This is a genomic window from Streptomyces sp. NPDC012510 (assembly GCF_042955065.1).
Lineage (GTDB): Bacteria > Actinomycetota > Actinomycetes > Streptomycetales > Streptomycetaceae > Streptomyces.
This window is the reverse complement of record NZ_JBIBEN010000011.1, coordinates 57,672-170,864: the sequence shown is the minus strand read 5'-3', so window position 1 is coordinate 170,864 and position 113,193 is coordinate 57,672. Positions and strand designations below refer to the sequence as shown.

At 70.5% G+C, this 113,193-nt stretch carries 103 protein-coding genes and 3 pseudogenes (1 of these 106 cut by a window edge); 50 read left to right on the top strand and 56 right to left on the bottom strand.

Annotated features, from left to right (window positions below; genetic code table 11):
- The first annotated feature begins 16 nt into the window (after positions 1-16).
- From ACFY9I_RS21800 to ACFY9I_RS21765, 8 genes and pseudogenes are all read left to right on the top strand, one after another.
- Positions 17-1,333, top strand: coding sequence for an extracellular solute-binding protein (locus ACFY9I_RS21800; protein WP_391003990.1), 1,317 nt, complete (start codon positions 17-19; stop codon positions 1,331-1,333).
- Positions 1,334-1,403: 70 nt separating this feature from the next.
- Positions 1,404-3,464 carry a beta-galactosidase gene (locus ACFY9I_RS21795; protein WP_391003989.1) on the top strand — a complete coding sequence of 687 codons (2,061 nt, stop codon included), beginning with the start codon at positions 1,404-1,406 and terminating at the stop codon, positions 3,462-3,464.
- Between the two features lie 30 nt (positions 3,465-3,494).
- Positions 3,495-4,406, top strand: coding sequence for an ABC transporter permease subunit (locus ACFY9I_RS21790; protein WP_391003987.1), 912 nt, complete (start codon positions 3,495-3,497; stop codon positions 4,404-4,406).
- Between the two features lie 91 nt (positions 4,407-4,497).
- Entirely contained in the window at positions 4,498-5,316 is an 819-nt protein-coding gene (locus ACFY9I_RS21785) for an ABC transporter permease subunit (RefSeq protein WP_391003984.1), read from the top strand.
- 330 nt (positions 5,317-5,646) lie between these two features.
- Positions 5,647-6,372, top strand: coding sequence for an FCD domain-containing protein (locus tag ACFY9I_RS21780; protein ID WP_391003982.1), 726 nt, complete (start codon positions 5,647-5,649; stop codon positions 6,370-6,372).
- A 139-nt stretch (positions 6,373-6,511) separates the two neighbouring features.
- Positions 6,512-6,916 (top strand): Ldh family oxidoreductase, encoded by a 405-nt coding sequence (locus ACFY9I_RS21775; RefSeq protein WP_391003980.1) that lies wholly within the window; start codon positions 6,512-6,514, stop codon positions 6,914-6,916.
- Positions 6,834-7,556: pseudogene (locus ACFY9I_RS21770) on the top strand (site-specific integrase); the annotation flags it as partial. The gene ACFY9I_RS21775 and the pseudogene ACFY9I_RS21770, both read left to right, overlap by 83 nt.
- Positions 7,557-7,813: 257 nt before the next feature.
- Entirely contained in the window at positions 7,814-8,896 is a 1,083-nt protein-coding gene (locus ACFY9I_RS21765; protein ID WP_391003978.1) for a hypothetical protein, read from the top strand.
- A gap of 138 nt (positions 8,897-9,034) precedes the next feature.
- On the opposite strand, the gene ACFY9I_RS21760 is transcribed toward ACFY9I_RS21765, so the two are convergent.
- Positions 9,035-9,265, bottom strand: coding sequence for a DUF6223 family protein (locus ACFY9I_RS21760; protein WP_391003977.1), 231 nt, complete (start codon positions 9,263-9,265; stop codon positions 9,035-9,037).
- A 95-nt stretch (positions 9,266-9,360) separates the two neighbouring features.
- Here ACFY9I_RS21760 and ACFY9I_RS21755 point away from each other — a divergent pair, with 95 nt between their 5' ends.
- Positions 9,361-9,906 (top strand): tetratricopeptide repeat protein, encoded by a 546-nt coding sequence (locus tag ACFY9I_RS21755; RefSeq protein WP_391003974.1) that lies wholly within the window; start codon positions 9,361-9,363, stop codon positions 9,904-9,906.
- On the opposite strand, the gene ACFY9I_RS21750 is transcribed toward ACFY9I_RS21755, so the two are convergent.
- The 3 genes from ACFY9I_RS21750 to ACFY9I_RS21740 form a co-directional block, all read right to left on the bottom strand.
- Complete coding sequence (locus ACFY9I_RS21750; RefSeq protein ID WP_391003972.1) at positions 9,863-10,228, bottom strand: hypothetical protein; 366 nt, start codon at positions 10,226-10,228, stop codon at positions 9,863-9,865. The genes ACFY9I_RS21755 and ACFY9I_RS21750 overlap by 44 nt on opposite strands.
- 538 nt (positions 10,229-10,766) lie before the next feature.
- A complete protein-coding gene (locus ACFY9I_RS21745; RefSeq protein ID WP_391003970.1) occupies positions 10,767-11,633 on the bottom strand; it encodes a GDSL-type esterase/lipase family protein in 867 nt (288 codons plus the stop codon).
- 36 nt (positions 11,634-11,669) lie between these two features.
- Entirely contained in the window at positions 11,670-12,746 is a 1,077-nt protein-coding gene (locus ACFY9I_RS21740; RefSeq protein ID WP_391003968.1) for a GDSL-type esterase/lipase family protein, read from the bottom strand.
- Between the two features lie 802 nt (positions 12,747-13,548).
- Between ACFY9I_RS21740 and ACFY9I_RS21735 the strand changes: the two genes are divergently transcribed.
- Positions 13,549-15,420, top strand: a complete 1,872-nt coding sequence (locus tag ACFY9I_RS21735; protein ID WP_391003967.1) for a rhamnogalacturonan lyase — start codon at positions 13,549-13,551, stop codon at positions 15,418-15,420.
- Between the two features lie 151 nt (positions 15,421-15,571).
- Here ACFY9I_RS21735 and ACFY9I_RS21730 read toward each other — a convergent pair whose 3' ends face one another.
- The 5 genes from ACFY9I_RS21730 to ACFY9I_RS21710 form a co-directional block, all read right to left on the bottom strand.
- Entirely contained in the window at positions 15,572-16,702 is a 1,131-nt protein-coding gene (locus ACFY9I_RS21730) for an ATP-binding cassette domain-containing protein (RefSeq protein WP_391003965.1), read from the bottom strand.
- Entirely contained in the window at positions 16,699-18,444 is a 1,746-nt protein-coding gene (locus ACFY9I_RS21725; RefSeq protein ID WP_391003963.1) for an ABC transporter permease subunit, read from the bottom strand. Before ACFY9I_RS21725 ends, ACFY9I_RS21730 begins: the two co-directional genes overlap by 4 nt.
- On the bottom strand, positions 18,441-19,520 hold the full coding sequence (locus ACFY9I_RS21720; RefSeq protein WP_391003960.1) for an extracellular solute-binding protein: 1,080 nt from the start codon (positions 19,518-19,520) through the stop codon (positions 18,441-18,443). Before ACFY9I_RS21720 ends, ACFY9I_RS21725 begins: the two co-directional genes overlap by 4 nt.
- A gap of 118 nt (positions 19,521-19,638) precedes the next feature.
- A complete protein-coding gene (locus ACFY9I_RS21715) occupies positions 19,639-20,406 on the bottom strand; it encodes a response regulator (RefSeq protein ID WP_391003957.1) in 768 nt (255 codons plus the stop codon).
- Positions 20,403-21,209, bottom strand: coding sequence for an ATP-binding protein (locus ACFY9I_RS21710; RefSeq protein ID WP_391003955.1), 807 nt, complete (start codon positions 21,207-21,209; stop codon positions 20,403-20,405). Before ACFY9I_RS21710 ends, ACFY9I_RS21715 begins: the two co-directional genes overlap by 4 nt.
- A gap of 509 nt (positions 21,210-21,718) precedes the next feature.
- On the opposite strand from ACFY9I_RS21710, the gene ACFY9I_RS21705 reads away from it, so the two are divergent.
- Positions 21,719-21,892 (top strand): glycoside hydrolase family 97 C-terminal domain-containing protein, encoded by a 174-nt coding sequence (locus ACFY9I_RS21705; protein ID WP_391004261.1) that lies wholly within the window; start codon positions 21,719-21,721, stop codon positions 21,890-21,892.
- 127 nt (positions 21,893-22,019) lie between these two features.
- On the opposite strand, the gene ACFY9I_RS21700 is transcribed toward ACFY9I_RS21705, so the two are convergent.
- The 3 genes from ACFY9I_RS21700 to ACFY9I_RS21690 form a co-directional block, all read right to left on the bottom strand.
- The gene (locus ACFY9I_RS21700; protein WP_391003953.1) at positions 22,020-22,652 is read right to left on the bottom strand and encodes a DUF4232 domain-containing protein; all 633 of its coding nucleotides are present in this window, start codon (positions 22,650-22,652) and stop codon (positions 22,020-22,022) included.
- 170 nt (positions 22,653-22,822) lie between these two features.
- Positions 22,823-22,966 carry an FG-GAP repeat protein gene (locus tag ACFY9I_RS21695; RefSeq protein WP_391004259.1) on the bottom strand — a complete coding sequence of 48 codons (144 nt, stop codon included), beginning with the start codon at positions 22,964-22,966 and terminating at the stop codon, positions 22,823-22,825.
- A gap of 22 nt (positions 22,967-22,988) precedes the next feature.
- The gene (locus ACFY9I_RS21690; RefSeq protein WP_391003951.1) at positions 22,989-23,858 is read right to left on the bottom strand and encodes an endonuclease/exonuclease/phosphatase family protein; all 870 of its coding nucleotides are present in this window, start codon (positions 23,856-23,858) and stop codon (positions 22,989-22,991) included.
- Positions 23,859-24,086: 228 nt separating this feature from the next.
- Here ACFY9I_RS21690 and ACFY9I_RS21685 point away from each other — a divergent pair, with 228 nt between their 5' ends.
- Positions 24,087-24,419, top strand: a complete 333-nt coding sequence (locus ACFY9I_RS21685) for a glyoxalase superfamily protein (RefSeq protein ID WP_391003949.1) — start codon at positions 24,087-24,089, stop codon at positions 24,417-24,419.
- A 148-nt stretch (positions 24,420-24,567) separates the two neighbouring features.
- A complete protein-coding gene (locus tag ACFY9I_RS21680; RefSeq protein ID WP_391003947.1) occupies positions 24,568-25,785 on the top strand; it encodes an MFS transporter in 1,218 nt (405 codons plus the stop codon).
- 371 nt (positions 25,786-26,156) lie between these two features.
- On the opposite strand, the gene ACFY9I_RS21675 is transcribed toward ACFY9I_RS21680, so the two are convergent.
- The 3 genes from ACFY9I_RS21675 to ACFY9I_RS21665 form a co-directional block, all read right to left on the bottom strand.
- The gene (locus tag ACFY9I_RS21675) at positions 26,157-26,591 is read right to left on the bottom strand and encodes a DUF2267 domain-containing protein (protein WP_391003944.1); all 435 of its coding nucleotides are present in this window, start codon (positions 26,589-26,591) and stop codon (positions 26,157-26,159) included.
- Between the two features lie 80 nt (positions 26,592-26,671).
- Positions 26,672-27,067: a DUF2267 domain-containing protein gene (locus tag ACFY9I_RS21670; RefSeq protein ID WP_391003941.1), complete on the bottom strand. Its 396-nt coding sequence runs from the start codon at positions 27,065-27,067 to the stop codon at positions 26,672-26,674.
- A 106-nt stretch (positions 27,068-27,173) separates the two neighbouring features.
- Complete coding sequence (locus ACFY9I_RS21665) at positions 27,174-27,605, bottom strand: Hsp20 family protein (RefSeq protein ID WP_391003939.1); 432 nt, start codon at positions 27,603-27,605, stop codon at positions 27,174-27,176.
- Positions 27,606-27,825: 220 nt separating this feature from the next.
- Here ACFY9I_RS21665 and ACFY9I_RS21660 point away from each other — a divergent pair, with 220 nt between their 5' ends.
- Both ACFY9I_RS21660 and ACFY9I_RS21655 read left to right on the top strand, forming a co-directional pair.
- Positions 27,826-28,482 carry a type III effector protein gene (locus ACFY9I_RS21660; protein ID WP_391004257.1) on the top strand — a complete coding sequence of 219 codons (657 nt, stop codon included), beginning with the start codon at positions 27,826-27,828 and terminating at the stop codon, positions 28,480-28,482.
- Between the two features lie 408 nt (positions 28,483-28,890).
- Complete coding sequence (locus ACFY9I_RS21655; RefSeq protein WP_391003938.1) at positions 28,891-30,342, top strand: DUF1996 domain-containing protein; 1,452 nt, start codon at positions 28,891-28,893, stop codon at positions 30,340-30,342.
- A gap of 110 nt (positions 30,343-30,452) precedes the next feature.
- Here the strand turns inward: ACFY9I_RS21655 and ACFY9I_RS21650 are convergent, their stop codons facing one another.
- The gene (locus tag ACFY9I_RS21650) at positions 30,453-31,454 is read right to left on the bottom strand and encodes a family 43 glycosylhydrolase (protein WP_391004255.1); all 1,002 of its coding nucleotides are present in this window, start codon (positions 31,452-31,454) and stop codon (positions 30,453-30,455) included.
- A 124-nt stretch (positions 31,455-31,578) separates the two neighbouring features.
- Here ACFY9I_RS21650 and ACFY9I_RS21645 point away from each other — a divergent pair, with 124 nt between their 5' ends.
- The 3 genes from ACFY9I_RS21645 (at position 31,579) to ACFY9I_RS21635 (ending at position 36,770) form a co-directional block, all read left to right on the top strand.
- Positions 31,579-32,487 (top strand): PfkB family carbohydrate kinase, encoded by a 909-nt coding sequence (locus tag ACFY9I_RS21645; protein ID WP_391004253.1) that lies wholly within the window; start codon positions 31,579-31,581, stop codon positions 32,485-32,487.
- Positions 32,488-33,431: 944 nt separating this feature from the next.
- A complete protein-coding gene (locus ACFY9I_RS21640; protein ID WP_391003936.1) occupies positions 33,432-34,955 on the top strand; it encodes an ABC transporter substrate-binding protein in 1,524 nt (507 codons plus the stop codon).
- A gap of 6 nt (positions 34,956-34,961) precedes the next feature.
- On the top strand, positions 34,962-36,770 hold the full coding sequence (locus ACFY9I_RS21635) for an ABC transporter permease subunit (protein ID WP_391003934.1): 1,809 nt from the start codon (positions 34,962-34,964) through the stop codon (positions 36,768-36,770).
- 100 nt (positions 36,771-36,870) lie between these two features.
- On the opposite strand, the gene ACFY9I_RS21630 is transcribed toward ACFY9I_RS21635, so the two are convergent.
- Entirely contained in the window at positions 36,871-37,806 is a 936-nt protein-coding gene (locus ACFY9I_RS21630; protein ID WP_391003932.1) for a hypothetical protein, read from the bottom strand.
- A gap of 162 nt (positions 37,807-37,968) precedes the next feature.
- On the opposite strand from ACFY9I_RS21630, the gene ACFY9I_RS21625 reads away from it, so the two are divergent.
- The 4 genes from ACFY9I_RS21625 to ACFY9I_RS21610 all read left to right on the top strand — a co-directional run bounded on the left by ACFY9I_RS21625 (position 37,969) and on the right by ACFY9I_RS21610 (position 41,680).
- Positions 37,969-38,475 (top strand): SRPBCC family protein, encoded by a 507-nt coding sequence (locus ACFY9I_RS21625; RefSeq protein WP_391003930.1) that lies wholly within the window; start codon positions 37,969-37,971, stop codon positions 38,473-38,475.
- On the top strand, positions 38,468-40,099 hold the full coding sequence (locus ACFY9I_RS21620) for an FAD-dependent oxidoreductase (protein ID WP_391003928.1): 1,632 nt from the start codon (positions 38,468-38,470) through the stop codon (positions 40,097-40,099). Before ACFY9I_RS21625 ends, ACFY9I_RS21620 begins: the two co-directional genes overlap by 8 nt.
- 45 nt (positions 40,100-40,144) lie before the next feature.
- Positions 40,145-41,023 (top strand): short-chain dehydrogenase/reductase, encoded by an 879-nt coding sequence (locus ACFY9I_RS21615; RefSeq protein ID WP_391003926.1) that lies wholly within the window; start codon positions 40,145-40,147, stop codon positions 41,021-41,023.
- Between the two features lie 273 nt (positions 41,024-41,296).
- A complete protein-coding gene (locus ACFY9I_RS21610; RefSeq protein ID WP_391003924.1) occupies positions 41,297-41,680 on the top strand; it encodes a hypothetical protein in 384 nt (127 codons plus the stop codon).
- An 87-nt stretch (positions 41,681-41,767) separates the two neighbouring features.
- Here the strand turns inward: ACFY9I_RS21610 and hypE are convergent, their stop codons facing one another.
- The 18 genes from hypE to ACFY9I_RS21520 all read right to left on the bottom strand — a co-directional run bounded on the left by hypE (position 41,768) and on the right by ACFY9I_RS21520 (position 59,186).
- Positions 41,768-42,847: a hydrogenase expression/formation protein HypE gene (gene hypE, locus ACFY9I_RS21605; protein ID WP_391003923.1), complete on the bottom strand. Its 1,080-nt coding sequence runs from the start codon at positions 42,845-42,847 to the stop codon at positions 41,768-41,770.
- A complete protein-coding gene (hypD, locus tag ACFY9I_RS21600) occupies positions 42,840-43,967 on the bottom strand; it encodes a hydrogenase formation protein HypD (protein ID WP_391003921.1) in 1,128 nt (375 codons plus the stop codon). Before hypD ends, hypE begins: the two co-directional genes overlap by 8 nt.
- On the bottom strand, positions 43,964-44,272 hold the full coding sequence (locus ACFY9I_RS21595) for a HypC/HybG/HupF family hydrogenase formation chaperone (protein ID WP_391003919.1): 309 nt from the start codon (positions 44,270-44,272) through the stop codon (positions 43,964-43,966). The genes hypD and ACFY9I_RS21595 overlap by 4 nt, the downstream gene beginning before the upstream one ends.
- A gap of 31 nt (positions 44,273-44,303) precedes the next feature.
- The gene (hypF, locus tag ACFY9I_RS21590; protein ID WP_391003917.1) at positions 44,304-46,682 is read right to left on the bottom strand and encodes a carbamoyltransferase HypF; all 2,379 of its coding nucleotides are present in this window, start codon (positions 46,680-46,682) and stop codon (positions 44,304-44,306) included.
- A complete protein-coding gene (gene hypB / locus ACFY9I_RS21585; protein ID WP_391003916.1) occupies positions 46,679-47,530 on the bottom strand; it encodes a hydrogenase nickel incorporation protein HypB in 852 nt (283 codons plus the stop codon). The genes hypF and hypB overlap by 4 nt, the downstream gene beginning before the upstream one ends.
- Before the next feature lie 3 nt (positions 47,531-47,533).
- Positions 47,534-47,932 (bottom strand): hydrogenase/urease maturation nickel metallochaperone HypA, encoded by a 399-nt coding sequence (locus ACFY9I_RS21580; RefSeq protein ID WP_391003914.1) that lies wholly within the window; start codon positions 47,930-47,932, stop codon positions 47,534-47,536.
- Positions 47,933-48,096: 164 nt separating this feature from the next.
- Positions 48,097-48,204, bottom strand: coding sequence for a DUF6893 family small protein (locus ACFY9I_RS21575; RefSeq protein ID WP_391003912.1), 108 nt, complete (start codon positions 48,202-48,204; stop codon positions 48,097-48,099).
- A gap of 11 nt (positions 48,205-48,215) precedes the next feature.
- Positions 48,216-48,770: a hydrogenase maturation protease gene (locus ACFY9I_RS21570; RefSeq protein WP_391003911.1), complete on the bottom strand. Its 555-nt coding sequence runs from the start codon at positions 48,768-48,770 to the stop codon at positions 48,216-48,218.
- Complete coding sequence (locus ACFY9I_RS21565) at positions 48,767-50,185, bottom strand: hypothetical protein (protein WP_391003909.1); 1,419 nt, start codon at positions 50,183-50,185, stop codon at positions 48,767-48,769. Before ACFY9I_RS21565 ends, ACFY9I_RS21570 begins: the two co-directional genes overlap by 4 nt.
- Positions 50,182-50,877 carry a DUF6084 family protein gene (locus ACFY9I_RS21560; protein WP_391003907.1) on the bottom strand — a complete coding sequence of 232 codons (696 nt, stop codon included), beginning with the start codon at positions 50,875-50,877 and terminating at the stop codon, positions 50,182-50,184. Before ACFY9I_RS21560 ends, ACFY9I_RS21565 begins: the two co-directional genes overlap by 4 nt.
- Positions 50,874-51,545, bottom strand: coding sequence for a DUF5947 family protein (locus tag ACFY9I_RS21555; protein WP_391003905.1), 672 nt, complete (start codon positions 51,543-51,545; stop codon positions 50,874-50,876). The genes ACFY9I_RS21560 and ACFY9I_RS21555 overlap by 4 nt, the downstream gene beginning before the upstream one ends.
- Positions 51,542-52,075, bottom strand: coding sequence for a hypothetical protein (locus ACFY9I_RS21550; protein ID WP_391003903.1), 534 nt, complete (start codon positions 52,073-52,075; stop codon positions 51,542-51,544). The genes ACFY9I_RS21555 and ACFY9I_RS21550 overlap by 4 nt, the downstream gene beginning before the upstream one ends.
- The gene (locus ACFY9I_RS21545) at positions 52,072-53,856 is read right to left on the bottom strand and encodes a nickel-dependent hydrogenase large subunit (RefSeq protein WP_391003901.1); all 1,785 of its coding nucleotides are present in this window, start codon (positions 53,854-53,856) and stop codon (positions 52,072-52,074) included. The genes ACFY9I_RS21550 and ACFY9I_RS21545 overlap by 4 nt, the downstream gene beginning before the upstream one ends.
- 81 nt (positions 53,857-53,937) lie before the next feature.
- A complete protein-coding gene (locus tag ACFY9I_RS21540) occupies positions 53,938-55,026 on the bottom strand; it encodes a hydrogenase expression protein HypE (RefSeq protein WP_391003899.1) in 1,089 nt (362 codons plus the stop codon).
- 137 nt (positions 55,027-55,163) lie between these two features.
- Positions 55,164-56,870 carry an enoyl-CoA hydratase-related protein gene (locus ACFY9I_RS21535; protein ID WP_391003897.1) on the bottom strand — a complete coding sequence of 569 codons (1,707 nt, stop codon included), beginning with the start codon at positions 56,868-56,870 and terminating at the stop codon, positions 55,164-55,166.
- Positions 56,871-57,001: 131 nt separating this feature from the next.
- Complete coding sequence (locus ACFY9I_RS21530; RefSeq protein ID WP_391003895.1) at positions 57,002-57,259, bottom strand: hypothetical protein; 258 nt, start codon at positions 57,257-57,259, stop codon at positions 57,002-57,004.
- Positions 57,246-57,497 (bottom strand): DUF6400 family protein, encoded by a 252-nt coding sequence (locus tag ACFY9I_RS21525; RefSeq protein WP_391003893.1) that lies wholly within the window; start codon positions 57,495-57,497, stop codon positions 57,246-57,248. Before ACFY9I_RS21525 ends, ACFY9I_RS21530 begins: the two co-directional genes overlap by 14 nt.
- A gap of 90 nt (positions 57,498-57,587) precedes the next feature.
- Positions 57,588-59,186: a TIGR03086 family metal-binding protein gene (locus ACFY9I_RS21520; RefSeq protein ID WP_391003892.1), complete on the bottom strand. Its 1,599-nt coding sequence runs from the start codon at positions 59,184-59,186 to the stop codon at positions 57,588-57,590.
- Between the two features lie 752 nt (positions 59,187-59,938).
- Between ACFY9I_RS21520 and ACFY9I_RS21515 the strand changes: the two genes are divergently transcribed.
- Positions 59,939-61,513 (top strand): hypothetical protein, encoded by a 1,575-nt coding sequence (locus ACFY9I_RS21515; protein ID WP_391003890.1) that lies wholly within the window; start codon positions 59,939-59,941, stop codon positions 61,511-61,513.
- Between the two features lie 72 nt (positions 61,514-61,585).
- Here ACFY9I_RS21515 and ACFY9I_RS21510 read toward each other — a convergent pair whose 3' ends face one another.
- On the bottom strand, positions 61,586-62,251 hold the full coding sequence (locus ACFY9I_RS21510; RefSeq protein WP_391003888.1) for a DUF5701 family protein: 666 nt from the start codon (positions 62,249-62,251) through the stop codon (positions 61,586-61,588).
- A gap of 424 nt (positions 62,252-62,675) precedes the next feature.
- On the opposite strand from ACFY9I_RS21510, the gene ACFY9I_RS21505 reads away from it, so the two are divergent.
- The 4 genes from ACFY9I_RS21505 (at position 62,676) to ACFY9I_RS21490 (ending at position 68,795) form a co-directional block, all read left to right on the top strand.
- Positions 62,676-63,626 (top strand): phosphotransferase, encoded by a 951-nt coding sequence (locus ACFY9I_RS21505; RefSeq protein WP_391003886.1) that lies wholly within the window; start codon positions 62,676-62,678, stop codon positions 63,624-63,626.
- Between the two features lie 136 nt (positions 63,627-63,762).
- Entirely contained in the window at positions 63,763-64,242 is a 480-nt protein-coding gene (locus tag ACFY9I_RS21500) for an HAD family hydrolase (RefSeq protein ID WP_391003884.1), read from the top strand.
- Between the two features lie 597 nt (positions 64,243-64,839).
- Complete coding sequence (locus ACFY9I_RS21495; RefSeq protein ID WP_391003883.1) at positions 64,840-65,937, top strand: extracellular solute-binding protein; 1,098 nt, start codon at positions 64,840-64,842, stop codon at positions 65,935-65,937.
- Positions 65,938-66,017: 80 nt separating this feature from the next.
- On the top strand, positions 66,018-68,795 hold the full coding sequence (locus ACFY9I_RS21490) for a SpoIIE family protein phosphatase (RefSeq protein WP_391003881.1): 2,778 nt from the start codon (positions 66,018-66,020) through the stop codon (positions 68,793-68,795).
- Between the two features lie 83 nt (positions 68,796-68,878).
- On the opposite strand, the gene ACFY9I_RS21485 is transcribed toward ACFY9I_RS21490, so the two are convergent.
- The 3 genes from ACFY9I_RS21485 to ACFY9I_RS21475 are packed head-to-tail and all read right to left on the bottom strand — an operon-like array spanning position 68,879 to position 72,429.
- On the bottom strand, positions 68,879-70,447 hold the full coding sequence (locus tag ACFY9I_RS21485; RefSeq protein ID WP_391003879.1) for an FAD-dependent oxidoreductase: 1,569 nt from the start codon (positions 70,445-70,447) through the stop codon (positions 68,879-68,881).
- The gene (locus ACFY9I_RS21480) at positions 70,444-71,175 is read right to left on the bottom strand and encodes a methyltransferase domain-containing protein (protein ID WP_391003877.1); all 732 of its coding nucleotides are present in this window, start codon (positions 71,173-71,175) and stop codon (positions 70,444-70,446) included. The genes ACFY9I_RS21485 and ACFY9I_RS21480 overlap by 4 nt, the downstream gene beginning before the upstream one ends.
- A gap of 42 nt (positions 71,176-71,217) precedes the next feature.
- Positions 71,218-72,429, bottom strand: a complete 1,212-nt coding sequence (locus ACFY9I_RS21475) for a lycopene cyclase family protein (protein WP_391004251.1) — start codon at positions 72,427-72,429, stop codon at positions 71,218-71,220.
- 512 nt (positions 72,430-72,941) lie between these two features.
- Between ACFY9I_RS21475 and ACFY9I_RS21470 the strand changes: the two genes are divergently transcribed.
- From ACFY9I_RS21470 to ACFY9I_RS21445, 6 genes are all read left to right on the top strand, one after another.
- The gene (locus ACFY9I_RS21470; RefSeq protein WP_391003876.1) at positions 72,942-74,195 is read left to right on the top strand and encodes a polyprenyl synthetase family protein; all 1,254 of its coding nucleotides are present in this window, start codon (positions 72,942-72,944) and stop codon (positions 74,193-74,195) included.
- Complete coding sequence (locus ACFY9I_RS21465) at positions 74,192-75,724, top strand: phytoene desaturase family protein (RefSeq protein ID WP_391003874.1); 1,533 nt, start codon at positions 74,192-74,194, stop codon at positions 75,722-75,724. The genes ACFY9I_RS21470 and ACFY9I_RS21465 overlap by 4 nt, the downstream gene beginning before the upstream one ends.
- Positions 75,721-76,746: a squalene/phytoene synthase family protein gene (locus tag ACFY9I_RS21460; RefSeq protein ID WP_391003872.1), complete on the top strand. Its 1,026-nt coding sequence runs from the start codon at positions 75,721-75,723 to the stop codon at positions 76,744-76,746. Before ACFY9I_RS21465 ends, ACFY9I_RS21460 begins: the two co-directional genes overlap by 4 nt.
- Before the next feature lie 220 nt (positions 76,747-76,966).
- Positions 76,967-77,989 carry a DUF5914 domain-containing protein gene (locus ACFY9I_RS21455; RefSeq protein WP_391003870.1) on the top strand — a complete coding sequence of 341 codons (1,023 nt, stop codon included), beginning with the start codon at positions 76,967-76,969 and terminating at the stop codon, positions 77,987-77,989.
- A 200-nt stretch (positions 77,990-78,189) separates the two neighbouring features.
- The gene (locus tag ACFY9I_RS21450) at positions 78,190-79,281 is read left to right on the top strand and encodes an alpha/beta hydrolase family protein (protein WP_391003868.1); all 1,092 of its coding nucleotides are present in this window, start codon (positions 78,190-78,192) and stop codon (positions 79,279-79,281) included.
- A 213-nt stretch (positions 79,282-79,494) separates the two neighbouring features.
- The gene (locus ACFY9I_RS21445; RefSeq protein WP_391003867.1) at positions 79,495-79,878 is read left to right on the top strand and encodes a hypothetical protein; all 384 of its coding nucleotides are present in this window, start codon (positions 79,495-79,497) and stop codon (positions 79,876-79,878) included.
- A gap of 56 nt (positions 79,879-79,934) precedes the next feature.
- Here ACFY9I_RS21445 and ACFY9I_RS21440 read toward each other — a convergent pair whose 3' ends face one another.
- From ACFY9I_RS21440 to ACFY9I_RS21405, 8 genes are all read right to left on the bottom strand, one after another.
- Entirely contained in the window at positions 79,935-80,204 is a 270-nt protein-coding gene (locus ACFY9I_RS21440; protein WP_391003865.1) for a hypothetical protein, read from the bottom strand.
- A gap of 135 nt (positions 80,205-80,339) precedes the next feature.
- Positions 80,340-81,203, bottom strand: coding sequence for a DUF2382 domain-containing protein (locus ACFY9I_RS21435; protein WP_391003863.1), 864 nt, complete (start codon positions 81,201-81,203; stop codon positions 80,340-80,342).
- A 146-nt stretch (positions 81,204-81,349) separates the two neighbouring features.
- Entirely contained in the window at positions 81,350-82,267 is a 918-nt protein-coding gene (locus ACFY9I_RS21430; RefSeq protein WP_391003862.1) for a hypothetical protein, read from the bottom strand.
- Between the two features lie 85 nt (positions 82,268-82,352).
- Positions 82,353-83,321 (bottom strand): SCO2521 family protein, encoded by a 969-nt coding sequence (locus tag ACFY9I_RS21425; protein WP_391003860.1) that lies wholly within the window; start codon positions 83,319-83,321, stop codon positions 82,353-82,355.
- Position 83,322: 1 nt separating this feature from the next.
- A complete protein-coding gene (locus ACFY9I_RS21420; RefSeq protein WP_391003858.1) occupies positions 83,323-84,321 on the bottom strand; it encodes an SCO2522 family protein in 999 nt (332 codons plus the stop codon).
- Entirely contained in the window at positions 84,303-85,223 is a 921-nt protein-coding gene (locus ACFY9I_RS21415; RefSeq protein ID WP_391003856.1) for an SCO2523 family variant P-loop protein, read from the bottom strand. The genes ACFY9I_RS21420 and ACFY9I_RS21415 overlap by 19 nt, the downstream gene beginning before the upstream one ends.
- A 3-nt stretch (positions 85,224-85,226) precedes the next feature.
- On the bottom strand, positions 85,227-87,068 hold the full coding sequence (locus ACFY9I_RS21410; RefSeq protein ID WP_391003854.1) for an SCO2524 family protein: 1,842 nt from the start codon (positions 87,066-87,068) through the stop codon (positions 85,227-85,229).
- 45 nt (positions 87,069-87,113) lie between these two features.
- Complete coding sequence (locus tag ACFY9I_RS21405) at positions 87,114-87,860, bottom strand: SCO2525 family SAM-dependent methyltransferase (RefSeq protein WP_391003852.1); 747 nt, start codon at positions 87,858-87,860, stop codon at positions 87,114-87,116.
- Between the two features lie 184 nt (positions 87,861-88,044).
- Between ACFY9I_RS21405 and ACFY9I_RS21400 the strand changes: the two genes are divergently transcribed.
- Positions 88,045-88,509, top strand: coding sequence for a GNAT family N-acetyltransferase (locus tag ACFY9I_RS21400; RefSeq protein WP_391003850.1), 465 nt, complete (start codon positions 88,045-88,047; stop codon positions 88,507-88,509).
- Between the two features lie 316 nt (positions 88,510-88,825).
- Positions 88,826-90,613: a protein kinase gene (locus ACFY9I_RS21395; RefSeq protein ID WP_391003849.1), complete on the top strand. Its 1,788-nt coding sequence runs from the start codon at positions 88,826-88,828 to the stop codon at positions 90,611-90,613.
- Positions 90,614-90,749: 136 nt separating this feature from the next.
- Here the strand turns inward: ACFY9I_RS21395 and ACFY9I_RS21390 are convergent, their stop codons facing one another.
- Entirely contained in the window at positions 90,750-92,477 is a 1,728-nt protein-coding gene (locus ACFY9I_RS21390; protein ID WP_391003848.1) for a hypothetical protein, read from the bottom strand.
- A 446-nt stretch (positions 92,478-92,923) separates the two neighbouring features.
- Here ACFY9I_RS21390 and ACFY9I_RS21385 point away from each other — a divergent pair, with 446 nt between their 5' ends.
- The 3 genes from ACFY9I_RS21385 to ACFY9I_RS21375 all read left to right on the top strand — a co-directional run bounded on the left by ACFY9I_RS21385 (position 92,924) and on the right by ACFY9I_RS21375 (position 96,563).
- Positions 92,924-93,700: a GntR family transcriptional regulator gene (locus tag ACFY9I_RS21385; RefSeq protein ID WP_391003847.1), complete on the top strand. Its 777-nt coding sequence runs from the start codon at positions 92,924-92,926 to the stop codon at positions 93,698-93,700.
- A gap of 34 nt (positions 93,701-93,734) precedes the next feature.
- A complete protein-coding gene (locus ACFY9I_RS21380; protein ID WP_391003846.1) occupies positions 93,735-94,901 on the top strand; it encodes an FAD-dependent oxidoreductase in 1,167 nt (388 codons plus the stop codon).
- Between the two features lie 231 nt (positions 94,902-95,132).
- Entirely contained in the window at positions 95,133-96,563 is a 1,431-nt protein-coding gene (locus tag ACFY9I_RS21375) for a hypothetical protein (protein WP_391003845.1), read from the top strand.
- Between the two features lie 4 nt (positions 96,564-96,567).
- On the opposite strand, the gene ACFY9I_RS21370 is transcribed toward ACFY9I_RS21375, so the two are convergent.
- Positions 96,568-96,798 carry a hypothetical protein gene (locus ACFY9I_RS21370; RefSeq protein WP_391003843.1) on the bottom strand — a complete coding sequence of 77 codons (231 nt, stop codon included), beginning with the start codon at positions 96,796-96,798 and terminating at the stop codon, positions 96,568-96,570.
- A gap of 121 nt (positions 96,799-96,919) precedes the next feature.
- Between ACFY9I_RS21370 and ACFY9I_RS21365 the strand changes: the two genes are divergently transcribed.
- A complete protein-coding gene (locus tag ACFY9I_RS21365) occupies positions 96,920-97,393 on the top strand; it encodes a hypothetical protein (RefSeq protein WP_391004250.1) in 474 nt (157 codons plus the stop codon).
- 130 nt (positions 97,394-97,523) lie between these two features.
- On the opposite strand, the gene ACFY9I_RS21360 is transcribed toward ACFY9I_RS21365, so the two are convergent.
- On the bottom strand, positions 97,524-98,222 hold the full coding sequence (locus ACFY9I_RS21360; protein WP_391003841.1) for a Clp protease N-terminal domain-containing protein: 699 nt from the start codon (positions 98,220-98,222) through the stop codon (positions 97,524-97,526).
- Positions 98,223-98,295: 73 nt separating this feature from the next.
- On the opposite strand from ACFY9I_RS21360, the gene ACFY9I_RS21355 reads away from it, so the two are divergent.
- Positions 98,296-98,967, top strand: coding sequence for a methyltransferase domain-containing protein (locus ACFY9I_RS21355; protein WP_391003839.1), 672 nt, complete (start codon positions 98,296-98,298; stop codon positions 98,965-98,967).
- A gap of 344 nt (positions 98,968-99,311) precedes the next feature.
- On the opposite strand, the gene ACFY9I_RS21350 is transcribed toward ACFY9I_RS21355, so the two are convergent.
- On the bottom strand, positions 99,312-100,034 hold the full coding sequence (locus tag ACFY9I_RS21350; protein ID WP_391003838.1) for a hypothetical protein: 723 nt from the start codon (positions 100,032-100,034) through the stop codon (positions 99,312-99,314).
- Between the two features lie 313 nt (positions 100,035-100,347).
- Here ACFY9I_RS21350 and ACFY9I_RS21345 point away from each other — a divergent pair, with 313 nt between their 5' ends.
- Positions 100,348-101,058 carry a hypothetical protein gene (locus tag ACFY9I_RS21345; protein WP_391003836.1) on the top strand — a complete coding sequence of 237 codons (711 nt, stop codon included), beginning with the start codon at positions 100,348-100,350 and terminating at the stop codon, positions 101,056-101,058.
- Positions 101,059-101,258: 200 nt separating this feature from the next.
- On the opposite strand, the gene ACFY9I_RS21340 is transcribed toward ACFY9I_RS21345, so the two are convergent.
- Positions 101,259-102,272: a trypsin-like serine peptidase gene (locus tag ACFY9I_RS21340; protein ID WP_391003834.1), complete on the bottom strand. Its 1,014-nt coding sequence runs from the start codon at positions 102,270-102,272 to the stop codon at positions 101,259-101,261.
- 316 nt (positions 102,273-102,588) lie between these two features.
- Here ACFY9I_RS21340 and ACFY9I_RS21335 point away from each other — a divergent pair.
- Positions 102,589-102,873, top strand: a pseudogene (locus ACFY9I_RS21335) (methyltransferase); the annotation flags it as partial.
- A gap of 182 nt (positions 102,874-103,055) precedes the next feature.
- On the opposite strand, the gene ACFY9I_RS21330 reads toward ACFY9I_RS21335, so the two are convergent.
- Positions 103,056-103,634 (bottom strand): hypothetical protein, encoded by a 579-nt coding sequence (locus ACFY9I_RS21330; RefSeq protein ID WP_391004248.1) that lies wholly within the window; start codon positions 103,632-103,634, stop codon positions 103,056-103,058.
- A 159-nt stretch (positions 103,635-103,793) separates the two neighbouring features.
- Between ACFY9I_RS21330 and ACFY9I_RS21325 the strand changes: the two genes are divergently transcribed.
- Positions 103,794-104,216: an SgcJ/EcaC family oxidoreductase gene (locus ACFY9I_RS21325; RefSeq protein ID WP_391003832.1), complete on the top strand. Its 423-nt coding sequence runs from the start codon at positions 103,794-103,796 to the stop codon at positions 104,214-104,216.
- 92 nt (positions 104,217-104,308) lie between these two features.
- Here ACFY9I_RS21325 and ACFY9I_RS21320 read toward each other — a convergent pair whose 3' ends face one another.
- Positions 104,309-104,704, bottom strand: a complete 396-nt coding sequence (locus tag ACFY9I_RS21320) for a Rid family hydrolase (protein ID WP_391004246.1) — start codon at positions 104,702-104,704, stop codon at positions 104,309-104,311.
- A gap of 137 nt (positions 104,705-104,841) precedes the next feature.
- Here ACFY9I_RS21320 and ACFY9I_RS21315 point away from each other — a divergent pair, with 137 nt between their 5' ends.
- The 7 genes from ACFY9I_RS21315 (at position 104,842) to ACFY9I_RS21285 (ending at position 112,033) form a co-directional block, all read left to right on the top strand.
- Entirely contained in the window at positions 104,842-105,885 is a 1,044-nt protein-coding gene (locus tag ACFY9I_RS21315; protein ID WP_391003830.1) for a WYL domain-containing protein, read from the top strand.
- A 454-nt stretch (positions 105,886-106,339) separates the two neighbouring features.
- The gene (locus tag ACFY9I_RS21310; protein ID WP_391003828.1) at positions 106,340-107,149 is read left to right on the top strand and encodes a c-type cytochrome; all 810 of its coding nucleotides are present in this window, start codon (positions 106,340-106,342) and stop codon (positions 107,147-107,149) included.
- A complete protein-coding gene (locus ACFY9I_RS21305; protein ID WP_391003826.1) occupies positions 107,146-108,204 on the top strand; it encodes a Rieske 2Fe-2S domain-containing protein in 1,059 nt (352 codons plus the stop codon). The genes ACFY9I_RS21310 and ACFY9I_RS21305 overlap by 4 nt, the downstream gene beginning before the upstream one ends.
- Positions 108,201-109,835 carry a cytochrome b N-terminal domain-containing protein gene (locus ACFY9I_RS21300; protein WP_391003824.1) on the top strand — a complete coding sequence of 545 codons (1,635 nt, stop codon included), beginning with the start codon at positions 108,201-108,203 and terminating at the stop codon, positions 109,833-109,835. Before ACFY9I_RS21305 ends, ACFY9I_RS21300 begins: the two co-directional genes overlap by 4 nt.
- 146 nt (positions 109,836-109,981) lie before the next feature.
- Positions 109,982-110,197: a hypothetical protein gene (locus tag ACFY9I_RS21295; RefSeq protein ID WP_391003822.1), complete on the top strand. Its 216-nt coding sequence runs from the start codon at positions 109,982-109,984 to the stop codon at positions 110,195-110,197.
- A 125-nt stretch (positions 110,198-110,322) separates the two neighbouring features.
- Entirely contained in the window at positions 110,323-111,189 is an 867-nt protein-coding gene (locus tag ACFY9I_RS21290) for an oxygenase MpaB family protein (protein WP_391003820.1), read from the top strand.
- Between the two features lie 7 nt (positions 111,190-111,196).
- Complete coding sequence (locus tag ACFY9I_RS21285) at positions 111,197-112,033, top strand: ribonuclease BN (protein WP_391003818.1); 837 nt, start codon at positions 111,197-111,199, stop codon at positions 112,031-112,033.
- A 71-nt stretch (positions 112,034-112,104) separates the two neighbouring features.
- Here ACFY9I_RS21285 and ACFY9I_RS21280 read toward each other — a convergent pair.
- Together ACFY9I_RS21280 and ACFY9I_RS21275 are read right to left on the bottom strand one after the other, a co-directional pair.
- A pseudogene (locus tag ACFY9I_RS21280) lies at positions 112,105-112,428 on the bottom strand (family 43 glycosylhydrolase); the annotation flags it as partial.
- 83 nt (positions 112,429-112,511) lie between these two features.
- Positions 112,512-113,193, bottom strand: the end of a protein-coding gene (locus ACFY9I_RS21275; protein ID WP_391003816.1) for a DUF5685 family protein. 683 nt of this gene lie beyond the right edge of the window; only the last 682 of its 1,365 coding nucleotides appear in the window; its start codon lies beyond the right edge, outside the window; its stop codon occupies positions 112,512-112,514.

Genomic DNA, 113,193 nt, shown 5'->3' with positions numbered 1-113,193 from the left:
GCAGAGGAGCCCCACCATGAACCACTCGTCCCGTCCGAGCAGACGCTCCCGACTCCGTGCGGTCGCACTGACCTGTTCGGTCTTCGCCCTCGTCCTGTCCGCGGGCTGCGCCGCGGACTCCTCCGGCAACGACGGCGGCAAGACCGTCATCCGGTTCAACTGGTGGGGGTCGGACGTCCGCCACGAGCAGACCAAGCAGATGATCGCGTTGTTCGAGAAGGAGCACCCGAACATCAGCGTCCAGGTCGAGTACTCCAACTGGGACGACTACTGGAAGAAGCTGTCGACCAGCGCCGCGGCCAGTGACATGCCCGACGTCCTGCAGATCACGGACCCGTTCATGTACTCGTACATCGACAACGGGCAGCTGATGGACCTGAAGAAGGTCAAGGACGTGCTGAACACCGACAAGCTGCCCCCGAACTCGATGGCGGCGACGACCGTGAAGGACGGCCTCTACGGCGTCCCGGCCGGCGACAGCGCGTTCGGCGTCGCCGTGGATCCGGCGGCGTTCAAGAAGGCCGGTGTGCCCATTCCGGACGACACCAAGTGGTCGTGGGACGACTACGTGAAGACCGCCAAGGCCATCGCCAAGTCGAAGTCGAAGCTGGTCGGCAGTGTGCTGCCTCTCTACCCCAACATGGTGGGCCCCTGGCTGCGGCAGCACGGTGAGGACTGGTGGAACGAGGATGGCAGCGAGATCGGTTTCACCGAGAAGAACATGGCCGGCTACTGGGAATGGGTCCTCAAGCTGCGTGACAGCGGTGGCACGACCAGCCCGGAGGCCGCGGTCGAGGCCCTGGCGTCGGGTGCCGGTATCGAGCAGAACCTGGTCGCCCAGCACAAGGCGGCGATGACCGAGATGTCCGTCACCCAGCTCGGCGCGCTGGAGACCGCCGGTGGGCGCGAGACCCAGCTGCTGCTCTTCCCCGGCGAGGACGGTGCCGCCCAGGTCGGCGCCTACACCAAGCCCGGCGTCTTCTACGGCGCCTCGGCGCGGACGGAACACCCCAAGGAGGCCGCGCAGCTGCTCGACTTCCTGGTCAACTCCCCCGAGGCGGGCAAGATCGGGAAGTTCGACCGTGGTGTTCCCGTCAACCCCGACGTGCTCAAGGCGATCACGCCCGAGTTGTCCCCTGCGGAGAAGCGGATCGCCGACTATCTGAGCCGTGCCAACGCCCTGAAGCCGACCCCGGTGCACAAGGCCAACCCGAAGGCCGGTCCTGCGGTCCCCGAGATCTTCCAGCGCCTCAACGAGGACGTGCTGTTCGACCGTCTGTCGCCGAAGGCGGCGGCCAAGAAGCTCATCTCCGAAATCAAGTCCCAGCTCTGAGCTGCCACGTGTAGTAGCGCTTCCGGAAGGAATCCCCGCCGTGTCCGATCCGCGCACGAAAGATCCGCGCATGAACACCTTTCGCAGTCGACTGCCGGGAGTCGTCTACGGCGGGGACTACAACCCGGAGCAGTGGCCGAGGGAGGTGTGGCAGGAGGACGTCCGGCTCATGCGAGCCGCGGGCGTGCGGCTCGTGAGCCTGGGCGTCTTCTCCTGGGCCATGCTGGAGCCCGCCGACGGCCAGTTCGACTTCTCATGGCTCGACGAGATCATGGACCTGCTGTGGGCGAACGGCATCCATGTCAACCTCGCGACACCGAACGCCGCGCCACCTCCGTGGCTCGCCACGGATCACCCCGAGATCCTGTCGGTGGACCGGCAGGGAGTGCGGCACGGCATCGGCAGTCGAGGACACCTCTGCCCCTCCTCCCCGGTCTACCGGGACCGCAGCCGGCGCATCGCCACCGCGCTGGCCGAGCGGTACGGGAACCATCCCGCTCTGGCCATGTGGCACATCGGCAACGAGTACCACTCCGACTGCTTCTGCGACCTGTGCGACGACCGCTTCCGCGCGTGGCTGCGGCAGCGCTACGGCACCCTGGACGAGCTCAACCACCGCTGGGGCACGGCGTTCTGGAGCCAGCTCTACAGCGACTGGTCCCAGGTGCACCTTCCCCGGCCCGTGCGCGGCTGGGTCAATCCCTCCCGCGAGCTGGACTTCTCCCGCTTCACCTCCGACCTCCTCCTCGAACTCGTCACGCAGGAGCGCGACCTGCTCCACGGCATCACGCCGGACGTTCCGGCGACCACCAACTTCTTCGGGTGCCGGCTGACCGACAGCCACCGGTGGGCGAAGGAACTCGACGTCGCCGCCTTCGACTGCTACCCCGACCCGGGGAAGCCCCACTCCCTGGTCACCGCCGCCTTCCAGTACGACCTGATGCGCTCCCTGCGCGGCGGCCAACCCTGGATGCTGATGGAACAGGCGGCCGGCGCGGTGAGCCAGTGGAAGACCAACCAGGTCAAGCAGCCTGGCCGGATGCGTCTGGGCTCCTACCAGGCCGTCGCGCACGGCTCCGACGCGGTGATGTTCTTCCAGTGGCGGGCCTCACGCCAGGGACAGGAGAAGTTCCACTCGGCGATGCTCCCGCACGGCGGTGAGAAGACCCGTACATGGCAGGAGGTCAAGGCGCTCGGTAACGAGCTGCGGGCCGTCGACGAGGTCGCCACGGCACGGACCGGCGCGCACGTCGCGATCGTGTGGGACTGGCAGAACTGGTGGGCCGTGGAAGGCTGCGCCCACCCCGACAACACCTTCGACTACCGGGACACCGTGGCCCGGCACTACCGGGCCCTATGGAACAGCCAGGTCGCCGTCGACGTCGTCACCCTCGACGACGACCTGTCGCCCTACCGCGTTCTGGTCGTCCCCAACCAATACCTGATGACCCGTCAACATAGCGCGGCTGTACGGCGGTTCGTGGAGGACGGCGGCCATCTCGTCGTCTCGTACTTCTCCGGGATCGCCGACGAGGACGACCGGATCGTGGAAGGCGGATACCCCGGGGCCCTGCGCGACATCATCGGCGCGCATGTCCAAGAGTTCTCCCCGCTGCCCCCCGAGACCACCGTGCCGGTACAGGCGGCAGCCGACCGGTCCGCGCTGAACGGTCTCCTCGCGACCGCATCGGCGTGGCAGGACGACCTCGAAACGGAGACCGCCCGACCGCTCGCCGTCTACCGCAAGGGCCATCTCGCCGGCAAGGCCGCGGTGGTCGAGCACGAACTGGGCCGGGGCCGCGCCGTGTACGTCGGCACCCGTCTGGACGACGACGCCCTCGAAGCACTGGTACGGCACGTCCTGGACCGTGCCGGAGTGCGACCGGTGCACGCCGCACCACGAGGCGTCGAGGTCACCGAGCGACGGACGGAGACGAACACGTACCTGTTCCTGCTGAACCACCGGCAGGACAAGGCGGTCGTCACCCTCGACCGCTCCGGCACCGAACTGCTCACCGGACGCCGCCTCCAGGCCGGGGACACGCTCGTCCTCGACGCGGCGGACGTCGCCGTCGTACGCACTCCGACGGCCGCACCGCAGCACGACGAACCGTCGTCCAGCACCTCCTGAACCCGCACCCGAGCCAAGAACCCGAGGACGATGACTGTGCTTCGCAGACCCCTCAGCCAGGCGGCCAGAAAAGAAGAACGGACCGCATGGGTCTTCCTTCTGCCGTGGTTCGTCGGCATGGCCGGCATCACGCTCGGCCCGATGATCGCCTCGCTGTACTTCTCGATGACGGACTACAACCTGCTGAGCTCTCCCGAGTGGGTGGGCTTCGAGAACTACAGCAAGATGCTCGACGACCCCCGATTGCGCACGTCCCTGAGCGTGACCTTCGCCTACGTCGCACTGAGCGTGCCGTTGCTGCTGGCGGTCGCCCTCGCCCTGGCGATGATCCTCAACCGGGGCATCAGGGGGCTGGCGTTCTACCGGTCCGTGTACTATCTGCCGTCGCTCCTCGGCGCCTCGGTCGCGGTGGGCATCCTGTGGCGACAGGTCTTCGGCACCGACGGCCTGGTGAACAAGTTCCTCGGACTGTTCGGCATCGACGGCCCCGGCTGGATCTCCAACCCGGACACCGCGCTGTACAGCCTCGTCGTCCTGCACGTGTGGACCTTCGGCTCCTCGATGGTGATCTTCCTGGCCGGTCTGCGGCAGATCCCCGAGCAGTACTACGAAGCGGCCGCCCTCGACGGCGCCGGCCGCTGGCACCAGTTCCGGCACGTCACCGTGCCACTGCTCACTCCGATCATCTTCTTCAACCTCGTACTGCAGGTCATCAGCTCCTTCCAGTCCTTCACCCAGGCATTCGTCGTCAGCGGGGGGACGGGAGGCCCCTCGGACTCGACCCTCTTCTACTCGCTGTACCTGTACGAGGAGGGCTTCGGCCGGCTCCACATGGGCTACGCCTCGGCCATGGCCTGGCTGCTCGTACTGATCGTCGGCGTCCTGACCGCGATCAACTTCTACTTCAGCAAGAGATGGGTGTTCTACGGTGACGGTAAGTGAGATGACACTCGTGAAGGCCGAAGACACTCCTTCGCCTGCTCCAACACCTGCGCCTGCTCCCGCCGCGCAGCGCCGTAGGCGGGTGGCTCGGATGCGCGCGCTCATCAAGCACATCGTGCTGATCGCCTTCGGGCTCGTGATGGTCTACCCGCTGTTGTGGATGATCGCCAGCTCGATCAAACCGGACGCTCTCATCTTCCGTGAGCCCTCCCTGCTGCCCACGGAGACCGACTTCGGGCACTACGCCGACGGCTGGAACGCACTGTCGCACCCGTTCGGGGCGTACCTGCTGAACTCGGCGATCGTCGTCCTGGGGGCACTGCTCGGCAACCTGGTCAGCTGCTCCATGGCGGCCTACGCCTTCGCGCGGCTGAAGTTCCGCGGGCGGCCCTTCTTCTTCGGCATGATGATGCTGACCCTGATGGTGCCGATCTACGTACTCATCATTCCGCAGTACGTGATGTTCTCGGAGATCGGATGGGTGAACACGTTTCTCCCGCTGATCGTCCCCAAGTTCCTCGCCACGGACGCCTTCTTCATCTTCCTGATGATCCAGTTCTTCCGGAGTCTGCCCACCGAACTGGACGAGGCGGCCAAGATCGACGGAGCCGGGTACTGGCGCATCTACTTCCAAATCCTGCTGCCCATCTCGTTGCCGGCCCTGGCCACCACCGCCATCTTCACCTTCATCTGGACGTGGAACGACTTCCTGAGCCAGTTGATCTACCTGACCAAGCCGGAACTGCAGACGGCGCCCGTGGCCCTGCGCAACTACGTGGACGCCACCAGCGGAGCCTCCTGGGGATCGCTGTTCGCGATGTCCGTCGTCACGCTGATCCCGGTCTTCATCGTCTTCCTGGTCGGTCAGCGCTACCTCGTCAAGGGAATCGCCACCACCGGGATGAAGTAGCCGCCTCCACGGACGACCGGGGTCAGCCGACCCCGGTCGCGGCCATCCAGCGCCCAGCGGCTCGGCAGCCGATCCGGGTCGGCGAGCACGGTTCGCGGGGCGCCGAACCCGACGCGGCCCCGGTCGTCCCGCACCCCTTTCAGCTCCGGACCGGAAGCACCCTCGACACGACAGCATCCGCCCGATGCGCCTCACCACACACTGCGCCGACCTCCACAGCCACGCCCACCGCGACCTTGCGGGGGGTGGCCCCGGGCTGCTGGAGACGGCGCACTCCTCGGCTCTAGGCTGTATACAGTTCAATGTGCGGGTAGACGACTAGGGGTATCCATGGTCCGGGCCACCGGCAAGAGCGAAGCGGTGTACGCGCGGCTGAGAGGTGATATTGAGTCGCTACGGCTGCGCCCCGGCGCGAAACTGAGCGAGGTGCAACTCGGCGAGGAGCTGGGCGCGTCCCGTACGCCGGTGCGAGAGGCGATCCGGCGGCTGGCCCGTGAGGGGCTGGTGGACTTCGTGCCGGGTGAGGTGGCCCGCGTGGCGTCGATCTCGCTGGGCGGGGTGCGCGCCCTGTTCGAGTTCCGGATGCTGCTGGAACCGGAGGCGACGGCTTCGGTCGCGACGTCAGGTACTGTCGACGACCGCGTGCTGGTGCCGTTCCGGGAACTCCTGGAGCAGCTTGACGAGTTCGACTCGGCCTTCCGGGCACTGAGCGCGGCCGAGCAGGAGCGGGTCGACCAGGGCTTCTACGATCTGACCGAGATGTTCGACCAGGCGGTCGTCGCGGCGTGCCGCAATCCCTACCTCGCCCGCACGATCAGTGATCTGCGGAGCCAGACCGCGCGGCTGCGGCATCTCTCCCACAGCGGGCCACGTCGCATGCTGACGTCACTTGAGGAGCATCGCGCCATGCTGAAGGCCATCACGCGGGGCGACGCACAAGCCGCGTCGGCGGCCTGCCGTCACCACTTGGCGCAGACGCTGCAAGCCCACCTCGACAGTCTGACCGCCCACGACTTCTCGCTCGGCCCCGAGGTAGAGATGGGCATCGTCGGCTGACGCGAACCCAGTTGTGCCGCCAAGCGGAGTCGATCCGCTCGCGGACGTGCTGGTCCCCTCGACACCCCCTTCTGTATACAGGAGTGGATACCTCGCTGGTGAAGGTGAGACCGGCTGATGCCGCACACCGTCATCGGCGGTGGACCTGCTGGGGTTCGCCGCCACCACCCAAGCCCACGGGGTTCCGCGCGAGGACGCCCGTCTGCTCGCGGACACGCTGGTGACCGCCGAACTGTGGGGACACCCCTCGCACGGGATGCTGCGCCTGCCGTGGTACCTCACTCGCATCGAGAGCGGGACGACCGCCGCGACCGCCGCGACCGCCGCCCGACAGGTCGTCAGCGACAACGGCGCGGTGCTCGTGGTGGACGGCCACGAGCACCGGACTGGGACAGGTCCTCACCGGCCGCGCGACGCGTCTGGGCGTCGAGCGGGCCCACGAGCACGGCATCAGCGCGGTCGCCGTCCGCAACGGCGAGGACCGCCCGCTCGCCACGGTCGCGGACGACGAGATCGGCGGCGTCCTCGAACAGCTGTGGGGTGAGGCGGCGGTTAACACCTGGAACGCCCGCCGGGCGCCAGTGCTGTCGTGGCTGAGCTGGTGCGGCGAGCACGGGTATGACGGCCCGACGGTGCCGGCGTGGGCGAAGCGGCTGACCCCGCCGGACTCCGAGACCCCGGCCCGCTCGAAGATGGCTATCGACCGGCTGTTCGCCCGCCGCGATGTCCATCTCCGGGAGAAGACGCTCTGGCGGATGCTGTACGAGACCGTCGCGCGGTCGGAGGAGATCCTCGGCGTCAACATCGAGGAACTGGATCTCGCCGGGCGCCGCGCCCCGGTGAAGGCCAAGGGCGCCCGGCCGCGCACCCGCCGCCGCGGCGCCGCCGCGGCGCCGTGCGCAAGGACTACGTGCTGGAGACCTTGTACTGGGACGCCGGCACCGCCCGCCTGCTGCCCCGCCTGCTCAAGGGCCGTACGCGCGGGCCGGTGTTCGTCACCCACCGCAGGCCGGGCCCCGGCAAGGTCGTCAGCCCGCGCGACGTGTGCCCGGACACCGGGCTGGTCCGGCTGTCGTACGGGCAGGCCCCGCATGCTGCTGGACGAGCACACCGCCCTCGACGGCCAGAGCGGCACGGGCTGGGACCTTCACGAGTGGCGTCATTCCGGACTCACTCACCTCGGCGAGGCGACCCGCACCTGCCGTTCGGCGGCATCAAACGCAGCGGCCACGGCCGGGAGTTGACCGCCGCGGGCCTCCGCGAGTTCACCAACACCCGCACCGACCGGGTCGCCGCCTGACGGTCCGCACCCGTCCGACCCCACCCGACAGCACGAGGAACTGTCGGCCGGACGACCTGTCAGCCCCTGCGACCGGCAGGTCCCGCCCGTGAACTCGCTGGACCAGGTGGCGTCGCCCCCTCGACCTCAGGCTCTGGGACGATGAGAGATCTCGCAGACGTCACCGGGGAGAAGGGACAGTCGACTGTGAAGGTCGGACTCGCACGTTCCGCCGCGATCCGGTGGGTTGCCCAGCATGCCCGACCCGATGCCGGCTACCGGGGTGCGTACTTCAGCGGCTCGACCGTCGGGCTGCCGGACGACGCGGAGTTGTCGCCCTCCTCCGACATCGACATCGTCGTCGTCACCGCTCAGGAGGACCCGCCGGCCAAGCCAGGGAAACTTCGCTACCAGGGCGCACTGCTGGAAGTCAGCTATCTGCCCTGGAACGAACTCGCCTCCGCCGACGACGTCCTGGCGTCCTACCACCTGGCCGGCAGCTTCCGCACCGACACGATCATCGACGACCCCACCGGCGACCTGCGCACACTGCGCGCACACGTCTCGCACCACTTCGCCGCTCGCCCCTGGGTCCGCCGCAGATGCCAGGATGCCCGCCACCGGATCGAAACCCGCCTCGCCGCGATCGACACCTCGGCTCCGTTCCACGCGCAGGTGCTCTCCTGGCTGTTCCCGACCGGCGTGACCTGCCACGTCCTTCTCGTCGCCGCGCTGCGCAACCCCACCGTCCGTCTGCGCTATCCGGCCGCTCGCGAGGTCCTCACCGACTACGGCCATCTCGGCCTCTACCCGGAACTTCTGAACCTCCTCGGCTGCTCACACCTGCCCGCGCGACGTGTCCAGCACCATCTGCGTGAACTCGCCGCGACGTTCGACGCCACCGTCCAAGTGGCGAAGACCCCGTTCTTCTTCAGCAGCGACATCACGCCCACCGCACGGCCGATCGCGATCGCCGGCAGCCAGAGGCTCATCGACTCGGGCGACCATCACGAGGCCGTCTTCTGGATCACCGCGACCTTCGCCCGCTGCCACACCGTCCTGGCCGCCGATGCCCCCCGGTTGCACGAAGCTCTCGCCCCAGCCTTCCAAGCAGCCGTCACCGATCTCGGCATCGGCTCCTCCCGTGACCTCGTCCACCGGGCCGAAGAGGTGACCTGGTTCCTGCCCCGGCTCTGGCAGACCACCGAGGACATCCTTCACAGCAACCCCGACATCACCGAATGACACTTCCAGGGTCGGACAAGGATTCGTCAGTGGAAGGCGGCGTCTCTACGATTGCCGGAGCGGGATCGCGCGCGATTCTCGTAGGCTGCGGCGCCGTGGCAGAGCGGCCCATTGCGATCGACGTGAGCGAGTCCCCTCTCATGTCGACTGACGGGAACCGGGCGGGCCTGCCCCTACCTGTCCGCGGGTTCGAATCCCGCCGGCACCGCAGCCGACCCTTACTGCCCGGGAATCGCGGTGAGACCAGTGGGAACCGGAACGCGAACGGGCGAGCCAGGCCAGGGTGACGGCGGCCAGGCCCAGGAGCATGGCGAAGTAGGCGCCACCGAGTCCGTTGCCGTTGCCGAGACCACCGTCGGCGGTGGCCACTTACCGTCCCGCCGACGGTCACGGCCACCATATCCGCCACGAGAGCTGTGACGGCACCGTTCCGCCAGGCCCAGGTACCGAAGTGTCCCTGCCTGATGGGGCGGGTCAGGGCCGGCCGCCGCCCACGACGCCGAGGCGGCCCACCAGCGCCGACAGGGAGGCCTCGCCCCGACCGACAAGCCGAAGCTTCGGTATGGAACAGCCTCAGCCTGGCGCTGCGCCACGCGGGACGGGCTCAAGAGGCCGCCGACGCGATCACCCGTGCCCGCGACCTGTTCCACGCCACCGGTGACGGCAATCGCGAGGCCCAGGCCTGGAACAACCTCGGCAACGCCCTGGACCGAGCAGGGTGCGTGCAGGAGGCCATCGACGCCTACACCCGGGCTCTGGAGCTCCACGAGGAGAACGACCATGTGTATGCGATCGGCCAGACCCCGCACAATCTCGCCGGCGCCTACCGCAGCAGCGGCGACCCCATCGCCGCCCGCTTCCACTTCGCCCTGGCCGCCGAGGCCTACACCCACGCAGGTGCCCCCGCCGAAGCCGCCGACGCCCGCGCCCGCGCCGACGGCCGGGCCCGCGACCCGCAGCACCGGGTTATTCGCCGAGGTAACGGTGCCTGGTATCGGCCGGTGCATTGAAGAGTCGGCCGTCGCGGACCTGCCACTCCGTCGTCCCCTCGACTTCGTGGGTGGCGAGGAAGAGACCTTGCACAAGGTCTCCGTCCCCGTCGGAAGGTGGAAGTCGGGCCATCTCCCTGATCTGGTCGGTGAACCAGTCGAGGGCCGATGCGCGCATGTCGGCGCCGTAGAAGAGGTAGTGGGTCCAGTTGACGTGCTTGCGGGGTGAGCCCCATCCATTGGTGTAGTGGTTGTCGTCATGTGCGTCGATGATCTGTTGGATGGCGGCGAGTTGTGTCTCGTCGCACTCCAACCACCCTCGAACCGAGACGTAAGTGCCCATGGGGTGCCCTCTCTCGACATCGATCCTGATGCGACAGTCTGACGAACCCGCCCACCGTTCCGAGGGATCATTGGGCCGCTCCGGGGCGGCGGACGAGCCGTAGGACCGGAAGCCGGAGTTCGCCGTAGGCCACGGCCGACGGCGAACTCTCGCGTTCGGCAGCCTCACACCGCCCTCGTCACCCGATCGGCCTACACGGCGCCGGGTTCCGGCGTGCGGCCTCACTCGGTCGGGCGCATGCTGAGCCTGAACGACGTGCGGATACGCCGCGGCTGTGCCCACTGCTCTGTCGGGAGGCACCGTGACTTTGATCGCTCTGCTCGTCCCGGAGGTCCTGCTCCTGGTGGCGTTCGCCCTGGGAGCCCTTGAGGATCTACTCTTTCCTCCACCGCCCTCGACGCTGCCGGAACGCACTGTTCCGCAGCGGGCGGTACCAACCGCTGATGACAGCCACGCCTCGCAAGCCGACGCTGAGTACGGTCGCACGTAAGGACACACGAGCCCTGAGGTCGAGCAACAGGCACTCAGCACTCCTGTGCTACCGGAGGTACGCGGCCAGCGGCAGGTTCTGTCGGCGTACGTCACCGGCGACCAGCCCGGCGATCCGCTGCGCGCCGTAAGCTTCGAAGTGGGTGCGGTCGTCGCAGAAGAAGGCTCCCACAGGGCCCGATCCGAAGTCCCCGTTGTGCGGGCAGAAGCGCAGGCTGTTGTAAAGGGACACGCTCAGCGTCTGCAGGTCGATGACCGGCCTGCCGGTCGCGGATCCGACGGCGAGGGTCTCGTTGACGAAGCCGCGGTTCTTCGTCGCCGTGCCGCCGGAACAGGTGATGGCGGCCACCGGGGTGAGCAGCACCGGGTGCGCGCCCCGGGCCAGCGCGGCCCGCACCATCACGGTCATCAGTTGCCGGTATCGGGCCGGGCCGACGTGCCGGGGGCAGGTCGAGGAGGAGTCGTTGATGCCGAACTGGATGAACAGGTAGTCGCCGGCCTTCATCCCGGTGCTCGCGTTCAGCATCGCCTGCCAGCGTGACGAGTACGTGTCGGACGTGAGGCGGCACTCGCCGTCCGAGCCCTTGGTGCCGCTCACGTTCCCCTCGTACAGCCAGGTCTGGATGCTGCGACCTCCCACGGCCTGGTTCCTGACGGTCACGTCGCTGTCGAACAGGGCGTCGAACTGGCTGCCCCAGCCGACCGGGCAGCGGGCGGAGCCGGGGTTGGCCATGGTGGAGTCACCGGCCAGCCACACGGTGACCGGCGCGGCCGCCGCTCGTGCGGCCGGGGTCATGGCGCGGGAGGGGGCGGTGCAGTTCGCCGCGGCGCTGTCCGCCGCCGAGGCGGCGCTGATGCCGAGGCTCGACAAGGCGAGCACCAGCGCGGTCGTGATGAGTGTCCGCAATCTCTTCATGTCTCTCTCCCAGGGAGGGCGCCGTCGCACGCGTGGTCAGCGCAGGTACGCGGCCAGGGGCAGGTTCTGTTCCCGGATGCTCTGCAGCAGCAGCCCGCCCATCCGGGTCGCGCCGTACTGCGAGAAGTGGGTGTTGTCCGTGACGCCGTCGACGGAGGAACGGAGGAAGAGCTGTGCGGAGGCGGATGGTCCGAGGGACTCGACCAGCGCCTTGCTCCTGGCGGTCAGATCGATCACCGGCACCCGCTGCGCCGTACCGACCGCGCGCATCTCCGCGGGCAGGTTAACGCCGACGCCGTTGACGTGCAGCGCCGTGGACGTGAGTCGGCTGCCGTCGAACAGCCTGCGGACCGGTGGCGTCACCAGGACCGGGACGCCACCCCTGGCACGGACCCGCGTGATCATGGTGGTGAGGTTGTTCCGGTAAGCGGACGCGCTGGTCTGTTTGTCGTTGTGGCCGAACTGGATGAAGACAGGGTCGTTCGCCTTGACCTTCGCCAGCAGGGCTGGGAAGAGCGCCGAGTTGCTCAGGAAGCTTCCCGAACTCTCGCCGGAGTCGCCGTAGTTGGCGATGGCCGCGCCGGGGCGCACCGCGGTCGGGATCATCTGGCCCCAGCCGGTGTAGGGGGCGGCCGGCTGATCGCACACGGTCGAGTCGCCGGCCAGGTAGGCGACCAGCGGCTGGCTCGCCGGCTTCACGGAGATGGCCGATACCTGTGGACTGGAGCCCGTGAAGCGCATGTCCAGACCGGGATTTCCGGTGCCGCCCTGCCCGGTCGGCTGTCCCTCCGGTTGGCGCACGTTGATGGTGAACGAGTACGTGGCGACGGCTCCGGCGGCCGTGCTCGTCATCGGAAGCATCTGGCGCCGCGCTTCCACCCACATCTCGGTCTGCCCGGCGGAAGAGCCGCCGAGGGAGACCGTCACGTCGTAGGTGCCCGGCGAGACCGCGTAGTGACAGGTGATCGGCGAGGTGCCGGAACAGCCGGCCGGCAAAGCCTGTGGTGCGGCGGCGGCGGAATGCACCGCGCCGGTACCGGCCAGCGCCGCGAGGGTCAGGACGCCTGCCGCTCCCAGCCGGGCGCCTTGCCCACAGCAGTGCCGTAGTGTCATGTACATTACAATCACTCGTCCCTTCTTGACCACGAGTCCTTGACCGCGAGTCCTTGACCGCGGAGGTGTGCGGGTTGAGGCCTTCGCTTGTCGCTCAGGCCTGGGTGAAGCCGTTCACGATGGCGGTGGGCCGCCGGGTGGCGGAGTCCCACGCGCCCATGCGAGGGATCGCGGACGGCCCGTCGACCGCGGACGGATTCGACGGTCGATGACGCGACCCCCTGCCATCGCCGCGTACGGGCACGTGCTGCGGTACCGCGCGAGAACGACCGCCGCCACGGCGACGAAGCGCCGCAGCGGTCCAGCCGCCGGGCCCTGCCCCTGTGCCTCCGGCATGGTGGTGCGCCTCCCTTCGGTACAACAACAACCAACACTGAAGCGAATGCCGCCTGTTGAGCGACACATCCTCAAGAAGGGCGCTGCCGCGGCAGATCCATCTCAACGGCGTGTGAGGGAGTCCAGATCGGGTGGAAACTTTGCGGCCGAGCATCTGCCGGTTCGTACTGGTCGTGCCGAAGGCCCAGCGGGGCCCCGTCGAATGTGATCGATCACAGATTCGTCCCGAACGCAGCACGCAGTTTCGCGGGCGGGCACTTACCTGTCAATCAACTGCGAAGAGGAAAGTCACGCGTCCGAACATGGCCGAACATCAAAGACCGACACAATCCTTGACGGGGTCTCAGCTCATTCTTACGCTCCCATCTCATGGGAGCGTTCCCAGGCACGCCTGAGTGAACCACTGTCCTCGCGCCCTACCGCCAGAACACCGCTCTCACTCACCCCCCACACCCCGGAGGTCATCGTGACCGACCCGCACCGCTCACGGCGCCGACCGCACAGGCGGCTCATCGCCGGCACGACCGCCGCCACCGCACTGGCCCTCTGTGCGCTCACCGGGCTGCCGCAGACCGCTCACGCCGCCACCGCGCGACAGGTGGAACGCCTCGACCGAGGACTGACCAGCACGCACACCAGCAACGGAAATCTGGTCTCGTGGCGATGGCTGGCCACCGACCCCGACAACGTGGCGTTCAACGTCTACCGGGGCGGCACCAGACTCAACTCCACGCCGATCACCGCCTCGACCAGCTACTTCGACTCCGGCGCCACCGACTCGGCCGACTACACGGTCCGCGCGGTGGTGAACGGCGGCGAGCAGGCCGCGTCCGAACGCGCGATCCAGTTCCGGTCCGGGTACCTGGACGTGCCGATCTCGCCACCGGCCGGCGGCTCGACCCCGAGCGGGTCGTACAGCTACGAGGCCAACGACGCCTCCGTGGGCGACCTCGACGGCGACGGCAGGCTCGACCTGGTCCTGAAGTGGCAGCCGACCAACGCCAAGGACAACTCCCAGTCCGGCTACACCGGCAACACCATCGTCGACGGCATCAAGCTCGACGGCACCCGGCTCTGGCGCATCGATCTGGGCCGCAACATCCGCTCGGGCGCGCACTACACACAGTTCCAGGTGTACGACTACGACGGCGACGGCAAGGCCGAGGTCGCCATGAAGACCGCCGACGGCACCAGGGACGGCACCGGCGCGGTCATCGGCAGCGCCACCGCCGACCACCGCAACTCCAGCGGCTACATCCTGTCGGGGCCCGAGTACCTGACCATGTTCAACGGCCAGACCGGCAAGGCGATGCAGAGCGTCGACTACGTGCCGGCCCGCGGCAACGTCTCCTCCTGGGGCGACAACTACGGCAACCGCGTCGACCGCTTCCTGGCCGGCACCGCCTACCTCGACGGCGCCCGCCCCTCACTGATCATGGCCCGCGGCTACTACACGCGCTCGGTCGTCGCGGCGTGGGACTGGCGGAACGGCCAGTTCACCCGCCGCTGGACCTTCGACACCAGCTCCTCCAGCAACAGCGGCAAGGGCTACGACGGTCAGGGCAACCACAGCCTGTCCGTCGCGGACGTCGACGCCGACGGCAAGGACGAGATCGTGTACGGCGCCATGACCGTGGACGACAACGGCGCCGGGCTGTGGACCACCAGGACCGGCCACGGCGACGCGGGCCATGTCGGCGACCTCAACCCGTCCCGGGCGGGCCTTGAGTACTTCAAGGTCTCCGAGAGCTCCGGCCAGCCCGGCTCCTGGATGGCCGACGCGCGCACCGGCCAGATCCTCTGGCGGACGGCATCGGGCTCCGACAACGGCCGCGGGGTCGCCGCCGACATCTACGCAGGCAGCCCGGGTGCCGAGGCCTGGTCGGCCAGCGACACCACCCTGCGGTCGGCGACCGGTGCCTCCTTGGGCCGGGAGCCGTCCAGCATCAACTTCCTGTCGTGGTGGGACGGTGACACCATCCGCGAACTCCTCGACGGCACCCGCATCGACAAGTACGGCACCTCCGGTGACACCCGTCTGCTGACGGGTGCCTCGGTTCACTCCAACAACGGCACCAAGGCGACGCCGTCGCTGTCCGGGGACATCCTCGGCGACTGGCGCGAGGAGGTCGTCTGGCCCACCACCGACAACCGGGCTCTGCGCATCTACAGCACGCCTCACCAGACCAGCACCCGTGTCACCACACTGCTCCACGACACCCAGTACCGCACCGCGCTCGCCTGGCAGAACACGGCGTACAACCAGCCCCCGCACCCCAGTTTCTTCCTCGGCGGCGGCATGGCGACCCCGCCCCGCCCCACCGTCTACACACCCTGAACCGGCAGGAGTCGCTCGCGAGTCGCGCGGCTCGTGCGGCGGTGTCACCAGCTCACTCCACCTGAGCGCGGACAGCCGACGCCGCCCGCTGTCCCTGGTCGTCACCGACGGACAGCGGGCGGACGGCGTTGGGTTCACATGCCTGGACGACCTAACCCTGGGTGAGCAGGTAGGCCCGGTCCGGCTCGAAGCCGACGTCGACGTTCGTCCCTTCCGCCAGTGCCTCCTGCGGGTCGATGCCCGGCTCGGTGACCGTGATGGTGCCGCCGGTCGTCTCCACCTCGTAGTCGATGGTGGGGCCGTGGAAGGTGGAGCGCAGCACCACGCCGAGGCCGGTGCCGGCGTCGGTGACCGCGGACAGCCGGACGGTCTCCGGGCGCACCATCAGGTACGCGTTGGTGGCGCCGACGGTCACCTTGGGATGCGCGGGGACGGTGAGCCGGCGGCCGAGCACGGTCACGGTGGCTCTGCCGCCACTGACCGTCTCGGGCACGGCCTCCAGGAAATTGGCCCGGCCGATGAAGTCGGCGACGAACACGCTGGCCGGTCGGGCGTAGATCTCGCCCGGAGCAGCGGCCTGCTCCACCCTGCCCTTGTTCATCACCACGATCCGGTCGGACATGCTCATCGCCTCGTCCTGGTCGTGGGTGACGTAGATGCTGGTGATGCCGAACATCTTCTGGATGCGCCGGATCTCCGCCCGCATCGCGTCCCGGAGCTTGGCGTCGAGGTTGGACAGCGGCTCGTCGAACAGGAGGACCTTCGGCTGCACCACCAGGGCACGGGCCAGCGCGACCCGCTGCTGCTGGCCCCCGGACAGCTCATGGGGGCTGCGGTCCTCGAGCCCGACCAGGTTCATGCTGGTGACGGCCATCCGCATGCTGGTGGCGATGTCGTCGCGCGTACGTCCCTGCAGCCGCATCCCGTAGGCGATGTTCTGGGCCACGGTCATGTGCGGGAACAGCGCGTAGCTCTGGAACACCATCGCCATGGGCCGGCGCTGCGGCGGTATGGCGTCGAGGGCTCTGCCGTCGAGGAGGATGCTGCCGCTGGAGGAGTCCTCGAAGCCGGCCACCATCCGCAAAGTGGTGGTCTTGCCGCAGCCGGAGGGGCCGAGCAGGGTGATGAACTCACCGGGCTGGACGTCGAGCGAGACGCTGTCGACGGCGGTCACGGTGCCGGAGCGGCCGGTGAACCGCTTGGTGAGGGCGTCGAGCCGCAGGTGTCCGCTGTCGGCCTCGCGCACCGACGGGGTGATGAGTTCGGGCGCGGCGGCGGTCATGTCTTCTGCCTTTCGGAGGTGGCGGTGCGCTGCAGGGCGGCGCCGGTGCCGACGAGGACGCGGATGAGGGCGAAGCCCGCCAGCACCAGGGCGGTCAGCACGGTGCAGTAGGCGAAGGCGACGCCGTACCGGCCGGTGCTGGCGGCGCTGAGGACCTGGGAGGTGATGATCTTCGTCTGGGGTGTGACCAGCAGGACGATCGTCGAGACGGAGGTCATGCTGCGGGCGAAGCTGTAGCTCAGCCCGGTGAGCAGCGCGGGTCTGATCAAGGGGAGGGTGACCCGGCGGAAGGTCTGCAGGGGGCTCGCTCCCAGGTCCGTGGACGCCTGCTCGATGTAGGGGTGCAGTTGGGTGAGCGAGCCCACCGCGGTGCGCTGGCCCGCCGGGACACTGCGGACGATGTACGCCAGGACGATGGCGACGGCGCCACCTGCGAGGGCGCTGCCTCCCACCAGGCTGGGGAACGCGTGAACCGGGCCGATCCACCGGTCCGGCCGGTAGGCCAGCACGAAGCCGATGCCGAGGACGGTGCCGGGGACGGCGACGCCCAGGGTGCCGCCGAGGTCGAGCAGCCATGCCGTGCGGTCCAGGTGCCGTACGACGAGCCAGGCGATGACCAGACCGACGAGGCCTGCGACGGGCGTGGCGATGGCGGCGAACTTGAGCGTGTCCAGCACCGCCTCGACACCCACTCCGGCGACGACCTCCTCGAGATAGTCGAGGGTGAAGGTGTTGTCGACGCCGAACACCCGGGTGACGGAGCCGACTATCACCGTGCCGTAGAGGCTCAGGATCACCGCGGCGGTCAGCAGTGCCAGCCCGTAGAAGGGCCACCGGGCCCAGCCGGTGATCAGATGGACGCTGCCGGAGGGGCGGCCGGTGATGGTCGTGCGCACCTTGCGGTTCATCCACCGGCGCTGCCCGAAGTACATCGCCAGCGACGGCACCAGCAGGATCACGCAGTAGACGGCGGCTCCGGTGATGTCGTACTCGCCGGTGACCGCCAGATAGGCGCGGCCGGCCAGGACGGTGTAGTCACCGCCGAGCACCAGGGGGTTGGCCAGGTCGGCGATCGCCTCCACGAACAGCAGTAGGAACGGCGCGACCAGGCCGGGTGCCACCAGCGGCAGGATCAGCGTGCGCAGGATCCGCCACCGGGAGGCGCCCATGTTCATGGCCGCCTCCTCCAGCGCGGGGTCCAGGCCCCGCAGCATGCCGAGCAGCCCCAGGTAGGCCACCGGGAAGAGCGACAGCGACAGCACGAACACGAGCCCGTCGAGGCCGTAGATGTCGTATTCCACCCCGAACACGCCGTTGCTGATGACACCGCGCCGGCCGTAGAGCACCACGGTCGCGGTGGCGATCGCGAAGGGCGGGCTGACGATCGGCATCAGCGCGATGACATGGAGGATCTTCTTCCCCGGCACGTCGAGCCTGGCCTGGACGAACGCGAACAGGAAGCCGAGCGCCGTACCGCAGAGGCCGACGAGGGTGCCGAGCACCAGGGTGTTGCGCAGCACGGCGAGGTCCACCCACGAGGTGAAGAACTCCGCGTAGCGGGGCAGCGCGTCGGGCGCGAAGGCGGTGGCGAGCACCGCGACCAGCGGTACGACCGCGCCGATCACCACCAGCACGGCGACGGCGGCGATCAGGGACCGGACACCCAGGTCGCCCCGGCGGCGCCGCGGAGCCGCCACCTCGGACACGGTGGACGGCTCGCGGCCGGAAAGCATCGTGGTCATGACTTCGGCGCCTGCGCGACTTCTTCGTCGAACCGCTTGGTCAGCGCCGACTTGGCCGCCCCGGCCTCGACCGCGTTGTAGTCCACGACCTTGATGCTCGCCAGGTCCACGACCTTGTCCGACACCTTGGCGTCCGGGTGCGTCGGGAACTGGTACGCCTTGACGCTGGGGCCTACCTCCTGCGCCTCGGGCGTGAGCGCCCAGTCGACGAACTTCCTGGCGCTCTCGGGGTTCTTCGTGCCCTTGACCACCGCCACGCCGCCGGTCTCGTAGCCCGTGCCCTCGGACGGGAAGGTCACCTTCAGGCCGGGGAAGCCGGCCTCCTGGGTGGCGATGCAGTCGTGGGAGAAGATCACGCCGACGGCGACCTCGCCGCGTGCCGTCATCTGCGCCGGCGCCGAGCCGGACTTGGTGTACTGCAGCACGTTGGGGTGGAGCGCCCTCATGTACTTCAGCGCCTTGTCCTGGTCCCCGTTGGCCAGCTGCACCTGCGTCCACAGCGTCGTGTACGCGGTGCCCGACGTGGACGGATGCGCCATGCCTATGTCTTTCTTCAGCTTCGGATCGAGCAGGTCGGCCCAGGACCGCGGTGCCTTCAGGTCCTTCTCCTCCAGCAGCTCGGTGTTGCTGCAGAAGCCCAGCGCACCGACGTAGACACCGGTCCACAGGCCGGAGGCGTCCTTGTACTTGGCGGGGATGGCGGCGGCGTTCTTCGACACATAGGGCTCCAGCAGGTCCCCGTCGCCCGCGGCGGCGTATCCGTCGGCCGGCCCGCCGTACCAGACGTCGAACTCGGCGTTGCCTTTGCCGGCCTGGATACGGGCCACCGCCTCACCGCTGGAGAGACGGACGAAGTCGGCCTTCACCCCGGTCGTCCTCGTGAACTCCTGTGTGGTGGCGGCGCACCACTCCTCGGGCCCGCCGCAGGCGACGTGCACCACGCCGCCGTCCTGGACGGCGCTGACGTCACCGGCGTCCCGCGCACAGCCGCTCGCGGCCGCGACGACCATGGCCGCCAGCGCCATCGTCAGTGGTGCGCCGCGGCGCGATCGTCTTCCCTTAGTCACGACTGTCACGACGTTGACCTCCGCGTATTCGAGCCGGTACCGGCTCGGCCGAGCGATGTTGCGGCCACATTAGGAGCGTGTGAACGGGGCGCCGGTGACGACTCGGTGAGCCTCGGTGACAGCGCCGTCACCCAGCGGACGGGTCCTCCGACTCGTCGTCGCCGGAGCCACTCTCCTCGGCGGTGTCGGGGGGAAGGTCCGGCATCAGATAGCCGACTCCGCGCAGCGTCCGGATGTACGCCGCGCCGCCGGGCACCCCGGCCAGCCGCGACCTCAACCGGTACACCGTGGACTTCACCACGTCCCGTCCGCCCAGCAGGTCGGCGGTGCCCCACACCTCCCGCAGCAGTTCCTGCCAGGACTGCGGCCCTCCCCTGCTGGTGGCCAGGTGGGCCAGCAGTTTGAACTCCGTGAACGGCAGGTCCAGCCGGCGCCCCGCCAGGGTCGCCGACTGCGTCACCGGGTCGATCACCAGACGGCCGACGCGGATCACCGCGCCACCGCCCCGGCGGTGGCGGCGTACCAGGGCCTGGGCGCGCAGTGCCACCTCGCGCGGGTGGAACGGCTTGGTCACATAGTCGTCGGCGCCCTGCTCCAGGCCGGCGATGACGTCGTCGTGCTGCGACAGAGCGGTGAGCAGCATGATCGGCACGTCCGACCGGGCCCGGATGCGCCCGCACAGTGTGAGCCCGTCCATCACCGGCATCATCACGTCCAGCACGACCAGGTCCACGGCGTGGGTCCGCAGCAGGTGCAACGCGGTGGCACCGTCGTGCGCGGTGAGCACCGTGAATCCCTGTGTCTGCAGGGCGAACTCGATGATGATCGTCATCTGCGGCTCGTCGTCGACGACCAACGCGGTCGGCTCCGCCGCCGTCTGTGCCGGAGCCGTCATGACGCGTCGGGGAGGGTCAGCAGGAACGTCGTCCCGCGGGTCGACGCGGTATGCACCATGATCTCGCCTCCGTGCAACTCCACGACGGTCTTGGTGATCACGAGACCGAGGCCGGTCCCGTCGGCCAGCGGCCTCCCGGTGGCGAAGCGGTGGAACAGCCGGTGCCGCTCGGCCCGCGTCATACCGGCGCCGTCATCGGTGACGTAGACGGCGACCCCGGTGTCGATGAGCGCGACCCGGACGTCGATGCTGCCTCCTGTGGTGGTGAACCGGCTCGCGTTCGACAGCAGGTTCGTCAGCGCCTGGGTCAGCAGCATCGGGTCCGCCGGGATGCGCGGCATCACCTGGGGCACGTCCAGGCTGATCCGCTGCTCGCGCTGCGCGCACAGCGGCCGCATCGCGGTCACGACGTCCCGCGCCACGACCGACACATCCACCTTCTCCATGCGTGGGGTGAACAGGCCCGCCTCGATCTTCGCCTGGATCAGCAGGCTCTCGCACAGGCCGATGACCTGGGTGGACTGGTGGTCGGCGACCTGCAACAACCGCTCCTGCGCTGCTGTCAGCGGTCCGGGGGCCCCTTCCCGGAGAAGATCCACCGCGCCCTTGATCATGCTGAGCGGCGTCCGCAACTCATGGCTGAGCGCGGTCACCTGCTCCGCCCGGCGTTCCACCAACTGCTCCAACTGCTCCAGCTCCGCCACCCGGACCGTGGCGGCCCGGCGCATCCGTATGCACGTCAGCACGGCGGCGGCACCCGCGCCGCCGAGCGCTGCCACCGCCAACCACCATGCGGTGACCATGGCCCGTCCTCCTCGAGAAACCGCCACCGCGCAGGGGGCGAAGCGGACCCGTGCATTGTGCACGGCATCGATCGCCGCGACAATCAGCTCCCTACCCGACATATCCGGAGGCCCGCCAGGTCAGGCCGTCACGGCCCGGCTTGGACCGTATCCTCGCCGCCCTACGCGGCCCGGGGCGCCCATGGTGTCGCCTACAACGCCGGTGTGGCTCTCCGCTACGTCCTGCTCGACACCGGCACCGCGACCATCCCCGACGACCTGACGAGCCGACGAGCCGACGGCGTTCGTCTTCCCCGACGGCACCACCGTCTACAGCGCCCGCGACGAGTACGTCTACACCCCGGTCGCCCCCGGGTCCAGCCCGGTCACCGGCACCTCCAGCAAGGACAACGGTCCCCTGACCGACCTGCCGCTGACCGCCACCCTCTCCAACGGGATCATCACCTGTATCTGCGAGTCGTCCCGAGTGAACTTCAACGAACGAGACGGCCCGGACCCTCGCGCTCCCGCTGTCCTTCCTGGGCGCCGGTACCTACACGGCGACGATCTGCGCCGACGGCACACCGGGCACCAGCACCTACCAGACCCCCGTCGTCAGCACCCGGACCGTCACCTCGGCGACCACCCTGAACGTGGCGATGGCCACCGCGGGCGGCCAGGCGATCATCCCCAGGCCGAGCTGACGCAACCGTTGGCCGACCCACCCACAAGCGCGGCCTGGGAACGCGGTGCGTTCCGGGGCCGCGCCCTGCCGGAGCATGTCACGCCGCTTCGGGCACGCGCGCCACGACCAACGGCACCCTCACACGGTTACAAGCTGAGCGCGTCCTCCGCGTTGCCCATCCACGCGGTCACGGAGTTGTGGTCGGGTGACACGTACAGCCCGGGAGTCGACGCCTTGGCCGGCGTCTGCTCCAGGTCGGACTCGGTGTTCATGGTCACGGCGATCGAATCGACCGTCTTCCCCGTGCCGTCGTCGATGCCGCCCATGAGCCCGGCGTACGCCGACTCACCCGGCTCAAGTCTGATCGCGTCCTCGATGGTGGGGGCCTCCCCCCGCTCCGTCGCCTGCCCGTCCAGATCGCCGAAGGTGACGACCGGGTGGCCCAGCGCCTTGCACGCCTTGGTTCCCTTGTTGGTGATCTTCAGCAGGTAGCTGCTCGTGGTGGGCTCCGCCAGGGTGGCGGTGACCTTCACGTCGAACGTGCTGCAGGGGAAGACGTCGTAGTCAGGGTCGGGCGACGAGCCGTCCGTGGAACCGGACGAGTCCTTGTCGGGGGTCGCCGACGGCGCGGTCGGCTCGGACGGGGTCGCGGACTTCTTGGGGCTCGCGGTGGACCCTCCGGCCCCGCCCGCCGCGTCGTCCTCGGTGGGCCCACAGGCCGTCAGTGCCAGCCCGGTCACGGCGACGAGTGCGATGACAGCTCTTCGGACAGTACTCATGGTGATGTTCCCCCCGGACGAAAGGCGCGAAGTGTGATGGCTGCGCACAAGCATCGCTCAGCAGCTTCACAGTCCGGTGACGGTGTCTTGTCGAATTCACCACGGTTACCGGTGCTGTTTCCGCAGAACAAGGCCGCCTGTCCGGCCTGCGGAGGTCGGGGAGACTCGGGTCATCGGCGGTCCGGGCCGCCGGGGAAGAGCCAGATCGCGCCGTCACCGGCGTCCTCGTAGGGCGCGGCGGCGATCAGTTCGGCGTGGCCGTCCCCACTGGTGCCGGCGAGGAGGAGGCCGCGCCGAAGGCTCGGGCGAGACAGCCGAGTCGGCCGGGGTGCGCGCTCATGCGGGGTCCAGGTCGGTGTACAGCAGGTGGTGGTCCGAGTACGGGGTCGGACGCACGTGGTGTTCGAGCGGCGCGATGCCTCGTAGGAAAACGTAGTCGAACTTGCTCTGCCAGTCGGTGGTCACCTGGCAGCCTCCGGTGGACGAGGGGCGGCACTCGGGGTCGGTGTCCGTTGCCTGGGCCCATATTCGGGAGAGTTCGGGGGCGTCCGGCACGGCGTTGAAGTCGCCGAGAAGTATCGCGCGGTCGTACCGGGCGGCGTCCGCGGCGAGTACGCGGGTCTGGTCCGCCCGTACTGCCTCTTGGCGGCGTTGGGCGAGGTGTGTGTTGTAGAGCCGGACCGGCTGACCGGCCACGGTGGTGGTGACCGCCAAGTACCCACGGTCCTCTGATCCACCGTCGGGGTACTCCACCAGGACTGGGTCTGTCATCGGTGCCGCCGAGAGCACCGCCTGACCGAAGCCGCCCGGGTTCCACGGCACTCCCCCGCAGCGACCCCAGTGCTGAAGAACCGGCCCGTACTCGACGTGGTAGACCAGCCCGTGAAGGCTCTTCAGATAGTCCCGGATCCTCTCGACATCACGCACGCACGCTTCTTGCAGGCCGATGACCTGGGGAGCGTACGAGGCGAGCTCCGCTGCCCGGTCGACGTTGCTCTCGTCGCAGGGGTTGCAGATGTTCCACGTCATGACTCGGTTCGGTACCACGTCCTTGTCGGCCTCTGCGGGCAGTGACCTGGCGAAGAGGGCATCGCTTGGTCCGCTGGGGCCGACGAGCATCATGCAGACCACGGTTATGGTTCCCGCGAGCAACCACGTACCTCTTCCGAGCACCACCGCCTCCTCGAAATGGTTACGCAACAGCATCTGCCGTCTTCCTGCACGAGGTTATGCACTCCTCGCCCCTAGTGCGCTCGGCGACAGCAGATTCTCATCTGGGGCTCCTGTTTCCCCACGTCCTCAGGACGACGGCCGCTGCGGGCGAGGCGATGTCCGGTGGCGGGCCGGTGAGGCCGTCGCGGTCGCCGACGCCTGTCCCACGGCACCGCGTCGGACAAGGTTCGCCGTGTCCAACGGTCTGCGACGATGGGCCGCATGGACGAGGAAGTCATCCCCATTCTTCGCGTCGAGGACGCTGTGGTGGCGGTCGGGTGGTACGAGCGGCTGGGCTTTGCCAAGCAGTGGGAACACCGCTTCGAGGCGGGGCTTCCCGCGTTCGTCGAGATCGCCCGTGGCGGGGTGCGGTTGTTCCTCTCGGAGCACGAGGGCGACGCCCGACCCGACACATTGGTCTACCTCCGCCTTGACGATGTCGATGCGCTCGCCACCGCATTCGATGTGCAGGTGAGGGACGCTCCATGGGCGCGTGAGATCGAGCTTCGCGACCCTGACGGCAACCGGCTTCGGATCGGCACGCCGACGGAATGAACACACGTCACCGGGGCGGGGCCAACGCCCACGGGTGCCGAGTCGCTCCTCCGGTGGTACACGGCGTACAAGGGAGCGGCCGATGCCGGCCGGTCACTCGGCGGGCGTCAGTGCGCGTGTGGCAGCGGGCGAGGTTACCTTCAGCGGTATGGACGGTGATCTTGGACGCTGGCGCCGATGCCTGCTCAGCGGGGCGGTGTTCGCCGTATGCATGACCGGCACGACCCTGCCGACACCTCTCTACGGCCTGTACCAGGAGAAGTTCGGTTTCTCCGAGCTCACCGTCACAGTGGTCTACGCCGTCTACGCCTTCGGAGTCATCGGGGTGCTGCTGCTCGCGGGCAACGCCTCGGACTCCGTGGGCAGGCGTCCGGTGCTGTTCTGGGGCCTCGGGTGCGCGGCCGCGAGTGCCGTCTGCTTCCTGTGCGCCACCGCGCTGGGCTGGCTGTACGCGGGGCGGCTGCTGTCGGGTCTGTCCGCGGGCCTGTTCACCGGGGCCGCCACGGCGTACGTCATGGAGCTGGCTCCGCGTGGCGGTGCCTCGCGGGCCACGTTCGTGGCGACCGCCGCGAACATGGGCGGGCTCGGCTGCGGTCCGCTGCTCGCCGGGGTGCTCGCGCAGTACGCCGACCGGCCGCTGTACCTGCCGTTCGCCGTCCACCTCGCTCTGGTGGCCCTCTCGGCCGCGGTCCTGCTGCGGCTCCCGGAAACCGTGCGGGAACGCCGCCCGCCGACCTCCGTACGGCCACAACGGCCCGGCCTGACCCCGCAGGTGCGCGCGGTCTTCGGACCGGCGGCCGCCGCCTCCTTCGTGGGGTTCGCTCTGTTCGGGGTGTTCACGTCGGTCAGCCCCGCCTTCCTCGCCCAGTCACTGGACGTGCGCAACCACGCGGTGAGCGGGCTGGTCGTGGCGCTGGCCTTCTTCGCCTCGACCGCCGGGCAGCTGGCCGTCGGCCGAGTGGGCATGAGCAGGTCCCTGCCCCTGGGCTGCGCCGGGCTCCTTGCCGGGCTGGCGCTGCTGGCCGGCGCACTGCGATGGGACCTGCTGACACTGGTGGTGCTGAGCGCCGTCGTGGGCGGGGCCGGGCAGGGGCTGGCGTTTCGCGGGGCGCTGACCGCCGTGGCCGCGGCGTCCGACGCGGAGCGGCGAGCGGCCGCGATCTCCGCGCTGTTCGTGGTGGCGTACGCGGGGATCTCGGTGCCTGTCATCGGTGTGGGGCTGCTGGCGGAATCCATCGGCCTGGAGGGGGCCGGGCTGGTGTTCATCGCGTGCATGGCTCTTCTGGTGTCGATCGCGGGCGCGTATCTGCTCAGGAGGCCGACGGCGGCGCCGGAGGCGGAGGCGGAGGCGGACAGGGTGCGGTGACCGACCCACGTGTCCGCATGCAAGGCCCTGGGGACGCCGAGTAGCCCAGATCACCCGTGCGTCCGGCCCGTCGGGGCCTTCGTCCGGCGCCGCCGCCTGACGAAGGCGAGTCCGATACGACAGGGGCACGGCTGTCATGGCAGGGGTGCCGTTGTCGCTGTCCCGACTTGGATGGGGCGGATCGGCTGCCGGCCGGGTCGGGGGCTGTCGGCCGTTCGGCGAGGTCGGTGGTGAACTGTCGGTCAGCTCCACGTCACCGCACCACGCGGTGACGTGGAAGGCGGGCAGCGTCCGACCCACCGGGCAGCGCTTCTAGGGTCTGTCGTCACATTCCCGCCTGCCTGGCGACGACGGGAATGTGACAACAGACCTCAGGCGGCTTGGACCAGTTCCGCGCGGCCGAACAGCAGCGCGTAGCCGGAGGGGAGCCGGCGCAGGATGCGGGTGAGCAGTTCGGGGCCGGCCAGGGCGGCGACGGTGGCGAGGACGGAGCCGGTGTCCCAGCGGGTGGTCGCCAGGGGGGCGCCGGTGCGGGTGGCGAGGTCCTTGACGAAGGCCCAGCCTGTCAGTGGCTGGGGGTCGGGGATCTCCTGGGCAAGGACGCGTGCGGCTTCAAGGGGAAGGCGGGCGGCCAGTTCGACGCGTTCGTCGCCGGTCAGCTGGCGTCCGAGTCCGGATACGACCAGGCGGACTGCTTCCTCGGCTCGTTCCCGGGTGGGGTAGGCGCCGTCGTAACGGACCTTCTCCAGCATCTGCTCGAACGTCATCGCGGACGGGTGCTGGACGGGCGCACGCCGGTCGGACATCACTGCGGTGCTTGCCTTTCTGTTGTCTGGGTCCGTGGCCCGGCAGCAGGCGTGGTGCGCCGACGCCGGGTCGGGGGCGGTCAGGTGGGCTGGGGACGGCCGAAGAGCAGGTCGTAGCCCGCGGGGAGCTGGAACAGGATCTGCTGGAGCAGATCTTCGTCGGCAGCGTCGGCGACGGTGCTGAGGACGGCGCTGACGTCCCAGGCCGCGGTCTGGTCGGTGGCGCCCTCGATCCAGGCCGCCGTGGCCCGCACGAACCGCTCCGGGGACAGCGGTTCGGCGCTCTGCAGCGGGTTGAGCAGGATCAGGGCGAAGTCCTCCGGCAGACGCGCCGCCAGGTGGGCGCGGACCTCGCCGACCAGGTGTGCGCCGAGCAGGGCGAGCACCACTCGGGCAACGCGTTCCGCTTCCTGCCTGTCGGCGTACTCGCCGCGTTCCCGCACCTGGTCCAGGAACGCGTCCCATCGCAGCGTCACGTCGCCACCTCCTCCTTCTCGAGTCCGGCGGGCGCGGAGGACGGGACGGGTGAGGAGCAGATCAGGTGCCCCGTCCTCCGCCTGGCGATCGGCACGGGCGCCCGGGTCAGCCGGAGATCTCCTTGCGGGAGGACTCCCCGCCGATCGCGATCTTTCGGGGCTTGGCGCGCTCGGCGATCGGGATGCGCAGGGTGAGTACCCCGGCGTCGTAGTCGGCCTTGATGCGTTCGGTGTCCAGCGTGTCGGCCAGCACGAGCTGCCGTGAGAAGACACCCAGCGGCCGCTCCGACAGCTCCATCTGTACGTCGTCGGCCTTCGTCACGGGGCGGCGCTCGGCCCGGACGGTCAGCATGTTCCGCTCGACGTCGATGTCGATCGCCTCCGGGCTGACGCCGGGAAGGTCGAAGGCCACCACGTACTCGTCGCCCTCGCGGTAGGCGTCCATCGCCATCGCGGACGGCCGGGTCCAGGTGCCCGGGCCCGTCAGGTGCTGGGCCAGCCGGTCGAGTTCGCGGAAGGGGTCGGTGCGCATCAACATCACGAAACACCTCCAGAAGGTCAGGGCAGTACCTGCCAATGCGCCTCGCTGACTCCGTTGTAACATGTCATCCAATGGATGACAAACCTGATGTCGTCGAAAGGATGACACTCCGCCTCGGGGAGGCGTTTCATGACGGGAGACGTGCCATGACGGGAGACGTGCCATGACAGAAGAGGTGCCGACGGCGGGAGACGGACCGGTGGCGGGCGACGGGTCCATGGCGGGCGACGGGTCGAAGACGGCAGCCGGCAACCCGGTCGCCGCCCCGCAGAACCCGACCTCGTTCCTCGCCGCCGCGACGGCTCTGGAAGCCATCAACGACGCGCTCACCGCCACCCAGCACGAGGCCTCCGGCCCCGTCGCCGCCAAGATCACCGACCCGGAGCAGGCTCTGGCCTCGCTCCTGCTGCTCCGGCAGATCCGTGAGCAGCTCGCCGGATGGGAAACCGGCCTGATCGAGACAGCCCGCCACGCGGGCGCGAGCTGGGCCGACCTCGCCCACCCCCTGGGTGTCGCAAGTCGCCAGGCCGCCGAACGCCGCTACCTGCGCAACCGGCCTGGCCCCGCCGGATCCACCGGTGAACAGCGCGTCCAGGCAACCCGCGAACGCCGCGCCGCCGACCGCACCCTCGCCACCTGGGCCCGTCACAACGCCGGCGACCTGCGCCGTATCGCCGGTCAGATCACCGGTCTCACCGATCTCCCCGTCGCCGCCCGCCACCCGCTCAGCCAACTGCGAGCGGCCCTCGCCCTGGACGACCCCGTCGCGCTCGTCCACCCCCTGAACGCCACCCGCCCCCACCTGAGAGCCGACCACCCCGACCTCGCCGCTCAACTCGACGGGCTCACGAGGTCGTCCCCCACCCATGAGTGACGCATGCGCGGGGATAGGCTCGAGGCGGACCGGAGCAGTGGTTTCCCGGGCCGACGGGCGGCCGTGACTCACTGGAACGGCTGCCCCTCATGATGCGCGGCTTCTCACACCACGGAGCTGATGCGGTCGTTCCAGTTCTCGTAGCCCCTGAACAACGAGACGCGGCCCGGTGGAGGTCCACCCATGGGATGCCCGCGGTGGCCATGGCATGAAGGCGGTCGAGGCAGGGGTCTCCGGGACGGAAGCCGGGGCGAAGGGGGAATGTGGGAGCCAATGCCCTGTTTGCGCATGGAGAAACCTACGAATCTGAGAAACCGCTGAGCATTCTGCGCGCAGATCCGTATGTGAGGGCGCGTTTGACCCGTGCCGGAAGTCGTACCGGCTCCGGAGATGTCCTTGAGAGGCCTGATGAGACGCAGCACGCGAAGAAGAGCGAAGACCACCCGCCGGGCCGTGGGCGCGGTGGCCGCACTGGCCATTGGCGCCGGTGGACTGGTGGCGGTCAACATCTACGCCTCGGCCGGAGAGACGAGCACGTCGAAGGGCTCCGCCCAGAACCAGGCGCTCGCGGCCGGAACGTCCACCATCGACTGCCCCGACGTCGGCCAGCAGTTGACTTCGGTGCCTGCCCAGGCCAAGGCTCAGGTCGACAGGGAACTCGCGCTCCTCGACAAGCAGATATCCGAGGCGTACCAGCGCCTCTCCACCTCTCAGAGGGCCATTCAGCAGGACCCCAACTTCGCGCAGAACGCTATCGTGGGCCCGCTGAAGGACAAGCGGAAGGCGGCGATCGACCGGATCGCCATCGCCATCGGCCGTGTGGCGGCCAAGCCGCAGGGCCTTGACGCTCTGGCCGCCTGCACGCTGCGCGCCACCGGCCAGCCGACCCCCGGTCAGGGTGGCGGCAACAACCAGGGCGGCAACAACAACGCCGGTGCGGCAGGGAACGGCCCCGTCGCCGCCGACTTCGTGGACATCACCAAGGTGAAGCCCAATGTGCGCACGCCGGCCAGGTCGGCGCAGGCCTCGAGGGGTGTCTTCGTCACCAAGTGCGGCGTCAACGCCAACAAGCTGTACAACAGCGACAACGTCATCGTGGCGCCCGGTGTCACCAACGGCGCGCACCACATGCACGATTACGTCGGCAACCAGGACAACGACGCCTTCTCCAGCGACCAGGACTTCGCCAGAGCTGGGACGAGCTGCCAGAACAAGGGCGACAAGTCGTCGTACTACTGGCCGGTGCTGCGGTTGCAGGACGGCACCAAGGAGTTCGACGCGGCCAAGCAGGGTGGCGGCGCCGAGGGCAACACGGGTCGGATCCTGACGGCCAAGAAGGCGACGCTGGACTTCGTGGGCAGCCCTCGCGGCAAGGTGGTGGCGATGCCCAAGTTCCTGCGCATCATCACCGGCGACGCCAAGGCCTTCGTCAACGGCACCGCCAACGCCAACGCCTCCTGGAGCTGCACCGGCTTCGAGAACAGGGTGCAGTTGAAGGACAAGTACCCTCTCTGCCCCTCGGGCAGCGACGTGGTGCGCACCTTCAAGTTCCAGAGCTGCTGGGACGGCAAGAACATCGACAGCGCCAACCACCGTACGCACGTGGCCTTCGCCGACGCCAGGGGCAACTGCCCGGCCGGCTTCAAGGCCATCCCGCAGTTGGTGCAGCGTCTGGTGTACGACGTGGACGCGCCCAGCGTGAAGGACAACGGCAAGACCCGTCCGTTCTTCTCGCTGGACAGTTTCCCCGAGCAGCAGCACAAGCCGGTCACCGATCACGGTGACTTCATCAACGTCTTCAACCCGCAGTTGATGAACAAGGCGGTCCAGTGCATCAACACCGGACGTAAGTGCAGCTGAGTCCGAGGCGCAGGTGACGGGCGGTGGGCGTCGTACTGACGACGCCCACCGTCTTTTTTCTCAGTTGTACGTCCGGCGGCAGCAAGTGCCCCTCGTCGTGCGGCCCTTGCTCATCCGCCGCCGTCGAGGTCCGTACGCCGGCACAGCACCCGCAGCTCGTGGCCGTCGAGCCGCATCTCGTACAGCTTGCCCCGGGCGTTCTCGAACGGGCGGTGCAGAACCATCATCAGTCGGCCGTCGAAGGTGGTGAACAGCATGCCGTGACCGCTGTCGTCCCGGACCAGCGGCCGTCGCTGCCGCCACGGGCCGGTGATGTCGCCGGACTCCGCGACGGCGTAGGTCTGCACGTATCCGCCGCTGATCGTGCCGTCCCGGCCGACCCGGTTCTTCTCGTACGTCGACCACAGCATGAGCAGCGCTCCGTCGGGGGCGCGGTGCAGTTGGGGTCCGTCGGTGATGTAGGGCGGGAGCTGGTGCGGTGCGCCGCCCGGGATCTGTTCGGTCAGCCAGGGCGCGTCCGAGCCCTTGAAGAGCAAGACCGGGTCCCCGATCGTTCCGGTCAGGTCCGGGGCGAGGCGGATCGCCTCCATGGTTCCGTCGATGGTCTGCAGCCACTCGTGCGCGTAGACCATCCAGGGCTGCCCGGACGGGTCGACGTGGAGCGTGCCGTCGAGGGTCATGAGGGTCTCGGGCGGCGTCGGACGTGAGGGGTCCACGACCGTGAAGGGGCCCATCAGCGAGTCCGACACGGCGGTGACGGTGCCGCGCATGTAGTTGGGGATCTGGAACGGCGTGCCCCACCGGTTGGGCGGGGGCACCGGCAGGGCTCTGTCCTCGTTGTGCAGGGTGGTGAAGAGGTAGTACCTGCCCGCCCAGGTGTGCACCTCCGGCGCCCACGCCCCGTCTGTCGCCCAGATCCCCGGCTGTTCGGCGGTGAGGAAGACCACGGCAGGGTGTGTCCAGTCACGCAGGTCCTGGCTGCGGTAGACCATCGTCCCGGTGCCGTCCACGCCCGACACGGAGGGGTCGTTGGACGTGTAGAGGTAGTAGGAGCGGGTCTCGGAGTCGGCGACGATGAACGGATCGTGCAGCGGCATGCCGGGAAGCCGCATGGGTTCGGAATCGGCCACGGCCGGAGCATACGTTGACGCGGTACCGACAATCGCCAGATGGTCGATCGTCGGTCGGGCGGCGGGAGAGTGGGCGATCTTGACGGATGCGGTGCGGGGGCCGACGGTGGCCGCGGCTTCGGGAAGACTGCCCGGAAGGCTGCCCGGAGGGCTGTTCGTCGGCCTGTGCACGCTGGATGTCATCCAGCTCGTCGACCACGTTCCGGGCCCCGACGAGAAACTCACGGCGCGTGAACAGATCGTGGCCGCCGGCGGCCCGGCGGCCAACGCGGCCGCCACCTTCGCCCACCTGGGCGGCGCGGCCACGCTTCTCACCGCCCTCGGCTCCCACCCGCTGGGTGTGGCGGTCGCGGCGGATTTGGGTTCGCTGGATGTGACCGTGGTGGACCTGGCGGCCGACTCGGTCGAGCCGCCCGCGGTGTCGTCCGTCCTGGTGACCGCGTCCAGCGGGGACCGTGCCGTCGCCTCGACCAACGCGACGGGGTACCGGCTCGCCCCGCCCGAGCATCTCGACGCGTTGGTGGCGGCTTGCGACATCGTGGAACTCGACGGTCACCACATGGAGTTGGCCGTGGCAGCCGCTCGCGCGGCGCGTGCCGCCGACCGTCCGGTCGTCCTCGACGGAGGCAGTTGGAAACCCGGTACGGAGAAGTTGCTGCCGTTGATCGACGTGGCCGTCTGCTCGGACGACTTCCGTCCGCCCGGCACCAGCGCGCCGACGCACACACTGCGGTTCCTGCGGGACCATGGCGTCGGCTGGGCGGCGATCAGCCGAGGGGGACGATCCGTCCTGTGGCAGGGGCCCGAAGACACGGGCACGGTGGAGGTGCCTGTCGTAACGGTGGCGGACACGCTGGGCGCGGGTGACGTGCTGCACGGGGCTCTCACCCATCGCCTCGCGGTCCAGGGCGTGTTGACGACGGAGGGCTTTGTCGAGGCCCTGCGCGGTGCGACCGCGGTGGCCTCACGGGCGTGCGCCACGTTCGGAACCCGGGCCTGGATGCGGGAGGAGTGAGCCGCGTGCAAGAGTGAGCCGCGTGTGTCCATGCCGGTCCCCGGCCCTCCCGACGTCCCGTCCTCGCCACCGCATACGACTGGGTGGGGCCGCCGTATCGACGTCGGGTCCGCCCCCGCCGACGACAGTGGCCGACCGGGTGGGCGTTGCCGGCCGCGTCGACACGGCCGCGGTCCCCGGCGGCGGCCGGCGCACCGCCCCCGACGACTCCGGCCCGGACCGGTGGCGCGTGCCCCGACCCGCACGAAGGCACCCGCCCCTCGCCAACGGTTCCTCGGCTCCGGGGACTTGTCTGCACCACCGACGACAGAGACCTGACATATCGCACGTCGCTCGACGCACGGTTTCCGAGTCGGCGCGAGGTGGCCGGGAGCTGACGGTGCCCGGCCCGCCGGTGGAGGGTCGTGAATCCGTACGGCCCCGTGCCGGCCCACGGGATCGGCACGATGCCGGCAGTGGCCCTGCACGGTGTTCGGCACGATGCCGGTAGTGGCCCTCCACGGTGTTCGGCACGATGCCGGTAGTGGCCCTCCACGGTGTTCGGCACGATCGGCCGCCGACCGAGCCGTGTCGAAGTCGAACACGTGCGGGGGCGATCCGTCCGGACGCGGGAACACCCGCGGTGTGGCCATGAGGGCTTCGGCCGCCCCGCGGGGCGCCGCCCGCCATGCGTTCTCGCCCGTGAGCCCGTCGGGCGGTCGGCCCATGACGGGGAGAAGGGAAGCCGAGGTCGTGGGTGTCGTCTCGTACTGACGAGGCGCCGGCTTCCGCGCCGAGGCCTCGGCGACGAGGTGCGGCAGCCTGGACGTGGGCTCCGGAGCGCAAGCTGATCAAGATTCACCTACCCGAGGCATTACGGTAAGGCTTGCCTTATATGCTTGGCGAAGCCCTCGCAGCGTTCGTCGAGCGGCGGCATGCCCCATCTCCGTACGACAGGACCCACCATGCGCACCTCCTCCCGCGGCCTCCTCGCGGCGCTCGCTCTGAGTCCCTTGCTGGCCGGCTGTTTCGCATCGGGCGAGGACGGTTCGGGCACGGGGGGCGGCGCGGGATCCACCGGTCGGCTGAGGGTCGCTCTGGCCGTGCCGCCGGCGCAGGCCCTGTCGCCGTACAGCAACGACGCCACCGTGCTCAGCAAGCTCTCCGTGGCCGAGGGCCTCACCGCCCTGGGCGAGGACGGTGCCGCCGCACCCGCCCTGGCGAAATCCTGGAAGCAGAAGGACGCCACGACATGGGTCTTCGAGCTGCGCGAGGCCACCTTCCAGGACGGCGGCGAGGTCACCGCCGAGTCGGTCGTCAACGCCCTCACCCACGCGAACGAGGCCGAGACCAAGCCCCGCGTCCTCAGCGACGTGACGCTGACCGTGAAGGCCGACGACGCCGACACCGTCACGATCACCACGAAGAACGCCGACCCGGTGCTCCCGCTGCGGCTCGCCAGCCCCGCCCTCGGCATCCTCTCCCCCGAGGCGTACGCCAAGGACGGCACCGTCAGCCCGGTCGGCACCGGCACCGGCCCCTTCGAGATCACCAGGCTCACCGGGAAGACCAAGGCCACGCTCGACCGCTACGACGGCTACTGGGGCGGCAAGGCCAAGGCGTCCGGCGTCGACGTCAGTTGGATAGCCGACGGCACCGCCCGCGCCAACGCCCTGCGCGGCGGCGACGTGGACATCGCCGAGTGGATCCCCACCGCCCAGGCGAAGCTCCTCGACGAGAACACCCGCCACGAGGTGCCCTCCGTGCGCACCGACAGCCTGATCCTCAACACCGCGAGCGGCCTCTTCACCGACGCCACGCTGCGCTCGGCCGCCCGCGAGGCCGTGGACGGCGGCGTCCTCGTCGACTCTGTCTTCGGCGGCTACGCCGACGCCGCGCAGGGCCTGTTCGGACCCGCCGTCCCCTGGGCCGCCGACCGGCGTGTCGAGGTGACCGGCCGGGCCGAGGCCGCGACCACCCCGCAGGTGAAGGGGAAGACGCGGGGCAGGACCCTGCGTCTGGCCACCTACACCAACCGCGCCGAACTCCCCGAGGCCGCGACCGTCCTGCAACAGCAGTTGGAGAAGGCCGGGTTCACCGTGAAGCAGGACGTGCGCGAGTACACGCAGATGGAGGCCGACCTCCTCGCGGGCAAGTACGACGCGCTCGTCTTCTCCCGGGTCACCCTCCTCGACACCGGCGACGCCGTCGCCTACCTCGCCAGCGACTTCACGAGCGACGGCGTCTACAACATCGCGGGGCTGAAGGACTCCGAGGTCGACCAGGCCATCAAGTCCGCCGCCGAGGAGGGCGACACGGCCGAGCGCCAGAACAAGATCATGCGGGCCGAGGCGGAGATCCTGCGCACCGACGCCGTCCTCCCGCTGGTCCACGAGAAGGTCGTGCAGGGCATCGCCTCCGATGTCGAGGGCGTCCTCCTCGACCCGCGCGAGCGCTCCCTGATCGACGTCGACACCCGGCTGAAGTAGCCGCCGATGAGCATCACCTCGTCGACCGGTGGCCACGGTCGGCCGACCCGGTGGCGCGCGGGGGCCGGCCGCGTCGTCGCCGGGACCGCGCTGCTGACCGCGGTCGCCTTCCTGCCCTGGCTGTCCGGCACCGACCCCGCGCTGACCGTCCTGCGCGCCCGCTCCGCCGAACAGGACCCGACCCCGGCGCAGCTTGCCGCCGTACGGGAACAACTGGGCCTCGACGAAGGGCCGTCCGTCCATCTCTCGCGCTGGCTGGACGGGCTGGCGCACGGGGACGCCGGCACCTCCTGGGTGTCCGGCGAACCGGTCCTGCCCCAGGTGACGACCGCCTTCGCGGTCTCCCTCACGCTGATGCTCGGCGCACTGGTGGTCACGGTCGCGGTCGCCGCGCTGATCTGCGGCCGCACCCTCCACCTGGGCTCCCGGCGGCGGCTGCGGCAGGGGAAGGCGGGTGCTGGGGCGGCCGTCCTCGCCGCGCTGCCCAAGTTCCTGCTGGCCTCGCTGCTCGCGACGGTGTGCGGGGTGTGGCTGGGCTGGTTCCCCTCCCAGGGCTGGGCAGGGCCGCAGTCGATGGTGCTGCCCGCGCTCGCCCTCGGGGTGCCGTCGGGGGCGATGATCGGCGGGCTGCTCGACCAGTCCCTGCCCGCCGCCTTCCACGAGCCCTGGGCCCGCACCTGGCGTGCCTTCGGCCTCCCGCCCGGCCGCATCGCGCGCACCGCGCTGCGCCGCGCGCTGTCGGGGGTGCTTCCGCAGCTCCTGCCGACCGTCGTCGGCCTGGTCGGCGGGGCGGTCGCGGTGGAGAAGATCTTCAACATCCCGGGCCTGGGCCGTCTCGCACTGGAAGCCGCCATCGCCCAGGATCTGCCGCCGCTGCAGACCGCCACGCTGGCCCTCGTCCTGCTGGGCGTCTGCGCCGGCCTGGTGATCCAGGCGGTACGCCGCGCGCTGCTCGGCCCGGCCCTGCGGGACGGCGCCCTGCCCGCCCTGCACCCGCCCGCCCTGCCGCGCCCCCGCTCGCTGCCCTGGGCCGTCGGGTCGTGCGCCTTCCTCCTGCTCACGCTCGTCGTGGCCGGCCTCCTGCGGGACCCCCTGCACGTGGACACGACGGCCCGACTGCTCCCGCCTTCCTTCGCCCATCCGCTGGGCACCGACTCGCTCGGCCGTGACCTTCTGGCCCGGCTGGGCCACGGAGCCGTGCGCACGGCCTGTGTGGCCCTCGCCGTGACTGCGGTCAGCGCCCTCCTGGGGCTGTTGATCGGCATGGCCACACAGGTGGGGGCCGGCCTGACCGAAGTGGTGTCGACCCTGCCGGCCGTGCTCGCCGGGCTGCTCACCACCGCGGTGACCGGGCCGTCCGTCTGGGGCGCCGCGTGCGCGGTATGCGTGGTGGCCTGGACCCCGTACGCCGCCCAGACCTGCGCCCTGTTCGAACAGGAACGGGCGAGCGGCCATATGCTCGCGGCGATCTCCTTCGGCGCCGGCCCCGCCTACCTCCTGCGGCACCACGTGCTGCCCGCGGTGCTGCCCTCACTGGTGCGCAACGCCCTGCTACGGCTGCCCACCACCGTGCTCGTCCTCGCCTCCCTGGGCTTCCTCGGCCTCGGCGAACAGCCACCCACGCCCGAGTGGGGCCGCCTCCTCTCGGAGAACCAGCCCTACGTGGAACTGGCCCCCTGGACCGTGCTCGCCCCGGCCACCGCCCTCATCCTCCTCTCCGTCCTCGCGGTCTCCGGCACGGCCTCCCCGCTCATGACGCGTCGTCGGCACACGGGCGAACGCACCGCTGCGAAGGAGCTCGCGCAGGCCGCCTGAGTCGACCGGTCACCTCACGGCGGAGCGGGTACCGCGGGTGTTGCCGGGTCCCGCGTCGTCGCGCCGCCCGGCCACCGCGGTGAGCCCACCCGGCGGACGTTCAGGACAGCCGTTTCACCTCCTGGGCCGCCTCGTGTGCCGTCCGCTCCGCCTGGGCGGTGGCGTCGGCCGTCCTCCGTCGCTGTTCCTCGGCCTTGTTCTGTTCCTGGTCGGCTCGCTGAAGCTCCTCGCGTGCCTGGTGTAGCTGCCGCTCGGCGGCGGACACCTGCTGTGCGGCCCGGTCGTGCCGGTCGCGGGCCTGCTTCAGCAGGGCTTCGGCGTCCGCCTGTGCGGCGCGCAGCTCGCGCAGGCGTCGATCGGCCGCTCGGGCCGTCTCGCGTGCCCGGACGAGTCGCTCCCGCTTCTGTCGGCGCCGCTCGGCGACCTCGTCCTTCGTCCGCGTCCTCTGCGGCGAGGGCGTGGCGGCTGCACGGGGCGGTTTGCGCGCAGTGGCGGCTGCACGGGGCGTGCCGTCCGCCGCGGCGGACGACGAAGGGAAGTCCGTGGGCGGAACGAGGGCGCTCTCCAGACGGCCGGTGGCCCACAGATCCGCCGCGTCCTGGTCGGTGAGCACGGCGAGCAGGGTGGTCTCGACGTCCCGCTGGACCGTGTCCGACAGCCGGTGGCCCGCCTCACGGGCGAGTTCACCGGCCTGCCGGGACAACGCGGCGACGAGACCACGGCGCTGGTCGGACAGCTCCTTGATCCCACCGGCGTCCAGGCTCCGATAGGCCTCGCGCAGCGCACGACCCAGCTCCAGGAACCGCCCGCTCTCCTCCGGTCGGGAACGCAGCAGCAGGTTCGCGGCCCAGGCCGCGAGCGACGGGCGGCGGGCGGCGTGGATCCGGCGGCTGTCCTCGGCGCGCCCGGCCGTCCTGGCCCGGGCAGCCAGCACCTCACGGCGGGCGACGAACCCCGGGGGCGGCGTGGCATAGAGCTCGTCCAGAGCCGCCTCCACGTCGTGACCGCCGCCGCCCCCCGCACCCTTGCTCCGCATGATCACCAGCCTCCGTCGCCGCAGCCCACCGCGCACCTCGGCCCGCCACCGGGCCGGCCGGTGTGTGTGCCACGGTTCGCCGGACGTCCGAGTTATTTGGTTGGTCTTCCTCGGGCCGGGCACTCGGCTGGCGACCGAGGCGGGGGGTGAGGGAGGTGCGCCATGGCGGTACGGCATCGACTGATCAAGGTGAGTCCACAGACCGTGTGGGCCGTTCTGGCCGACGGGAGCCGGTATGCGGAGTGGGTGGTGGGAACGTCGGAGTCCGAGCCGGTGCGGGGGCAGTGGCCGCAGGTGGACTCGGCGATCGGCTACGAGGTGCGCGTAGGCCCCGTCACGCTCAGCAACGAGACGGTCGTCCGGTACTGCGAGGAGGGCCGGGAGCTGGGACTGGAGGCACGGGCGGGCGCACTGGGCACGGCTCGGATCTCCCTCACGCTGCGTCCCTGGGGTCGACACTGTCTGGTGGTCGCGGACGAGCACCCGCTGCAGGGAGTGGGCGGCATGCTGCACAACGTGGGCGTGGAGGCGCTGATCCAGTTGCGGCACCGCGCGATGCTGGCCCGGCTCGCCCGGGTCTGCGAGGAACGGGCCCGCGCCGAGCAGCCGGAAGGCTTCCAGGAGCTGCGCGAGGCGGCGGCTCACGGTGCCGGAGGCGGCCGTGCCTGACGCGGTGGTGATCGGCGCCGGCCCGAACGGGCTGGTGGCGGCCAACCTGCTGGCCGACCAGGGATGGAGCGTGGAGATCGTCGAGGAGCAGCCGGAGCCCGGTGGCGCGGTGCGTCACGACAGGGAGGTGGACCCTGATTTCGTCACTGACCTCTTCAGCTCCTTCTATCCCCTCGCCGCCGCCTCACCGGTGGTGGCGGGGCTGCGTCTCCATGAGCACGGGCTGCGCTGGAGTCACGCCCCGCGTGTGCTGGCGCATCCCCTCAGCGACGGCAGGTGTGCGGTGCTCGCCCGCCGGGTCGACGCGACCGCCGACTCCCTCGACGCCTTCCATCCGGGTGACGGGGACGCCTGGAGGCGTCTGCACGGGATGTGGGAAAACCTCGGTCCCGACATCGTGGAGGCCCTGTTCACCCCCTTTCCCCCGGTGCGCGCCTCGGCCCGCCTCGCGCTGCGGCTGAGGGCCGCCGGCGGCCTGCGGATGGCTCGCACCCTGGCGCTGCCCGTACGTCGTATGGGCGAGGAGGAGTTCTCGGGGGAGGGCGGCAAACTGCTGCTGGCCGGGAACGCGCTGCACGCCGACCTCGCGCCGGAGGCGGCGGGCAGCGGAGGCTTCGGCTGGCTGATGTCCATGCTCGGCCAGAGCTACGGTTTTCCCGTGCCGGTCGGCGGCGCCGGGGCCCTGACCGAGGCCCTCGTCCGCCGGCTGCGGGCGCGCGGCGGCACCCTCCACTGCGGGCAGCGTGTCCGCCGCGTCCTCGTGCGCGACGGACGAGCCACCGGAGTGGTCACCGCCGACGGCCGTACGGTGACCGCGCGCCGCGCCGTCCTGGCGGACGTGTCCGCGCCGGCCCTCTACGGCGAACTCGTCGACGCCGACCACCTCCCGTCCCAACTGGCGGCCGACGTCAAGTGTTTCCAGTGGGACTTCGCCACATTCAAGGTCGACTGGGCCTGCTCCGGGCCCGTGCCCTGGCAGGCCGAGGCGGCCTCGCAGGCCGGCACGGTCCACCTGGCCGACGGGATGGACGAACTCACCCGCTTCGCCGCCCAGATCGCCATGGGCCACGTGCCCGATCGTCCTTTCGCCCTGTTCGGTCAGATGACGACCGCCGACGCCTCCCGATCGCCACGCGGCACCGAGGCCGCATGGGCGTACACCCATGTTCCGCACGTCATCAAGGCCGACGCAGGCGACGAGGGCCTCACGGGCAGTTGGAGCAAGAGCGAGCAGGAGGTGATGGCCGACCGGGTCGAACGACAGGTCGAGCGTTTCGCACCCGGTTTCCGCTCCCGTATCCGTTCCCGGCGCATCCTGGCCCCGCCCACGCTGCAGGCCCTCGACGGCAATCTGCTCGGGGGCGCCATCAACGGCGGCACCGCGGCCCTGCACCAGCAGCTCGTGTTCCGCCCCCTGCCCGGCACCGGCCGTCCCGAGACCCCCGTGCGCGGTCTCTACCTCGCCTCCGCCTCCGCCCACCCGGGCGGCGGCGTCCACGGAGCCCCGGGCGCCAACGCCGCCCGCGCGGCACTACGCCGGCACCGGCTGCCCGGCCTCACCCGCGCCCAACGCCTCCTCACACACCGGGACCGCACCGGGCAGAAGACAGGGCCCCCTCACTGACGTCCCTCCCACCATCCGAATCCCGGCGACGAGAAGGGAGCACCCGTGACCGACAGTCCCGTCAAAGACCGCACCGTCGTGGTGACAGGAGCCGCACGTGGCATCGGAGCGGCGCTGGCGGACGCGCTCGCCCGGCGCGGCGCGCGGCTGGCCCTGCTCGACCATGACGGCCCGGCGCTGGAGGCGACGGCCGCCGCGCTGCCGGGCACGGCCGTGGCCGTCACCCTCGATGTCACCGACGCCGACGCTCTCGAGGAGGCCGCCGAAGAGATCCGCGGACGCCTGGGCAGACCGTCCGTCGTCGTGGCGAACGCGGGCATCGCCGAGGGCGGCCCCTTCGCCCTGACCGACCCCGTGACCTGGCGTCGCGTGATCGACGTCAACCTGGTCGGCAGCGCCCTGACCGCCCGGGCGTTCCTGCCGGACCTGTTGCGGACCGCCGGGTATCACCTGCAGATCGCCTCGCTGGCGTCGATCGGCGCCGCGCCCCTGATGGGCGCCTACTGTGCCTCCAAAGCCGGTGTGGAGGCTTTCACCCACTCCCTGCGCGCGGAGACGGCGCACCACGGGGTCGCCGTGGGCATCGCCTACCTCGGCTGGATCGACACCGACCTGATCCGCGACGCCGACCGGCACGCGGCCCTGCGGGAACTGCGCACCCACATGCCGCCTCCGGCCGACCGTGTCCATCCCACCGCGACCGCCACCGCCCGCCTGACCCGCGCCGTGGAGCGGCGGAGCACCGCCGTCTACATCCCGCGCTGGCTCCGTCTGGCCCAGATGGCGCGGGCCGCGATCCCACCCCTCGTGCTCCGCGCGAGCCGCCACCACCTGCCCCGTCTGGAAGCCGAGGAGCCGTTGCTTCCCACGGGCCTGCTGGGCGCCGGCGGCCACGCCGACCGGACCACTGCCACGGGCCGGTGAGGCCGGCGGCCGGACCCGGCCGTGGTCAGCGGAGGGTGGTCCTCAACTGGTAGCGGCCGGACGGCAGGCGGTACGGCGACACACTGTTCGCGTGCCCGAGGAAGCGGACGCCTTCCGCGGCGGACAGCGGCATCCTGCCTGTCCGCCGAACCCCTCACCCAGACCCTCAACCGGAAAGCTCACGATGTGCTCGAAATATCGTGAGAGGGGATAATTTACCCAGGCGGCGCACGAGCCGCGCTCCCCCATTCCACAGAACAGGCAGGTCGGACCATGCCGAAGAAACCACGTTCGTCCGAGCCGTCACACGGAGAAGGCCCGAGCAGCCACCGGGGCACCGGACAGCACGGCTGGGCGCCCGATGTGGACGAGACGCAGCAGCAGGACAACCCGAGCGCCCGCCGTTCCTTCCATGCCGAGCATGCCGGTGAACGGGGACCGGGGCGCAAGAAGTCCGCGCAGGAGACGAAGTCCGTGCCGGGTGACAGGGTCGAGAGCCCCAACACGAGCGGCGAGGAGTACGCCGACGCGGACGAGAAGGGCAGGCGCGACACCGGGCGCAAGGGTCGCTCCCAGCGTCCCAGCGGCACCAAGGACGCCTCCGCCATCACCGGCGTGGACCCGCAGGACCCGCCCTCCGGGCGCCGAGCGGGTTAGCCACCCCGTTCGGGTCGGCCACCCCGTTCGGCGCACGGACGGCCGGCGGCATGCCCCTGGACGCCTGAGGCGCGCAGTCGCCCCGTGTCAGCAGATGCGGGGCAACTGCTCACCGATCGGGAGGTCGACCACTCGCGTTCCCCCGAGGCCGGTCCGAGCCACGACCATGCCGGGATGGGCGTCGACGGCCTCACCGATGATCACGGAGTCGGCGCCCAAGGGGTGGTTTCGCATCGCCTCCAGCACTGCGTCGGCGTGCTCGCGCGGGACGAAGGCCACCAACTTGCCCTCGTTGGCGATGTACATGGGGTCCAGTCCGAGAACGGCGCAGGCGTTGGCCACGGCGGGCGGTACGGGTACGTCGCGTTCGCGGATCACCACCCCGGCGCCGGAGGCCTCCGCGATCTCGTTGAGGGCGGCCGCCAGACCCCCTCGCGTGGGGTCGCGCAGGACATGCAGATCCGGGGTGACGGCGAGCATGGCGTCGACCAGGCCGCCGAGCGCGGCGCAGTCGCTCTTGATCTCCACGCCGAACTCCAGCCCCTCGCGCACGCTCATCACCGCCACCCCGTGGACACCGACGGCGCCGCTGACGATCACCACGTCACCGGGGACGACCCGCTGCGGACGCAGATCTACGCCCGCCGGGACGAGACCGATGCCCGCCGTGTTGATGTAGATCCCGTCGCCGTGTCCGGCCTCCACCACCTTGGTGTCGCCGGTGGCCACCTCCACACCTGCGGTGCGCGCGGCGACGCCGAGTGCCTCGGCCACCCGTGCGACCACGTCCAGTTCGACGCCCTCCTCCAGGATGAATCCGCAGGAGAGGTAGGCGGCGCGGGCGCCTCGCATGGCGAGGTCGTTGACGGTGCCGTTGACGGCGAGGTCGCCGATGCCGCCGCCGGGGAAGAACAGCGGCCGCACCACGTAGGAGTCGGTGGAGAACGCCAGCCGGGCACCGCCCAGGGAGAGGACGGCCGCGTCACCCATCTGGGCGAGTGCCTCGCCGCCGTAGGCGGGCGCGAAGATCTGCTGGACCAGTTCGGCGGAGAGGGCTCCGCCACCGCCGTGACCCATGACGACGCGGGGCAGGTCGCGCAGCGGTGCCGGGCAGGTCCACGCTTCGAGGTCCAGGGCGGGGGCGGGGAGATCGGTGGTGTCAGACAACGGGGGTCGCCTCCCGGGCCTTGGTGGTGGGCATGTCCAGCCGGCGGTAGAGGTAGTACGCCGCGCAGGCGCCCTCGCTGGAGACCATGGTGGCTCCCAGGGGGGTGCGCGGGGTGCACAGGGTGCCGAAGGCCTCGCACTCGTGCGGCTTGAGCAGCCCCTGGAGGACCTCTCCGCTGCGGCACTCGGCGGGTTCGGCCGTCCGGATGTCGCCGACCGCGAAGCGGTGCTCGGCGTCGTGGTCGCGGTACGCGGGCGACAGCCGCCAGCCGCTGTCGGGGATCACCCCGATACCGCGCCAGGCACGGTCGGTGACCTCGAAGACGTCCTCCAGCATGGCCCGTGCTGCCGGGTTGCCCTCGGGGCGGACGGCACGGGCGTAGGCGTTGTCGACGGTGTGTTCCCCGCGCTCCAGTTGGCGGACGGTCCGGCGGACGCCTTCGAGGATGTCCAGCGGTTCAAAGCCCGTCACGACGATCGGCACGCGGAAGCGGTCCGCCAGTTCCGGGTACTCCCCCACGCCCATCACGCTGCAGACGTGCCCGGCCGCGAGGAAGCCCTGCACACGGCAGCTCGGCGAGGACATGATCGCCTCGATGGCCGGTGGCACGCGGACATGGGACACCAGCATGCTGAAGTTGCGGATGCCCAGCTTCCGGGCCTGGTGGACGGTCATCGCGTTGGGAGGCGCCGTCGTCTCGAAGCCGATACCGAAGAACACCACCTCGCGGTCCGGGTTCTGCCGCGCGATCCGCAGCGCGTCGAGCGGCGAGTAGACGACACGCACATCGCCCCCTTCCCCGCGGACCTGGAACAGATCCCGTCCCGTGCCCGGCACACGCAGCATGTCGCCGAAGGAACAGAAGATCACCTCCGGCCGGGAGGCGATCTCCAGGGCCTTGTCGATGACCTCCAACGGGGTCACGCACACCGGACAGCCAGGGCCATGGATCAATTCGACCTCGTCCGGCAGGAGTTGGTCGATGCCGTGACGGATGATGCTGTGGGTCTGCCCGCCGCACACCTCCATCAGGGCCCACGGCCTGGTCACCGTGGCATGGATGTCGTCGAGGAGCCGACGCGCCAGCTCCGGGTCCTGGAACTCGTCGATGTACTTCACTGGTTGCGCACCTCTTTCACCACCGGATCCACGCCCGCCTCCGCCGCCGCCAACTGCCAGGGATCGCCGAACTCCTCCTGCAGCATGCCGAGTTCGGCGAAGAGTTCGAGCGTCTGCCGTGCCGACTCCTCGTCCAGCCGTTGCAGCGCGAATCCGACGTGGACGACGGCGTACTCGCCGACCCGGAGGTCGGGCAGATACTCCAGGCACACCTCCTTGACCACACCGCCGAAATCGACGGTGGCCATCCGGGTGCCGTCCCGTTCCTCGATGTCCAGCACTCTGCCGGGTACCGCCAGGCACATGAGCCTCTCCTCGCTGTGGGTCGCGCGTCGGTCAGTCCGTGGGGGTGGTCCGGGCGGCCACCATCAACTGGCCCAGCGCCAGGCCACCGTCGTTGGGCGGCACCAGGTGGTGCCGCAGGACAGTGAAGCCGTCTTCGTGGAGGAGGGCGGCGCAGGCCGAGGAGAGCAGTGTGTTGGCGAACACGCCTCCCGTCAGGGCGACCGTGTCCAGCCCGTGCTTCTGCCGCGCCCGAGCACAGAGCCGGTGCACCAGACCCGCCACTGCCCGGTGGAAGCGAGCCGCCACCAGGGCCGGTCCGACGCCCGCGCGCAGATCGCCGACGATCGCCGCGAGCACGGGTGCGGGATCGGCCCGTACGGCGCCGCCCCCGCCGCCCTCCGGCTCGTGAAGGGCGAAGGCGTACGCCGTGGTGTCCTCGGCGGGCGCGTGCAGTGCCGCGCCCTCCAACTCGACGGCGGCCTGCGCCTCGTACCCGGCTCGGTGGCACACACCGGCCAGGGACGACACGGCGTCGAAGAGCCGGCCCATGCTGGATGTCGGAACACAGTTCAGCGCGCGCTCCAACTGTCGCTCAAGGAGCCGGAGTTCGTCGCGGGGGCAGGCGGCGGTGCAGGCGAGGTCGGCGGACCAGTCGATTCCGGCCGTCCACAGATGGGCCAGCGCCATGCGGTACGGGCGGCGCACGGCGGCGTCGCCGCCGGGCAGCCGGGCGTAGGCGAGGTGACCGAGCCGGGTGAAGCGGTCGTAGTCCGCGAGCAGGAACTCGCCGCCCCACACCGCTCCGTCGTCGCCGTGGCCCGTTCCGTCGAAGGCGACGCCGATGACCGGCCGGCTGCCGTCCAGCCCGTGCTCGGCCATCGCTGCGGCGATGTGGGCGTGATGGTGCTGGACGCGTACGACGGTCCGGTGCGCGGCGTTCCGGTCGGCCCAGTGGGCGGACCGGTAGCCGGGATGCCGGTCGGACGCCAGGATGTCGGGGCGCACCCCCGTGATGGACTGCAACTGGGCCTCAGCGTGCCCGAAGGCCCGCTGTGTGGCGACGTCGTCCATGTCACCGATGTGCGCCGACAGCCAGGCCCGGCGGCCCGCCCCCAGGCAGAAGGCGTTCTTCAGATCTCCCCCGACGGCGAGGGCCGGCCGCACCGGCAGCGGGAGGGGGACCGGTAGCGGGACGTAGCCACGCGAGCGGCGGATGATCAGCGGCTGTCCGTCGCAGACGCGGACCACGGAGTCGTCGCACGGGACGTGGATCGGCCGGTCGTGCGTGAGCCAGGCGTCAGCCAGGTGCGCGAGGCGCTCCAGCGCCTCGGTGTCGTCGGTGACGATCGGCTCCCCGGAGACGTTGCCGCTGGTCATCACGAGAAGCCGGGGGCCCTCCGGGTCGCCTGGCAGGCCGAGCAGCAGATGGTGCAGGGGTGTGTACGGCAGCATCACGCCGAGGTCGGGGCTGCCGGGCGCCACGGCCTCGACGGGCGACGGATTCCCGAGGGCGTGCGGGTGGCGCCTGAGCAGTACGACCGGCCGGGCCCGGCTTTCGAGCAGACTCCGCTCCTCGGGGAGCAGTCGGACGAGGTGCCGGATCTCGTCGGCGGTCCTGGCCATGACGGCGAACGGCTTGTCGCCGCGTGCCTTCCGGCGTCGCAGGAGGTCGACCGCCGTCCGGTTCGTCGCGTCGCAGGCCAGGTGGTAGCCGCCCAGGCCCTTCACGGCGACGATCGCGCCCCGAGCGAGCAGTGCGCGCGCCTCGGACACCGGATCCGCCGCTGCGTCGACATCCCCCGGCCCCGGCCCCTGGTCGGCGAGGAGCCTCACCTGCGGCCCGCAGGCCGGGCAGGCGACCGGCTGTGCGTGGAAACGGCGATCGGCCGGATCCGCGTACTCCCTAGCGCAGTCGGTGCACATCGCGAAACCGGCCATGGTGGTGTTCGCCCGGTCGTACGGCAGGCCGGTGACGATGGTGAAGCGCGGGCCGCAGTGGGTGCAGTTGACGAACGGGTGCCGGTAGCGCCGGTTCGTCGGGTCGGCCAGCTCGGTGAGGCAGTCGGCGCAGGTGGCGGTGTCGGGTGAGACCAGGGTGCCGGCCGGTCCGTCGGTGCGGGAGGTGAGGATGGTGAAGGCGGTGTCGCCGGCGAGCGGCATCTCGTGGTGCTGGACGGACTCCACGCGGGCCAGCGGGGGTGCCTGGACGGCGATGCGGTCACAGAAGCGGGCCACGGCCGAGGCGCCGCCCTCGACCTCCACGACGACGCCCTCAGGAGTGTTGGTCACATGTCCGACCAGGGCGAGTTCGGTGGCCAGGCCGTACAGGTAGGGCCGGAAGCCGACGCCCTGCACCACCCCCCGCACGGTGATCCGGCGTCGCAGCAACGTGTCCTCGACAACGGCGGCCGGGGCCTGCGTACCACTCACGAGGGGGTGTGGGCCATGGTGCCGGTGGCCTCCGTGTGCGGGCGGGCGTGCTCGTGGTCGTCGTGGGTCCGGCCAGGGGGGTCATCGGGGTGACCGTGGTGACTGCTGTGGTGGTGATCGTGGTGACTGTGGTGATCGTGGGTGTGCCCGTGGTGGTGGGACTGGCGGGCCATGACCGGCCTGTGGACGGGTGCGCCGTCCCCGGCCGCCATGGCCCTGTCGAGCAGCGCGCCGACGCCCTTTCCCCGCCGTGCCGAGGTCATGACCACCTCGACTCCGGGGTTGACCCGCTCCACGTTCGTGCGGAAGGCGATCTCGTCGAACTCGACGGCCTCCGCGAGGTCGGTCTTGGTGACCACGACCAGGTGGGCGAGGCCGAAGGCGGTGGGGTACTTGAGCGGCTTGTCCTCGCCCTCCGTCACCGAGGCGAGGGCGACCCTCAGCGTCTCCCCCAGGTCGTAGGAGGCCGGGCAGACGAGGTTGCCGACGTTCTCCACGAACAGCAGCCGGGTGTCGTCCGGCAGCCATCCCTCCAGGTGCGCCGCGAGCATCCCCGCCTCCAGATGGCACAGTCCATCGGTGAGCACCTGCTTGACCGGGACCCCGGAACGGGCCAGCCGTTCCGCGTCGTTCTCCGTGGCGAGATCGGCGCTCAGCGCCGCGACGGGGACGGACCGCTCACGTGCCCGGAGCAGTTCCTGCTCCAGCAGCGCGGTCTTGCCGCTGCCCGGACTGGACAGCAGATTGACGACGGCGGTGCCTCGGGCCGCGAGGTGCGCGCGCAGGTGATGGGCGCTCGCGTCGTTCTTCGCGAGTACGGCCTGTCGCAGGTCGACGACACGACACATGGTTCAGCGCTCCTCGGAGATCGGTTCGCGGGTGGGCGCGTGCGCGGGGCCGCCGGTCTCCCAGCGCACGTCCAGGATCTGCAGTTCCCGGCCGACCAGCAGGTCGGTGCGGGTGCCGCCGCACTCGGGGCAGGTCAGCCGGGGCGGCATGCCGACGGCCCATTCGTGTGCGCAGGGTGTGCAGCGGGCCCGCCCCGGTACCGCCTCGGTGAGCAGTTCGGAGCCCTCCAACAGGGTTCCGGCGCAGGCCAGTTCGAAGCAGAAGGAGAGCGCGTCGGGTACGACGCCGGCTAGTTCGCCCACCTGGAGCCGTACCGACCGCACCGCCGTGACGTCCCCGGCCCGGTCGGCGGCCTCGGCGACCTGGTCGACGACGGCCAGCGCGACGGACATCTCGTGCATGGGCTTGAGTCCTTCCGGTGCCTGCCTGCCGCCGGGGTTCATTGAAGGCGCGCGTCGGCGGGTGGTACGGCCCGGCACGCCGTCGCCGGTCGGCGGGTACGCCGTTCGACGCAACCGCGCGGGCCGAGGGAGCCACCGGGCGGCGCCACGGGGTGGCGCCCGGTTCACATACGGCGGATCCGCAGATAGCGCCTGAGGTCGGGAAGCACCTGCGCGGCGAGGGTGCCCAGGGCGGCCAGGGCCGCACCCCCGATGACCATCTTCTTCGTCATTGCGTCGCTCCTCATGTGGGGATCTCTCCGGCCGTGGCCCGCGGCGCGGGCTCTCGCGGATCGTTGTGGTCCAGCAGCTCTTCGATCAGTCGGACGGCCCCCGGTACGGCGTCGGACACCGCGGTGGTGAGGCCGATGCCCTCGTCCACGGAGGCGGGTTCGCATCCGACGACCAGGACGCGGCGTGGTGGCTCGCCGCCGGTTCCGGCGCACAGGGTGCCCAGCAGCGCGAGGACGGTGTCGGGAGTCATCCGGTGGCCGTCCAACGCGGGGGTGCCGGGCGAAGAACTCCCGCCCTCGGCCGCCTCGTGTTCGATCACGTACAGCGTGCCGGGGGCCTCGCCGCGTGCCGTGGCGTCCACGAGGACGAGGGTGTCGTAGCCGTCCAGGAGCTGATAGGCGAGGTGCACACCGCGCACGCCGATGTCCACGACCTCGATGTGTCCGGGCAGGTCCCGCTCGGCGAGCAGACGCGCGGTCTCCACTCCGAAGCCGTCGTCACGGAGGAAGATGTTGCCGATGCCCGCCACGAGAGTGCGTGGACCTGTCCGCGGGGGACTGTTCATGCGTCGTCCTCCAGCGGGGTGACCTCGTCGGGCTGGAAGTACAGGAACCGTCCCTGCTCGCGGCGGATGTCCGCGCCCGGGTCACCGTCCACCGTGACCGCCAGGTGCACCCCGCCGTCGACGTCGTGCAGAACCGCCTCGACCGTCGCGGTACGGCCCCGCAGGAAGATGTCCTGCGCGTCGGTGCGCCGCAGGCCCGGGTGCAGTGCGACCCGGCTGCCCTTGCCCACCGGCCGTCCGTCCACGACCACACGGTCCCGCTCCGGGTCGAAACCCGCCTCGCTCGCGGGGTCCCACCAAGGGGTGTCCGGACGCTGGACCCCGAACTCGTCGGGGAAGCCGACACCGGTGTCGCCGGTGACCTCCCGCAGACCGCGTACCGCTCCGTGCAGCCGTTCCAGGACCTCGGCCGGCATGGAGTCCGCCAGCTCGATCACGGCGGCGGCCCGGTCGTCGGTGCCCCGGGCCTCGCGTTTCTCCTCGTCGGTGAGGGCGGCGGTGCGCAGGGCCAGGATCTCGTCGATCTCGGTGGCGTCGTAGAGCGCGCCGGGACTCTCCGGTGCGATGGACGGGTGGTCCTCCAGGATGATCGGCGAGGACAGCACGAGGTCGGTGCGACCGGGTTCGCCGGCGAGCACGGGCCAGGTGTGCAGGTTGCGGCAGGCGGCGACCGCGCCCTTCGCCCACTCCGGCGGATCGGTCATCGACAGAAACGATCCGGCGCTGAGGGCCATGAGCACATGGGTGGCCACCAGGGAGTGCGGGAGTGCCGCGTCCCGGTCGGCGCCACGGCCCTCGGGCGGTGTCCAGGCGCTGGTGTTCTCGACGACGGCGGTCAGCCGCAGCGCCCGGTAGGGCCCGTCGAGTTCGCGGGCGGACAGCCGGACCGTACCGCTGATCTCCTCGGACCGCCGGACCAGTCGGCCCACGGTGCGGCCGGCCGCGTCGAGGACCGGCGCGGTCTGCTCCCGCGCGGGGCACTTGAAAGGACGGGTGACGCCGTCACCGAGGAGATCGTCCACCGGGGCGACCACCTCGACGCGCTCCTCGTTCCCCTCGTCCCAGGGCACCAGCACACGGTCGTCGAGGCGGAGTTCGGGCACCGTGTCGAAGCCGCCGTCCGGGCGGGCCCGCTGCACCGTGCGCCTGCGGGCGTGCAGGAAGCGCACCTCCACCGAGAGGGTCGCTCCCGCCTTCGGTTCCATCAGGCATTCGGTGTGCTGGAAGTCGTACTCCTCGCACTCGGCGCCCCAGCCGGGCGGCACGAGCACCCCGAACTGCCAGCGCAGCCGGTTCTTGGCCGCCGAGGCGCGGTAGGGGTAGAGCACATAGCCCTCGAAGAGGACGGCGTCGGCCACCTGTCGGGCGAGGGCGAAGCGCTCCTCGGTCTCGGGGGCGAACGCGGTCATGGTCACGGGTCGGTCCTTCCGGTGGTGCCGGTGAGCGCGCGGAGCGGGTCCCTCCGAGGCGGGCCCGGGGCGGCGCCGCTCTTGTCGAGCAGGGCCTTGACGGTCGCCTCCCAGGAGGGCAGCGCGTGCCGGGAGCGGTAGGAGAGGAGGGCGTCCATCGTGTCGCTGGGCAGTCGGATCCAGCCGCATCCCGGGAAGTGCTGTTCGACCATCTCCCGCCAGGTGGCGACCGGCATTCGGTAGACCGCCTCGCGGTCCCAGGGGACCGGCTCGACGCGGAAGCCCCCGGCGCCGGTGAAGGCCGTACCGGAGAAGAGCATCAGCAGCGGGACCTCGCCGTCGGCGAGGGCCGTGAGGTAGCGGGTGGCGGCGATGTCCATGTCGTAGGTGCAGGGCACGACGAGGTCGGCCTCGATCTCTCCGGTGAAGCTCGGGACCATCAGCGAAACCTGGGCGAACTGCACCGGTTGGAGGGAGCTGCCCCAGCGTGAGCGTTCGCCGAAGAGGTCCGCCAGCCCGTCGGCCTCGGCGGACTCGTAGGTCCGGCGGGCGGGTTCGATGCGGATCTGGCAGCGTAGTGCGAGGGCGTGCACGCGTGCGTTGCCGGCGGCGGTCACGCGCAGCCGGAAGACCAGGGTCGGTCCGGCCGCGTACCGGTCGGCGCGGACGCCGGTGCAGGCGAAGGCGAACTCCGTCACGGTCGCACCCCCTCGTGCGACGGCTGCGCCGCCCCGACCCACGCGTACCCTGCTTCTCCCACGGGCCGGACGCGTCGCGCGACGTCGGCGAAGAACGCCTCCAGCGCGGCGCGGGCCTCGGCCCCGCCGTCGAAGCCGTGCCACAACAGGCGCATACGGCCGACGAGTTCGTAGCAGATGTCGATGGGGACGAGGTGGCAGTCGATGCGGCCGTCGGAGCGGCGCAGCAGCAGTGCCTCGACGTCGGGTTCGAGGAGTTCGGTGAGGCGGCTGCCGCCGAGGACCTCGGTCCAGGTGGCCGGTTCGAGTTCGCTCTCGGTGGCTCCGGCCGGGCTCGGGTAGAGGGCGACCAGCCGGTCGAGGGCCGCGTTGCGGAAGAGGAAGGCGACGCCGACCGGGATCTGCAGCGCGTCCCACGCGCTCTCGTCGAGGCGGTGTGCGGGGTCGGTCAGGTAGCGGTCCGGGACCGTGCGGAAGCGGCCGGCGGCTGCGCCCGGCTGTTCCATCAGCACCGCGCAGGGGGCGCAGGCGCAGACGAGGGCGCGTTTGTCGGTGTCGACGAGGTGGCGGTGGTCCTCGGGCACCGCCACCGCGCACAGTTCGCACCGTTCCGGCTGGGCCGGGCGCTCGGTGAGGAACCTCCGCAGGCCTACGGTGGTCATGCTCATCTGGCTCCCGTCGGTGCCGTGCCGATCTGCAGGAGCGTGGGCCCCACGGGCGCGCTCTCCACTTCCACGGCCCTGACCTCGGGGGCGAAGCAGGCGAGCGCGGCCTCGGCGGCCTGCCGGGCGTCCCCGCCGGAGCCGCAACCGCAGCCGCCGCCCGCCCGGGCGCGCACCCTCAGCGTGCCGCTGCTCTCCTCGAAGTCCCGCACCTCCAGCGTGTGGTCGCGGACGCTGTCGAGGGCGCGGGCGATGCGGGTGTCGCGGTCCTCGGGATGCAGGTCGTGCAGGACGAGCAGGCCGGCGACCAGGTCGTCGCCGAGCAGTCGCGCCGACGGTTCGCCGGGCGCGGAGGACAGCAGGTGGAGGATGCGGGCCAGGCCGGCTCCGTAGAAGTCCATGAGGGACCGGACGAGTTCCTCCGCGGCCGAGGCGGCGGCCGGGTCGCCGCTCGCGGTCAGGCGGTCCAGCACCTCCTCGACCCGGCGTCCGGTCTGCTCGACGTTCACCGGCGCGGCCGCCGTGGCCGCGCTCATCCGCCCAGTCCGCTCAGGCCGGTGGGAACGTGCATCGACTTCACCGTCTTGCCGCCTCCGACGTACATGTGAACGCCGCAGGGCAGACAGGGGTCGAAGCTGCGGACGGCGCGCATGATGTCGATGCCCTTGAAGTTCTCCGGGGTGTTCTCCTCGAAGATGGGGGTGTTCTGCACGGCGTCCTCGTACGGGCCCGGTGTGCCGAAGGTGTCCCGGGTGCTGGCGTTCCAGGGGGTCGGCGGGTACGGGTGGTAGTTGGCGATCTTGCCGTCGCGGATCACCATGTGGTGGGAGAGGACTCCTCGGACCGCCTCGGTGAAGCCGACGCCGATGCTCTCGTCCGGGACCTCGAACTTCTCCCAGGTCTGGGTGCGTCCGGCCCGCACCTCCTCCAGGCCCATCTCCGCGCAGTGCAGGGCGACGGCGGCGGCGTACGCCTGGAAGTAGGTGCGGGCGCGGTTGCGTTCGAGTGCGTTGGACCACTTCGGGATCTTCCACTCGAAGGTGGTCTCCGGCTTGGTCATGGTGCGGGGCAGGTTGATGACGACGCTGTGGCCGGTGGCCTTGACGTACCCGATGTCGACGAGCCCGGACAGGGCGGTGGACCACAGGCGGGCGATGGGGCCGCCGCCGGTGTCCAGGGCGAGGTGGTCCTTGCCGTCGAACCAGCGGGGCGACATGACCCAGCTGTACTTGTCGTCGAAGTTCCGCTTCTGCGGGGCGGGGATGGTGTGCTGGTTCCACGGATGACGCGGGTCCACCGGGTTGCCGAGCGGGTCCTGGGTGACGAACTGTTCCTGGCCCTGCCAGTCCTCGTAGTAGGAGCTGCCCAGCAGGATGCGGATGCCGAGGTTGATCTGGGTGAGGTCGTTGGTGACGAGCTTTCCGTCGACGACGATGCCGGGCGTGACGAACATGCGCCGGCCCCAGTCCGACATGTTGGCGTAGGTGAAGTCGCAGTACTCGGGGTCGTTGAGGGCGCCCCAGCAGCCGAGCATCACGCGGCGGCGGCCGACCTCCTCGTAGCCGGGCAGCGCCTCGTAGAAGAAGTCGAAGAGGTCGTCGTGCAGGGGCACGACGCGCTTCATGAACTCGACGTACTTCATCAGACGGCTCATGTAGTCCGTGAAGAGCTGGACGGAGCCGATGGTGCCGACGCCGCCCGGATAGAGCGTGGAGGGATGTACGTGGCGGCCCTCCATCAGGCAGAACATCTCCCGCGTGTAGCGGCTGACCTGGAGGGCCTCGCGGTAGAACTCGCCTTCGAGGGGGTTGAGCGAGCGCATGATGTCGGCGATCGTTCGGTAGCCGTGCTCGCCGGCGTGCGGGGCCTCGGTGCGCTCGGCGAGTTCGAGGACGCCCGGGTTGGTCTCCTTGACCATCTTCTCGCAGTAGTCGACCCCCACCAGGTTCTCCTGGAAGATGTTGTGGTCGAACATGTACTCCGCCGACTCACCGAGGTTGATGATCCACTCGGCGAGGTGCGGGGGCTTGACGCCGTACGCCATGTTCTGCGTGTACACCGAGCAGGTCGCGTGGTTGTCCCCGCAGATCCCGCAGATACGGCTGGTGATGAAGTGGGCGTCGCGGGGATCCTTGCCGCGCATGAAGACGCTGTAGCCGCGGAAGACCGACGACGTGCTGTAGCACTCCGCGACCTGCTTCTGCTTGAAGTCGATCTTCGTGTGGATGCCCAGGCTGCCCACGATCCGTGTGATCGGGTCCCAGGCCATCTCCATCAGGCCGCTGCCGTCGCCGGCCGCCTTCGTCGTCGATGCCATCGTCTGTGCCGTGCCCTTCGTTGCGCGGTCGGTTCATGTGGGGGTGCACGAAGCGGGGAGCGGATTACGTGCGCGGGTCGCTCACCACGGGGGTCGGTAGCCGGTGGTGATCTTGTCTCCGGTGCGGCGCCACTTCGGCTCCTTGTCCACCGTCTTGGCCGTGATCGACCGCAGCTTGCGGACCACGGCGCCATAGGCTCCGCTGGCGTTGCTGGACACCTTGGCGCCGGGCGGCTCGTCCATGAACGGCATGAACTTGTCGGGGAACCCGGGCATGGTGCAGGCGATGCAGATGCCGCCCACGTTGGGGCAGCCGCCGATCCCGCTCATCCAGCCGCGCTTGGGCACGTTGCACTTGACGACGGGGCCCCAGCAGCCGAGCTTGACCAGGCAGGTCGGCGAGTCGTACGAGAGGGCGAACTGGCCCTGTTCGTAGTAGCCCGCGCGGTCGCAGCCCTCGTGGACGGTGGCTCCGAACAGCCAGGTGGGACGCAGTTTGTCGTCCAGCGGGATCATCGGGGCAGCGCCGGCCGCCTGGTAGAGGAGATAGGTGAGCGTCTCGGAGAAGTTGTCGGGCTGGATCGGGCAGCCGGGGACGCACACGATGGGGATGCCGGCGTGGGACTTCCAGTCCCAGCCGAGGTAGTCCGGCACCCCCATCGCGCCGGTCGGGTTGCCCGCCATGGCGTGGATACCGCCGTACGTGGCGCAGGTGCCGATGGCGACGACCGCCAGCGCCTTCGGGGCGAGCCGGTCGATCCATTCGCTGGTGGTGATCGGCTGGCCGGTCTCCGGATTGTCCCCGAAGCCGCACCAGTAGCCCTCGGGCTTGATCTCCTCATTGGGGATGGATCCCTCGACGACCAGTACGAACGGGTCGATCTCGCCCCGCTCCCCCTTGAAGAACCACTCGATGAACGTGTCCGAGCCGCCGACCGGACCGCACTCGAAGTCGATGAGCGGCCAGTGCACCGCGACCTTGGGCAGCCCCGGCAGCACACCGAGCACGATCTCCTCGATGCTGGGCTGCATGGCCGCCGTCAGCGCGACCGAGTCTCCGTCGCAGCTCAGGCCGGCGTTGATCCAGAGGATGTGGATCGTGGGTGTCTCGTCGGCGGGTGCGCCGCCTGTGTCCGCGGCATCGGCTGTGCCCAGCGTCGCCTCAGTCATGGGACCGCCTCCTGGGGAGGTAAGAGATGAAAGCCGCATTTCGACCGTCGTTCCTCTTCGTATCAGCCGTTCGGCCGGGAGGTGACGCCATCGAGGGCCGTTCCGGTGACAATGGCGGCGCAGCGGATCCGCCGGGTTCACGCAAGCGGGACCGGAGCGAGGTGCGGCGGGGTGCGCGGTGGCCGCTCCTTGTGGACGAAGGATCGACGCAGTGCGTGGTACGGGGCGTCCGGGTCGTCGAAGGCCCGCCGCATCCGGGCCAGCTCCCGCTCCCGGAAGCCGGCCAGCGGGGTCGTGCTCTCCAGCCGGTCCAGTTCCGTCTTCTTCGCGGTGATCCGTGACGCCGTCGCCGGGAGTGCCGCCAGGCGCGCCGCCAGGCCGCCGACCTCGTGTGCGAACCGGTCGGGACCGCAGTCGACCACCCGGTCGACGAGCCCGAGGCGCAGGGCTCCGGCCGAACTGACGGGCAGGGCCTGACTCATCAGCCGTTCGGCGGTGGAGTGGCCCACCCTGCGCGGCAGCGAGTACGTCCAGTACTCCGAGCCGTACAGGCCCATCAGCCGGTAGTGGGGGTTCAGCACGGCGCCCGAGCGGCACCAGACCTCGTCGGCCGCGAGGGCGAGCATGACGCCTCCCGCCGCGGCGTTGCCCGCGACGGACGAGACCACCAGCCGGTCCGTCGTGGTGAGCACCGCCTCGACCAGGTCGTCGATGGCGTTGATGTTCGCCCAGGACTCGGCGGCGGGGTCGTCCGCGGCCTCGATGACGTGGAGATGGACGCCGTTGGAGAAGAAGTCCCGTTCGCCGCCCAGAACCAGCACCGACGTGGGCCGCTCGCACGCCTCCCGGTAGGCGCCCAGCAGACGCCGGCACTGCTCCGTGCTCATGGCGCCGCCGGGGAAGGAGAAGGACAGGAAGCCCGTGTCGCCGTCCTCCCGGTAGCGGATGTCCGACCAGGTGCGGTGCGGCACCTCGGGCAGGCGGGGCATGACCTGCTCGGGCAGCCGGGGCAGCCGGTCGCCCAGGGCCCGTACGGCAGGCAGTTTGAACGTGGGCGGCTGCCCGGGCACGCGCCGGGGCCGGAGCTCGGGGATCCAGACGGCGCCGTCCCTGGTGGCCCGGCAGACGGCTCCGGCACGGGTGGCCAGCAGCTCGCCCGGCCGGCCTCGCAGGACGCCCTCGGGGTGGCCGCCGTGCAGATACCACTCACCGCCGAGCAGCACGTCCAGCACACCGGGCTGCGAGTCCGCGGCCCTCAGCTTGCGCAGGACGGTCCGGGTGGAGTCCTCCGCCCAGTCGATCCGCCGGACGCCCTGGTCGAGGTAGGGACGCGGGCGCGGGTACGTGCCGGCCGGGCGTGCCGCGTCCTGCCGGAGCGGCACGTGGGTGCCTCCGGCGAAGCGCTCCACCGCCAGCAGGACGGCCTCCATGGCGGCGTCGGCGATCTCGCCCCGGTACAGCTCGCTCTTGGACACCTCGGGGATCCGGCACCGTACGGAGGCCCACACGTCCCCGGCGTCCATCTCCCCGTCGGCCTGCAGGACGGTGACGCCCCAGTCCTGGGCACCCTCGTGGATCGCCCAGTCCAGGGAGGACGGTCCTCGGTCCCCCACGGGCCCCGGATGGACGACGAGGCAGGTGTGCGCCCTCCAGACCTCCTCGGGAATCGCGGTCTTCAGCATCGGCGCCACGATGAGCTGCGGGGCGTGCCGCCGCACGGCCTCCGGCAGGCAGGTGCCCGGGAGAGCGAGTTCCACGGCCACGGTGTGGCCCCGGTCGCGCAGTTCGGCGTGGGTGCGCTGGGTGAGGCTGTTGAACGCACTGGCTAGGAGCAGGATGTGCACGGCTGCCTCCGGGCGGACGAACGGCAGGCAGGGATGGCCGCCGACCGTGATCCTTGACCAGGCCCGTCTGCCGTCCTCGACGACAGACGGCGGAAGTCATCCGAAAGCGGGCGCCGCTGCGCCGTCCGGCCTCACCGTCGTCGCAGGCCGCTGGTAATGCGCTCCCACGGGGTGCGGGTGGCACCGAAGTGGGTTTCGTGGGTCCAGATGTGGGTGCACGACCGGCACTGCAGGTGCAGCAGGCTGCCGACGTTGGAGAGCAGATAGCGCCAGTGCTCCGAGCAGGTCCGCCCCTGCTCGCAGGTGGCGCACCCGCGACGGTCGTCGCAGTTCGGGCAGGCCACCCAGGCGCGCCGCCCGATGTCGGCCTGCGGGTCAAGCGGCAGCATGACCGCCCCCTCCGCGTGGAAGCACACCGGCCGCGACCAGTTCGTCGTAGACACGCTGCTGCTCCGGGCCGAGTCCGGAGTACAGCAGCTCGTACGCCTCTTCCTCGCCGCGCAGCGCCGCCACGGGGTCCCAGTCGGAGCCGAGGGCGTCCAGGACATGAGCGCGCCGGAGCATCTCGTGCGAGCTCAGGTCGACGGTGAAGTCGACCCTCGGCTGCGCGGGGTCATGGGAGTGCATGCGGCCGAACGTAGGGAAGCGTTCCTCGCCCCGGCAAGAGCAGGTGGGGGATGTCACAACCAGTCGGGACGCGGAGGCGGCGGGCCGGCGTCATGCGACGGTGCGTCCCAGGTAGGCCGCCAGGCGGTCGAGCGGGGTGGCGTGCGCGGGGGCACGCCGTGGTGGGGCGAAGGAAGCCTCGGGGGTGCGAGGCAGGTCGGCGTGGATCTCCCGTACGACGCGGAGGGCCGGCTCGGCGAGGTGGTGGACGGTGTCGTAGGGCTGCCCGGTGGCCCGGGCCAGGTCCCAGCCGTGGACCAGCATCTCGATCACCAGCTGCTCGACGAGCCGTCGCCCGGGTGCGGGACCGTAGCGCTGCTCCAGCATCCCCGGGCGGGCGAAGGCCGTGCGTGCCGTCCGGGCCGCGGTGCGGAACGCGGCGGCGTGGTCGTCTCCGAGGTGGTCGGCGGCGAAGTCTGCGCGGGGGGTGCCGTCGGCCAGGCCGGCCCACAGCAGGTTCTCCCAGACCAGGTGGTCGAGGAGGGTGCGTACGTCCCAGTCGGCGCAGGGCGTCGGCAGGTCGAACCGGCCCGGCTCCACCGCGCGGACCAGCGTGTCGACGGCGTCCAGGACTTGCTCACAGGCGTGGAGCACTCCGACCGGTTCCCACGCGTCCCGCCCGGTGTCGTACAGCGCGGCGAGTCGCGCGGCGCGCGCCCCGGGTTCGGGGTTCGCCCTGAGCGCGGTGGTCAGCCAGCGGCCGGCCGCGACCATGGTGGGGCGCACGGGTCGGCCGTTGATGACGCAGAGCAGCTGCCAGTACCGCTCCATCAGGGGGTCGGAGGCCACTTCGAGCTGTTCCAGGAGCAGGGCTCTGGCCCGGGCGCCGTCGGCGAGCCTCTCGCCGTGCGCGGTGGGCCTGGTGGGCAGCCACGTCGCGACGATGTCGGTGACGACGGGGTCGGCCGCCGGTGAGTCCGGGGCGACCCCCTGCTCCATCGCCGTGTCCACGCGTCGCAGCCAGTCGTCCGTCACCCGCTCCGCCTCCCGCAGCGCGGAGTCGTCGTGCTCGCCCGGGTGGTGTTCGGCGGCGTACCGGGCCATACAGTGCAGGCTGTCGCGCAGAGCCGGGTTCTTGACGAGTTCGCCCAGTTCGAGCCAGGCGTCGACCTGTTCGTCGGTGGGGTCGGCGGGAAGGTCCGGGGTGGCCGCCAGCAGGTTCCGTCGGTAGGTGGGGACCTCCAGTTCGCCCAGGGTGTCGGTGACGAAGTCCTGGATGACGGCACGGCGTTCGGCGGCGGACATGCGCGCCAGCTCGGTCATGGTGGTGAGCCTCTCGGCAGTGGTGTCGCGGCGGGTGACGGAGCGCAGTACCGCCTGCTGCGTCCGCAGCAGGCGGATCCGTGTCTCCAGCGCGTCGATGTGGGTCGCGGCCACCTCCGACAGGGTGTCCTCGCGCTCCAGTACGTCCCGGATGACAGCCAGTCCCAGGCCCAACTCCCTCAACGTCCGGGCCAGTTGCAGACGGGCCAGGGCCTCGGTGCCGTACTGCCGGTAGCCGGCCGGGGTGCGGTGGGCCGGGTGAACGAGCCCGATGTCGGACCAGTGCCGGATCAATTTGACCGACAGCCCGGACTTCCGCGCGATCTCTCCGATGCTCCAGAACGTGTTGTCCTCGACGTGCATGTGCGCCACCCTCGGGTCTCCCATGGAGGGAGAGTCAACAGGTGTCTGCGTGCCCTGGTCACCTGTGCCCTCGCGCCGGCCCACGGCCGCAGGTGTGGGCGGGTCGCGCGTACCGGGACCGTGGTCGGGGGCACGGTCCGGTCCCGGTGAGGCGTCGCGACGGCGGCCGTGGCGGTCCGGGGCGAGCGGTGGGCCGGGGTGGCCGTCAGGGCTTGGACGACGTGACCTCGACGGGGGCGGGAAGCCCGACCTGCCACCGCGCCTTCGAGCCCGGCCCCTCGATGCACCACTTGGTGCCCGAACAGCGGACGCGGCCGGCAGGGCCTGTGACTCCCGGCCGACCGCGGGGACGGAGTACTGCGGCACACTGCGCGGCAGGGTCGGCCACCGGATCGCCGCCGGCGCGCCGGTCCCTGCGGCGGCCTGTCCCGACGGGGTGGTTCCCGTCAGCCGAGTGACCAGGGGCGCCCACGCCACACCGCCGGTCACGGCCCGCAGCGGCGAACAGCTCGGCCGGTACTTCAACGGCCTCACACTGCTGGAACCGGGCCTGGTCTCCTGTTCCCTGTGGCGCCCCGATCCCGGCGGACGAGGCCGTACCGCAGTTGGGGGCCGTACCGCAGTTGGGGGCCGTGGCGCGTAGGCACTGACACCGCTCCCCTACCGGTCGGCCCCGCCGACCACGCTGCTCCACGCATGGTCCGTCGCCGTTCCGGGCGGATAGGGTCGTGGGCCGGAGGCCGCACGAGGGCGAAGGACACACCGGGGGACACAGGATGCGTACGCCCGAACAGATCTGGGAGGACGCCGACCTCCCCACGCGTCGACTCGCCGGACTGGCTCTGAACCCGTCCGCACCGGAGAGCGTCCTGCTGCGGCTGCTCGCCGACGCTCCCCTGGCCGCACGCATGGTGCTGTGCCGGGACCGTGTCCTGCCCGACGCCGTGGTCGACGCGGTGATCGAGCATCCCGACACCCTCACCCGTAGCTTCCTCGCCCGCAACCCCCACGTCGCTCCGGCCCGACGAGCCCGGCTCGTTCACGACCCCGAGTGGTTCGTCCGCGCCCACCTCGCCGAGGGGCCCCGGGTGGCCTTCCCCGCCCAGCCCGAGCCCCTGCCCGACGAAACCGTCATCCACATGATCAACACTTATGACAACGAACTCCTGGGGGGCCTTTTCTACCAGCAGATCAGCACGAGGCTGCGCCTGTCCATGCCCTCGCATCCGATCGCGAAGGTCCGCCTCTGGGGGGTCGGCAGTTGGGCACTGCTGTCCACCGAGACGCGGGCGGCACTGCTCGCGGACGCCGACGACGAGGTACGGGAGGCGGCGCGGCGCCATGCGCGCCACCGGGATCCGGCCTGGGTGGAGAGCGTGCTTCCGGACCGGCCTTGCCACGGCCGCACCGACGCGCTGCTCCACGGCGCCCTCAGCAGGGCCGTGGTGGACGGCGTCCTCGGGAATCCCGTCGGCGAGGAGGACAGGGCGATGATCGCCGTCAACCCCACGCTTCCTCCCGACGTGGTGGCCCTGCTGGCCGCCGATCCGGATCCGGAGATACGGGGTCTGATCGCGGGGCGCGGGGACCTGGGGCCTGCGGAGCGCCGGACGCTCGTCGCCGATCCGGACCCGGACGTGCGGAGGAGGGCCGCGCACCGCGCGGATCTGGATCCGGCCGAGCGGCGCGCGCTGTCGACGGACCCCGACCGTGACGTACGGCTGGCCGTATCCGTCCACCCCGCACTGACCGAGGAGGAACGAGCCGGCATCGACTACGAGATCCCCATGGACCACGCCTTCGTCTTCCACCCCGCGCCCTGGGTACCCCGGGACCGGGAGGCCGTCCGCCGCGACGCCCTCTCCGTCCACCCGCTGCTGCGCCGACAGGCCGCCAAGGACCACCTGCTGTCACCGGACCTTGTCGCACGCCTGGCCGATGACGACGACCTCGGCGTACGCGTCCTGCTGGCCCAGAACCATCCGGACGCCCCGGCGTCACTCCTGCTGCGCGCCTTCCTCGAATACACCGGCCCGGAGCGCGACCACCTGACGTCCCGGCCGAACTTCCCCACTCAAGGACTGGCCGTCTTCGCCGAGCACGAGGACCCCGAGGTCCGGGCGCTGGCCACCCGCGATCCCGAGACCGAACCGGCGACCGTGCAACGGCTTACCCACGACCCGGACCCCGCGGTGCGGGCCGCAGCGGCCCGCCACCCGAATCTCCCGCCGTCACGCCTGACGGAACTCCTCGACGACGAGGAGCTGGCCCACACCGCCGCCGCGAACCCGGCACTGGACGCGGACACGATCCGTCGGCTGCTGCTGACGGCGGACGGACGACCGGCATGACCACCGGCGTTACCACCGGCGTGATCTACGGGCAGGACCTCCGGCGTGATCTACGAGGCAGAAGGATCCGGTTCAGCCCCGGCGAGTCGTCGCGGAGGCGAATCCCAGCCAGGTGTGCCGGTTGCCCCACCAGCACCAGCCGACCTTGGGCGCGTCGCGGCGCTCACGGCCGTCCCGGCCGGTGCCGTTACTGATCCAGATCGCCGGGGTACGGGCGTCCAGCGTGCCGTTTGCCTTGCGCAGCCGGGAGCCGATGGTCATGAAGCAGTGGTTGCGCTCCAGAGCCGAGGGCTGCTGGATCACCCAGTGAATGCCCTCGGTGAGCAGGAGCGGCGTGCGATCTTCCTTGGTGAGGGCGGGTAGTGCCTCCTCGGGACTCCAGTTGGCCATGTGGTCACCGCGGTCGGGACCGGTGACCAGGTAGAGAGGGGCGTCGGGCAGCTCGACGTCACAAGGGACGAAGCGGTCGACGTCAGGCATGTCGGTGACGACGAAGCCCGGCTTGTCGCCCCTGCGGAGCAGCGGCGCGAGGGCGGAGGCAGGGGCGAGGTCCGGATGAACGGCGAGCAGAGCGCCGTCACCGTCCGTTCGGGCGGCGGACTTGGCGAACGTGCGAAGCCTGTCGGCGGACAGTCCGGCGAGTTCGTGCACACCCAGTCCGATCAGTCGCTCGGCCTGCTCGCTCAGGGTCGGAAGTGCGGGGAGGACTGCGGCGGTGGCGGGCGTGGTTTCGGGCACGATACTCCCAGGGACGGCGTTCGAAACGGGCTCATTGTCAACGAGGCGGCCCGGCGGAACGTTCCCGCCGCTGCCGCCTCCACCACATCCCGTGACCAGCGCTCCGGACACCCCCGAGCCGACGGCCGGGCACTTCCCGACGGCCGTGTCGCGGCACGTGGCCTGTCAGCGGTGTGGCCCGGTCACCCGGCGGCCAGAAGGCGGGTGCGGACCGCTCGATGAGCTGACTCTGGCGCCGTGCCCCGAGAACGGCTTCCCCCAACCGCTCCTGAGCGATCGTCAGGCAGGCGTAGACCGCTCCTTGCGCCGTCGACAGACCGATCAGGTCCCCGAAGCACGCGGGTCCGCGCCTCCTCACGGGGGCACCGGCCCGGAAGCCGGGGTCGACGACAACTGACTGTCGGCAGCGGGCAACGATCAGACGGTGGACCCTTGCGCGGTCAGTCGCATCAACAGACGGAACGTCCTTGACGTCGCCGGGCTGACCGCCCTGCACACAAAGCGACTTGACCAGATGTCAGCGAGCGCAGCACTCGCGATCAGCAGCTCTTCGGCTCACTACCCAGGCCAGGTCCTGGCCGAGGCGAACCCCGACGCCGAACGCCTCGGCCAGGCCGGCGAGATGCTGGGTCTGATCGACGTGGCGCTCAGTGAGTTCACGCACCCGGCGGACCGACGAGGCCTTGCTTGGGACATCCGACACTTCCACCAACTGACCGAACTGGTGGAGCACACGCCGAGCCCCGAGCACCGCCGGTTGGCCCAGTCGGTCTTCCGGCTCTTCGGCGAAAACGTCGTTCCGAGGCTGGGTGGTCTGGAAACGCAGGTGATCCACGGGGATTTCAGTCCCTACAACGTGGTGGTCGATCCACGGACCGATCACTTCGTCACCGGTGTCATCGACTTCGGGGACACCGTGCGCAGTGCGGTCATCTTCGACCCCGCCGTTCCCATGGCGAACCTGCTCGGCAGGACGCCGGAGCAACCCTGGCGCGATGCCTGCGCCTTCGCGGCCGACTTCCAACGGGAGCGGCCGATCCAGGTCTCGGAACTTCCCCTGCTCCCGATTGCCGCGCTGGCACGACTCACACTGCGTGCGCTGATCACGAACTGGCGCGCGGAACACGCGCCCGATCGGCGCGAGTACCTTCTCGGCCACGCCAAGGACGACTGGATCAACGTCGAGCTTGCCTTGGCAGTGAGCCTGAACGACGTCATCACACACCTCCGGGAAGCCCCGCAAGGGCAATCCTCAAGAGCCAGTTCCAAACAAAGTGCAGTTTTCACCCGAAATAGGATCGGAGCATCATCATGGCCATTCCCTCGTTGCAGTTCCGGCCGAAGTACGTCTCGTTCGACTGCTACGGCACGCTGATCGAGTACCCGATCACCCCCATCACGTATGGCTCGTGGGCGACCAGATACCCGCCGAGCAGTAGGACCAGTTCGTCCGGGAGTTCCGCGGTTACCGCTACGACCAGGTCCGCGGCACGTACTACCCCTACGAGCAGGTGCTTCAGGACTCCTTCGAGCGGGTCTGCCGCAAGTGGGGCATCAAGGCGGCCCCGGACGCGGGCAAGCGGTTCGCCGACGGCGTTCGCAGCTGGGGGCCCCACCCGGAAGTGGTGGAACCGCTGAAGAAGATGTCCGAGCACTACAAGCTGGTGATCCTCTCCAACGCCGACGACTCCTTCCTGGCCGAGAGCGTGCCCAAGCTGGGGGCGGACTTCCACGCGGTCCTCACCGCGGAGCAGACCGGCTACTACAAGCCCCGGTACGCCGCGTTCGAGTACATGCTCGAGAAGCTCGACGCGTCCCCCGAGGACTTCGTGCACGTCTCCTCGCACACCCGCTACGACCTGATGCCGATGCACGACACGGGCTTCCGCAACCTGGTCCTGCTGGACCGCGGCTACGACCCGGTGACCCACGGCTACGACTACGTGACCGTCAAGTCCCTGGATGACCTCAACACCATGCTCGGCATCTGACCCGAGGCATCACCGGTCCACACGGCACACGAGCTTCTGGAACACCGTCGCGCCGCCGGCCGTCCCGCTGGGCCGCAAGGAGGTCGTGGCCACCAATCTGTGGGGCGGTCGCGCGGATGAGTCGATCGAGCGGGGCGTGCCCGTGCCGTACCAGTGGAACGGCGCCGGGCGGATGACGGACGGCTGGGGCATCCCCAAGGGCGCGGACAACACGGACGCGGCCTACAAGCTGATGAGCGGGAGGCGCGCGCCTGGGTGTTCCTCGACCAATCCACGCGCCGCCTCCAATGCCGCCCGCTGTAGGACATCGTCGGCAAAGGGCGGGGATACGTCGTGGACGGTACACCGGCCCCCTGACGGAGGGCCGCGTGCCCGGCCCCTGGATCGCGCACCGTCGTTGTTTTCTCCTTGCTCTGGCAAATCAGGGACACCACCTGGCACACTGTCGAAAGCTTCACACGCAAGATCTTCGGCGAAATGGTGATGCCGTGCCGAGAATGCGGCGAGCCCGCTAGGGAAATCACCCACCGTCACGGGTCGTCCGCCGCAAAGGCCGCCTGCCGCAACCCCTGCACCCACGTCCACAGGAGGCAGAGGGTGAGAGATCTCGAGATCGACCGCAGAGCCTTCCTTCGAGGAGTCACCGCAGCCGCGGCAGGTGTCGCCGCCACCTCGCTCACCGCCTGCGGGCCGTCGGACGCCGAACTGGGCACCGCCACCCCCAAGGACCCGAACCTGCTGGTCGTCCGTAACATCGGCGGCGCGTACGAGACCGCGAACCGGCGGGCCGTCTACGACCCGTTCACCAAGGAGACCGGTATCCGGATCGAGGTGGTGAATTTTCTGCACCAGCAGATGATCGAGCAGATCAAGAAGGGGCGGCCGCGGTTCGACGTCATGGACATCAACATGACGCATTTGGCGCTCTTCGAGGAGGAGGGCGTTTCCGAGGAACTCGACTACGACCGACTGCCCCACGCCCGGAACGCGGGTATCGCCAAGTCCCTGCTGACCACCCACGGCGTCGGGAAGAGCTATTGGGCGAGTGTCCTGGCATATCGCACCGACGCGTTCAGCGGTAAGGAACCCGATTCCTGGGCGGATTTCTGGAACACCGGGGGATTTCCGGGCCCGCGCGCTGTGCAGGGTGCATTGGACTGGCCGGAGCTGGAGTTCGCCCTCCTCGCCGACGGTGTACCGCTCGACCGGCTGTACCCCCTCGACGTGGACCGTGCCTTCGCGGCCCTCGACGCCCTCAGGAGCTCCGTGCGCGTCTTCTGGGAGAGCGGCGCCGAGCCGGGTGAGCTGCTGGAGCGCGGGCAGGTCGTGGCGTCCAGCGCCTGGAACGGCCGTATCCAGACCCTGGTCGAGGGCGGTTCCCCTCTCGCGTACCAGTGGAACGGTGCTCGCAGGCAGAGCAACGGATACGGCGTACCCAAGGGAGCGGCCAATCCTGACGCCGCCTACCGGCTCATCGACTTCGCCCTGCGGCCCGAGGTGCAGGCGCACTACGCCCGGGTCTTCCCCGAGGGCCCTGTCGTGCCGGCCGCGTACGCGTACATCTCCGAGACCACGGCGGCGAATTTGGCGAGCTCTCCGGGACACCTCCGGTCCGGCTTCGACCTGGACGTCGGCTGGTGGCTCAAGAACCGGGAGGCGGTGACCAGGCGCTGGCAGGCGTGGGTGGGCGGCTGAGCGCCGGGCCCGGGCGGACTCACCGCCCGGGCCCGGAGCAGCCGTAGTCGGTGGAGAGCTGTGAGAGACAGGAAACGGCCATGGCCAGTCTTTGTGGTCGGGGAAGCGACCAGAACCGGGAGGCCGGTGACCGGCCGCCGAAGCCGCGCTCGCACCTCCTGCCGCGGGTCCGCAGCGTCGCGGGCCAGGTGTTCCTGTTGCAGCTCGTCATCATGGTGCTGTTCGCCACCGCCGCGGGCGTCGCTCTCGTCGTGCAGGAACGGAACGCCGGCACTCAGGAGGCCCGGCAGTTGACCTTCGGGGTCTCCCAGGCCTTCGCGAACGCCCCGGGGACCCTGGCGGCCATGAAATCCGACGACCCCACTGCGCTGATGCAGGCGCGCGCGGAGAAAGCCCGTGCGGACTCCGGAGTCGACTATGTCGTCGCGTTCGACCCGAACGGCTTCCGCTGGACCCATCCCGATCCCGGGCTGATCGGAAAGCACATCTTCGCGCAGCGTATGGGAGCCGCCGCCGACAGACCCTTCACCCAGACCTTCGAGGGCAGTCTCGGACTCTCCGTTGACTCGACGGTGCCCGTGCGTGACACCGACGGTACGGCCATCGTCGGGTTCGTGTCGGCCGGCGTCACGGTGGACAGCGTGAACGAGGTGGTGCGGGGCCAGCTACCGAACCTGCTCGGTTTCGCCGGCGGCGCCCTCGGGGTCGCGGCGGGCGGGACGGCACTGGTCTCCTGGCGGCTGCGACGGCAGACCCGTGGTCTGGACCCGTCCGAGATGACCCGGATGTACGAGCACCACGACGCGGTGCTGCACGCGGTGCGGGAAGGAGTGCTCATCATCGCGGGGGACGGACGGCTCCTGCTCGCCAACGACGAGGCACGACGCCTGCTGGAACTGCCCCCGGATGCCGAGCAACGCCGTGTCACCGAACTCGGCCTGGAGTCCGGCACGGTCGGGTTGCTGGAATCGGGGCGAACGGTCACCGACGAGGTGCACCGGGTCGGCGACCGTCTGCTGGCCGTCAACATGCGGCCGGTCGACCCGGGCGGCGGCCCGGCGGGCAGTGTGGCCACGCTCCGTGACACCACCGAACTGCGCTCCCTGGCGGGGCGGGCCGAGGTGGCCCGGGAGCGGCTGTGGCTGCTCTACGAGGCGGGTGTGCGGATCGGTACCACGCTGGATGTGACGCGTACGGCACAGGAACTGGCCGAGGTCGCGGTCCCCCGGTTCGCCGACGCCGCCACCGTCGACCTGCTGCATCCGGTCCTGCGAGGCGAGGAGACACCCGGGCCCGGGTCCGGGTCCGGGATGCGCCGCACGGCGGTGCACGGCGTCGAGGGCGTAACGTCGCTGTGGCCCGTCGGCGAGCTGGTCGCACCGGCCCCCGTCGCACCCGTGGTCATGGCCGCCGAGCGAGGCCGCGCCGTCCTGGAGCCCGATCCGGCCGTCTCCGGCGGCTGGTCGGCCGCCCAGGATCCCGAGCACGTCGGACGCCTGCTCGCGCACGGCTTCCACTCCGTGATCACCGTGCCGCTGCAGGCCCGCGGTGTGCTGCTGGGCAGGGCGAGCTTCTGGCGCTCGCAGAACGCTCCCTTCGAGGAGGACGACCTGGTCTTCGCCGAGGAACTCGCCGCCCGGGCAGCGGTGACCATCGACAACGCCCGCCGCTACACCCGCGAGCACACTCTGGCCGAAAGTCTCCAGCGCAGCCTGCTGCCCCGCTCCCTGCCCGACCATTCGGCCGTCGAGACCGCCCACCGCTACCTGCCCGCCCGGGACGGTGTGGGCGGCGACTGGTTCGACGTCATCCCCCTGCCGGGCGCCCGGGTCGCGCTGGTGGTCGGCGACGTGGTCGGGCACGGCCTCCACGCCGCGGCCACCATGGGCCAGCTACGCGCCGCCGTGCACACCTTCTCCGCCCTGGACCTTTCCCCGGACGAGCTTCTCGGACACCTGGACGAGCTGGTCACCCGGATCGACAGCGAGGCGAACGCGGGCGGGGACGACAACGGCGTCACGGGGGCCACCTGCCTCTACGGGATCTACGACCCGGTCTCCGGGAAGTGCTCGCTGGCCCGGTCCGGCCATCCGGAGCCGGCCCTGGTGCACCCCGACGGCACCGTCGAGTACCTACGGATACCGGGCTCCCCGCCGCTCGGTCTGGGGAGTGGGCTTCCCTTCGAGACCGCCGAGCTCACCTTGCCCGAAGGGTCCAGGCTGGTCCTGTACACCGACGGTCTGATCGAGGACCGGGCCCGGAGTACCGACGACGGTCCGGAAGCTCTGCGCGGCGCTCTCGCGCATCCGGGCCGGACCGCGGAGGAGACCTGCCGGGACGTCTTCGAGGCCCTGCTTCCGGCCCGCCCGAGCGACGACGTCGCTCTGCTCGTCGCTCGTACCCACCTGCTCGACCCTTCCCAGGTCGTCGACTGGGACGTGCCGGGTGATCCCGCCGCCGTCGCCGGCGTCCGTGCGGCTGTCGCCCGCCGGCTGGAGTCCTGGGGGCTGGAAGAGTTGGCCTTCGCGACCGAGTTGATGATCAGCGAGTTGGTCACGAACGCCATCCGTTACGGCACCGACCCGATCCGTCTGCGGCTGCTGCACGACCGCGAGAGTCTGATCTGCGAGGTCGCCGACGGCAGCAGCACCTCACCGCACCTTCGCCGGGCGACGACGACCGACGAGGGCGGGCGGGGGCTGTTCCTCGTGGCCCAGTTCGCCCAACGCTGGGGCACCCGCTACATGGCACGGGGCAAGGTCATCTGGACGGAGCAGTCGCTTCACGGTCCGGTGTCCGACGCCGACGGAGCGGCGGCCGACAGCCTGCTGGACCAGTGGGACGACTCGGGTTGGTGAGAACGAGGTGAATGAACGGCCCGCGACGACAGGGGAGAGTTCGTGCGTTGGGGCCATGATCACTTTTCGTGCTCCTCGGCGGTTCATGGATGTGGTCCTCTCGCCGGCCGGCGGCGGGCCACCAGGGCGCGCAGCAGTGCCGAGCGGCCGCGATCGGGGACTGTCCATACGTTCTCCCCGCGCACCTTCCATCGTTCCAGCAGGGTGTTGGCGGCGAGGAAGCCGGAGGTGGCCGCGCGTTCCATCAAGGCCACGGGCAGGTCGGTGCGGACCAGGTCGCCGGCGACGACGACGGCCGGGTCGGGCGTGCGTACCGTGGGACGGTGGGTGTAGCCGCCCACGGGGAAGAGGGGGCAGTCCGCCCGCCACTCGTGCCGGGCGGCGACGACTCGGGCCCGGCGTGTCTCCGGGTACACGCGGTGCAACTGCGCCAGGAGAGTCCGTTGAGCGCTGTCACGGTCGGTGGCCGGCGGTACGGCGTAGGCGTGGAGTTCGACGACTGAGCCCCCGGTGCGTGCGGCCCAGCGTCCGGCCTCGCCCTCCCATCGGGACAGGACGCTGATGTTGTCCAGCGCCCCGTAGCCGCTGGTGCCCAGGAAGCCGGGGCGGGCGGGGTCCACGGGGCGGTCCAGCCAGAGCCGGGACACCAGGAACGGCGCGGCCGTGCGCAGCCGTGCGATCCGGTCGCGCCACGTGTGGTCGCCGAGCCGTGGGGAGCGGCTCACCACGGCCCTGAGGCCATCGGTGTCCATGGCCAGCACCACGGCGTCGAAGAGCCGGGTGGCGGAGGTGTCGGCCACGAGGTACCGGCTGTCGGGGGTGGGGTGGACGGCTTCGACGGGTGTGGCCGTGCGCAGTGCGGCGCCCTGGCGGGTGAGGTTGGCCGCCAGCGGCTCCCAGAGAGCGGCGGGGAAGGGTTCGCGGGGCACGTCGAACAGCAGGCCCTCGCTCGAGCCGAGGAAGTAGATGTGGAACATCAGCGCCATCTCGGCCGCCGAGAGCTGACGGGGATCGGTGAAGAAGCTGCGGGAGAACACCTCGAAGGCCAGATGCCGCGCGGCCCTGGGGAAGCGGACGGCGTCCAGGAAGGCGTCGGCGCTGAGACGGTCGAGGTCCTCGTGCACCCGGCGGGTACGGACGTCCAGCAGGGGCAGGGCGGCGGCGGGGCGCAGTGACAGCAGGTCCGCGAACCGGAACGTGGGGCTGAGCGCCGCGAAGCCCAGCGCGTTCCACGGCGGGGTGCGCGGGACGCGGCGGAAACTGTCGCACAGGCCGCTGCTGTGTTTGAGGGGGTAGTCGGGCAGGCCGGTCAGCATGCCCAGGTCGGGGTCCACGCGGCGCAGCAGGGCCCGCAGGTTGTAGTACTGGCGGAAGAAGGCGTGGAAGCCCCGGCTCATCGTGGCGCTGCTGCCGTCGGGCAGGGTGATGGGCCATCCCGCCACCCGGCCGCCGAGGAAGGGCTCGCGTTCGTACAGCTCCACGCGCACGCCCCGCTCCGCCAGCACCGTGGCGGCGGCCAGACCGGCGATGCCGCCGCCGATCACCGCCGTGGCCGGCGGATCGGCCAGGATCCGGTGTGCTCCTGGTCGGACGGGCACCGCCTGCGCCCGCCGGTCCCGGCCGGGCGGCCCGGCGGGGGTGGGGCCGTTCACCGGGCACCGGCCTGGGGCGCGGGAGGTCGCCGGGCGAGGAAGGTGTGCGTGATGCCCGTCTGCCAGCCCCGCAGCGGCAGCACGCGGACGTGGTCGAAGCCGGCCCGGCGCATCCGCTCGCCGAACGCCGGAGCGGTGTCGAATTCCATGACACTGCGCCGCAGATGGTCATAGAGCCCGCCGTTGCCGGTGGCCGCGCCGAGCGGCCGGATGACGCCCGAGCAGAGCGCGGACCACACCGCACGGTCCACGCGCCGCCCGCTGAGCGTGTACTCGTGCACCGCGAGCCGGCCACGGGGTGCCAGGAGTTCGAGCACCGTACGCAGTACGGCGTCGCAGTCGGCCAGGTTGCGGAAGAGGTAGGCGGCGAGGACCGCGTCGAACGGGCCACGCACACCGGCCGCGCCCAGGTCCTCCGCCGGGGCGTGGACGAAGCTCACCCGGGCCGGCCAGTTCTTGGCGGCGGCCCTGCGCAGCATGCCCGCCGACGCGTCCACCCCGACGATGCGCGCGCGTGGCAGGGCGGCGGCCAGGGCCGCGGTCGAGGCGCCCGTGCCGCAGCCGAGGTCGAGCACCCGGTGGGCGGCCGTGCCGGTGGCCAGAGCAAGGCGCCGGGCGGAGCGGCGCAGGTGCGCGTGGTAGCCCGGGTTCAGCCGCACCAGGCGGTCGTAGCTGCCGGCGCCGCGGTCGAACGCTTCGGTCAGCGCCGCATCGTGCAGCAAGGTCATGAGGGACTCCTCGTACGAGAGGCGCCTGCCGCGGCAGGCCGGTCAGGAGGCGGGGCGGCGGGGCACCCACGGCAGTTCCGCGGCCGTGCGCAGCATCGGTGCCAGCGGGGCGTGTACGCCGACCGCGAGGTCCTCGTACAGGTGGGTGCGCCCGTCCAGGAACCGCAGCAGCCGCGCCGCAGGGACGCGGTCGAACAGGTGGAAGAAGAAGTCGGGGCCGTCGAGGCGGCCGGTGTCCAGGGCGCGCAGGAGGACGGCGTCCATCATCCGGGCCCGCCTCGGATGGGGCGGCGGTGGCGCGGGACGGCGGCCCGCGCGGACGGCCTGGGCGACCGCCCGGGTCTGCCGCTGGATGGCGGCGAAGGTGTAGCCGGTGGAGGGACGTGTGCAGCCGCCGGCGGCTCCGATGCGGAAGACGCTGGGTGCGGTGCGGTCGGCCGTGGGTGCGGGGCGGTCGGTGAGGACGGCGTCGGTCATGGGGATCACTCCCTGTTCCGTGGCCCGGATCCGCAGCGGGCCGGTGCCCAGGACGTGGCGTGTGTAGTGCTCCAGAGCGGCGTCGTAGGCGTCGGCGGTCAGCGGCGCGGGGCCGAACTCGGTGTACTCGACCAGGGCGGTGTGGGAGCTGGTGGGCAGGACGTAGCCGAAGGACAGTCCGTGTGCCGGCTGGGGTGTGCGAAAGTCCATCAGGTCGGCCACGTCCGGGTCGAACACCGGCCGCCGGGTGCGGACGAACCAGCCGCGGAAGTGCTGCAGCAGGTGCGTGCGGGCGGCGGGCGGGCGGTGCGGGGGGCGGGAGTCGAACACCCAGCGGGCCGCCACCTCGATTCGGGCGCCTGCGGCGTCCGTCGCTCGCACCCTCGCCGGGCAGCCGGGCGGGGCCGCGACCTCGTGGACGGTCCCCTCGACGCGTCGGATCCACGGCCGCTGGGCCAGGTCGCCCTTGACCAGCGCCTCGAAGTCGTGTGAGCGGATCATCTTGTAGCGCAGGGGGGCGATGGAGCGCCGCACGGCCGTTCCGCGCCGGCTGTGCACGCGCAGCCACTGCCAGGATGCCGTCACCGCGGTGTCGTAGCGGCCGGGCCCCGCTTCCCAGAAACACCAGGTCCGCGGTGGTGTCGGCAGAGGTCCGGCCGGCGCGTCGACCAGGACGACGGACACCGCCCGCCGCCGGAGCGTGTCGCCGGGCAGGCGATGCGCCAGGGACAGCCCTGCGGCGCCGCCGCCGACGATGACGATGTCCGACTCGACCACTCCTCCTCCGCTCCTGCGCCGGGGTTCGCCCCGGCTCGCACCCATCTCGGCCTTCGGATCGTCCGCCGGGGGCGGCGGCTGGGTCGGAGTGTTCCGGTACGGCAGCTCGTCCACCGGGTCGGTGGCTTGCCCGGAGTATTCCGGCCGGGCCCCGCCGCCGGATGCGTGCCACGCGGGTCCGCTTGGCGAGGATGCCCGCCGAACGGGTGGAGGCGGGGGCCATTCGGTGCCCCGGCCGCGGCACACCGGCCGCCGCGGGGAAGGCATCGGGGCGTGCGGCACCCGGGCGTGGGCGGCCGGGACGGAGGGCAGGCCCGGTGTCGGCGGCGCGCGGTGCGCGGGCGCCCCTCTCCTGCCCCGCCGACATGCCGCACAGCGCGGTGCCGTCCGGCAGGCCCCCGGTGCTCCGCGCGCCCCCGGGCTTCCCCGTGTTACGGCGGCGGCACAACCGAAGCGCTGTGTGCGGCCGAACCACGGAGGGAAGCCCCCTGCTGCCTACGAGAGGAAACGGGATGCTCTCCAGCGGAGCCCATGACGTCTCCGACGGGACCCGGCCGCCGCCACTCACCCCCGACGGGACCCGGCCGCCGGCGCTCACCCGCGCCGGGGGCCGGCCGGGGCCGTGCGCCCCGCGCCCGGCGGCCGTGGACTCCGACGTGCCCGCCGCCGTCCGGCGCTGCCTGGAGCAGATCATCGACGAGCGCATGGCCCACTGCCGGACGCTCGACACCGTCTTCGGCGAGGACCTGGCCGCCCGGCTCGCCGCCTTCACCCTGCACGGCGGCAAGATGATCCGCCCCCAGTTGCTGTGGTGGTCCTTCCGTGCCGGTGCCGGAGACACCCGGCACACCGCGGCCGTGCTGCGGATCGCGGCGGCCCTGGAAGTGCTGCAGACGTGCGCGCTGGTGCAGGACGACGTGATGGACGACGCCCCTCTGCGCCGTGGCCGTCCGGCGCTGCACACCGATGTCGGTCGCCAGTACCCCGCGGCCGGCCCGGACTTCGCGAAGGCCGCGGCGGTTCTCGTCGGCGACCTGGCACTGGCGTGGGCGGACGACGTCGTCGCCGGGACGATGCTGCCGGCGCTGGCAGCCGACGCCGTGCGGGAGATCTGGCGGGTCATGCGCACCGAGATGGTTGCCGGACAGTACCTCGACCTGCACGGCCAGGTGACCGGGATGTCCTGCGCGGCCCGCGCCGTACGGATCGCCTGCCTCAAGAGCGGGCTCTACTCGGTCGAACGGCCCATGGCGCTCGGTGCCGCGCTCGCCGGGGCCGACGCGCGGACCAGCCAGATCCTGTCGGCGGCCGGTCGCTGTGCGGGCATCGCCTTCCAGCTCCGTGACGACCTGGACGGAGTGTTCGGTGCACCGCACACGACCGGCAAGCCCTCGGGCGACGACATCCGGCAGGGCAAACCGACCTACCTGGTCGCCCTGGCCCGGGCCAGGGCCGAGGCGAGCGGCGACACCGAGGCGCTGGCCGTGCTGGCCGACTGTGTGGGCGCCCGGCGGCTGGCCGAGGGACGGCTCGCCGAGGTGCGGCGGGTGCTGGAGCGCACCGGAGCCCGGCAGGCGGTGCAACGGCGGGCGGAGCGGTTCGGCGCCCGCGGGGTCGGTCGGCTGACGGACGCCGCCGTTCCCGAGCCGGCCGGCGGGCGGCTGCGGGAGCTGCTGCGGGCGGCGGCCGGCTGCGGGCCCGGACCGGCAGCCCGGGTGGCGGACGACGCGGCCGGGCCGCTGGGCGCCCACAGGGGGCGGCGATGAGGACGGTACGCGGCCGGACGGACCACGTCGTGGTGGTGGGCGCGGGTTTGTCGGGCCTGTCGGCGGCCCTGCACCTGCTGGGTTCGGGTCGGCGGGTGACCGTCGTCGAACGCGAGTGCCTGCCCGGCGGCCGGGCAGGACGACGCGACCTCGGCGGCTACCGCATCGACACCGGACCTACCGTGCTGACGATGCCGCAGCTTGCCGACGAGGCGTTCGCGGCGGTCGGCGAGCGCCTTGCCGACCGCGTCGACCTCGTCCCCCTCCACCCCGCCTACCGGGCCTGCTTCGCCGACGGCAGCCTCCTGGACGTCCACACCGACGCCGACGCGATGGAGGCGGAGGTCGAGCGGTTCGCCGGGGCCCGGGAAGCGGCCGGCTACCGGCGGCTGCGGGACTGGCTCCAACGGCTGTACGCGCTGCAGATGCGCCGTTTCATCGACGTCAACTTCGACTCCCCGCTGGCCCTGCTGACACCCGATCTGGCGCGGCTCGCCGCGCTGGGCGGATTCGGCAGGCTGGAGACGCGCATCGCCCGGTTCCTGACCGACGAACGCCTGCGGCGGGTGTTCTCCTTCCAGTCCCTGTACGCCGGTGTCGCACCGTCGCGCGCCCTGGCCGCGTACGCCGTGATCGCGTACATGGACACCGTGGCCGGCGTGTACTTCCCGCGCGGCGGCATGCACGCCCTGCCCCGCGCCCTGGCCGACGCCGCCGCCGACGCCGGTGCCGAGTTGCGCTTCGGCCAGGAGGTCACACGCCTGGAGAGGCTGGGCGACCGGGTCACGGCGGTGTGCACCGGGCAGGAGCGCATTCCGTGCGACGCGGTCGTCCTGACGTGTGACCTGCCCGTCGCCCACCGGCTGCTGGGCCGCAGTCCGCGCCGCCCGGTCCGTCTGCGCTACGCCCCCTCGGCCGTCGTCCTGCACGTCGGCACCACCCGCACCTGGCCACACCTGGCCCACCACACGCTCTCCTTCGGCGCCGCGTGGCGGCGCACCTTCGAGGAGCTGACCCGGGCGGGCAGCCTGATGAGTGACCCGTCCCTGCTGATCACCCGCCCCACCGCCGGCGACCCCGGCCTGGCACCCGGGGGACGCCATCTGCACTACATCCTGGCGCCCTGCCCCAACACCGAGGCCGGGATGCCGGCCTCGGCCTGGGAGGAGCTCGCTCCCCGCTACCGCGACAGCCTCCTCGTCACCCTGGAACGCCGGGGGATGGCCGGGATCGCCTCCGCCATCGAAGAGGAGTGCCTGGTGACACCCGCCGACTGGACCGCGCAGGGCCATGCCGCCGGCACGCCCTTCTCGGCCGCCCACACCCTCGCCCAGACCGGTCCGTTCCGGCCCCGCAACCTGGTGCGCGGCGTGGACAACGTCGTCCTGGCCGGCTGCGGGACCACGCCCGGGGTCGGCGTGCCGACCGTACTGATCTCCGGCAGGCTGGCCGCGGCACGGATCACCGGTACGCCGTCCCCACGCCCGTGGCACCGGCGTGCCGCGGCCTCGCGGGAGCCGGGGCGATGAGCCACCGCGAACTCGACGCCGCCCACATCACGGACCCGGCCCTGCGCTCCGCCTACCTGAGGTGCCGACGGCTCAACGCCCGCCACGGCCGCACCTACTTCCTGGCCACCCGTCTGCTGCCCGCGGCACGCAGACCGGCCGTGCACGCGCTGTACGGCTTCGCCCGGTGGGCGGACGACATCGTCGACGACGTGGGCGAGTCGGCCGCGCCCGCGCAGCGCGCGGCAGCCCTCGACCGGCTGGAGACACGGTTGCGGCAGGCGCTCGACGGGGACCCGGCGGCCGGTGAGCCGGTCGTCCTGGCCGTCTCCGACACCGCCGCCCGCTACGCCATCGCCCCCATCCACTTCACCGACTTCCTGGCGTCGATGCGCAGCGACCTCACCGTCGGCGCGTACGCCACGTACGACGACCTGTACACGTACATGCACGGTTCGGCCGCGGTCATCGGACTGCAGATACTGCCCGTGCTGGGCACCGTGGGGCCCCAGGCCGAGGCGGCCCCGTACGCGGCCGCGCTGGGCGTGGCCTTCCAGCTCACCAACTTCCTGCGCGACGTCGGTGAGGACCTGGACCGCGGCCGTGTCTATGTGCCCGAAGACCTGCTCACCGCCCACGGCGTCGACCGGGACCTGCTGCACTGGAGCAGAAGCACCGGACGCCGGGACAGACGCATCACAGCCGCACTGCGAGCCGCGGAAGCGATGACCCGGGCCGTCTACCGGCAGGCCGCACCCGGCCTTCCCCTGCTGGACCCGGTGGCGCGACCCTGCATCCGGGCCGCCTACGTCCTCTACGGAGGCATCCTCGACGCCATCGCCGACGACGGCTACCCGGTACTGCACCGGCGCGCGGCGGTCTCCCGGCGCCGGCGCGCGGCCGTCGCCGCGGACGGACTGGCCCGGCTCACGGCCGCCCGGCTCACCGCACGGCGCCCTGGCGGCGGGGCCACCCCCGCCGCCCCGGCCGGCGCCCGCCCGATCCCTACGGCCACGGCTCGCCCGACCGTTCCTGAAGACTGAGCACAAGTGAACTCTGCTCAGCCGCACGCCCCGAACGGTCTTGAGCGTGCTGGTCCCCGGCGTGCTCGACCCCGGGGCAGCGACACGCGTCCCGTGCGTGATCCGATCCCGGGACCCCGGCGTCCCAGAACGCGCGATCACGTCAACCAGGGCGGCCCAGCGCACCGTAAGCCAGGAAGTCGACCATCACACGATCGAGTCAACCCGTCGAGGAGCCCGGATGAACCGCGACGCGAGCCCGCGCAACGCCCGCTACCCGCTTCGTCTGCGCCGCCGCCCGGTGAGCTGGGAACGCCAGGCACCCACCTGGCAGCAGGCACGGCCCGCCCTCATCGGGCACGCACTCCAGCGCGCTCTGGCGCGGCCGTCGGGCAACTGGTTCGTGGTCGGCGCCACGGCGCACCTCACCTCCACCCGCCCGCTGTCGGGCACCATCGCCGGCACCGAGGTCGTGGTCTGGCGCGACGCGCGCGGACGCCTGGTCGGCGGTCCGGGCCAGTGCCCCCACCTCGGCGCACCCCTGGCGCTCAGCCCCGTACGCTGCGGCACCCTGGTCTGCCACTGGCACGGCCTGTCCCTGGACGGATCGACACACGCCGGCTGGAAACCGCTGCCCGTCCACGACGACGGCGTACTGGTGTGGGTCAGACTGGACACGGCCGGCGGGGAAAACCCCCTGCCCGCCCCGGTGGTACCGGCCAGGCCCGCACCCGCGGCGTCCCTCCACACGGTCTGGACGGGCGTGGGAAGCTGCGAACCGGAGGACGTCATGGCGAACCGCCTCGATCCCTGGCACGGCGCGTGGTTCCACCCGTACTCGTTCGTGGACCTCACCGTCGTACGGACCCCCGGAGACAGCGAAGACGGCGGCGAGGCCGGCGACTCCTTGGTCGTCGACGTCTCCTTCCGCCTCACCCGGCGCATCGTCGTACCGGTACGGGCGGAGTTCACCGCCCCAGAGCCGCGCACCGTCCTCATGCGGATCACGGACGGGGAAGGTGCCGGATCCGTGGTGGAGACCCATGCCACCCCTCTGGGCGCCGACCTCCTGGGCCGACCGCGCACCGCCGTGGCGGAAGCCGTCATCGCCACCTCCGACCGGCCCGGCTTCTCCCTGGCCCGCACTTTGGCCCCCCTCCTGCGCCCGCTGATCCGCACAGCCGCCGGCCGCCTCTGGCGCGACGACCTCGCCTACGCCGAACGCCACCGCCACCTGCGCCGGACCGGCAGGCCACCCTACTGACCGAGAAGGTCGAAGACGTCTTCGAGGCCCGTCCGGGGATGTAACTCCGGGGATGTACGGCGGCACCCGAAGTGGATCCACAGGTTGATGGCCGACGCGCCTGCCGTCCATAGCGTTCAGGCATCGACGCTCTTTCTCGGTGAGACATCGACGGAAGGATTTCCGTGAAACGTACATCCCTTGTGGGTGCTGTTGTCGCCATGGTTCTGGCAGGAGTTCCATGGACCGCGACCGCCCAGGCCGACCCGCAGACGCAACGACCGCCCAGAGCCTCGCTGGTGCTGCCCCAGCCGTCCGGGCACCACCCCGTCGGCATGACCACCGTTCACCTGAAGGACGAGGGCCGCTCCGATCCGTGGGTGCCCGACGTCGACCGGGAGTTGATGGTCTCCCTCTGGTACCCGGCCGTGAGGCCCTCGGGCACGCCCGCGCCCTACATGACTGACGAGGAGTCCAAGCAGTACGTCGCGAGCACCGAACTGGACCTGCCGGCAGATCTGTTCAGCACGGTGGTGACCCATTCCACGGTGGACGCCGCGCCGTCGCGACCGCGGGGCGGGCTGCCCCTCGTCGTGCTGTCGCCGGGGTTCGGCATGCCGCGCGCCACGCTCACCGGCCTCGCCGAGGACCTCGCCAGTCGTGGCTACGCCGTCGCCGGGACAGGGCACAACTTCGAGGCCGCCGGCATCTCGTTCCCCGACGGACACACGACCCCGTGTGTGGCGTGCGCGGACACCGACTATCCCAAGGTCGGCGCCGTCCGCGCCCAGGACATCTCCTTTCTGCTCGACGAACTCACCGGAGACGGACCGGCCTGGAAGGACGGCGCTCTCATCGACACCGACCGCATCGCCATGGTCGGGCACTCAGCCGGCGGATTCAGCACGATCCCGGCCATGCTGCGCGACCCGCGCATCAAAGCGGCCGCCAACATGGACGGCAATTTCCGGTTCCCCAACAACACCCCGCTGGACCGGCCGGTGTTGATGCTGGGCAAGCCCAGCCATGTACCCGCCGGTCCTGACCCGACCTGGGACGAGACCTGGAGTGAACTGACCGGATGGAAGCGCTGGCTGACGGTCGACGACACCGAACACCTCTCGTTCACCGATCTGGCACCCCTGGCCGAGCAACTCGGCGCACCGCTCCAAGCCCTCGACGGTGAGCGCGTCGACACCATCACCCGCGCCTATCTCGCCGCGTTCGTCGACACACACCTGCGCGGCAGGAACACACCCCTGTTGGACCGGCCCACGGAGCGCTTCCCGGAAGTACGGTTCCATCGACGGTAGAACGCCTCGCAGGCACTTCGGCCCGAGGCCGGGGTTTGGCATGCGACCCCTCCCCCATCTCATCTACGATCCGACCCATATCTCTTCGGAAGTCGGTGAGCAGCCTTGGGGCGCAGTATCCGGACGCGGCGTAAGACTCCTTCCGCACCCGACAGGGGTGGCCGTCGCTCGTGGCGGCGTCGCCTCGGCCTGCTCATGATGGTGCCCTGCGCTGTGCTGATCACCTCGTGCGGCGATGGGACGAAGGCGCCGGACCTGGCGGACCAGGACCGCTTCCTGCGCGCATACGTCGAACTCCTCAACGAGTCCGACGAGGCCGGCTTGGCCCGTCTTCTCGGCGCCCACCCTCACGGCGACGAGGACGCCCGTGCCCGTGTCAAGGCGTACGGTGGCCAGGACTGGGATGTCCGATGGAGCCGCACCTCGGAGTTCGCGAATGTGTGGAGCGTCGACCTGACCGGCACCGCACGCGCCGGGGACACGCCCGTCCGCCTCAACGAGACGATCACCCGGGAGGGTGAGCACTGGACGATGGCCCCACTGCCCGGTGTCGTACCGGAGCCGTCGAACGCGGCGGACACCGAACCCCCCGGGTAGGGCCTGTCCCGTGGGCCACGCCAAGCCCGCGCGGTGGGCCGGTGGGGCGCCGGGGGTCAACTGCCGGCGGGCGTCACGCCGAACATGAGGGTGTGGCGCGGGACGTCGTACTGGACGGTCTCATTGTGCTCGAGGAGGTCCCTCAGGACATCGGCGTCGTCCGCGTCGACGGTGAGGACCTCTTCCCCGGCTCCCTCGTCCAGAACGAGTTGAAGGGTGAGAGTTCCGCGCTGGCCGGGTTCGCCGGCCACCCAACTGAACTGGTAGTGGTTGACCTGGCGGACCTTGATGCCAGCGTCTGTGAGGGGCTGCTCCACCTGTGTCATGGCAGTCGAATCCCTTCTCGTAGCGAACGCCCGACGTACGCCTGTCCGGGTCGCCGGGAGGGTCGTCTTCGGCTGACAGGCGCACCTTCAGCCGCGGTCCCCAGCGGCCGGGCGAACGGGGCGCGGGCGATGGCTTTATTCGTCGCGCCTGCGCTGGTCGGTGCCTTGGGCGTCTTCGGTGCCTTCGGCTTCTATCCGCTCCTTGCGAACCCGGCCGCGGACCGTCTCCTCGTCGGTGCGCTCTTCGGTCGACATGCGCACCCGCTCCACCGGCACCGTTTCGGTCTGCGCCACGGGGCGCTCCTCGTGCAGGGTGACCTCGTGCTCGGCCTCACTGATCTCGGGGCCGGAGAGGGCCGCGTCCCGGTTTTCGTCCGTGATCGGCTCACGTTCGACGCGGACCTCCTCATGGCGCACCGGCACGGTCTGCTGCACCTCCTCGGTGACGACGTACTTGCGCAGCCGCGCCCGCCCGGCCTCGTGGCGCTCGGTGCCGACGGTCATGCGCTCCTCCGAACGCGTCATCGCGTCATCGGTGCCGGCACGCGTGCCCGGGGTGCCCGCACGCGTGCCCGGGGTGCCGGGCGTCCCGGTCGTCTCGCGGGGTCCCACGTCACCGGAGGTACCGGTGTGGGCCCGACCCGCATCGCCAGGCCTGTCGGCCTGCTGCCAGGCCGCGTCCCAGTCGATGCCGTAGTGCTCGTACAGGCGGTGCTCTTCCTCTTCGGACAGGTGCCCGCCCGCGTCGACATCGACGTTGGGCGCGTCCTTGACCGTGTCCTTGGCGTAGGGGACCTCCAGGTGGTCTTCCACGATGGAGGCGTCGTGGATGGGCACGAAAGACTCGCTCGTGCCGAACAGGCCGGTCTTGACGCTGACCCACTCGGGCCGACCCGTGGCGTCGTCCAGGAAGACGTGCTTGGCATCGCCGATCTTGGTGCCGTCGGTGTCGTGGACGGGGTGGTCGAGCACGGTCGGTATCTGCTCGCGGGTAATCACTTACCTCACCGTTCTCTCTGTGGTCGCGTTCGCTCGCCCCTTCCGACTCACCATCCGATACCGTCACGAAACCGGATAAGGCGCACCAAAAGATAATTTTCTGACGACCGGGTGAGGCGGGAGGCGTCGCACAGCCGCGAGCAGCCTCATCGCGGTGGGGGCGGCGGCGGGGGGTTGCGGCTGGGCTCGGTGGCGCTTTCCCACAGGGTGTCGAAGCGGCTGACCTCGTCACGGACGCTGTCGGTGATCGCGTCGAGCCTGGTCCGGACGTTGCTGCCCTGGTGGTCGGTGGTGTACTCCAGACAGAGCGCGTCATCGAAGATCACGACGTCTCGCGTGGCGGGACCGGTACGCCTCCGCTGCTCCGGGAGGACCATGAAACGCACATTGATGCGCAGGTCACGCTGCTCCTGGCAGAGCTCCATGAAGCGCTCCATGAACTGCTCGTCCCCCTGTTCGGCCGCCTTGATCATAAAGAGACGACGAATGCTCACATGGCGGCGCCGCATCGCCTCGATCTGCGCGTCCAGGTACGGGCCCGCGGGGTCGGTGTCCCAGAAGGGACGGTCGACGGAGCTGCTCGTGGCATCGATGGTGCTCCGAGCGATCTTGGTGAGGCTGATGAGCCACTCGTTGTTGTCCCGCTGCCAGTGGGCCGTCCTTCCGGTGAGGTCCGTGACGACGGAGGCGAGGCTCGTGATCTCGGCACGGGCGAAGTCCTTCACCAGGTCCGTGCCGTGCCGTCCCACCTGGGTCGCACCCCTGATCAGCCGCTTGACGTCGTCGGTGCTCATTCCCACTTCGTCGAGCTCGTGCAGGAGCCCGGCCGCGTCGCTGAGCCGGGTGTAGTGGTCGTGCAGTTCTCGCGTCTGGGTGCGCTGGCCCGTCTCCACCGCGTCCAGGCGCTTCTCGAAGTCGACCATGTACTGCACGATCAGCGCCGAGCCCCCGATGACGATGGACATGGCGAGCTTCCACAGCTCGTCCTGGGACTGGTCGATCAGGTTGGTCACGACATAGGCGACCGTGCCCACGACCACGGTGATCAGTGTCTTGAGCACCACGGGCGCAATCTGCACTCCCGTCCGTGTGCCCGGCTCCCCGTCCATACCCGCCCCTCCCCGCCAGGTGTTCGTAGATGGTTCCCGGTCAGGGCGGGGTCGGCACCTGGATCCGCCCGGCAATTGCCCGGAGCGCCAGTTGGTCGCGGATGCGCTGCGTCAGTGTGCTCCACTGCCTGCTGTAACCCGCGCCGTTCTCCAGCGCCTCCCAGGCGGTGTGCAGGCCGCGGTCGACGCGGGCCTTCGGCATCCACAGGTGCAGCAGGTGGTCGACGAGGGGACGCAGTACCTTCAGGACGGGCTGATCGTCCCCGGCGCCGACCCGCAGTCCGTCGAGCTTCTCCGCGACGGTCGTCAGCAGCCAGTCGTGCAGGGCGAGGTCCTCGCACAGCTCGGCCGCCGCGGCGGGCGCTGTGCCGCGCGGCAGCCGCAGTTCGACGACCCGAAGGCCGTTCTCGGCCTTGGCGAACGCCAACGCCGCCTGCTGCCCGTCGACGGCCGCTCTCGCCGTCCAGCGCAGGCTGGTGTCGGTGGTGGTGAGCGGGACGTCGTGGTCGAGACACGTGTGCTGCCGGGAGATCCTCGCCAGCAGACTCTCGGCGATCGAGCCGACATCCAGCTCACCGTGCCGGTTTCCCTCCAGGAAGCCTTCGTTGACCGACTTCTCGGGCAAGGGGCCGACCGGGATCAGCCATCCCGGCCGAACGAGGTAGTAGCCCCAGGGCCGACGCCGGTCAGGACCGGAGGCGCAGGCGCAGAAGTATGCCGTGGACTGCAGGACCCGGCCCTCGGTGAGCGTCGCGCGGGCCGTCACCGTGCCCACCGCTCGGTTGCGGACGCCCGCGGTGGCGGGCAGCCGGCAGTCGACGCCAGTGAGGACGTCCGGTGAGACGGCGTGCCGGTTCGGATGCCGTGAGACCCGTACGTGTTCGTCGGCGCGCAGCCCCAGCAGTCGTACGGCCACCCGCTCGTCCACCGCGTCCCGGGTGGGCAGCAGGCAGGTGCGCACCTCACCGCAGAGCAGGACCGGACCGGAGGGGGTGCCCAGGCCGCTCACGTCACAGCCCCGGCGGGAAGACGTAGGAGGTGCGCTGCACCACTTCCGCGGGCACGGCGAAGCCCTCCGCCGCGGACCGTGCGGCGACCTGCCCGAGCGCCTCGGCGTCGACCTGGATCTGGTCGAGGATCACGCGTACGGCATGCTCGACGGGCAGGAAACGAACGGGGAGCACGCTGCACGTGACGTACGCCGTGAAGGGAGCGGCCCGGGGGTTGAGGCGCAGGACGGGAGGTAGCGCGTCCCATTCATCGGGGAACTCCCTGTCGTCCCAGGGGATGGGGGTGAGCACCGCCCGGCCCTTGTCGCGCAGCAGTCCGAGGCGGACCAGTTGCCAGACGGAGGCGAGGAACGCGCAGGACCAGATGCGTTCCTCCTCGGGGCCGTTCCACAGTTCGACGTCCATGAAGACGGAGTGACCGCGCGCGCCGGTCTCGCTGGGCGGCTGCCAGACGGTTCCGGCGGGGTCGAGGGCCGCGGAGGTGCGCTGGGCGGGAGCGCGGCGGCCGTTGCTGAGCCAGCCCGTGCGGCTGACGGGCGGCCGGAAACCGTTGCTGCCGGGCGGCGGGGACTCCACCAGCCGGTGCAGGACGCACTCGGCGAGTTCGGTCCGGTCCTGGCGCCCGGGATCGGCCGCGGCGCATCCCGACTCACGGGCCAGGTAGTCGATGGTCAGGCCGGCCCCGGCCGCGGCTTGCAGGAGCGGTGGAATCAGTACGGCGGGGGTGGCGAGCCGGGAGAAGTAGTCGTCGATCAGGAAGCAGGTACTGATCCGCGGGTTTCCGCCCGCGTGCGACGGGCCGAGGCCCGCCCTGGCGGCGTCCACCCAGGGCCGTACGGTCTCGAAGTGGTGGCGCAGCCGATGGGCTCCCTCAGCGAAGTCCTCCATGTACAAGTGGCCCAGTTCGAGGGAGAGGTGGGAGTAGGGCACGGATTGCGTGCGGGGGTCCGCGCTGGTCTCGCGGAAGACGGCCTCACCGTTCACAGTTGCCCCCAGCACGTGTCGTCGGACACTTTCCGTGCGAGCTCGATCATGGCCTGCCAGGTCTCGATGTTGGCGATCCTGCGGTCGTGCACGTCCTCCTCGGTGATGAGCCTCTCCTGCCACTGCAGGACGGGCTCCAGTGGAATGGACGCCAGCACCCTGGTGCGACCGGCCTGACGGGCGGCGGCGAGTTCCTCGAGCTCCCTGTCGCACTGCCGCATCCACGCGTACTGCGCGGGCGACACCTGCGACCACAGCGGCGCCTCCAGATCGGGTACGGCCGCCCGGACGTAGCGGATCGATCCGGTGAGGGTGTCGCGCCGGTGGCCCATCGCCGTGCCGCCCTGCACGACGCCGTGTCTTCCGTGGACCAGTTCGGCAGCCGCCCTCACATGCTGGCGGGTCCAGCGGTGGTAGACGAGCCAGCGGTGCTTGAGCCTGCCGAGACCGCCACGGGGTGAGGTGGCGGCGAGTGCCAGGTCCATCGCGTAGCTGCGCCCGGCGCTCAAGTCCACGACGATGACGTCGAATTCGCGTTTCAGACTGAGCACGAGGTCGACGCAACGGTGGAGGTTCTCCACGTCGGTGACGAACTCTCCGCCGGTCCGGTCGCCTGGGATCAGGACGAGCCGTCCGGATCCACCTGGGCGTGCGCGCAGATCGGGGTGCTCGGTGCGGCTCCAGACGTCGACCCGGAACGGTTCACCGGTGCTGCCCCGCAGATACGAGTGCAGGCCCCGCCCCTCGGCCTCGGCCAGGACGTCGGGCACGTCGAACACGGCGGCGGCCGTGGGCGATCCGAAGTCGAAGTCCAGGAAGCAGACGTCGTCCCCGTCGAGAGCGCGGTGGTAGGCGAGGTTGGCGCTGGTGACGGAGCGGCCGGTGCCTCCCTTGTCGGAAGCGGCGAACACGAGCACGGCTCACACCCCCCGGGCGCGAGCGAGGGCGTCGAGCCGCACCAGAACGCCCGAAGCGAGCGCGTAGGCGGTGCCGGGCTGTGTGTCGACCAGTCGCCGGGCGCGGCGCAGGTCTGCCTCGATGCCCTTGATCTCTTCTCCCTGGGGGCTCTTGGGGGCGGGAGCGGGATGCCCCTCCTGCTCCCTGCCGAGGAGGTGTGCGGCCTCGCCGATCATGTCCCGGGCCAGCTCGGACAGCGTGGGGCTGGGAATCGGAGGCTGGTCGTACAGGTGGTGCGCGGCGACCATGCACTCGGCGACGCGCTCGGTGATGCTCCAGGACAACGGCCCCTGGCGGACGGGTGACGGGGGGCGGGCGGGCGGCATGTCGTCCCAGAGTCCGACGCCCTCGCCGTCCCCGATGCGGCGCCCCCAGACATGGTCGAGGACGCCCTCGGCGAGCCTGAGCAACCGGTCCTTGGAGGCGAAGTCCCGTGACAGGGAGCAGAGTTGGATGGTCCGCTTGAGCAACTGTGTGGAGAAGTCGTTCATCGTCCATGCCATGGCCGGCCCGAGGGCCTCGCTGCCCAGCAGCGGCATGGTGACCCCGGGGTTGTGCAGGCCGATCGCCGGGTCGGCGCGGCTGGTGCCTGTGGTGATCCGGCCGCGTTCGGCGAGGCGTTCCACGACGCCGATGATGCGGGGGAGGTCGTGGTCGGCGGAGGGACGGCGCATCCGGTCGTGGACGAGGATGGAGACGACGGTGAGCGAGAAGTACTCCGACTCCAGTCGCTGGAGGGTCGTGCGCCAGGGGATGTCCTCGAGCGGCCAGACGTCGTCGAAAAGGGCGATGGCGGACCAGTACTGCTGGGTGAGTTCCCAGCGCAGCCGCAGCGCGTCGCTCAGTTTCTGTTGTTCGGCGGTGAGCAGGCCGAGGACGAGGGTGCGCTCGGAGAAGAGGTCGATGATGCCGTCGAGGGCGACGACGGTGAAGTGGAGGTAGGGCACGGGGTGGGCGACGCCCCGGGGCTGTGCGCCGATCGCGCGGGCGGTCGGCGGATCCAGTTCGATCTCGGGCGCTCCCTTCACCACGCTCCACGCCCAGCCGCACTCGAACAGACGGTTCTCGTCACGCAGTTGGTCCCTGACGTCGGCGTCGAGGCCCAGTCTCAGGTTCTCGGTGATCAGAGCACGCAGCGAGGTGAAACGGCGTTGGAAACGCTGCAGGACCTGCCGGTCGGAGAGCCCGCCGCGGCCGAGCAACTGGGCGAGCGCCTGCCCTTGGTCGGAGGAGACGTCGACGACGTCGACGGTGAAGGAGCGCAGCAGACCCACCATCGCGGCGGTGAGCCGGACGCCGGCGTCTTCCCTGAGCCGTTCGAGGCGGGCCAGGGTGGATGCCCGCTGGGTCCTGCCCCGGAACACCTGGCAGAAGTGGAGGGTCGCCAGGCACAGGCTCACCGACATGGAGTACGAGTCGACGACGTCGATGTCCCGTTGTTCCCCGCTCAGTTGTGCCTCGGGATCCTCCGGGGCGAAGTAGTGACCGCCGGCGAAGCGGGGGCCCTCCTCGCCGCGGTGCCTCTCCATGAAGTCGCCGAGGACCTCGAGGAGGCGCACCGGAATGTCACTGGCGCCGCCCACACTTTTGAGAGCCTTCACCACGTCCGGCTCAGTGGTGTCCGGGGCGTCCAGACGGAACGCGGCGATCTCCGTCGCCGGATACAGGAGACAGAGCAGCCGCTCCGCGTCCGCCACGCTGCTGCGGCCGCCCCACTCGCCCCAGGACCACTCGCCGCCGTCGAAGGAGTGACGGGCGACGGCATGCCACATGTCCAGCAGGTGCTGACGCGGCTTGATCTGCATTTCTGTGCCCCCTCACAGATCGCTTCGCCCCGCCGTAAGGGCCCTTCAGGGGTTACCCGTTCGACGGAAACCGCAAGCAAGGATCATGGACGTGTATCCCGGACGCACCTCCCCCGGCTCACCGACCCGGTACATCCGCAGACGCTCGGCGTATCCCTCGATGCTGTCGCGGATGTCGGACTCACTCACGTCACATGCGGGGAACGGCGTTTCTCCCACCCAGTAGCCCTCGGAGTGTTCCATGAAGGCCGCCGCGAAGGGCGCTCCCGGGGTGAGGGACCGCAGGAAGCACGCCACACCCTCGTGGAACTCCTCGTAGGAGGTGGAGAGGGATTCGGCGACGAAGAACATGGTCCCGATCTGCCACTGTTCCGGCCGGTCGACCAGGGCGAAGATGTCGCCCTGCTCGACCTGCGCCACTTCGCCGAACCGCTTCCAGGGGCCGTCGGCCATCGCGGCATAGGCGTCGTCCTGGCACAGCACCCGCCAGAACGCGTCCCAGGCGTGGTCGTGACGGTCGAACTGCTGCTTGAGGTAGTGCAGGTTCGGCGTCGACCGGTCCAGCAAGGTGATCTCGTCGCACCAGGGAAGCATCGTGAAGGTCGGATACAGATTGGCCCCGGCGCCCACGTCGACGCCCCGGACGCGTACGCCCGGCAGACCGCGGAAGTGACGACTGAAGTGGGCGCGGACGATCGACAAGATCTCCGCGTCGACGGGGAGCAGGGTGCGGTAGTTCTTCTGGACGTAGGCCACGGGGTCGAAAGCGTCCCACCGTGCCTCCGCGTTCAACTGCCCCGGTTTACCCGATGATCCCAAAGACATGCCCCAAGGTATCAACAGGCTCGTTTCCCAGGCCCTGTTGACTGCGATTGCCTCGCGGAGGAAGAGGCATGAGGGGCGCATGGCAGCACTCGGTGCGACAGGGTTGACGCCGGTACTTGAACGGCCCGAATCGCTGGGCGATTCTGGTTCGATGCCAGCCACTCGCCCGTCCCTGCGGGTACGCACCGCCCTTGAACAGGACATGTCCGAACTTGTCCTCCTGGATGGGGAAGTCTTTCCCGACCTGCCCTATCCCCACTTCGTCCTTCGCCAGTTCCTCGACGCCCTCCCGGACCACCTGTTCGTGGTCCACGACGGCGACCGTCTGTGCGGATACGTGCTGGCCACACCGCCGAGCGAAGGGCAGAGCTGGATCCTGACCCTGGGCGTCGCTCCCGGTACTCGCCGACGGGGGCTGGCGCGGCAGCTGATGAAGGAAGCTATGGCCAAACTACGGGCGGAGGGCGCGCGCACCGTCCGGCTCGGCGTCAAGCCGGAGAACGACCCGGCCATCGCGCTCTACGAGTCCCTGGGCTTCGTCCGGAGCCCCGGCGAGCCCAGACGGCACTACTACGGCCCCGGCGAGGACCGCCTCCTCATGACCCTGGCGCTCTGAACCGGCGCACGACTGCCTCCGCCGCCGCCTCCGCGGACCGCGTCCACAACACCTGGGCCACGAACGTGAATTTGCGGGCCGACGAAGGCAGCCAGGCCATATGCGGCGACATCGACTACCCGGCAAACCGACTGCCCGACGTCCCCGACTGCGCCTGACCGCCGCCGAACATCACCCGGACATACCAGACAGACCGGACCGGTGGGTGTCCGGCCCCCGACCGGCGACACCACCAGCGCCGCAAGCGCCGCGCGGGCGGCCCGGCCGGTTCACCGGGCGGTGAAGGCCGTCGGTCACGGCAACTAAGCTCGCGCCCATGAACGAGGACGACAGAGGGCCCGGTAGACGAGTCGTCGACGGGCGCTTCGAGTTGCAGACCCGCCTGGGCGGTGGCGGGATGGGGACGGTCTGGCGGGCCAGGGATCTGGTGCTGCACAGGCTCGTGGCGGTCAAGGAGGTCCGCCCGCCCGACCGGGACCTCGCCGAGTACGACCCCGACGGCGCTCGGGCACTGCGCGAGCGGGTGCTGCGTGAGGCCAGGGCCCTGGCCCGCATCGACCATCCCAACGTCGTCACCATCCACCACATAGTCGACGGCGGTGACGGTACCTACCCCTGGATCGTGATGGAACTGGTCAGCGGTGGCTCGCTGGCCGACCGGTTGGCCCAGGGCCCGATGCCGCCGGCCGAGGCGGCACGCATCGGCCGGCAGGTACTGGCCGCGCTGACCGCCGCGCACGACGCCGGGATCCAGCACAGGGACGTCAAGCCTGCCAACGTGCTGCTGCGTCCCGACGGGCGTCCCGTCCTCACCGACTTCGGTATCGCCGCGATCCGCGAGACGACCGGTCTCACCGCCACCGGCTCTGTCATCGGTACGCCCGACTTCATGGCACCGGAGCGGATCTCGGGGCACGAGGGCGGCTCCGCCTCCGACCTGTGGTCGCTGGCGATGATGCTGTACACCGCGGTGGAGGGCCACCACCCGTTGCGCCGCGGCACCACCCTGGCCACCCTCGCCGCGGTCCTCAACGACGACGTCGCGCCCCCGGCGCGCGCCGGCGCCCTGGGCGATGTCCTGATGAGCGTGCTCGTGCGGGATCCGTCGGCCCGGCCGTCGGCAGCCGTCCTGGACCAGCGACTTGCCGGGATCGAGTCGGCGTCGACCGCTCCGGCGACATGGGACGAGCCCACCTCGTATCCCTTGAATCCGCCGTCGTCGTCCGCCCACCCGTTTCCTCCACACCCGGGCGGCGTCGGAAAGTCGGCCACGTTCGCCCCGGCCGGCGTCCCTGCCGCGCCGTTGTCTCCCACCGGGGGCGGCACAGGCTCTCCCGGCCCGGGCCATGCCACCAGCGTCGGGTTCGGCCCGCCTCCCATGCAGTCACCGTTGGGGCAGGCCCCGCACCAGCGTGTGACCGCACCCGTGGGCCCGGTACGCCGACGTGCACCGCGCCTCGGTGTCCTGCTGGGCGTAACGGGGGTCTCGCTCGCCGGTGCCCTGGTCCTGCTGTGGTGGCTGCTGCCCGTGGGGGCCGCCAGTCGCGCCTCGGACGCGCGTGCCACGTCGACCGCCTCGGCGTCGAAGTCGACCGCCTCATCGGCCGATGCCGTCCCGGCGACCCAGCAGCCGAAGGACGCCGAGGTCACGGACCTGCTGACCCCGGACGGCATCCGCACCGCGATCAAGGCGTTCGAGGAGGAGACGGGCCGGGACACGTTCGGGGACTTCACGGTCTATCCGGAATTCGTGTCGGCGCAGCTCATGGTCGAGGGCAGTGACACGAAGTACGACACGTACACCTACCGCCCCGGGCAGGGCGTGGAGAAGGGCATCATCAAGGGCACCCTCGCCGGCGGTGAACAGCCCGTGAGCCTCGACGACTTCGACTGGGACAAGGTTCCCGCACTCCTGAAGGAGGCGGAGAAGAAGCTCAACGTCCCCGATCCCGAGAACCGTTATCTGCTGGTGCGACAGCCCAACGACATCTTCGACACCCCGGCCGGTATGGCCGTCTACCTGAGCGACGAGTACAACCAGTCCGGCTATCTGGAGGCCGATACCGACGGCAAGGTGACTCGGTTGTCGCCCGCGGCGGACTGACCACAGCCCGAGGCGCGGCGGAGGAGGGACACGGTGCGCGCACGCCGCCGCCGTGCCCTCGCACGCGACCGCCTTCTTCCTGGAGCCGCCGGCCACGATGTCCACGGAGGTGGCTCGGCTGTCGAGGGGGAGGCGGTCAGGACAGCGGGGGCAGTTCTCCGCCGGAGGTGCCGTCGCCGTCGGTGGAGAGTGACTCCCTGATGGCGCGGAAGAAGGACCGCCGCTCGACCAACTGAGCGCCCCGTGCCTCGGCCAGGGGCTCGGGACGGTGCCCGAAGCCCGCCGGGAGCGGCGGCAGTCCGAGCCCCTCGAACGCCTCGTCGAGGTGCTGCCGTGGCTCACCGGTGCCGCGCAGGATCGCGGCCAGGGGACGGTGGTCCGCCGTGCCGTAGGCCGCCGTCAGCGCGCTCGCCCGTTCCGCCGCGTCCTCCTGCGTCGGCATCTCGGCCGGGTCGGCCCACCACGCGTGGGCGGCCAGCAGACGACCGTCGCGGTACAGGTGCAGCGTGTAGTCCGCGCCCTCCTTGACCGCCACCAGGACAGGCCACTTCTCGCCCCGGCTGAACGTACCGGCCAGCCGGGGCAGCCCGCCCTCGCCGAGCAGGGTCTCGCGCGTGCTCTTGCGGCGGCCCGGCGGATCCGCCGAGTAGGCGATCTCGACGAAGGTGCCGCCGCCGGGTGCCGGAACGAGGCGCATGGCCGTGCCGGTGATCAGGACCGCCTGGCGGACCTCCCCCAGGGGCGCGCCGACGAGCGCGACAGCCATGGCCACGGGAGTGGTCCCAGCAGCAGGAGCGGTGTCCGCCGCGGCGTCACCCGGCGGACGCCGCACGGCCGGGGCCGGGACGGAGCCGCCGAAGTACGGCGTCCGGCGTGCCACATGGGCGCGCACCCCCCGGCGCATCAGGAGGAACACCTCCCTGGGATCACCCATGTACGCCCAGGGGAACATACGCGCATCGGTGCCGATGAGACGGAAGACCTCCAGGGCCTCCGTCTCGCGCCCGGAGCGGATCAGGGCGAGCGCGAGGTGGTTGCGGAAACCTGCCGCTCGCCGGTCGCCCGGCTCGTACGCGGCGGACAGTTCCAGGCCGGCCTCGACGAGTCCCTCGATCCGGGACCAGGCCACCGGCCCCTGCCCGATCCCCGCGTCGTGCTCCAGCGCGTACTCGGTGACGGCGTGCAGGGGCAGTCCGCGCAATGGTGAACCCTCGGGGGCTGCCGCGGCCGCCGACTCGGCGAACTCGAACATTTCGGCGTGCGATCCGTACCATTTCTGCGCCAGGTACTGCACGGCACGGGAGTGCAGGCCCACATGGTGCGGGTCGGCTGCGCGCCCTCGGGCCAGGTACTCGTCGAACACCGCACGCGGAGCGCCGAGTCCCATGGCGTGGGAGATGAGGATCCGCCATGGGACGGGATCACCGGGGTTGAGGTCGGCAGCCGTCCGCAGGGTGTGTTCGGCGTCGCGCAGCACCGTGCGAAACGCCGTGAACTGCTCCTGCGACACATGGCGGGCGCGGGCCGCAGTACGTATCTCCCAGGCTCGGTCGATCTCCAATTCGGCCGCCACCAAGGCGAGATCGGGGTCACCGGGCCGCTCCCGCCGCCAGTCGTCGAGCCATCCGGTGTGGTGCAGGGCCAGTTCGGCCAGGTGCGCGCTGCACTGGCCGCGCAGGTCCCAGTCCTGGGCGGTGCGTGTCCGCGCGATCAGTTCCGCCGCCGGTTCCCAGCCACCCGACCGGGCCGTGACCAGCGCGGCCCGCAGGGCGGGATCCGGTGCGTCCACCTCGACCGTCCCGTCCGGCGGCAGCCCCTCTCCCGTGGCCGCCAAATGCCGCAGCATCCGAGGCACCGCGAACACTTGAGGCAGTCTGGCCACGACCCGTCCCTCCCCCTGCGGCCCCCCGGCCGCCCACGGTTGATCATCGACAAGGCGCACACCTTACCGACTAGGTGCGGGTGCGCGTGTCGAGGAGGTGTCGCACACCCCGCACGGTCGGCTGGAACGGACCCGTTCGGCAGGCTCGCTTCAGGCTCCCGTGCGGCACTTGGCGATGTGGGCCGCGGGCCATGAGCAGGGCCCTCGCCCGACGGGCTGCTCGGCGCGATCACCGTGCAGCAGACCGGCCAGGAGAGGACCACCCCGACCGCCGCGGCACCCCGGATCCGTTCGGCCCGCGCACCGCCTCCTGGTACCAGGCGGCAAGTCTCCCTCGATTCCACCCACTCTATTGACCGGTCAATTGCGTGATTGTACGTTCCAATGGGGACGACGGCCGTCGCCGCACAGTCAGGGCGGGAGACGACATGCGAGAGCAGGCGGGTCCCGGCCCCGTGTCCTCAGGTGCCGGGACGGGCGCCGAACGCCGCACGACCGTGCCCCTCTACGTACGGATCAGGCGAGAGTTCGAGGCAAGGATCCGAGCCGGGGCGCTGCCCGCCGGGTCACGCCTGCCGAGCGAGATGGACATCTCCACCGAGTACGGCGTCAGCCGTGCCACGGCCCAACGGGTCCTCAACGACCTCGCCGAGGCGGGACTGGCGATCCGCCGACGCCGCCACGGAACGTTCGTCGCCGATGTCACGCGGCAGATCAATCTGCTCAACTTCGTCACCCCCTCGGCCGCCGCGAAGGGCGTACCGGGCAGGCACGAAGTCGTCTCCGCGCGCATCGTCAGGGCCGCGGACGCCGTCCTGGCCCTCCCCGGCGCCCCCGCCGACACGGCCGTGGTGGAACTGGTCCGCCGCAAGCTGGACGTACGCGAGGAACCGCAGTCGGTCGAACGGCACGTCGTGCTCTTCGCGGCAGCCCCCGACCTGCTGAACGAGAACCTCGAAGCCCTCGTCACCCTGCCCTACCTCCAGCGCAGCGGGGTGCCGATCGACTCGATCCGGCTCTATCTGGACCCCGTGGCGCTCGACGAGCACGACGCCGCATTGCTGCACAGCGAGACCGGGACGCCCGCTCTGATGAGGCGCAGGGAGTTGCGTCTCGCCGACGCGAGCACCGTCGAAGTGGTCACGACCCTTGTCCGCCCGGGAACCGCCGAGTTCTTCCTGGAGCTTCCGGTCCCGGCCGGGTGAGCAGCGTGTCGCTTCCGGAAAGGAGTGCACGGACATGAAGGTCATCATCATCGGTGCCGGCGTACTGGGAGTGAGTGTCGCGAGGCACCTCGCCGTCGCCGGCGAAGAGGTTCTCCTGCTCGATCAGCGGGGAGTTGGCACCGGCACGACCGCGACCACCTTCGCCTGGACCAACTCCAGCCGAAAGCCCGACCCGGACTACCACCGGTTGAACCTCGCCGGGATGGAGGAGCACGGCAGGCTCGCCGAGCAACTGCGCGGCGCGCCGGCCTACTTCCGCAGTGGGGCGCTGCAGTGGGCGGACTCGGCGAACGAGCGTCGGCTCGCCGACAACGTGGAACGACTGCGGGGCCTCGACTATCCCGCCCACTGGGTGACCGCCGACGAAGCGACGCGCATCGCGGGCGACGTGCGCGTCCCGGCGTCCATCACGTCCGTCGCGCACTTCCCCAGCGAGGGATACGTTCTGCCGGACCTCTTGGTGACCAACCTGCTGGCGGACGCCGAGCAGCACGGAGCCAGGTGCGCGATCGGCGAGGTCGAGGGCATCGCCGAGGGGCCCGCCGCAGTGGCCGTCACCTTGGTCGGCGGCCGGGTCTGTACGGGCGATCGGGTCGTCCTGGCGGCAGGCCGCTGGACACAACGGCTCGCCGCAAGGGCCGGGATCGACATCCCCATGGTGACCGGCACCGGTCGCGGAGCGCAGACGGTCGGCCTGCTCGGCTACGCCAGGTCCCCGGAACTCGACCTGCGCTGCGTGGTTCACAGCCCCGGCCTCAACCTCCGCCCCTCGGCCGGCGGGCATACCGTTCTCCAGGCGCTCGACCTCAACGCCGGCGTCGATCCGGCGGACCCTCCGTCCCCGGACGGTGACATCGCGAGGACCCTTGCCGAGCGGTTCTCCGCGCTGCTGACCGACCCCGGCCGGTCAATTGAGATCGACCTGCGCATCGGCTTCCGCTCGCTGCCGGCAGACGGCCACACGATCGCCGGCTACGCCTCCGCGAGGTCCCGCGTGTACTGCCTCGTCTCTCACAGCGGGGTCACCCTGGCACCGGTCCTGGGACGCCTGGTCGCGGCCGAGATCACAACCGATCAGGAGCAGGAGCTCCTGGGGGCCTTCAGGCCCACGCGGTTCACCGGTGCACGACGCTCGGACATCGAGGTGGATCAACGCGCCACGGGTCTGGGCGAACAGTAGGCGACAGCTCTGGCACCGCTTGGTCTCCGGTGGCAGAGCGCACCTCGCGCGGCTTGCGCAGCGGTCATCGTCGCGAGCGGTCCGAGGGGCGCGCCGAGCGGCCGTCTCTTCTCGTGTTCGAGTTGACACTCTCGGTCACACGGCGCGTACTGAGCATAAGGGACTTTTGCCTACTGTTCCCCCGTGGCGCACTCCGCCCACAGCTCCCCCTTCCCCTTCGATGGAGCCGCAATGACGGTGCAACCCCAACAGGCGATAGATCAGACCGTGCTGGTGTACGAGGACGATCCCGGAGCTCCCCCGGGAGTCGTGCCGGTGAGGCACCCCGTGCCGCAGCTCGAGACGCAGCCCTTCCCCACGGCCATCACGCAGACCGCGCCGCAGCCCGACAGCGCCGGTCCGGGCACGCCCGCGTTCCGCTACTGGGTGGCCGCCGACGCGCTCAGCAGCGCCAGCCGGATGTGGGGCACGCTGGTTCCGTCGGGAACGCAGTGGGTGCCGTCCGTCGGACGGGTGCTCACCGTGCACCTCGACGAGGGCATCGACCTCAACGCCTTCTACACCCGCAGAGGCCTCGAGTTCTTCCACCGGACCGTGGCGGGCGTGGAGGTCTTCTCGGCCCAGAGCCCCGAGATCGTCCGGCACGAGATGGGCCACGCGGTGCTCGACGCCCTGCGCCCCCAACTGTGGAACGCGGCGATGCACGAGGCCGATGCCGTGCACGAGGCGTTCGGCGACATCAGCGCCCTGCTCACAGCCCTCCAGATGGAGTCGCTGCGCGTCACCGTCCTGACCGAGACCCAGGGCAACCTGGAGCTGTCCTCGCGAGTTTCGAGGGTGGCCGAACAACTGGGCTGGGCGATCCGCCAGCTCACCCCGGACCGGGTCGACCCCGACTGCCTGCGCAACATGTCCAACAACTTCTTCTACCGCGACCCGGTGCAGTTGCCGCCGGTCGGACCCGCGAGCATGCTCAGCAGCGGGCCGCACTCGTTCTCCCGGGTGTTCAGCGGCGCGTTCCTGAAGATCGTCGCCGGGATCTTCCGACAGCAGCCCGCGCAAGACCAGGCCGCTCTGGCCAAGGCCGCGGAGATCGCGGGTCAGCTGCTCGTGGACGCCGTCGTGGCCGCACCCGTGGTGTCCGCCTACTACGCACAGCTCGCGGGGCACATGATCGCCGCGGACCAGCGCCGGTTCGGCGGCGCCCACGGCCAGTCCCTGCGCTCGGCGTTCGTCCGGCACGGCATCCTCTCCCTGGAGGCCGCCACATCCATCACCGTGGCGGAGGTCGCGCGCCGAGGTGCCGGCCTCGCCGAGGCGATGCCGGGCGGGAGTGACGATCAGGGCCTCACGACCGTCACCGTCCAGGGGATGGCGTACGGCATCAAGGGGCCGCTCGCCCTCAGCGCCCCGGGAGAAGTGCGGCGATTCGGCGTCGCCGGCTCCGATCCCGCCGGCGGCTCACTGAGGCCCGCCGACCCCGAGCAGGTCGCCACGTCGTACCTGGAGGACCTGCTGCGTCGCGGGCGAGTGGACGTACCCCAGGAGTACCGCTCCGACACGGCGGTCGTCGACGACAACCCGGCCCGGTTCAAGACGCACGAGATCACACGTAGTGAGGCGACCGAGGGCCTGGCCCTGGTCCGGCGCTGCTTCGCCTGAGCGGTCAGCCGAGAAAGCGCAGACGACGGGCGGTGAGCCGTCCGTCGTCCTCGCGCCTGACGATATGCGTCGTGCCGGGCGTCGGCTCCTCACCCTCGAACACTGCCTCGCCCCGTGCCAGCAGGTCACTGATGTACTTCTCCGCAGCCCGACGCTCGGCATCCTCGTCCGGCCCGCTCACGCCCGAGCCGGCAGCGTTGTCGCGGTTCGCATCATCGTCCTGGTTCATGCGCATATATGCACCTTATTCCACGGGCGCTCACAGTCCGCGCATGGGACGCCGGGCAGGGATCCTCGAGGCCCGGGTGACGTGCTCGCGCCGGATCTGTCAGAACCAGTCAGTAGTCTCAGGCCGCATGGGAATTCAGATCGATGTGGTGGCGGGTTACCCGATCAACGATGAGATGGAGAGGGTGCTCGGACTGGCTGAGGCGGTCGGCGAGCCCGTCACTGTCACGTTCATGTGGGAGGGGCACGAAGAGGCGGAGCGCGCCGTACTGGTGCCCGCGGCCACGCTGGCGCTCTGGGAACACTGGGCCCCCGCCGCCTTCCCGACGCGTGACCCCGGGGACGGGAAGCGGGCTGGAACCGAAAAGCCGGAACTGGCCCACCCGGCGGAATTCGGCCCGTTCACGCTCTTTCGTCGTCGCGTCGGAGAGCGCACGGCGGTAGCTCGCGGCGGCGTGGTGGTCGCCGAGCTCCTGGACCCCGACGAGGCGCACTGGCTCCAAGAGCAGGCCCGCGATGTCCGCCAAGGCTTCATGGACCCGAAGCAGAAGGCGGCGTTCGAGGAGTTCCTCGCCCGGCAGCCGTCTCTCGGTGAGCAGTGACGTGACGCCTCTGCTTCGACCCGATCTCCGTCCACCACCATCCCGTCGGCGTTCAGAGTTGCCTCCTCATAAGCGATGGGGCGCCAACCCTCCGGAATGAGGTTTCGCCCTTGCCGAGACCGTGATGGGTTCAGGCGTCGGCAGGTGCGGCGTCGAGGGTGGCCGGGTCGAAGCCGGCCTCGGCCAGGATGTCGGCGGCCACTCCACGGCCGACCTGGGCGAGGCCGATCAGCAGGTCGTCGCAGTCGATGCGGTCGTAGCCGTTCCGCCCGGACCGTGCCTCGGCCATGGCGATCGCCTTGCGGGAGTAGGGCGTCCATGCGATGCGCTCGGCGGCCTGGGAAGCGCCCATGCCCAGCCGGGTTCCGACGGAATGGTGGACCGTCTCCGGCGAGACGCCTACGGCCCGCAGGAGCCGGGTGGCACCGTTGTCCTCCGCGGTCAGTCCCCACAGCAGGTGCTCCGTGCCGATGTAGTTGTTGCGGTGGTGCACCGCCGCTTGCTTGACGTGGACCATCGCCCGGCGGAGGTCGTCAGTCATCGTCTCGGGGCCGTAGCGCTTGTGCGGAGCGTGGAAACGCTGCTGCACCGCCTGCCGGGTCACGCCCAGGGCGGCGCCGATGTCCGTCCAGGAGTTGCCGTGCATCCGGCAGTGCTCGACATAGTCCTCGACCAGGTCGTCTGCCAACGTCTGCAGTTGGCCTGCGAGTTGGGCAGCGACGGCAAGGAGGGCGAGCCAGTCAGGCTGCTCTTGTCCGGCGGCGCGGTGTGCGGTGTCACACCTGCGGTCCACTTCTGCGATGAGGTCGTCCAGGTCCGGAAGAGTCATGAGGCAAGTACGCGTTGACAATTCGAGATTGTCAAGCTGAACTTGCCTCTTGGCAGGCGCTACGGTCGTGAGCATGACCGAACGCGACACCCTCAGCACCACCCGCGAGGCCTACGACGCCGCTGCCCCTCTCTACGCGGAACTGTTCAGCGACGAACTGCGTGACAGACCCCTGGACCGCGCGTTCTTGCGTGCCTTCGCCGAGGTCGTACGGGCAAGTGGGAACGGCCAGGTCGCGGATCTGGGGTGCGGGCCCGGCCACATCACCGCCCACCTGGATGAGCTGGGGCTGGAGGCGTTCGGCGTGGACGCCTCTCCCGCCATGATCGACCTGGCCCGAGCAGCTCACCCCGGCCTGCGGTTCGACGTGGGCTCGATGGCCGCGCTGGACATCGCCGACGGCACTTTGGGAGGCGTCCTCTCACGCTGGTCCATCATCCACACCCCGCCGCCGCAACTGCCCGCCGTCCTGGCCGAGTTCCACCGCGTGCTGGGGCCCGGCGGCCACCTCCTGATCGGCTTCTCAGCCAGCGACGGTCCCTCTCATCCCACGCAGGCCTTCGATCACACAGTCACGACCGCCTACCGGTGGGCGCCCGACCACCTCGCCAGGACGCTGCGCACCGCCGGTCTGGCCGAGACGGCCCGGATGGTTCGCGAGCCTCAGCCCAGCGACCGGCGCCAGTTCAAGGAGGTGCATCTGCTCGCCCACAAACCCGACAAGGCTGCCGGCACCGACTCCTGACCAGGTCCCACCACCCGCTCGCAGGACGAGTACGGCGGACTCGCCGCGCGCACGCACCGACACGGAACGAGGTGTTCACCGGCTGGGGCGATATCTGCGCTTCGACGTGGGCCGGGCATCCGTCGCCCTCTCGAGGAGCGCCGTGACCGCGCCCCTCCCCAGCACCGCCGTGCCGCTCTTCGCCGGGAGTGTCGGCAGCGCCTGATCGGCGTGCTCGCGTTGCTGCTCACCCGGAGCGGCTCGCACCCCGCGCGGGTGGACACTTCGGCCTCGCCGTCCCGCCGACGGCACCCGCGGCGCCGGCGGCAGGCGCGGCGCCGGCGGCAGGCGCGGCACCGGCGGCTTCAGGCAGCAGGCCTGGGGTCGATCCACAACGCCTCGGAGATGCCGCACAGTTCACCCCCTACCGTGGCGAGCGCGACCCCCATCGTGTGCTTGCGGCCGGACTCCGACAGGAGCCACGCGTACACGAGGTACCGCTCCCCCGCAGCGACCGGCCGCAGAACCGAGCCCGTGAGGGACGCGGTGACCGCGCCCGGACGCTGGGTGCCCAGGAAGCGGCCCGCCCAGTTCCCCGGGCAGTCCAGGACGCCCCAGACCAGTTGGGTCGGGAGCAGGCCGTCCGGGTCGGCGAACGCGCGGGGAGGGATCCAGGCGGAGGCCACGAGACCGAGATCCGGCACCGGCGCACAGTGCACACGCAGACCGTGATCAGGAGCACGCAGACCGCAGCCGAAGCAGTCGACCACGCCCGATGGCGGTGCGTCCCGAAACCTCTCGGCCGCCGCGGCCGCCTCGTCCCAGGAAGGCGCGGCCGGCACGTCGAGCAGCAATTCGGCGGGGCGTGCCGCGGCGAGGGGCCGATCTGCCTCGCCCAACTCCACGCCTCCTGCCGCCGTTTCGGCGATCGTCAGCGGGACGCCCACCGGCACCGGCCCGCGGAAGTCCACCCGTACCGTCCGTGCTCCGGACCGCTCCGCCAGCACGCCGGCGACGTAGCCGCCGAAGGCCACCCCGGGGTAGCCGACATACAGTTCCGGCACCACGACCGCGTCACTCCTCATCATGATCCCCACCTCACCACACGCCCAGAGCCACCTGCCATCGACCCGCTGACCCCGGTGCCGCCCGACCTGGCGCCACCCGCCGCGTCACCCACCGCACCGCCCCCGAACCCGGGGTCCGCTGTCCGCTGTCCGCTGTCCGCTGACGCCGAGGCAATGGGCGAACCGTTCCGGAGTTACAGGACGGGGACAACTCGGTGCAACCGTGTACCACCCGCCCGCGTCTCCGACCGTGCCCAGCGTGAATGCCGGGCCATGGAACGACGGAGAGTGACGAGTGAACCGATCCAGGGGATGTGCGAGACGGGTGTCCCAGATGGTCTCAGCAGGGCTGATCGCGGGGCTGGTCGTGGCCTGCGGGCCTAAGGAGCCGGCTCCGGGCGAGGCGACCGGGAGCGGAAAGGCGGGCACGGCATCGGAGCCCCCGACCGCCACCCCGACCAAGACGCCCGCCACACCGACGAAGACGCCGGACAGTCCGGCGAAGACGCCCGGCATCCCCGTCAAGACGCCGTCCCCGAAGTCCAGCGGCACCGCAGCCGGGGGCTCCAAGGCCCTGAGCTGCGGTCAGTTGCAGAACGCGTCCCTGGAAGGTGGAGGGCTGGAGGGTTACGGCCTTGCGGGAGCCGCTCTCAGCGCAGGACGCTGGGAGGGCGCGGACGGTCTCGTGATCGAGCTGCAGCCGCAGTGCGCCATCGGCGACATCACCGGGGACGGCGCGGCCGACGCCGTGGGCGCGCTGAAGATCTCGACCGGGGGCACCGGCAGGTTCTACACCCTGGTGACGTGGCGCAACGACGCCGGCACCCCCGTCCCGGCGGCCGCCGCCGAGCTCGGCGACCGCACACCCGTGGTCTCCATCGACTTCCCGCCCGCCGGGGAACCACGTCAGGTGACCGTTGTCTACCGGACCCGCGGTGACGACGACCCGGCGGCCGTCGTCACCCTCACGCGTACCGCGGTGTACGCGGTCAGCGAGCCGGCCATGGTCGAACTGCACCACAGCGACGCCCCGTACGCGCCGTAGCCCGTACACATGCCGTAGCAGGACACGCCGGAGGGACGCAGCCCACCGTGCACGCCCCGAACGGGCCGCTGGTGAAGGGCGAGGACAACCTCGCCCTCACCGCGTGACCGAGCGCGCCGACCGCCCGGACCCCCAGGTCGAAGCCGGAGCCCTCGGAGTGGACGGGAACTTCACGAGGTGGTCCTTCCGCACCGGCCCCGTCAGGACGACTGTGCCGTCTGGTAGAGGCTCTGGGCGTCGGCACCGAAGTACGGGCCGTACATCCGGTTCGGCAGGAAGTTGTACTTGAAGCTGTTCACCGACGTCAGCAGACCCGTGCCCGTGGACTCGTTGAACTGCGTGAACCACGGCCCGCCGCTCGAGCCGCCGGTCATGTTGCAGGTCATGCCGTGGTCGTTGGACAGGAGGAAGTCCCGCGTGGTCGTGCCGCTGCAGTAGATGAACTTCTGTCCGTCGTACGGCGACGCGGCGGGGAAGCCGAAGGAGTACATGGCGACGTTGTAGCCGGAGTTGAAGGCGAGCCCCTGCCCGCCGACGACGTCCGTCAACTGTTTTCCGTCCAGCGGGGCGACGACGGCCGCTCCGACGTCGTAGTTGATGTCCTCGCTCGCCGTCCACTGCGGTGTGGACAGGGTCTTCGACGCGGCCCATCTGCCGTACGGCGCCTGGCCGTCGTGGTAGCCGGGTACGAAGACCCAGTCGGCGTGCCAGGCGCCGCCCATCCTGACGCAGTGGCCCGCCGTGATCACCGTGCTCTTGTTGGCGCTGGTGACGGCGTTGCCGGAGCAGGACGCGGTGCGGCCCTGGTAGGTGAAGAACACCCGCCCCGCCGTGGAGACGACCGCACCGCCGCCGGTCCACGGCCCGCCGCTGTTCGGGAAGGCCATGACCTTCGCTTCGGCAGGTGCCACGGCCGGAGCGGTGGGGGCGACGGTGGTCTTCAGGCCCTTGGCGGGAGCCGAGCCGCTGTCGACACGGTCGTCGACGTTCACCATGTCGAGCGGCGTCGCCGTCCGCATCCGTTCGGGAGTCCAGAACGCACGGGCCTGCCGTTGCGCGTCGGCCGACACGGAGGTGACGCCGGTGTCCGACCTCGGCGCCGGTGCGGCGCCCGCCGGCGCGGCCAGGGCGCCGGTGGTGAACAGCACGGTGGCGCCGAGGAGGGCGCCGAGGAGGGAACGGGGGGTGCCAGTTACGCGGGGTGTGCCTCTCACACGTACTCCTTCTGCGGTGGGGACCGGGCGGCGAGGTCGGCCCCCCGGACAGACAGACGGTGCGAGTCGGAGTGGAGCGAACTGTGGTGCAGCGTGCCCGCCCCAGCATGATATTGAAAGGAGCATGCCAAACGATGGCTGATATCCGCCCTTCGATCGAACGCGCGGGCGCCACCGGCCTGCCCCGCCCCCGTGCGTCCGGTACGGACCGCACCCGGCGCCGGATGCCACGGTGGTGGCCGCCTGCCTTGACAGCCGGGCAAGGCCTGTGCGAGCCCGTGTCTCCCCACTGGAAGGGCTGACCACGATGCTTGGCATTTGGCATGGTGACAGCGCCATGCTCCGCGGCTTCCTCGCCGGACTGTCCGACCGTCTCCGACCAGGCGGCGAGGGCTGGCTCGTCCTGTCGGACCTGGCGGAGCACCTCGGCCTCAGGACACGTCCACACCTGTTCGCCGCGATCCAGGCGGCGCACCTCCAGGTCGTGGACAAGATCGACACCAAACCTCGGCACCCACGATCCAAGGACACCACCGACCCGCTTCACATCGCCAGAAGCGCCGAGACCACGTCCCTTTGGCGCCTGACCCCAACCGCATGACCGACACACCGTTCACATGACGGCCTTCGCTCCACGGCAGGGGGAGCGCGGCCCGTGGGCCACTGCGCGGGCCCACGGGCTGTCAGGGGCCGCACCCGCGTGCCAGGCAGATGCGCTGGACTGCGTCGCCGGCACCGCCCTTCGTCCCCACGGGTGTTTTTCCTGGCGCTCCTGACGCAGTACTAGCTCGTCCAGCTGTGGGCCACGTCGACCACGACCCGGTCGTCCAACTGGGTCACACGGAACGGCAGTCGGGCGCGGACGCCGACGGCGACCTGTGTCTGGCCCTCGAAGGTGCCGCCGAACCGGGTGTCCCGGAAGGTGCTGTACCCGCTGATATCCACGCCGGGCAGGGGCTTGCCGACCTTGCCGGGGTAGGTCGGCACGCCTGCGTCGAGGTCGTAGCTCCACGCGCCTACGCGGATCTCGAGGATCGCCCCACCAGCGACCGGTATGTACTCGCCCGAGGGGTCCGCGTAGAAGCGGTCCACGTACTGCACGTGGTAACCGATCCGGTCGCCGCCGCCGGGCACGTCGAACACGACGCGGTCGTAGCACTCGTGCCGTCCGGTCCTGATGTCCCGCAGGTGATCGGCCCCCACGGCGGCACCACCCTTGGCACCACTACCCCAGCCCGTCGGGCAGGCCGCCGCCGCACGCGAATCCTGCGCCCCGGTGGCCGCACCCGCTGTGCTCGTCGCCGCCCCCAGCGTGGCGCCCGCGAGCACCAGCACCGCCACTGCCGCTCCTGCACGTCGCATCATGTCCCCCTCGATCCCCTCGGTCGCGCCTGGTCACGCCCGATCGCGCGCCCGTCGCGCAACGCTCCTGCCGGATGAGACGGCCCGACACCCGGGAAGGTTGTATCCAAAGGCAATCCGCAAGCGCCTCTTGACCTCAACCACGCTTGAGCTCACACCATGGTCCACATGACCACGGGAACCACGGCGCACGCCGCCGATGCAGATATCGAAGCCATAGAACAGGTCGTAGCCACCGTCGAGCACTCGCAGCAACACAAGGACCCTGACGAGTTCCTCGGCCTCTTCCATCCGGACGCGGTCTGGACGACCGGCGGCGGCAAGGTTCTCATAGGCCTCGACGCGATCTCGGAGTTCACCCGCAGGGTCCTTCCCGCGGCGGATTGGGACGGCAAGGTCACCTACGAGGTGGTCCACGTGCTCTTCATTCGCCCCGACGTCGCGGCGGTCAAGGTTCGTCAGCTCTATCTGACCCCGGGCGAGGAGAGCGAGGGCGCCCCGCTGTATGTGATGTCCAAGCAGGACGACGGACGCTGGTTACTGACTGCCTGCCAGAACACCGTAGTCCCCACTGAATCCTGACACCGTGCTGCACAGCCGATAGCCGGGCGGGCAACCTGCCTGCCGCTCATGCCGGTTCGCCCGGCACGAGCGGCAGGGGCACCGCGGTCGTGTCACGCGACCGCGGTGCCCTCGAGCTCGACCATCTGGCCGGGGACCGCCAGCCGGGTCACCCCGAGCATCGTGGTGGTCGGCGCCACCCCCTCGGCGCCCAACCGCGACGCGAGCACTCCGTAGTGCGGGAACAGCGCGTCGACGTCGGTGGTGTACACGTTGAGCCGGACTAGGTTCCCGAGAGACATACCGGCCTCGCCGAGCACCGCCTCCAGATTGTCGAGGCTCAGCGCCAACTGTGCGGCCATGTCACCGTCATGCTGGGGCTTGCCGTCGGCGCCCATCGCGGTCTGTCCGGAGCAGTACAGGGTCCGGGTGTGCCCGGAGACGATCTCGCCCTGGTTGAATCCCAGGTCCACCGACCACGTCACCGGGTTGACCGCTGTTCGTTCCACTGCCACATCGGCTCCATTCGCATGCATCGTGAGTACGTACGTCCGTCGGCGCGGTAGCCACCGTCGTCGACGTCGTTGCTCACGAGCCTTCCAACAAAGCACGACATCCTCCGTCATGTATTCGATACGGTTCTCGTATGCGTGCCGATCGGCTGGTCTCGCTGGTGCTGCTGCTGCGTCAGCGCGGCCGGCTGACCGCGGACACGCTGGCCCGTGAGTTGGAGGTCTCCACTCGTACCGTGCTGCGCGACATCGAGGCGCTGTCAGCGGCCGGCGTCCCGGTCTACGCCGAGCGCGGCCGCCACGGCGGATTCGCGTTGTTGCCCGGTTTCCGAACCGAACTGACCGGACTCAACCACGACGAGGCCCTTGCCCTGCTGACCGCCGGATCGGTGCGCGGCGAGCAGGCGTTCGGCCTCGGCTCGGCGCTCGCTTCGGCCATGCGCAAGGTGGTGGACGCACTGCCCGACAGTCATCGGGCCACGGCGAGCGACGCGATCCAGCGATTTCTCGTCGAGCCGGAGACCGACCTGCTCTCACGCCGGCCGGTCGCTGAGGAGGTGCCCGGCACGACGATGCTCGAGATTCGGCGCGCGGTGCTGGCCGGACACAAACTGCGTATGCACTACGCGGCCAAGGACCAGACACCGCAGTGGCGCACGGTGGACCCGATCGGCCTGGTCACCGTACGCGACCGAAGCTATCTGCTGGCCACGCGATCCGGCGCGGAGCGCACCTACCGGCTGTCGCGGGTGCTGTCCGCCGAGGAACTGCCCGAACCAGCGCAGCGCCCGAACCGGGTTGATATGGACCGGCTCTGGCGGGAACGTTGCGCGCGGTTTCTGTCCGACGACCACATGTCCGTGCTGGTACGGGTGTCCCCGGAACGGCGGGAGGACCTGCTGAGGACCGCCGTTGCCGTCCGCACCGCAGAGCCCGAACCCGACGCACAGGGCTGGCTGCGGCTGGAGGTGACGTTTCAGGATCTGCGCCACGCCGAGTGGGCACTGTGGCAGCTCAGCACGGATGCGGAAGCCTTGGCTCCGGCGTCATTGCGCACATCCCTGCGCGATCGCGCCACCGCCGTCGCCGCCCGCTACCAGACTCATCCTCAGGCGACGGCGACGGCGACGGCGACAGGTGCTCACCCCGCATTGCCGCCGCCGGTACACGAGACATAACGCTCAGTGTTCAGCCGCGGCCGTGGCCGGCCAGCGCAGGCCCTCGACGATGTCCCGCAAGGAGGGTGCGCGGGCCGTCCACGGCCTCGGTGGCGGACGTCGGGGATCTGATGGCGAGAACCGCGGCGAAGGACAGCAGGTGGGCCGGTAGCTCTCCGGCAAGAGGGACCGTTCTGCCCAGATCGAACAGCAGGCCGCCCAGCGGAGGGACAACGGACGTTGTTCACAGAGGGCCCCCTTCCCCCCTCGCTCGGACGGCGCAACGCCCGACGACACATCCCCGATATGGCCGATTCAAGCAATTTGGCACTTTTTCGGATGCTATACAGCCTGTTCTCGGGGTGAACGAGCAAGACGGTGATCCCATGGACACGACGAACCGACTGGCCAAGCGGCTCGGAGTCCCGAACATCTTGGAAGTATCGGAACTAGAAACCTGACTCCGGGACAATCCGTGAAAAAGTTCTCCATGCGACGGCGCCAGCCGTTAGCGGCACTCGTCGTCCTGCTCCTCGCGCTGCCCGGCACCGGGGCGCTCTACGTCACGTTCGCACCCACGAGCGAGGCGCGGGCCGACCGGACCGCCCAGTCCCTGGCCATCGAGGAGGGCAGGGAGCTCTACACCGTGGGCTGCGCCAGTTGTCATGGCACCGGCGGTCAGGGCACCACGGACGGGCCGAGCCTGGTGGGTGTGGGCGCGGCTGCCGTGGACTTCCAGGTCGGCACCGGCCGTATGCCCGCCCAGCAGCCGGGCCCGCAGGTTCCGGAGAAGCGGAACATCTACTCGCAGGCCGAGATCGACCAACTGGCGGCATACGTCGCCTCGCTCGGCCCCGGCCCCGACGTCCCGACGGAGGAGCAGTACAGCCCCGAGGGGGCGGACATCGCCGCGGGCGGCGACCTCTTCCGTACGAACTGCGCGCAGTGCCACAACTTCATCGGCAAGGGCGGTGCGCTGACCCACGGGAAGTACGCGCCGAGTCTCGAGGGCGTCGCCCCCAAGTTCATCTACGAGGCCATGCTGACCGGTCCGCAGAACATGCCTTCCTTCCCCGACAGCACACTGACCCAGCAGAACAAGAAGGACATCATCGCTTACCTGAACGAGGTCAACGGCGACGACACCGTGAGCCCCGGCGGCATGGAGCTGGGCGGACTCGGTCCGGTCCCTGAGGGGCTGTTCGGCTGGATCTTCGGACTCGGTGGGCTCATCGCCGCCGCCGTGTGGGTCGCCGCCCGGACCGCGAAGGCCAGGAGATCATGAGCGGCAAGGACTTCCCCGAGGACAAAATGCCCGCTCAGCGGGACGCCACAGAGGGCGCGGCAGCCGTCGCGGACGAGAAGACCCCGTTCGCCGATCCAGGTCTGCCGCCCCATGAGCACCGGATCCAGGACGTCGACGAGCGGGCGGCCAAGAGGTCACAGCGCACGGTCGCCCTGCTCTTCACCGTGTCGGCGCTGGCCACCATCGGTTTCATCGCCGCATTCGTGGCGATCCCCATCGAGCGCTCCCTCTACGTCTTCCCGCTCGGCCACATCAGCGCGTTGAATTTCGCACTGAGTCTGACCCTCGGCATCGCGCTGTTCACCATCGGCGTGGGCGCGATCCACTGGGCCCGCACTCTGATGTCCGACGTGGAACTCTCCGACGACCGTCACCCGATCGAGGCCCCCACCGCAGTGCGCGCGAGGGTCCACGCCGACTTCAAGCAGGGTGCCGAGGAGTCGCAGCTCGGCCGCCGCAAGGTCATCCGCAACACGATGCTCGGCGCGCTCACCCTGGTGCCGCTCTCCGGCCTCGTCCTGCTGCGCGACCTCGGCCCACTGCCGGGGACCAAGTTGCGCCACACGCTGTGGGCCAAGGGCAAGGTGCTCGTCAACATGAACACGAACGAGCCCTTGCGTGCGTCCGGCATCGCGGTCGGATCGCTGACCTTCGCCAAGCCCGAGGGCCTGGAGGAGACGGACCACGGGTTCCAGAACGAGATCGCCAAGGCAGCCCTGATGATCATCAGGATCCAGCCCGACGACTTCAAGGACAAGCGCGAGCTGGAGTGGTCCCACGAGGGCATCGTGGCGTTCTCGAAGATCTGCACCCACGTGGGCTGCCCGGTCTCCCTGTACGAGCAGCAGACGCACCACGTGCTCTGCCCCTGCCACCAGTCCACCTTCGACCTCGCCGACGGCGGCCGGGTGATCTTCGGCCCGGCCGGTCACGCGCTGCCCCAGCTGCGCATCGGCGTGAATGACGATGGCTACCTCGAAGCGCTCGGCGACTTCGACGAACCGGTCGGTCCTTCCTTCTGGGAGCGCGGATGAGCACGGCGAAGAACACCGGGTCCCACTCTGGCGCAGAGGCGCCGACCGGAGAGCGGCTTGCCGACTGGGCCGACGGTCGCCTGGGAATCTACGCCCTGGCCAAGGCGAACATGCGCAAGATCTTCCCTGACCACTGGTCGTTCATGTTGGGCGAGGTCGCGCTCTACAGTTTCATCATCATCATTCTCACGGGTGTCTACCTGACACTGTTCTTCCACCCGTCGATGAACGAGGTGGAGTATCACGGCAGTTACGTCCCGCTGCGTGGCCAGCTGATGAGCGAGGCGTTCCGGTCGACGCTGGACATCAGTTTCGAGGTGCGCGGCGGTCTGCTCATCCGGCAGATCCACCACTGGGCGGCGATCATCTTTCTCGCCGGCATGTTCGTGCACATGATGCGGATCTTCTTCACCGGCGCGTTCCGCAAGCCGCGCGAGATCAACTGGCTGTTCGGCTTCCTGCTCTTCGTCCTCGGCATGTTCACCGGTTTCACCGGCTACTCGCTCCCGGACGACCTGCTCTCCGGCACCGGCGTCCGCTTCACCCAGGGCGCGATCCTGTCGACCCCCATCGTCGGCACGTACATCTCGATGTTCCTGTTCGGCGGGGAGTTTCCCGGCGACGACTTCGTGGCCCGGTTCTACTCGATCCACATCCTGCTGCTGCCGGGCATCATGCTCGGCTTGGTGGCAGCGCACCTGATCCTGGTCTTTTACCACAAGCACACGCAGTTCGCGGGTTCCGGAAAGACGAACAAGAACGTCGTCGGCATGCCGCTGCTGCCGGTCTACACGGCCAAGGCGGGAGGCTTCTTCTTCCTGGTTTTCGGTTTCACCACGCTGTTGGCCGGCATCGCGTCCATCAACCCGATCTGGGTCCTGGGCCCGTACCGTCCGGACCAGGTCACCACGGGCGCCCAGCCCGACTGGTACATGGGTTTCGCCGAAGGTCTAGTCCGGGCCATGCCCGGCTGGGAGATCAATTTCTGGGGGCACACACTCGCTCTGGGCGTGTTCCTCCCATTGGTGATCTTCGGTCTCTTCCTCGGCGTCCTGGCGGTCTATCCGTTCATCGAGGCCTGGATCACCGGGGACAAGCGCGAACATCACATTCTGGACCGGCCGCGCAACGCCCCGACCCGCACTGCCCTCGGCGCCGCCTGGGTCACCGCGTATCTGATCATGCTGATCGGCGGTGGCAACGACATCATCGCCCTGCGGTTCCGGCTGTCGATCAACGCGGTGACCTGGTTCGTCCGCATCGCGTTCTTCGCCGGCCCCGTGATCGCGTTCATCGTCACCAAGCGCGTCTGTCTCGGCCTCCAGCGCCGCGACAAGGCCAAGGTGCTGCACGGTCGCGAGTCGGGCATCATCAAGCGCCTGCCGCACGGTGAGTACATCGAGCTGCACGAACCGCTCAGCCAGGAGCAGATGTACACGCTCACCGCGCACGAACAGTACGACCCGGCCACGATGGGACCGGCGGTGGACGAGCACGGCGCCGGGCGGAAGAGGAGGCTCGACCGGCTGCGGTCCAAGCTCCGCCATGCCTACTACGGCAAAGGCACCCAGATCCCCAAAGCGACCGTCGAGGAGTACAAGGAGATCACGAGCGGCCACGGCCACCACTGACCACAGGAGGTCGCCCCGCCGCAGAGACGGGCGGGCACCGCACAGCGACGCACCGACGCACCGAATGCCGACGCCTTCGAGGGGTACGTCGTCGACGTCGGTATCGATATCGGTACCGGTATTCGTCCCCTGATCAGGGAGGCACCATGTCTTTGTGGTCGAGGATCCGCGAACACACGGGGGGCAGGTCGCCCGGCTCGTCCAAGGCGGCGGATCAACACAGCACGACGGGAACCACACCCAACGAGACCTTTGTGGGCCGGGTGGCCGGCAACGACCCCGGCTACCTGGAGACGGGCGCCGAGGAGCGCGCCGAAGCGGATGCGGGCCGCGACGAGTCCACTCGCCCAGACCGGCCCTGAGCACAACCGCCCCCACTCGACGCGGGCCCCTCGCTCGCGCGCCCACCTGGCGACAGGTCGTGCCGTTATGCCCTGTTTCGGGAGGGCGTGTCGGACACTGGGCAGGAGGAGAGGGGAGGCCGACCGTGCTGACCGTAGTCCGTGACCAGCTGAGCCAGGCCCTGTTCCGCCGTGTCGCCGGGCCCGACGGACCGGCGGTACGGGCCCGCATACACGACACCCCCGGACCGCGCTGGTTCGGGCCCGACCGCCCGATCCGCACGGTTCACGGCGACGCCTCGATGTTCATCGGCGGGCTGAGCGCACTGCTGCTGCAGTCCCTCCACCCGCTCGCCATGGCGGCGGTGGCCGGGCACTCCGGCTACCGCGGCGACCCGTGGGGCCGACTGCAGCGCACCAGTACTTTCCTGGCCGTGACCACCTACGGCACGGCCGCGGATGCCCAGCGGGCGGTCGATCGCGTCCGCGGCATCCACGAACGGATCCGGGGGACGACGGCCGAGGGGGTGTTTTACCACGCGGCCGATCCCCATCTGCTCGGCTGGGTGCACGCCGCCGAGACGGACAGCTTCCTGCGTGCCCATGAACGCTACGGAGCCCGCCCACTGGATGCCAGCGGCTACGACGCCTATGTCGCCGACACCGGGCGCGTCGCCGGGGCGCTGGGGGTGACCGACCCGCCGCGTGACCGCCGCGAGCTGTCCGAGCACCTGTTCGCCTACCGGCCCGAGTTGCGGGCCACGCCCGAGGCCAGGGCCGCCGCCCGCTTCCTGCTGTTCCAGCCTCCCCTGCCCCTCGCGGTACGGCCCTTCTACGGCGTCCTGGCCGTGAACGCCGTCGCACTGCTGCCGCCCTGGGCCCGCGGCATGCTGTGGCTGCCCCGCGTGCCGGTCATCGAGAACCTCGCCGTACGCCCCACCGGCCATGCCGTGACACGGACCATCCGCTGGGCCATGGCCCCGTCCCGCCCCTCCGGGCGCGCCGGGAAGTGAGGCACGCGTGAAGGACGCCTCCGGCTCCGGCGCTGCGCGCGAGCCGCGGCCGCGCCACCACCATCGACTGCGGTCCCGCTGGCACGACTCGGCCGTCGGACGGCTCTGGCACCACGGCAGCGAACTGGAACTGCTGCACCGGGCCATGGGCTTCTCCGCGTTCGGCCTGGTGACCCTGGTTCCCCTGCTGATCGTCGTGGCGGCGGCGCTCCCCTTCCAGGAACAGGGCTTCGCCCTGTGGGTGATCGACGCGATGAGTCTGTCGGGGCGCCCGGCCGACGCGGTACGTGAACTGTTCGCCACACCGCGCAGGGTACTGAGCGCGACCAGCGTCCTCAGCGGGCTGCTCGTCGCGCTGTTCGGCGTCAGCTTCGCGGCGAGTGTGCAGAACGGCTACGAGAGGATCTGGGAGGTGCCCGCCGGCCCCTGGCACCATGTGTGGCGCCGCGTCGTGTGGCTCGGCGCGCTCACGGGATATCTGTTTGCCGAGACGCAGAGCGGGGCGGTATTGCGGGACGGGCTGGCACAGTCGGCCGTTCGGATCATGCTCGCCACGCTGTTCGGGGTGCTGTTCTTCTGGTGGGGGCAGCACTTCCTGCTGGGCGAGCGGGTGCCGTGGGGCGCCCTGTTCCCGGGCGCGGTGGCTACGATGGCGGGCCTGGGTGGCCTGCGCTTGTTCTCGGACCAGGTGTTCTCGCCACTGATCGTGAGCAACGCGATCACCTATGGGGCGGTCGGCACCGTTCTGATCATCCAGTCCTGGCTCATCGGTGTCGGCTTCGTGGTGTTCGGCGGCCCACTGCTGGGCCGCCATGTGCACGAGATGTGGCGTCGGCGCGGTTGACACGACGGTCTCTTTCAGTAGGCGACCGGCCAACCGCTGCTCCGGTTCAGGAGGTTGATGCCGAGTCTGGGCCTGCCCTTGTCGTCGACGAAGAGGTTGGGGTCGATGGCGTTGTGGTCGCAGGAGGCGGTGGAGGAGTGGACGACACTGGCCAGCCCGATGGCCGACGTGTTCGACCCGAAGGTCGATACGGAGTAGTACATCAAGTACTAGCCGCCCTGGTACGAGAGGTCGGGTGCCCACGCCTCGTTCGTCCCGTACGGCGACCACCAACTCGGTCGGGTGGTGAAGGCGTCGCCGCCGGCGCCTAACGCGATGCGGTTGGCCGAGGTCCGGTCCGACAGGCCGCCCCCGGTGGCGTAGAGGAGGTAACGGCCGGTGGAGGTGCGGACCATCGGGTTCGGCGCTCCTTGGGTGGGGGGTGCCGTTCGGTACTTCGAACAGCCGTCGCGCCGTCGGCCCGAAGAGTCGTCCGCCTTCAGTCGCAGCAGTCGCAGCAGCACTTGCACGGGTTGCAGCAGCCACCCCCACCACCGCCACAGCCGTCACCCGAACCACCACCGGACCCACCAGACCCACCAGACCCACCAGACCCACCAGAGGATCCGCCCGAGTTGCCGCCGCCTGAACCTCCGAACCGGCCGTCGCCCCCGGATCCGTTCTGGCCCGAACCGCCGTTGCGGTTCCCGTCGCCGAACTGCCAGGGCTCTCCGTCATCCGGGCCGGCGTCCTCGTCGCAGGTGCAGCAGCCGAAGCACAGCCCGCACCGGCCGCACAACTGGCGCCACCGGCCACAGCGCCGACACTCCCCCTCCCGCGGCCGACCCGACGCCATGGCGGCGCTCTCCGGGGCCGCGCCCGCGAGCGCCCCGACGCCGCAGGTCGTGCCCGTGCCGGTCTCCGGGGGCGGTTCCGTCGCCGTTCGGCGTCCCAGCCAGGGCAGCGTGCGCGGGCCCCGTGCCTGGCGGCGGTGCTGATGGTGGCGGTGCCGGGGATCGAAGACGCGGTCGACGGCGCGCTCCAACTCGCCGCCCAGAAGCGCCTGTGCCAACCGGCCGTCGACGAACTCGGCGTCGGACAGGGCGAGTCGGATCCCATGGACGGCGTCGTCACAGAGCCGGCGTACCTCGGCGCGGTCCGCGCCGGTCACGGCGATCGGG

What these genes read in the sequence shown, in the direction of transcription:
- ACFY9I_RS21800 (WP_391003990.1), top strand. Translation starts at nt 17, where the DNA reads ATGAACCACTCGTCCCGTCCGAGCAGACGCTCCCGACTCCGTGCGGTC.
- ACFY9I_RS21795 (WP_391003989.1), top strand. Translation starts at nt 1,404, where the DNA reads ATGAACACCTTTCGCAGTCGACTGCCGGGAGTCGTCTACGGCGGGGAC.
- ACFY9I_RS21790 (WP_391003987.1), top strand. Translation starts at nt 3,495, where the DNA reads ATGACTGTGCTTCGCAGACCCCTCAGCCAGGCGGCCAGAAAAGAAGAA.
- ACFY9I_RS21785 (WP_391003984.1), top strand. Translation starts at nt 4,498, where the DNA reads ATGCGCGCGCTCATCAAGCACATCGTGCTGATCGCCTTCGGGCTCGTG.
- ACFY9I_RS21780 (WP_391003982.1), top strand. Translation starts at nt 5,647, where the DNA reads ATGGTCCGGGCCACCGGCAAGAGCGAAGCGGTGTACGCGCGGCTGAGA.
- ACFY9I_RS21765 (WP_391003978.1), top strand. Translation starts at nt 7,814, where the DNA reads ATGAGAGATCTCGCAGACGTCACCGGGGAGAAGGGACAGTCGACTGTG.
- ACFY9I_RS21755 (WP_391003974.1), top strand. Translation starts at nt 9,361, where the DNA reads ATGGGGCGGGTCAGGGCCGGCCGCCGCCCACGACGCCGAGGCGGCCCA.
- ACFY9I_RS21750 (WP_391003972.1), bottom strand. Translation starts at nt 10,228, where the DNA reads ATGGGCACTTACGTCTCGGTTCGAGGGTGGTTGGAGTGCGACGAGACA.
- ACFY9I_RS21745 (WP_391003970.1), bottom strand. Translation starts at nt 11,633, where the DNA reads ATGAAGAGATTGCGGACACTCATCACGACCGCGCTGGTGCTCGCCTTG.
- ACFY9I_RS21740 (WP_391003968.1), bottom strand. Translation starts at nt 12,746, where the DNA reads ATGACACTACGGCACTGCTGTGGGCAAGGCGCCCGGCTGGGAGCGGCA.
- ACFY9I_RS21730 (WP_391003965.1), bottom strand. Translation starts at nt 16,702, where the DNA reads ATGACCGCCGCCGCGCCCGAACTCATCACCCCGTCGGTGCGCGAGGCC.
- ACFY9I_RS21725 (WP_391003963.1), bottom strand. Translation starts at nt 18,444, where the DNA reads ATGACCACGATGCTTTCCGGCCGCGAGCCGTCCACCGTGTCCGAGGTG.
- ACFY9I_RS21715 (WP_391003957.1), bottom strand. Translation starts at nt 20,406, where the DNA reads ATGACGGCTCCGGCACAGACGGCGGCGGAGCCGACCGCGTTGGTCGTC.
- ACFY9I_RS21710 (WP_391003955.1), bottom strand. Translation starts at nt 21,209, where the DNA reads ATGGTCACCGCATGGTGGTTGGCGGTGGCAGCGCTCGGCGGCGCGGGT.
- ACFY9I_RS21700 (WP_391003953.1), bottom strand. Translation starts at nt 22,652, where the DNA reads ATGAGTACTGTCCGAAGAGCTGTCATCGCACTCGTCGCCGTGACCGGG.
- ACFY9I_RS21690 (WP_391003951.1), bottom strand. Translation starts at nt 23,858, where the DNA reads ATGCTGTTGCGTAACCATTTCGAGGAGGCGGTGGTGCTCGGAAGAGGT.
- ACFY9I_RS21685 (WP_391003949.1), top strand. Translation starts at nt 24,087, where the DNA reads ATGGACGAGGAAGTCATCCCCATTCTTCGCGTCGAGGACGCTGTGGTG.
- ACFY9I_RS21680 (WP_391003947.1), top strand. Translation starts at nt 24,568, where the DNA reads ATGGACGGTGATCTTGGACGCTGGCGCCGATGCCTGCTCAGCGGGGCG.
- ACFY9I_RS21675 (WP_391003944.1), bottom strand. Translation starts at nt 26,591, where the DNA reads ATGTCCGACCGGCGTGCGCCCGTCCAGCACCCGTCCGCGATGACGTTC.
- ACFY9I_RS21665 (WP_391003939.1), bottom strand. Translation starts at nt 27,605, where the DNA reads ATGTTGATGCGCACCGACCCCTTCCGCGAACTCGACCGGCTGGCCCAG.
- ACFY9I_RS21660 (WP_391004257.1), top strand. Translation starts at nt 27,826, where the DNA reads ATGGCGGGCGACGGGTCGAAGACGGCAGCCGGCAACCCGGTCGCCGCC.
- ACFY9I_RS21655 (WP_391003938.1), top strand. Translation starts at nt 28,891, where the DNA reads ATGAGACGCAGCACGCGAAGAAGAGCGAAGACCACCCGCCGGGCCGTG.
- ACFY9I_RS21650 (WP_391004255.1), bottom strand. Translation starts at nt 31,454, where the DNA reads ATGCGGCTTCCCGGCATGCCGCTGCACGATCCGTTCATCGTCGCCGAC.
- ACFY9I_RS21640 (WP_391003936.1), top strand. Translation starts at nt 33,432, where the DNA reads ATGCGCACCTCCTCCCGCGGCCTCCTCGCGGCGCTCGCTCTGAGTCCC.
- ACFY9I_RS21635 (WP_391003934.1), top strand. Translation starts at nt 34,962, where the DNA reads ATGAGCATCACCTCGTCGACCGGTGGCCACGGTCGGCCGACCCGGTGG.
- ACFY9I_RS21630 (WP_391003932.1), bottom strand. Translation starts at nt 37,806, where the DNA reads ATGCGGAGCAAGGGTGCGGGGGGCGGCGGCGGTCACGACGTGGAGGCG.
- ACFY9I_RS21625 (WP_391003930.1), top strand. Translation starts at nt 37,969, where the DNA reads ATGGCGGTACGGCATCGACTGATCAAGGTGAGTCCACAGACCGTGTGG.
- ACFY9I_RS21610 (WP_391003924.1), top strand. Translation starts at nt 41,297, where the DNA reads ATGCCGAAGAAACCACGTTCGTCCGAGCCGTCACACGGAGAAGGCCCG.
- ACFY9I_RS21595 (WP_391003919.1), bottom strand. Translation starts at nt 44,272, where the DNA reads ATGTGCCTGGCGGTACCCGGCAGAGTGCTGGACATCGAGGAACGGGAC.
- hypB (WP_391003916.1), bottom strand. Translation starts at nt 47,530, where the DNA reads ATGTGTCGTGTCGTCGACCTGCGACAGGCCGTACTCGCGAAGAACGAC.
- ACFY9I_RS21580 (WP_391003914.1), bottom strand. Translation starts at nt 47,932, where the DNA reads ATGCACGAGATGTCCGTCGCGCTGGCCGTCGTCGACCAGGTCGCCGAG.
- ACFY9I_RS21575 (WP_391003912.1), bottom strand. Translation starts at nt 48,204, where the DNA reads ATGACGAAGAAGATGGTCATCGGGGGTGCGGCCCTGGCCGCCCTGGGC.
- ACFY9I_RS21570 (WP_391003911.1), bottom strand. Translation starts at nt 48,770, where the DNA reads ATGAACAGTCCCCCGCGGACAGGTCCACGCACTCTCGTGGCGGGCATC.
- ACFY9I_RS21555 (WP_391003905.1), bottom strand. Translation starts at nt 51,545, where the DNA reads ATGAGCATGACCACCGTAGGCCTGCGGAGGTTCCTCACCGAGCGCCCG.
- ACFY9I_RS21550 (WP_391003903.1), bottom strand. Translation starts at nt 52,075, where the DNA reads ATGAGCGCGGCCACGGCGGCCGCGCCGGTGAACGTCGAGCAGACCGGA.
- ACFY9I_RS21545 (WP_391003901.1), bottom strand. Translation starts at nt 53,856, where the DNA reads ATGGCATCGACGACGAAGGCGGCCGGCGACGGCAGCGGCCTGATGGAG.
- ACFY9I_RS21540 (WP_391003899.1), bottom strand. Translation starts at nt 55,026, where the DNA reads ATGACTGAGGCGACGCTGGGCACAGCCGATGCCGCGGACACAGGCGGC.
- ACFY9I_RS21530 (WP_391003895.1), bottom strand. Translation starts at nt 57,259, where the DNA reads ATGCTGCCGCTTGACCCGCAGGCCGACATCGGGCGGCGCGCCTGGGTG.
- ACFY9I_RS21525 (WP_391003893.1), bottom strand. Translation starts at nt 57,497, where the DNA reads ATGCACTCCCATGACCCCGCGCAGCCGAGGGTCGACTTCACCGTCGAC.
- ACFY9I_RS21520 (WP_391003892.1), bottom strand. Translation starts at nt 59,186, where the DNA reads ATGGGAGACCCGAGGGTGGCGCACATGCACGTCGAGGACAACACGTTC.
- ACFY9I_RS21515 (WP_391003890.1), top strand. Translation starts at nt 59,939, where the DNA reads ATGCGTACGCCCGAACAGATCTGGGAGGACGCCGACCTCCCCACGCGT.
- ACFY9I_RS21490 (WP_391003881.1), top strand. Translation starts at nt 66,018, where the DNA reads ATGGCCAGTCTTTGTGGTCGGGGAAGCGACCAGAACCGGGAGGCCGGT.
- ACFY9I_RS21480 (WP_391003877.1), bottom strand. Translation starts at nt 71,175, where the DNA reads ATGACCTTGCTGCACGATGCGGCGCTGACCGAAGCGTTCGACCGCGGC.
- ACFY9I_RS21470 (WP_391003876.1), top strand. Translation starts at nt 72,942, where the DNA reads ATGCTCTCCAGCGGAGCCCATGACGTCTCCGACGGGACCCGGCCGCCG.
- ACFY9I_RS21465 (WP_391003874.1), top strand. Translation starts at nt 74,192, where the DNA reads ATGAGGACGGTACGCGGCCGGACGGACCACGTCGTGGTGGTGGGCGCG.
- ACFY9I_RS21460 (WP_391003872.1), top strand. Translation starts at nt 75,721, where the DNA reads ATGAGCCACCGCGAACTCGACGCCGCCCACATCACGGACCCGGCCCTG.
- ACFY9I_RS21455 (WP_391003870.1), top strand. Translation starts at nt 76,967, where the DNA reads ATGAACCGCGACGCGAGCCCGCGCAACGCCCGCTACCCGCTTCGTCTG.
- ACFY9I_RS21450 (WP_391003868.1), top strand. Translation starts at nt 78,190, where the DNA reads ATGGTTCTGGCAGGAGTTCCATGGACCGCGACCGCCCAGGCCGACCCG.
- ACFY9I_RS21440 (WP_391003865.1), bottom strand. Translation starts at nt 80,204, where the DNA reads ATGACACAGGTGGAGCAGCCCCTCACAGACGCTGGCATCAAGGTCCGC.
- ACFY9I_RS21410 (WP_391003854.1), bottom strand. Translation starts at nt 87,068, where the DNA reads ATGCAGATCAAGCCGCGTCAGCACCTGCTGGACATGTGGCATGCCGTC.
- ACFY9I_RS21400 (WP_391003850.1), top strand. Translation starts at nt 88,045, where the DNA reads ATGCCAGCCACTCGCCCGTCCCTGCGGGTACGCACCGCCCTTGAACAG.
- ACFY9I_RS21395 (WP_391003849.1), top strand. Translation starts at nt 88,826, where the DNA reads ATGAACGAGGACGACAGAGGGCCCGGTAGACGAGTCGTCGACGGGCGC.
- ACFY9I_RS21385 (WP_391003847.1), top strand. Translation starts at nt 92,924, where the DNA reads ATGCGAGAGCAGGCGGGTCCCGGCCCCGTGTCCTCAGGTGCCGGGACG.
- ACFY9I_RS21380 (WP_391003846.1), top strand. Translation starts at nt 93,735, where the DNA reads ATGAAGGTCATCATCATCGGTGCCGGCGTACTGGGAGTGAGTGTCGCG.
- ACFY9I_RS21375 (WP_391003845.1), top strand. Translation starts at nt 95,133, where the DNA reads ATGACGGTGCAACCCCAACAGGCGATAGATCAGACCGTGCTGGTGTAC.
- ACFY9I_RS21370 (WP_391003843.1), bottom strand. Translation starts at nt 96,798, where the DNA reads ATGCGCATGAACCAGGACGATGATGCGAACCGCGACAACGCTGCCGGC.
- ACFY9I_RS21365 (WP_391004250.1), top strand. Translation starts at nt 96,920, where the DNA reads ATGGGAATTCAGATCGATGTGGTGGCGGGTTACCCGATCAACGATGAG.
- ACFY9I_RS21360 (WP_391003841.1), bottom strand. Translation starts at nt 98,222, where the DNA reads ATGACTCTTCCGGACCTGGACGACCTCATCGCAGAAGTGGACCGCAGG.
- ACFY9I_RS21355 (WP_391003839.1), top strand. Translation starts at nt 98,296, where the DNA reads ATGACCGAACGCGACACCCTCAGCACCACCCGCGAGGCCTACGACGCC.
- ACFY9I_RS21350 (WP_391003838.1), bottom strand. Translation starts at nt 100,034, where the DNA reads ATGATGAGGAGTGACGCGGTCGTGGTGCCGGAACTGTATGTCGGCTAC.
- ACFY9I_RS21345 (WP_391003836.1), top strand. Translation starts at nt 100,348, where the DNA reads ATGGTCTCAGCAGGGCTGATCGCGGGGCTGGTCGTGGCCTGCGGGCCT.
- ACFY9I_RS21330 (WP_391004248.1), bottom strand. Translation starts at nt 103,634, where the DNA reads ATGCGACGTGCAGGAGCGGCAGTGGCGGTGCTGGTGCTCGCGGGCGCC.
- ACFY9I_RS21325 (WP_391003832.1), top strand. Translation starts at nt 103,794, where the DNA reads ATGGTCCACATGACCACGGGAACCACGGCGCACGCCGCCGATGCAGAT.
- ACFY9I_RS21315 (WP_391003830.1), top strand. Translation starts at nt 104,842, where the DNA reads ATGCGTGCCGATCGGCTGGTCTCGCTGGTGCTGCTGCTGCGTCAGCGC.
- ACFY9I_RS21305 (WP_391003826.1), top strand. Translation starts at nt 107,146, where the DNA reads ATGAGCGGCAAGGACTTCCCCGAGGACAAAATGCCCGCTCAGCGGGAC.
- ACFY9I_RS21300 (WP_391003824.1), top strand. Translation starts at nt 108,201, where the DNA reads ATGAGCACGGCGAAGAACACCGGGTCCCACTCTGGCGCAGAGGCGCCG.
- ACFY9I_RS21295 (WP_391003822.1), top strand. Translation starts at nt 109,982, where the DNA reads ATGTCTTTGTGGTCGAGGATCCGCGAACACACGGGGGGCAGGTCGCCC.